Annotated in this window: 107 protein-coding genes, 2 tRNA genes and 3 pseudogenes (1 of these 112 cut by a window edge); 38 read left to right on the top strand and 74 right to left on the bottom strand. The window is 70.0% G+C overall.

Features of this window, described 5'->3' with window-relative positions; genetic code table 11:
• The 27 genes and pseudogenes from ACF1GV_RS21460 to ACF1GV_RS21590 all read right to left on the bottom strand — a co-directional run.
• The coding region (locus ACF1GV_RS21460; RefSeq protein ID WP_391683225.1) for an IPT/TIG domain-containing protein at positions 1–600 on the bottom strand (600 nt) is incomplete at its 3' end.
• A gap of 147 nt (positions 601–747) precedes the next feature.
• The gene (locus ACF1GV_RS21465) at positions 748–1,494 is read right to left on the bottom strand and encodes an IPT/TIG domain-containing protein (RefSeq protein WP_391683228.1); all 747 of its coding nucleotides are present in this window, start codon (positions 1,492–1,494) and stop codon (positions 748–750) included.
• A 1,020-nt stretch (positions 1,495–2,514) separates the two neighbouring features.
• Entirely contained in the window at positions 2,515–2,961 is a 447-nt protein-coding gene (locus ACF1GV_RS21470) for a DUF2550 domain-containing protein (RefSeq protein ID WP_391683231.1), read from the bottom strand.
• A gap of 132 nt (positions 2,962–3,093) precedes the next feature.
• Positions 3,094–3,468, bottom strand: a complete 375-nt coding sequence (locus ACF1GV_RS21475) for a F0F1 ATP synthase subunit epsilon (protein WP_391683233.1) — start codon at positions 3,466–3,468, stop codon at positions 3,094–3,096.
• A 112-nt stretch (positions 3,469–3,580) separates the two neighbouring features.
• Positions 3,581–5,017 (bottom strand): F0F1 ATP synthase subunit beta, encoded by a 1,437-nt coding sequence (atpD, locus tag ACF1GV_RS21480; protein ID WP_391683236.1) that lies wholly within the window; start codon positions 5,015–5,017, stop codon positions 3,581–3,583.
• On the bottom strand, positions 5,018–5,935 hold the full coding sequence (locus ACF1GV_RS21485) for a F0F1 ATP synthase subunit gamma (protein WP_391683239.1): 918 nt from the start codon (positions 5,933–5,935) through the stop codon (positions 5,018–5,020).
• A gap of 21 nt (positions 5,936–5,956) precedes the next feature.
• Entirely contained in the window at positions 5,957–7,546 is a 1,590-nt protein-coding gene (gene atpA / locus ACF1GV_RS21490) for a F0F1 ATP synthase subunit alpha (protein ID WP_391683242.1), read from the bottom strand.
• Positions 7,547–7,685: 139 nt separating this feature from the next.
• On the bottom strand, positions 7,686–8,507 hold the full coding sequence (locus ACF1GV_RS21495) for a F0F1 ATP synthase subunit delta (RefSeq protein WP_391683245.1): 822 nt from the start codon (positions 8,505–8,507) through the stop codon (positions 7,686–7,688).
• Entirely contained in the window at positions 8,504–9,034 is a 531-nt protein-coding gene (locus ACF1GV_RS21500; protein WP_363262493.1) for a F0F1 ATP synthase subunit B, read from the bottom strand. Before ACF1GV_RS21500 ends, ACF1GV_RS21495 begins: the two co-directional genes overlap by 4 nt.
• A 51-nt stretch (positions 9,035–9,085) precedes the next feature.
• Entirely contained in the window at positions 9,086–9,310 is a 225-nt protein-coding gene (gene atpE / locus ACF1GV_RS21505; RefSeq protein ID WP_228623583.1) for an ATP synthase F0 subunit C, read from the bottom strand.
• Between the two features lie 74 nt (positions 9,311–9,384).
• Entirely contained in the window at positions 9,385–10,209 is an 825-nt protein-coding gene (gene atpB, locus ACF1GV_RS21510; protein ID WP_363262494.1) for a F0F1 ATP synthase subunit A, read from the bottom strand.
• Positions 10,210–10,434: 225 nt separating this feature from the next.
• Positions 10,435–10,857 carry a hypothetical protein gene (locus ACF1GV_RS21515; protein ID WP_363262495.1) on the bottom strand — a complete coding sequence of 141 codons (423 nt, stop codon included), beginning with the start codon at positions 10,855–10,857 and terminating at the stop codon, positions 10,435–10,437.
• 315 nt (positions 10,858–11,172) lie between these two features.
• On the bottom strand, positions 11,173–12,516 hold the full coding sequence (locus ACF1GV_RS21520; protein WP_391683249.1) for an MraY family glycosyltransferase: 1,344 nt from the start codon (positions 12,514–12,516) through the stop codon (positions 11,173–11,175).
• A 167-nt stretch (positions 12,517–12,683) separates the two neighbouring features.
• Positions 12,684–13,928 carry a serine hydroxymethyltransferase gene (gene glyA, locus ACF1GV_RS21525; RefSeq protein ID WP_391683252.1) on the bottom strand — a complete coding sequence of 415 codons (1,245 nt, stop codon included), beginning with the start codon at positions 13,926–13,928 and terminating at the stop codon, positions 12,684–12,686.
• 229 nt (positions 13,929–14,157) lie between these two features.
• Positions 14,158–14,838, bottom strand: coding sequence for a protein-tyrosine-phosphatase (locus ACF1GV_RS21530; RefSeq protein ID WP_363262499.1), 681 nt, complete (start codon positions 14,836–14,838; stop codon positions 14,158–14,160).
• Positions 14,835–15,482 carry an L-threonylcarbamoyladenylate synthase gene (locus ACF1GV_RS21535; RefSeq protein ID WP_363262500.1) on the bottom strand — a complete coding sequence of 216 codons (648 nt, stop codon included), beginning with the start codon at positions 15,480–15,482 and terminating at the stop codon, positions 14,835–14,837. The genes ACF1GV_RS21530 and ACF1GV_RS21535 overlap by 4 nt, the downstream gene beginning before the upstream one ends.
• A 52-nt stretch (positions 15,483–15,534) precedes the next feature.
• Positions 15,535–16,380, bottom strand: a complete 846-nt coding sequence (gene prmC, locus ACF1GV_RS21540) for a peptide chain release factor N(5)-glutamine methyltransferase (protein WP_103780082.1) — start codon at positions 16,378–16,380, stop codon at positions 15,535–15,537.
• A 30-nt stretch (positions 16,381–16,410) separates the two neighbouring features.
• Positions 16,411–17,478: a peptide chain release factor 1 gene (gene prfA, locus ACF1GV_RS21545; protein ID WP_391683256.1), complete on the bottom strand. Its 1,068-nt coding sequence runs from the start codon at positions 17,476–17,478 to the stop codon at positions 16,411–16,413.
• Positions 17,479–17,589: 111 nt separating this feature from the next.
• Positions 17,590–17,811 (bottom strand): 50S ribosomal protein L31, encoded by a 222-nt coding sequence (rpmE, locus tag ACF1GV_RS21550; protein ID WP_190013247.1) that lies wholly within the window; start codon positions 17,809–17,811, stop codon positions 17,590–17,592.
• 239 nt (positions 17,812–18,050) lie between these two features.
• Positions 18,051–19,187, bottom strand: a complete 1,137-nt coding sequence (locus ACF1GV_RS21555) for an LCP family protein (protein WP_391683258.1) — start codon at positions 19,185–19,187, stop codon at positions 18,051–18,053.
• 350 nt (positions 19,188–19,537) lie between these two features.
• Entirely contained in the window at positions 19,538–21,550 is a 2,013-nt protein-coding gene (gene rho, locus ACF1GV_RS21560; RefSeq protein WP_391683260.1) for a transcription termination factor Rho, read from the bottom strand.
• Positions 21,551–21,952: 402 nt separating this feature from the next.
• Complete coding sequence (thrB, locus tag ACF1GV_RS21565) at positions 21,953–22,870, bottom strand: homoserine kinase (RefSeq protein ID WP_391683262.1); 918 nt, start codon at positions 22,868–22,870, stop codon at positions 21,953–21,955.
• A 286-nt stretch (positions 22,871–23,156) separates the two neighbouring features.
• Entirely contained in the window at positions 23,157–24,215 is a 1,059-nt protein-coding gene (thrC, locus tag ACF1GV_RS21570) for a threonine synthase (RefSeq protein ID WP_391683264.1), read from the bottom strand.
• 6 nt (positions 24,216–24,221) lie between these two features.
• Positions 24,222–25,511: a homoserine dehydrogenase gene (locus ACF1GV_RS21575; RefSeq protein WP_363262741.1), complete on the bottom strand. Its 1,290-nt coding sequence runs from the start codon at positions 25,509–25,511 to the stop codon at positions 24,222–24,224.
• 157 nt (positions 25,512–25,668) lie between these two features.
• Complete coding sequence (lysA, locus tag ACF1GV_RS21580; protein ID WP_391683266.1) at positions 25,669–27,060, bottom strand: diaminopimelate decarboxylase; 1,392 nt, start codon at positions 27,058–27,060, stop codon at positions 25,669–25,671.
• A gap of 19 nt (positions 27,061–27,079) precedes the next feature.
• Positions 27,080–28,144, bottom strand: a complete 1,065-nt coding sequence (gene nrtL, locus ACF1GV_RS21585) for an ArgS-related anticodon-binding protein NrtL (protein WP_391683268.1) — start codon at positions 28,142–28,144, stop codon at positions 27,080–27,082.
• 397 nt (positions 28,145–28,541) lie between these two features.
• Positions 28,542–29,021, bottom strand: a pseudogene (locus ACF1GV_RS21590) (response regulator); the annotation flags it as partial.
• 135 nt (positions 29,022–29,156) lie between these two features.
• Here ACF1GV_RS21590 and ACF1GV_RS21595 point away from each other — a divergent pair.
• Positions 29,157–29,228: transfer RNA gene (locus ACF1GV_RS21595), tRNA-Arg, on the top strand.
• A 275-nt stretch (positions 29,229–29,503) separates the two neighbouring features.
• On the opposite strand, the gene ACF1GV_RS21600 is transcribed toward ACF1GV_RS21595, so the two are convergent.
• The 14 genes from ACF1GV_RS21600 to ACF1GV_RS21665 all read right to left on the bottom strand — a co-directional run bounded on the left by ACF1GV_RS21600 (position 29,504) and on the right by ACF1GV_RS21665 (position 39,259).
• Positions 29,504–30,358 (bottom strand): nuclease-related domain-containing protein, encoded by an 855-nt coding sequence (locus tag ACF1GV_RS21600; protein ID WP_391683271.1) that lies wholly within the window; start codon positions 30,356–30,358, stop codon positions 29,504–29,506.
• Between the two features lie 189 nt (positions 30,359–30,547).
• Complete coding sequence (locus ACF1GV_RS21605) at positions 30,548–31,921, bottom strand: tyrosine-type recombinase/integrase (RefSeq protein ID WP_391683273.1); 1,374 nt, start codon at positions 31,919–31,921, stop codon at positions 30,548–30,550.
• On the bottom strand, positions 31,918–32,112 hold the full coding sequence (locus ACF1GV_RS21610; RefSeq protein ID WP_285563476.1) for an AlpA family transcriptional regulator: 195 nt from the start codon (positions 32,110–32,112) through the stop codon (positions 31,918–31,920). Before ACF1GV_RS21610 ends, ACF1GV_RS21605 begins: the two co-directional genes overlap by 4 nt.
• Positions 32,088–33,407, bottom strand: coding sequence for a replication initiator (locus ACF1GV_RS21615; RefSeq protein WP_391683277.1), 1,320 nt, complete (start codon positions 33,405–33,407; stop codon positions 32,088–32,090). The genes ACF1GV_RS21610 and ACF1GV_RS21615 overlap by 25 nt, the downstream gene beginning before the upstream one ends.
• A gap of 129 nt (positions 33,408–33,536) precedes the next feature.
• Positions 33,537–33,794 carry a SpdD protein gene (locus tag ACF1GV_RS21620; protein ID WP_391683279.1) on the bottom strand — a complete coding sequence of 86 codons (258 nt, stop codon included), beginning with the start codon at positions 33,792–33,794 and terminating at the stop codon, positions 33,537–33,539.
• Positions 33,795–33,808: 14 nt separating this feature from the next.
• Positions 33,809–34,003 (bottom strand): hypothetical protein, encoded by a 195-nt coding sequence (locus ACF1GV_RS21625; protein WP_100568067.1) that lies wholly within the window; start codon positions 34,001–34,003, stop codon positions 33,809–33,811.
• A 10-nt stretch (positions 34,004–34,013) separates the two neighbouring features.
• Entirely contained in the window at positions 34,014–34,205 is a 192-nt protein-coding gene (locus tag ACF1GV_RS21630) for a mobile element transfer protein (protein WP_254588184.1), read from the bottom strand.
• Positions 34,205–34,396, bottom strand: coding sequence for a hypothetical protein (locus ACF1GV_RS21635; protein ID WP_391683282.1), 192 nt, complete (start codon positions 34,394–34,396; stop codon positions 34,205–34,207). Before ACF1GV_RS21635 ends, ACF1GV_RS21630 begins: the two co-directional genes overlap by 1 nt.
• A 19-nt stretch (positions 34,397–34,415) precedes the next feature.
• Positions 34,416–35,045 carry a DUF2637 domain-containing protein gene (locus tag ACF1GV_RS21640; RefSeq protein WP_391683284.1) on the bottom strand — a complete coding sequence of 210 codons (630 nt, stop codon included), beginning with the start codon at positions 35,043–35,045 and terminating at the stop codon, positions 34,416–34,418.
• An 82-nt stretch (positions 35,046–35,127) separates the two neighbouring features.
• Positions 35,128–36,501 (bottom strand): FtsK/SpoIIIE domain-containing protein, encoded by a 1,374-nt coding sequence (locus ACF1GV_RS21645; protein WP_391683287.1) that lies wholly within the window; start codon positions 36,499–36,501, stop codon positions 35,128–35,130.
• A 5-nt stretch (positions 36,502–36,506) separates the two neighbouring features.
• On the bottom strand, positions 36,507–36,857 hold the full coding sequence (locus ACF1GV_RS21650; protein ID WP_391683289.1) for a hypothetical protein: 351 nt from the start codon (positions 36,855–36,857) through the stop codon (positions 36,507–36,509).
• Between the two features lie 127 nt (positions 36,858–36,984).
• Positions 36,985–37,713: a GntR family transcriptional regulator gene (locus ACF1GV_RS21655; protein WP_391683291.1), complete on the bottom strand. Its 729-nt coding sequence runs from the start codon at positions 37,711–37,713 to the stop codon at positions 36,985–36,987.
• A gap of 89 nt (positions 37,714–37,802) precedes the next feature.
• Positions 37,803–38,240 (bottom strand): ATP-binding protein, encoded by a 438-nt coding sequence (locus tag ACF1GV_RS21660; protein ID WP_391683294.1) that lies wholly within the window; start codon positions 38,238–38,240, stop codon positions 37,803–37,805.
• 278 nt (positions 38,241–38,518) lie between these two features.
• Positions 38,519–39,259, bottom strand: a complete 741-nt coding sequence (locus tag ACF1GV_RS21665) for a GntR family transcriptional regulator (RefSeq protein WP_391683297.1) — start codon at positions 39,257–39,259, stop codon at positions 38,519–38,521.
• An 86-nt stretch (positions 39,260–39,345) separates the two neighbouring features.
• On the opposite strand from ACF1GV_RS21665, the gene ACF1GV_RS21670 reads away from it, so the two are divergent.
• Both ACF1GV_RS21670 and ACF1GV_RS21675 read left to right on the top strand, forming a co-directional pair.
• On the top strand, positions 39,346–40,458 hold the full coding sequence (locus ACF1GV_RS21670) for a DUF1152 domain-containing protein (RefSeq protein ID WP_391683300.1): 1,113 nt from the start codon (positions 39,346–39,348) through the stop codon (positions 40,456–40,458).
• Positions 40,455–40,712, top strand: coding sequence for a hypothetical protein (locus tag ACF1GV_RS21675; protein WP_391683303.1), 258 nt, complete (start codon positions 40,455–40,457; stop codon positions 40,710–40,712). The genes ACF1GV_RS21670 and ACF1GV_RS21675 overlap by 4 nt, the downstream gene beginning before the upstream one ends.
• Positions 40,713–41,085: 373 nt before the next feature.
• On the opposite strand, the gene ACF1GV_RS21680 is transcribed toward ACF1GV_RS21675, so the two are convergent.
• Together ACF1GV_RS21680 and ACF1GV_RS21685 are read right to left on the bottom strand one after the other, a co-directional pair.
• Positions 41,086–43,686 (bottom strand): DEAD/DEAH box helicase, encoded by a 2,601-nt coding sequence (locus tag ACF1GV_RS21680; RefSeq protein ID WP_391683305.1) that lies wholly within the window; start codon positions 43,684–43,686, stop codon positions 41,086–41,088.
• 7 nt (positions 43,687–43,693) lie between these two features.
• Positions 43,694–45,859 (bottom strand): site-specific DNA-methyltransferase, encoded by a 2,166-nt coding sequence (locus tag ACF1GV_RS21685; RefSeq protein ID WP_391683309.1) that lies wholly within the window; start codon positions 45,857–45,859, stop codon positions 43,694–43,696.
• A gap of 193 nt (positions 45,860–46,052) precedes the next feature.
• Here ACF1GV_RS21685 and ACF1GV_RS21690 point away from each other — a divergent pair.
• Both ACF1GV_RS21690 and ACF1GV_RS21695 read left to right on the top strand, forming a co-directional pair.
• A tRNA-OTHER gene (locus ACF1GV_RS21690) sits at positions 46,053–46,130 on the top strand.
• 542 nt (positions 46,131–46,672) lie between these two features.
• Positions 46,673–48,457 (top strand): beta-ketoacyl-[acyl-carrier-protein] synthase family protein, encoded by a 1,785-nt coding sequence (locus tag ACF1GV_RS21695; protein WP_391683311.1) that lies wholly within the window; start codon positions 46,673–46,675, stop codon positions 48,455–48,457.
• Between the two features lie 31 nt (positions 48,458–48,488).
• Here the strand turns inward: ACF1GV_RS21695 and ACF1GV_RS21700 are convergent, their stop codons facing one another.
• Complete coding sequence (locus ACF1GV_RS21700) at positions 48,489–49,547, bottom strand: Ku protein (RefSeq protein ID WP_391683313.1); 1,059 nt, start codon at positions 49,545–49,547, stop codon at positions 48,489–48,491.
• Positions 49,548–49,618: 71 nt separating this feature from the next.
• Here ACF1GV_RS21700 and ligD point away from each other — a divergent pair, with 71 nt between their 5' ends.
• Positions 49,619–50,500: a non-homologous end-joining DNA ligase gene (ligD, locus tag ACF1GV_RS21705; RefSeq protein WP_391683315.1), complete on the top strand. Its 882-nt coding sequence runs from the start codon at positions 49,619–49,621 to the stop codon at positions 50,498–50,500.
• Positions 50,501–50,504: 4 nt separating this feature from the next.
• Here the strand turns inward: ligD and ACF1GV_RS21710 are convergent, their stop codons facing one another.
• Complete coding sequence (locus tag ACF1GV_RS21710) at positions 50,505–51,308, bottom strand: nuclease-related domain-containing protein (RefSeq protein WP_391683317.1); 804 nt, start codon at positions 51,306–51,308, stop codon at positions 50,505–50,507.
• A gap of 116 nt (positions 51,309–51,424) precedes the next feature.
• Between ACF1GV_RS21710 and ACF1GV_RS21715 the strand changes: the two genes are divergently transcribed.
• From ACF1GV_RS21715 to ACF1GV_RS21745, 7 genes are all read left to right on the top strand, one after another.
• Positions 51,425–51,931 (top strand): dual specificity protein phosphatase family protein, encoded by a 507-nt coding sequence (locus ACF1GV_RS21715; RefSeq protein WP_391683319.1) that lies wholly within the window; start codon positions 51,425–51,427, stop codon positions 51,929–51,931.
• 129 nt (positions 51,932–52,060) lie between these two features.
• Positions 52,061–52,858 carry a hypothetical protein gene (locus ACF1GV_RS21720; RefSeq protein WP_391683322.1) on the top strand — a complete coding sequence of 266 codons (798 nt, stop codon included), beginning with the start codon at positions 52,061–52,063 and terminating at the stop codon, positions 52,856–52,858.
• The gene (locus tag ACF1GV_RS21725) at positions 52,855–54,111 is read left to right on the top strand and encodes an ATP-binding protein (RefSeq protein WP_391683325.1); all 1,257 of its coding nucleotides are present in this window, start codon (positions 52,855–52,857) and stop codon (positions 54,109–54,111) included. Before ACF1GV_RS21720 ends, ACF1GV_RS21725 begins: the two co-directional genes overlap by 4 nt.
• Positions 54,112–54,488: 377 nt before the next feature.
• The gene (locus ACF1GV_RS21730) at positions 54,489–55,091 is read left to right on the top strand and encodes an SH3 domain-containing protein (protein ID WP_391683328.1); all 603 of its coding nucleotides are present in this window, start codon (positions 54,489–54,491) and stop codon (positions 55,089–55,091) included.
• Between the two features lie 73 nt (positions 55,092–55,164).
• Entirely contained in the window at positions 55,165–56,562 is a 1,398-nt protein-coding gene (locus tag ACF1GV_RS21735; RefSeq protein WP_391683331.1) for an FtsW/RodA/SpoVE family cell cycle protein, read from the top strand.
• Positions 56,559–58,016 (top strand): penicillin-binding transpeptidase domain-containing protein, encoded by a 1,458-nt coding sequence (locus ACF1GV_RS21740; RefSeq protein ID WP_391683334.1) that lies wholly within the window; start codon positions 56,559–56,561, stop codon positions 58,014–58,016. The genes ACF1GV_RS21735 and ACF1GV_RS21740 overlap by 4 nt, the downstream gene beginning before the upstream one ends.
• A gap of 44 nt (positions 58,017–58,060) precedes the next feature.
• Positions 58,061–58,582, top strand: a complete 522-nt coding sequence (locus ACF1GV_RS21745; RefSeq protein WP_391683336.1) for a DUF3291 domain-containing protein — start codon at positions 58,061–58,063, stop codon at positions 58,580–58,582.
• 1 nt (position 58,583) lies between these two features.
• Here ACF1GV_RS21745 and ACF1GV_RS21750 read toward each other — a convergent pair whose 3' ends face one another.
• Together ACF1GV_RS21750 and ACF1GV_RS21755 are read right to left on the bottom strand one after the other, a co-directional pair.
• Positions 58,584–59,426: a hypothetical protein gene (locus ACF1GV_RS21750; RefSeq protein ID WP_391683339.1), complete on the bottom strand. Its 843-nt coding sequence runs from the start codon at positions 59,424–59,426 to the stop codon at positions 58,584–58,586.
• Between the two features lie 30 nt (positions 59,427–59,456).
• Complete coding sequence (locus ACF1GV_RS21755) at positions 59,457–60,572, bottom strand: ferritin-like domain-containing protein (protein WP_391683342.1); 1,116 nt, start codon at positions 60,570–60,572, stop codon at positions 59,457–59,459.
• Positions 60,573–60,740: 168 nt separating this feature from the next.
• Here ACF1GV_RS21755 and ACF1GV_RS21760 point away from each other — a divergent pair, with 168 nt between their 5' ends.
• The 4 genes from ACF1GV_RS21760 (at position 60,741) to ACF1GV_RS21775 (ending at position 64,424) form a co-directional block, all read left to right on the top strand.
• Complete coding sequence (locus ACF1GV_RS21760) at positions 60,741–61,679, top strand: diiron oxygenase (RefSeq protein WP_391683344.1); 939 nt, start codon at positions 60,741–60,743, stop codon at positions 61,677–61,679.
• A 385-nt stretch (positions 61,680–62,064) separates the two neighbouring features.
• Positions 62,065–62,715: a TetR/AcrR family transcriptional regulator gene (locus tag ACF1GV_RS21765; protein ID WP_391683347.1), complete on the top strand. Its 651-nt coding sequence runs from the start codon at positions 62,065–62,067 to the stop codon at positions 62,713–62,715.
• A gap of 10 nt (positions 62,716–62,725) precedes the next feature.
• Complete coding sequence (locus ACF1GV_RS21770) at positions 62,726–63,055, top strand: hypothetical protein (RefSeq protein WP_391683350.1); 330 nt, start codon at positions 62,726–62,728, stop codon at positions 63,053–63,055.
• Between the two features lie 103 nt (positions 63,056–63,158).
• Positions 63,159–64,424 (top strand): NlpC/P60 family protein, encoded by a 1,266-nt coding sequence (locus ACF1GV_RS21775; RefSeq protein WP_391683352.1) that lies wholly within the window; start codon positions 63,159–63,161, stop codon positions 64,422–64,424.
• 19 nt (positions 64,425–64,443) lie between these two features.
• Here the strand turns inward: ACF1GV_RS21775 and ACF1GV_RS21780 are convergent, their stop codons facing one another.
• Genes ACF1GV_RS21780 through ACF1GV_RS21800 form a run of 5 tightly spaced genes read right to left on the bottom strand, consistent with a single transcriptional unit; the run spans position 64,444 to position 70,100 of the window.
• Positions 64,444–65,694, bottom strand: a complete 1,251-nt coding sequence (locus tag ACF1GV_RS21780) for a styrene monooxygenase/indole monooxygenase family protein (protein WP_391683355.1) — start codon at positions 65,692–65,694, stop codon at positions 64,444–64,446.
• A 24-nt stretch (positions 65,695–65,718) separates the two neighbouring features.
• Positions 65,719–66,375, bottom strand: a complete 657-nt coding sequence (locus ACF1GV_RS21785) for an ATP/GTP-binding protein (RefSeq protein ID WP_391683357.1) — start codon at positions 66,373–66,375, stop codon at positions 65,719–65,721.
• Positions 66,356–66,778 (bottom strand): DUF742 domain-containing protein, encoded by a 423-nt coding sequence (locus ACF1GV_RS21790; protein ID WP_391683359.1) that lies wholly within the window; start codon positions 66,776–66,778, stop codon positions 66,356–66,358. The genes ACF1GV_RS21785 and ACF1GV_RS21790 overlap by 20 nt, the downstream gene beginning before the upstream one ends.
• Complete coding sequence (locus tag ACF1GV_RS21795; protein ID WP_391683361.1) at positions 66,775–67,281, bottom strand: roadblock/LC7 domain-containing protein; 507 nt, start codon at positions 67,279–67,281, stop codon at positions 66,775–66,777. Before ACF1GV_RS21795 ends, ACF1GV_RS21790 begins: the two co-directional genes overlap by 4 nt.
• Positions 67,278–70,100 (bottom strand): nitrate- and nitrite sensing domain-containing protein, encoded by a 2,823-nt coding sequence (locus ACF1GV_RS21800; RefSeq protein ID WP_391683364.1) that lies wholly within the window; start codon positions 70,098–70,100, stop codon positions 67,278–67,280. Before ACF1GV_RS21800 ends, ACF1GV_RS21795 begins: the two co-directional genes overlap by 4 nt.
• Positions 70,101–70,456: 356 nt before the next feature.
• Here ACF1GV_RS21800 and ACF1GV_RS21805 point away from each other — a divergent pair, with 356 nt between their 5' ends.
• Complete coding sequence (locus ACF1GV_RS21805; RefSeq protein WP_391683366.1) at positions 70,457–71,248, top strand: protein phosphatase 2C domain-containing protein; 792 nt, start codon at positions 70,457–70,459, stop codon at positions 71,246–71,248.
• A 28-nt stretch (positions 71,249–71,276) separates the two neighbouring features.
• Here the strand turns inward: ACF1GV_RS21805 and ACF1GV_RS21810 are convergent, their stop codons facing one another.
• Complete coding sequence (locus tag ACF1GV_RS21810; RefSeq protein WP_391683369.1) at positions 71,277–71,768, bottom strand: MarR family winged helix-turn-helix transcriptional regulator; 492 nt, start codon at positions 71,766–71,768, stop codon at positions 71,277–71,279.
• A 244-nt stretch (positions 71,769–72,012) separates the two neighbouring features.
• On the opposite strand from ACF1GV_RS21810, the gene ACF1GV_RS21815 reads away from it, so the two are divergent.
• A complete protein-coding gene (locus ACF1GV_RS21815; RefSeq protein ID WP_391683371.1) occupies positions 72,013–72,834 on the top strand; it encodes a lysozyme in 822 nt (273 codons plus the stop codon).
• A 73-nt stretch (positions 72,835–72,907) separates the two neighbouring features.
• Here the strand turns inward: ACF1GV_RS21815 and lon are convergent, their stop codons facing one another.
• Positions 72,908–75,322 (bottom strand): endopeptidase La, encoded by a 2,415-nt coding sequence (gene lon, locus ACF1GV_RS21820; RefSeq protein WP_391683373.1) that lies wholly within the window; start codon positions 75,320–75,322, stop codon positions 72,908–72,910.
• 208 nt (positions 75,323–75,530) lie between these two features.
• Between lon and ACF1GV_RS21825 the strand changes: the two genes are divergently transcribed.
• Positions 75,531–76,178: a GNAT family N-acetyltransferase gene (locus tag ACF1GV_RS21825; protein ID WP_391684021.1), complete on the top strand. Its 648-nt coding sequence runs from the start codon at positions 75,531–75,533 to the stop codon at positions 76,176–76,178.
• Between the two features lie 77 nt (positions 76,179–76,255).
• Here the strand turns inward: ACF1GV_RS21825 and ACF1GV_RS21830 are convergent, their stop codons facing one another.
• On the bottom strand, positions 76,256–77,077 hold the full coding sequence (locus tag ACF1GV_RS21830) for a rhomboid-like protein (RefSeq protein WP_391683375.1): 822 nt from the start codon (positions 77,075–77,077) through the stop codon (positions 76,256–76,258).
• Positions 77,078–77,353: 276 nt separating this feature from the next.
• Here ACF1GV_RS21830 and ACF1GV_RS21835 point away from each other — a divergent pair, with 276 nt between their 5' ends.
• From ACF1GV_RS21835 to ACF1GV_RS21855, 5 genes are all read left to right on the top strand, one after another.
• Entirely contained in the window at positions 77,354–78,031 is a 678-nt protein-coding gene (locus ACF1GV_RS21835; protein WP_391683378.1) for a spermidine synthase, read from the top strand.
• A 124-nt stretch (positions 78,032–78,155) separates the two neighbouring features.
• Positions 78,156–78,893, top strand: coding sequence for a response regulator transcription factor (locus ACF1GV_RS21840; protein WP_103781389.1), 738 nt, complete (start codon positions 78,156–78,158; stop codon positions 78,891–78,893).
• On the top strand, positions 78,890–79,999 hold the full coding sequence (locus ACF1GV_RS21845) for a sensor histidine kinase (protein WP_391683381.1): 1,110 nt from the start codon (positions 78,890–78,892) through the stop codon (positions 79,997–79,999). The genes ACF1GV_RS21840 and ACF1GV_RS21845 overlap by 4 nt, the downstream gene beginning before the upstream one ends.
• Positions 80,000–80,290: 291 nt before the next feature.
• Positions 80,291–84,109: a multifunctional oxoglutarate decarboxylase/oxoglutarate dehydrogenase thiamine pyrophosphate-binding subunit/dihydrolipoyllysine-residue succinyltransferase subunit gene (locus tag ACF1GV_RS21850; protein WP_391683383.1), complete on the top strand. Its 3,819-nt coding sequence runs from the start codon at positions 80,291–80,293 to the stop codon at positions 84,107–84,109.
• 86 nt (positions 84,110–84,195) lie between these two features.
• The gene (locus ACF1GV_RS21855) at positions 84,196–84,375 is read left to right on the top strand and encodes a DUF6104 family protein (RefSeq protein ID WP_003992906.1); all 180 of its coding nucleotides are present in this window, start codon (positions 84,196–84,198) and stop codon (positions 84,373–84,375) included.
• A gap of 64 nt (positions 84,376–84,439) precedes the next feature.
• Here ACF1GV_RS21855 and ACF1GV_RS21860 read toward each other — a convergent pair whose 3' ends face one another.
• Positions 84,440–85,291, bottom strand: coding sequence for a hypothetical protein (locus ACF1GV_RS21860; protein WP_391683386.1), 852 nt, complete (start codon positions 85,289–85,291; stop codon positions 84,440–84,442).
• A 130-nt stretch (positions 85,292–85,421) separates the two neighbouring features.
• Between ACF1GV_RS21860 and ACF1GV_RS21865 the strand changes: the two genes are divergently transcribed.
• Positions 85,422–86,375, top strand: coding sequence for a DUF4097 domain-containing protein (locus ACF1GV_RS21865; protein ID WP_391683389.1), 954 nt, complete (start codon positions 85,422–85,424; stop codon positions 86,373–86,375).
• A 1-nt stretch (position 86,376) separates the two neighbouring features.
• Positions 86,377–87,417 carry a PadR family transcriptional regulator gene (locus ACF1GV_RS21870; protein ID WP_391683392.1) on the top strand — a complete coding sequence of 347 codons (1,041 nt, stop codon included), beginning with the start codon at positions 86,377–86,379 and terminating at the stop codon, positions 87,415–87,417.
• A gap of 13 nt (positions 87,418–87,430) precedes the next feature.
• On the opposite strand, the gene ACF1GV_RS21875 is transcribed toward ACF1GV_RS21870, so the two are convergent.
• The 4 genes from ACF1GV_RS21875 to ACF1GV_RS21890 all read right to left on the bottom strand — a co-directional run bounded on the left by ACF1GV_RS21875 (position 87,431) and on the right by ACF1GV_RS21890 (position 90,975).
• Positions 87,431–87,997, bottom strand: a complete 567-nt coding sequence (locus tag ACF1GV_RS21875) for a Clp protease N-terminal domain-containing protein (RefSeq protein WP_391683395.1) — start codon at positions 87,995–87,997, stop codon at positions 87,431–87,433.
• Positions 87,997–88,206 carry a helix-turn-helix domain-containing protein gene (locus ACF1GV_RS21880; protein WP_318201438.1) on the bottom strand — a complete coding sequence of 70 codons (210 nt, stop codon included), beginning with the start codon at positions 88,204–88,206 and terminating at the stop codon, positions 87,997–87,999. Before ACF1GV_RS21880 ends, ACF1GV_RS21875 begins: the two co-directional genes overlap by 1 nt.
• Positions 88,207–88,309: 103 nt before the next feature.
• Positions 88,310–89,275: a zinc-binding dehydrogenase gene (locus tag ACF1GV_RS21885; protein ID WP_363262581.1), complete on the bottom strand. Its 966-nt coding sequence runs from the start codon at positions 89,273–89,275 to the stop codon at positions 88,310–88,312.
• 476 nt (positions 89,276–89,751) lie between these two features.
• Positions 89,752–90,975, bottom strand: a complete 1,224-nt coding sequence (locus tag ACF1GV_RS21890; protein WP_391683399.1) for an NADP-dependent malic enzyme — start codon at positions 90,973–90,975, stop codon at positions 89,752–89,754.
• Between the two features lie 584 nt (positions 90,976–91,559).
• Here ACF1GV_RS21890 and ACF1GV_RS21895 point away from each other — a divergent pair.
• The 3 genes from ACF1GV_RS21895 (at position 91,560) to ACF1GV_RS21905 (ending at position 94,339) form a co-directional block, all read left to right on the top strand.
• Positions 91,560–92,525, top strand: coding sequence for an ABC transporter substrate-binding protein (locus tag ACF1GV_RS21895; RefSeq protein ID WP_391683402.1), 966 nt, complete (start codon positions 91,560–91,562; stop codon positions 92,523–92,525).
• A gap of 36 nt (positions 92,526–92,561) precedes the next feature.
• Positions 92,562–93,500: an amino acid ABC transporter permease gene (locus ACF1GV_RS21900; protein WP_391683405.1), complete on the top strand. Its 939-nt coding sequence runs from the start codon at positions 92,562–92,564 to the stop codon at positions 93,498–93,500.
• Between the two features lie 86 nt (positions 93,501–93,586).
• On the top strand, positions 93,587–94,339 hold the full coding sequence (locus ACF1GV_RS21905; protein ID WP_391684024.1) for an amino acid ABC transporter ATP-binding protein: 753 nt from the start codon (positions 93,587–93,589) through the stop codon (positions 94,337–94,339).
• An 83-nt stretch (positions 94,340–94,422) separates the two neighbouring features.
• Here the strand turns inward: ACF1GV_RS21905 and ACF1GV_RS21910 are convergent.
• Positions 94,423–94,533, bottom strand: a pseudogene (locus tag ACF1GV_RS21910) (SAM-dependent methyltransferase); the annotation flags it as partial.
• A gap of 165 nt (positions 94,534–94,698) precedes the next feature.
• On the opposite strand from ACF1GV_RS21910, the gene ACF1GV_RS21915 reads away from it, so the two are divergent.
• Positions 94,699–95,328 (top strand): CGNR zinc finger domain-containing protein, encoded by a 630-nt coding sequence (locus ACF1GV_RS21915; protein WP_363262585.1) that lies wholly within the window; start codon positions 94,699–94,701, stop codon positions 95,326–95,328.
• On the opposite strand, the gene sodX is transcribed toward ACF1GV_RS21915, so the two are convergent.
• Positions 95,232–95,675, bottom strand: coding sequence for a nickel-type superoxide dismutase maturation protease (sodX, locus tag ACF1GV_RS21920; protein ID WP_363262746.1), 444 nt, complete (start codon positions 95,673–95,675; stop codon positions 95,232–95,234). The two genes, ACF1GV_RS21915 and sodX, sit on opposite strands and share 97 nt — an antisense overlap.
• Positions 95,676–95,820: 145 nt before the next feature.
• Between sodX and sodN the strand changes: the two genes are divergently transcribed.
• On the top strand, positions 95,821–96,216 hold the full coding sequence (sodN, locus tag ACF1GV_RS21925; protein ID WP_103781377.1) for a superoxide dismutase, Ni: 396 nt from the start codon (positions 95,821–95,823) through the stop codon (positions 96,214–96,216).
• A 16-nt stretch (positions 96,217–96,232) separates the two neighbouring features.
• Here the strand turns inward: sodN and ACF1GV_RS21930 are convergent.
• A pseudogene (locus ACF1GV_RS21930) lies at positions 96,233–96,739 on the bottom strand (tyrosine-type recombinase/integrase); the annotation flags it as partial.
• Positions 96,740–97,342: 603 nt separating this feature from the next.
• Here ACF1GV_RS21930 and ACF1GV_RS21935 point away from each other — a divergent pair.
• Complete coding sequence (locus tag ACF1GV_RS21935; RefSeq protein ID WP_391683408.1) at positions 97,343–97,870, top strand: hypothetical protein; 528 nt, start codon at positions 97,343–97,345, stop codon at positions 97,868–97,870.
• Positions 97,871–98,155: 285 nt separating this feature from the next.
• Here ACF1GV_RS21935 and ACF1GV_RS21940 read toward each other — a convergent pair whose 3' ends face one another.
• From ACF1GV_RS21940 to ACF1GV_RS21965, 6 genes are all read right to left on the bottom strand, one after another.
• On the bottom strand, positions 98,156–99,136 hold the full coding sequence (locus ACF1GV_RS21940; RefSeq protein ID WP_391684027.1) for a hydroxyacid dehydrogenase: 981 nt from the start codon (positions 99,134–99,136) through the stop codon (positions 98,156–98,158).
• 41 nt (positions 99,137–99,177) lie between these two features.
• Complete coding sequence (locus ACF1GV_RS21945) at positions 99,178–100,086, bottom strand: carbohydrate ABC transporter permease (protein ID WP_391683411.1); 909 nt, start codon at positions 100,084–100,086, stop codon at positions 99,178–99,180.
• Positions 100,083–101,030 (bottom strand): carbohydrate ABC transporter permease, encoded by a 948-nt coding sequence (locus ACF1GV_RS21950; protein ID WP_391683413.1) that lies wholly within the window; start codon positions 101,028–101,030, stop codon positions 100,083–100,085. Before ACF1GV_RS21950 ends, ACF1GV_RS21945 begins: the two co-directional genes overlap by 4 nt.
• The gene (locus tag ACF1GV_RS21955) at positions 101,030–102,382 is read right to left on the bottom strand and encodes an ABC transporter substrate-binding protein (RefSeq protein ID WP_391683416.1); all 1,353 of its coding nucleotides are present in this window, start codon (positions 102,380–102,382) and stop codon (positions 101,030–101,032) included. The genes ACF1GV_RS21950 and ACF1GV_RS21955 overlap by 1 nt, the downstream gene beginning before the upstream one ends.
• Positions 102,383–102,524: 142 nt before the next feature.
• A complete protein-coding gene (locus tag ACF1GV_RS21960; RefSeq protein WP_391683418.1) occupies positions 102,525–103,586 on the bottom strand; it encodes a substrate-binding domain-containing protein in 1,062 nt (353 codons plus the stop codon).
• Positions 103,587–103,729: 143 nt separating this feature from the next.
• Entirely contained in the window at positions 103,730–105,220 is a 1,491-nt protein-coding gene (locus tag ACF1GV_RS21965; RefSeq protein ID WP_391683420.1) for a right-handed parallel beta-helix repeat-containing protein, read from the bottom strand.
• Between the two features lie 165 nt (positions 105,221–105,385).
• Between ACF1GV_RS21965 and ACF1GV_RS21970 the strand changes: the two genes are divergently transcribed.
• Genes ACF1GV_RS21970 through ACF1GV_RS21980 form a run of 3 tightly spaced genes read left to right on the top strand, consistent with a single transcriptional unit; the run spans position 105,386 to position 106,956 of the window.
• Positions 105,386–105,778: a helix-turn-helix transcriptional regulator gene (locus ACF1GV_RS21970; RefSeq protein WP_363262591.1), complete on the top strand. Its 393-nt coding sequence runs from the start codon at positions 105,386–105,388 to the stop codon at positions 105,776–105,778.
• Between the two features lie 9 nt (positions 105,779–105,787).
• On the top strand, positions 105,788–106,198 hold the full coding sequence (locus ACF1GV_RS21975; protein WP_363262592.1) for a VOC family protein: 411 nt from the start codon (positions 105,788–105,790) through the stop codon (positions 106,196–106,198).
• 11 nt (positions 106,199–106,209) lie between these two features.
• Positions 106,210–106,956 carry a VOC family protein gene (locus ACF1GV_RS21980; protein WP_391683422.1) on the top strand — a complete coding sequence of 249 codons (747 nt, stop codon included), beginning with the start codon at positions 106,210–106,212 and terminating at the stop codon, positions 106,954–106,956.
• 33 nt (positions 106,957–106,989) lie between these two features.
• Here ACF1GV_RS21980 and ACF1GV_RS21985 read toward each other — a convergent pair whose 3' ends face one another.
• From ACF1GV_RS21985 to ACF1GV_RS22005, 5 genes are all read right to left on the bottom strand, one after another.
• A complete protein-coding gene (locus ACF1GV_RS21985) occupies positions 106,990–107,325 on the bottom strand; it encodes a DUF952 domain-containing protein (RefSeq protein ID WP_391683424.1) in 336 nt (111 codons plus the stop codon).
• 69 nt (positions 107,326–107,394) lie between these two features.
• Positions 107,395–107,661, bottom strand: a complete 267-nt coding sequence (locus ACF1GV_RS21990; protein WP_391683427.1) for a hypothetical protein — start codon at positions 107,659–107,661, stop codon at positions 107,395–107,397.
• A 26-nt stretch (positions 107,662–107,687) separates the two neighbouring features.
• Positions 107,688–108,296 carry a GNAT family N-acetyltransferase gene (locus tag ACF1GV_RS21995; protein ID WP_391683430.1) on the bottom strand — a complete coding sequence of 203 codons (609 nt, stop codon included), beginning with the start codon at positions 108,294–108,296 and terminating at the stop codon, positions 107,688–107,690.
• A 146-nt stretch (positions 108,297–108,442) separates the two neighbouring features.
• Positions 108,443–109,498, bottom strand: a complete 1,056-nt coding sequence (locus ACF1GV_RS22000) for a family 2 encapsulin nanocompartment cargo protein polyprenyl transferase (protein WP_391684030.1) — start codon at positions 109,496–109,498, stop codon at positions 108,443–108,445.
• 62 nt (positions 109,499–109,560) lie between these two features.
• On the bottom strand, positions 109,561–110,967 hold the full coding sequence (locus tag ACF1GV_RS22005; protein ID WP_391683433.1) for a family 2B encapsulin nanocompartment shell protein: 1,407 nt from the start codon (positions 110,965–110,967) through the stop codon (positions 109,561–109,563).
• Between the two features lie 293 nt (positions 110,968–111,260).
• Here ACF1GV_RS22005 and ACF1GV_RS22010 point away from each other — a divergent pair, with 293 nt between their 5' ends.
• Both ACF1GV_RS22010 and ACF1GV_RS22015 read left to right on the top strand, forming a co-directional pair.
• Positions 111,261–111,851 (top strand): N-acetylmuramoyl-L-alanine amidase, encoded by a 591-nt coding sequence (locus ACF1GV_RS22010; protein WP_391683436.1) that lies wholly within the window; start codon positions 111,261–111,263, stop codon positions 111,849–111,851.
• A 50-nt stretch (positions 111,852–111,901) separates the two neighbouring features.
• Positions 111,902–112,324, top strand: partial view of a 1-aminocyclopropane-1-carboxylate deaminase/D-cysteine desulfhydrase gene (locus ACF1GV_RS22015; protein ID WP_391683438.1) — the 5' end (the start) only. The gene runs 474 nt beyond the window's last position; the window shows 423 of its 897 coding nt (coding positions 1–423); its start codon is at positions 111,902–111,904; the stop codon falls past the right edge of the window.

The raw sequence follows: 112,324 nt of genomic DNA on the forward strand, positions 1-112,324 counted from the left end.
CGCCGTCGCTCCGGAGAGATTCACACCCGTCAGCGTGACCGTCGTACCACCCGAGACCGAGCCCTGATTCGGCGAGACACCCGAGACGGACGGGGCGGCGACGTAGGTGAAGTCGACGGGGTTGCTGGTGCCGCTGGGCGTGGTGACCGTGACCGCCACGGCCCCGGCCGCATGGGCGGGACTGACCGCCGTGATCTGGGTACCGCTGTTGACGGTGAACGAGGCCGCCGGCACCCCGCCGAACGACACCGCCGTCGCTCCGGAGAGATTCACACCCGTCAGCGTGACCGTCGTACCACCCGAGACCGAGCCCTGATTCGGCGAGACACCCGAGACGGACGGGGCGACGACGTAGGTGAAGGGCACGGTCTGGGTGCTGGTGCCCTGGCTCGTGGCGACGGTGACGTTCACGGTGCCGGATCCCGAGGGAGTCACCGCCGTGATCTGGGTACTGCTGTTGACGGTGTACGACGTGGCGGCTTTGACGCCGAACCGGACGGCCAGCACGGAGGTGAAACCGGTACCGGTGATGACAACGGCGGTACCACCCGATTCCGGTCCCTGGTTGGGACTGGCAGAAGAGACCACAGGGGCGGCCATGGCTGTACTCCTTCGTCGATAACTGGCGTCACACCGCGTGTGGCCACCGAGGCGCGGCTGCGTGGTTGACCCCGTCCGGGCGGTGGGGGGACTGCCGCCCGGACGGGGGGCTCTCGTCACCTCCTCAGGCGGAGGCGACCGGACCGGTCAGAGAGCGGGGCCTGCGACGTAGGTGAAGCCACCGACCGCCGTCGACGATCCGGCGGTGTTGGTCACGACCACGTCGGCCGGCCCCTCCGCACCGGGCGGAGTGACCACGGACAGCGTGCTGGCGTTGATCACCGCGAACGGCGCGGCGGTGCCGTCGAAGGTGACCGAATCCGTGCTGTCGAGGTTGGTGCCGGTGATGGTCAACGCCGTACCACCCGAGGTCGAACCCGAGGTCGGGCTGATCGTCCCGATCGTGGGGGCGTCGACGTAGGTGTAGCTGAGGCCGTTGTTGGTGCCGCCCGCGGTGGTCACGCTGACCGACACCGGCCCGGCCGCCACACCGGCGGGAACGGTGACGCTCAGAGAGCTGTCGCTGTTGACCGTCGGGGTGGAGGTGACGCCGCCGAACGACACGCTGGTGGCCGTCGACAGGCCGGTGCCGTTGATGGTGATGGTGTTGCCGCCCGCCAGCGGCCCGGAGCTGGTGCCCAGAGAGGACTTGAACGGTGCGCCGACGTAGAAGAACGGCACGGGGTTGCTGGTACCGCCCGGGGTGGTCACGGTGACCCCCACCGTGCCGGTCCCCGAGGGGGAGACGGCGGTGACCTGGGTCGGGGAGACGTTGGTGACACTCGTGGCAGGCTTGCTGCCGAAGTGCACCGCGGTGGTGTTGGACAGGTTCGTGCCCGTGATGGTCACCAGGGTTCCGCCCCCGGTGGAACCCTGGTTGGGAGAGATCGGCATGAGGAAACTCCTCGTCCTCGCTCGTTGATGGGGACATGCGAGGAACCGGCAGGAAATGGGCCAGCCACTGGCTGCCACGTCCAGGAAGGGGACCGCCGTCGGCCGGCTGCGCGCGTCAGTCTCTTCCCGACTCTTCCGGTGCGGCCGACGCCCTCGAAGGGGCTGCCGCACCCGGGTGAACGAACCGACACGGATATCTCCGTGCAGCAGCGTCTGCCATCCGTCCCGGGCAAGGAAAAACCGGCAAGCGCTGCCTGTCCGAACGTTCCCCCGGCTCAGGGATGGGCAGCCCGCCGGTTCAACACTCTCAGTGACCCATACCGCCGATCGAGTGACAAGACCCCCTGACCGCTAATCACCCGAACGGAGTAATTTCCTTCATTTCTTAATATTGTATTTCTTTCGTGCATTTCATGGTCATCTATTCCATTGCGGCCGTTCGCCAGTTGTCGAGGCTGTTGCCGGAGACCCGCGTCCCTGCCAGGACCAACGGGCCGCTGCCGGCGACGCGGAAGATCCCGGCGTGGTTCTCGTCCACGTTCACGTTGACACACCGCTGGCGGCCTCGGCCCCGGCAGGAGCATTGAGCTCGTAGCGCGGTGGCCGGCAGGGAGGTACTCACCAGTGCAGACGAACTCCTCTGCCCCAGTGACTACTTGGCGCCCCGTTCCGTCTCACGACCGGGCGAGGACACTGGGCCATTCGAGTGGCATATGCACAAAGCGCAGCGGCTGCCGGGCGGCAGATGAATTACTGGTGTGGATCTAGCCGGTGGGCCGCCCATTCCCACCGGGGATGCGGAAGTCGGACCACCTGTGGCATTTCTGCAGAGGCCCTGGTACTGCGCCGACATGCCGCGATGGGCACCCCGGTGGTGAACTGGATCCCGATCAGCCGGTGCCGTTCGCGGCACCGGCTGATTCGGCAGTAGCACACCGGTGCGCCCTCGCCACACCACCCCCGACTACGGCCGGGCGACGTTGATGCCCCCCAGACGTCGTCCGAGGGAGCACGAACCGGCTAGGCCACATTCACTCGCTGCCCGGGCGGGGCCGCTTCCAGCCACGCGAGGAAACCGGTCAGCGCGTCTTCGCTCATCGCCAGTTCGAGGCGCGTGCCCCGATGGAGACAGACGAGGATCACGGCGTCGGACAGCAGCGCCAGCTCCTCCTCGCCCTCCGGCAGCCGGCGTCCCGCCACCTCGATGGAGCCGCGTTCCAGGACCCGGCGCGGACGCGGGGCGTAGGAGAAGACCCGGAACCAGGCGACGCGGTCGCCGCTGTACCGGGCCACGCCGTACGACCAGCCTTTGCCGCTGGTGTCGGGATTCTCCGCCACGTCCCAGCGCAGGCTGCAGTCGAAGGTGCCCCCGGAGCGCTGGATCAGCCTGCGCCGCAGACCGAAGACGAACAGACCCAGCACCACGAGGGCGACGACGATTCCGCACACAGTCAGAGCGAGGACCATCGACTACCGACCTCCTCGACTCCTAGGTAACGGAACGGAAAAAACATCCAGATCTGCCTCAGCCGCGGTCGGCTCCGGATCACTCCGGTGCCGACCGCGGCTGAGTAGGTCATCGTAAGGCGTGCTCGCGTCTCAGCGGGCCGCCGCCGCACGCAGTCGTACATCCGCGCGGCGCTCCGCCGAGGCATCGCCCTCCGCCTTCGCGCGCTCGAGCTCACGCTCCACGCGCTGGACGTCGATCTCGTCGGACAGCTCGGCGATCTCCGCGAGCAGCGACAGCTTGTCGTCGGCGAACGAGATGAAACCGCCGTGCACCGCGGCGACGACCGTCCCTCCCTCGCTCGTCCGGATGGTCACCGGGCCCGACTCCAGCACACCGAGCAGCGGCTGGTGACCGGGCATGACGCCGATGTCGCCGGACGTGGTGCGCGCGACGACCAGGGTGGCCTCACCGGACCAGACCTGACGGTCGGCGGCGACCAGCTCGACATGCAGCTCAGCAGCCAAGGGTGGCTCCTCGGGTCACCACCCGGCGGGAGTGCCGGGTGTTGGGGTCAATTCTAGTGGGCGTGAGTGAGGGGGCGGGACGCGCCCGCCCCCTCACATGAACTCAAGGAGTTCAGGAGACGCCCAGCTCCTTGGCGTTGGCCTTGAGGTCCTCGAGGCCACCGCACATGAAGAACGCCTGCTCGGGGAAGTGGTCGTACTCACCGTCGCAGATCGCGTTGAACGCGGCGATCGACTCGTCCAGCGGAACGTCCGAGCCGTCCACGCCGGTGAACTGCTTGGCGACGTGGGTGTTCTGGGACAGGAAGCGCTCCACACGACGGGCACGGTGGACGACGAGCTTGTCCTCCTCGCCGAGCTCGTCGATACCGAGGATCGCGATGATGTCCTGGAGGTCCTTGTACTTCTGCAGGATGTTCTTCACGCGCATGGCCGCGTTGTAGTGGTCCTGCGTGATGTAGCGCGGGTCCAGGATCCGGGACGTGGAGTCCAGCGGGTCCACGGCCGGGTAGATGCCCTTCTCGGAGATCGGACGGGACAGAACCGTCGTCGCGTCGAGATGGGCGAAGGTGGTCGCCGGGGCCGGGTCGGTCAGGTCGTCGGCGGGGACGTAGATCGCCTGCATCGAGGTGATCGAGTGACCGCGGGTCGAGGTGATGCGCTCCTGCAGGAGGCCCATCTCGTCGGCCAGGTTCGGCTGGTAACCCACCGCGGACGGCATACGGCCGAGCAGGGTGGAGACCTCGGAACCGGCCTGCGTGAAGCGGAAGATGTTGTCGATGAAGAACAGCACGTCCTGCTTCTGGACGTCACGGAAGTACTCGGCCATGGTCAGGCCGGCCAGCGCGACGCGCAGACGGGTGCCCGGGGGCTCGTCCATCTGACCGAAGACCAGAGCGGTCTTGTCGATGACGCCCGAGTCGGACATCTCCTCGATCAGGTCGTTGCCCTCACGGGTGCGCTCGCCGACACCCGCGAACACGGAGACACCGTCGTGGTTGTTGGCGACACGGTAGATCATCTCCTGGATGAGCACCGTCTTGCCGACGCCGGCACCGCCGAACAGACCGATCTTGCCGCCCTTGACGTACGGGGTCAGCAGGTCGATGACCTTGACGCCGGTCTCGAACATCTCGGTCTTCGACTCGAGCTCGTCGAAGTTCGGGGCCTTGCGGTGGATGGACCAGCGCTCGCCGTCGTAGGACTCGTCGACGTTCAGCACCTCACCGAGGGTGTTGAACACCTTGCCCTTGGTGAAGTCGCCCACCGGGACGGTGATGCCGTCGCCGGTGTCGACGACCGGGGCCTGGCGGACCAGACCGTCGGTCGGCTGCATGGAGATGGTGCGGACCAGGCCGTCACCCAGGTGCTGGGCGACCTCCAGGGTCAGGATCTTCTTCTCGCCCGCGTTCGCCGGGTCGGCGACCTCGACGTGCAGGGCGTTGTAGATCTCCGGCATCGCGTCGACGGGGAACTCCACGTCGACGACCGGGCCGATGACCCGGGCGACGCGGCCCGTAGCCGTCGCGGTCTCAACAGTGGTGGTCATTTATCGGTCACTCCCCGCGGTCGCGTCGGCGAGGGCGCTCGCGCCACCGACGATCTCGCTGATTTCCTGGGTGATTTCGGCCTGGCGGGCCGCGTTGGCAAGACGGGAGAGCGTGTTGATCAGCTCGCCCGCGTTGTCGGTGGCCGACTTCATCGCGCGCCGCGTGGCGGCGTGCTTCGAAGCGGCCGACTGGAGCAGCGCGTTGTAGATCCGGCTTTCCACGTAGCGCGGCAGCAGGGCGTCGAGGACGTCCTCCGCCGAGGGCTCGAAGTCGTACAGCGGAAGGATCTCGCCCTGCGGCTTCACCTCCTCGACGACCTCTTCGAGGCGCAGCGGCAGCAGCCGGGCGTCGAGCGCCGTCTGCGTCATCATCGAGACGAACTCGGTGAAGACGATGTGGAGCTCGTCCACACCACCCTCGGCCGTGTCCTTCTCGATCGCCTCGATCAGGGGCGCCGCGACCTTCTTGGCGTCCGCGTACGACGGCTCGTCGGTGAAGCCCGTCCACGACTCCGCGATCGTGCGCTCACGGAAGTTGTAGTGGGCGACACCGCGCCGGCCGACGATGTACGTGTCGACCTGCTTGCCCTCGCGCTCCAGGCGCTCGGTCAGCTGCTCCGCGGCCTTGATGGCGTTGGAGTTGAAGGCGCCGGCCAGACCGCGGTCGCTCGTGAGGAGCAGGACCGCGGCACGGCTCGGGTTGTCCGCCTCCGTGGTGAGCGGGTGCTTGGTGTTCGAACCCGTACCGACGGCCGTGACGGCCCGCGTCAGCTCGGTCGCGTAGGGAGTGGAGGCCGCCACCTTGCGCTGCGCCTTGACGACGCGCGAGGCGGCGATCATCTCCATCGCCTTCGTGATCTTCTTGGTCGCGGTGACGGATCGGATGCGACGCTTGTAGACCCGGAGCTGGGCTCCCATGAGTCAGGTCCCTTCCTTACGTCACTTGGCGGCGGACGGGGCGTCCTCGCCGAGCAGCTTGCCGTCCGAGGTCTCGAACTGCTTCTTGAACTCCGCGATCGCGTCGGCGACGGCCGTCAGGGTGTCGTCGGACATCTTGCCGCCCTCCCGGATGGAGGTCATGAGGCCCTGCTCCTTGCGGTGCAGGTACTCCAGCAGCTCCTTCTCGAAGCGGCGGATGTCGGCGACCGGAACCTCGTCCATCTTGCCGGTGGTGCCAGCCCACACGGAGACGACCTGGTCCTCGGTGGACATCGGCTGGTACTGGTCCTGCTTCAGCAGCTCGACCATGCGCTGACCGCGCTCCAGCTGGGCCTTGGAGGCGGCGTCCAGGTCGGAACCGAAGGCGGCGAACGCCTCCAGCTCACGGAACTGGGCGAGGTCCACGCGCAGACGGCCGGAGACCTGCTTCATGGCCTTGTGCTGCGCGGAGCCACCGACTCGGGAGACCGAGATACCGACGTTCAGGGCCGGACGCTGACCGGCGTTGAACAGGTCGGACTCCAGGAAGCACTGGCCGTCGGTGATGGAGATGACGTTGGTCGGGATGAACGCCGAGACGTCGTTGGCCTTCGTCTCGACGATCGGCAGACCGGTCATCGAGCCCGCGCCCATCTCGTCGGAGAGCTTCGCGCAGCGCTCCAGCAGACGGGAGTGCAGGTAGAAGACGTCACCCGGGTAGGCCTCGCGGCCCGGCGGGCGGCGCAGCAGCAGGGACACGGCACGGTAGGCGTCGGCCTGCTTCGACAGGTCGTCGAAGATGATCAGGACGTGCTTGCCCTGGTACATCCAGTGCTGGCCGATGGCGGAACCGGTGTAGGGCGCCAGGTACTTGAAGCCGGCCGGGTCGGACGCCGGGGCGGCGACGATGGTCGTGTACTCCAGCGCGCCGTTCTCCTCCAGCGCGCGGCGGACCGACGCGATGGTGGAGCCCTTCTGGCCGATGGCGACGTAGATGCAGCGGACCTGCTTCTTCGGGTCGCCGGAGCGCCAGTTGTCGCGCTGGTTGATGATCGTGTCGACGGCCAGCGCGGTCTTGCCGGTCTGACGGTCACCGATGATCAGCTGACGCTGGCCACGGCCGATCGGGGTCATGGCGTCGACGGCCTTGTAGCCCGTCTCCATCGGCTCGTGCACCGACTTGCGCTGCATGACCGTGGGGGCCTGCAGCTCGAGGGCGCGGCGGCCGTCGGTCTCGATCTCGCCGAGGCCGTCGATCGGGTTGCCGAGCGGGTCGACGACTCGGCCGAGGTAGCCCTCGCCGACCGCCACGGAGAGGATCTCACCGGTACGGGTGACCGGCTGACCCTCCTCGATGCCGCTGAACTCGCCGAGGACGACCGCACCGATCTCGCGCTCTTCCAGGTTCAGCGCGAGACCGAGGGATCCGTCCTCGAACTTCAGCAGTTCGTTCGCCATGGCCGAGGGCAGACCCTCGATCTTGGCGATGCCGTCGCCGGCGACGGTGACCGTACCGACTTCCTCGCGCGAGGCCGCGTCCGGCTTGTACGACTGGACGAAGGTCTCCAGCGCGTCCCGGATCTCCTCCGGCCGGATCGTGAGCTCCGCCATCTGGGTTCCCTGCTCTCCTTGTTGGGCCCGAAGTTTCACTTTGGGGGGATGGGGACTCCCCCCAACAGGAGGTGAATCCTCTGCACGGCCCAACCAGGGCCGTAATTACGTACTGCTTGTTCGGTTTGCCGAGCGCCGCTCAGCTCGCCATGCGACGGGCGGCGTCTTCCAGCCGGTCCGCGAGGGAGCCGTTGATGACCTCGTCGCCGACCTGCACCCGGATCCCGCCGAGGACCTCGGGGTCCACGTCGAGGTTGAGGTGCATACGACGGCCGTAGAGCTTGGCCAGCGCGGCGCCGAGGCGCTGCTTCTGGCCGTCGCTCAGCGGCACCGCCGAGGTGACGACGGCGACCGTGCGGTCCCGGCGGTCGGCGGCGAGCTTGGACAGGGACTCGAGTCCCGCTTCCAGGCTACGTCCCCGCGGCACGGTCACAAGGCGCGTGACCAGACGCTCGGTGGTGGCCTTGGCGCGGCCGCCGAGCAGGCTGCGCAGCAGCTCGCCCTTGGCCGGGGCGCCGGCCTTGCGGTTGGTCAGCGCGGCGCGCAGCTCGGTGCTGGAGGAGACGATCCGGCCGAACCGGAACAGCTCGTCCTCCACGTCGTCGAGCGTGCCCGCCCGCTGGGCGGCCGTGAGGTCGGCGACGTCCGCCAGCTCCTCGAGGACGTCCACCAGGTCCCGGGACTGCGACCAGCGGGAGCGGACCAGGCCGGCCACCAGGTCGGCGGTCTCGCCGCTGACCTGGGCGCCGAGCAGGCGCTGGACCAGCTCGGCCTTGGCTTCACCGGCCTGCGCCGGGTCGGTGAGGACCCGACGCAGCGACACCTCGCGGTGCAGCAGCGCGGTGACGGCGGCCAGCTCGTCGGCGAGCTTCGCCGCGTCCACAGCCGTGTTGTCCGTCAGTGCGTCCAGACGCTCGCGTGCGGCGGCCAGGGCCTCGCGGCTCGCTCCGTGCGCGGTCATCGAGTCGCCTCGGCCTTCTCCTCAAGCTCGTCGAGGAAACGGTCGATCACGCGGCTCTGCCGGGCGTGGTCCTGCAGGGACTCGCCGACGAGCTTGCCGGCCAGCTCCGTGGCGAGCTTGCCGACGTCCTGCCGGAGCGCGGACGCTGCGGCCTTGCGGTCGGCCTCGATCTGCGCGTGGCCGGCGGCGATGATCTCCTCACGCTGCCGCTGGCCCTCGGCACGCATCTCGGCGATGAGCGTCGCACCCTGCTCCTGCGCCTCCTGGCGCAGGCGCGCGGCCTCGTGCCGGGCCTCAGCGAGCTGGGCCTTGTACTGCTCGAGGACGCTCTGGGCCTCGGTCTGCGCGGCCTCGGCCTTCTCGATACCGCCCTCGATGGCCTCGCGACGCTCTTCCAGAACCTTGTTGATGTTCGGAAGGAGCTTCTTGGCGAGGAAGCCGAAGACGATGACGAAGGCGATCAGGCCGATGACGAGCTCGGGCCACGGCGGAACGAGAGGGTTCTCCTTCTCGGCCGCCAGAACCATGAGGTTCACATCAGTGCCTTTCGTCGAATGGGGCTGTCGCTGTCGTCCGTCTTAGTAGACGAACGGCATGACGAGGCCGATCAGGGCCAGCGCCTCACAGAACGCGAAGCCCAGGATCTGGTTGGCGCGGATCAGACCGGCCGCCTCGGGCTGGCGGGCGAGGGCCTGGGTGCCGTTGCCGAAGATGATGCCGACGCCGACGCCGGGGCCGATGGCGGCCAGGCCGTAACCGACGGAGCTGAGCGAGCCAGTGACAGCGGCAAGGGTCTGGGACATGCCAGTTCTTCCTTTTCTTTACGGACCGGTGGGGGTTGGCCACCGGACGACCAAGGGGTGCGGGGCGGGGTGGCTCAGTGGTGCTCGGCGAGCGCGCCCTGAATGTAGGAGCAGGTCAGCAGGACGAAGACGTACGCCTGGACGGCCTGGATGAACAGCTCGAAGGCGGTCATCACGATCGTCATGATGAACGAGACACCGGAGTAGGCGATGCCGATGCCGTTCAGCATGTACCAGCTGGCGACCGTGAAGAGCACGAGCAGCGTGTGGCCGGCGAACATGTTCGCGAAGAGCCGGACGGCGTGCGTGAACGGGCGGACCAGCAGGTTCGAGAAGAGCTCGATGGTCATGGCCAGCGGGAGCACGGCGCCGAGCGACTTGTCGTAGCCGGTGATGTTCTTCCAGGCGCCGACGAAACCGTGCCGCTTGAAGGTGAGCGGGACCCAGACGAGGTAGACGATCGCGGCCAGGACCATCGGGTACGCGATGATCGAGGTGACCGGGAACTGGGCGACCGGGATGATCGACCAGAGGTTCATCATCCAGATGAAGAAGAAGAGCGAGACGACGAGCGGGACGTACTTCTCGCCTTCCTTCTTGCCGATGGTCTCGTAGACGACACCGCGGCGGATGAAGTCGTAACCGGCCTCCGCGACCATCTGCATCTTGCCCGGGACGACCTTGGGCTTGGCGAACGCGGCCCAGAAAAAGCCCACCACGATGATGGAGCCCAGCAGGGCCAGCAGCATCGGCTTGTTGAAGTAGATGCCGTCGGTGTCGCCCCAGATCGGCTTGAAGAGGAACGAGTGCAGGCCCGGAGCGACGGTGTCGAAACCGCACCCGTTGAACAGGTGGCAGCTCGAGTCGAAAGCGAGCGTCTGCGTCGGGTCAGCACTCACCGCGGGCTCCTTCAGCGTGGCGCATAGGTACGGCAACCTCGTGGTGTCGGCGCGGCGTGAGGCCGCGGTTCGGCACGGGACTGGTGTTACGGATGTGGGGGCGGCGTGGGGGCATCTCGCCTCGCGATTGAGCAGGCGTCAGCTCAGATGCCCGCGCCCGCGATGCCGCAGTTGGCACCGGACGATAGCAGGATCTCTCATGCGTCTTTATCCCGGCCCTACCCCTCACGACGAGTGACCCGTCTTCTCAGACTTGTCGGGCTCGACGTAGAGGATCTTGGCCTTCATGTGGGCACGCGTCTGCGCGGCGATCCACGCGAGCGTGACCGCGACGAGCGTCAGCGCAAAGGCCTTGGGGTTGAACAACGTCGTGTGCTTGAAGGCCGCGACGAAGACGAACAGCAACAGGATCTGTGCCGCGTAGAGCATCAGGCCCATCGCCTGGAAGAGGTGCGGAAGCGATTTGGCAGTGCGCTGCAGGACGTAGAGACCGATGCCCATGAACAGCATCGCCACCAGCGTCGCGACGACGGCCCCGATCGCGCCCTTGCCGCCGGCGACCACACCGCTCACGACGGCGGCGACAGCGCCGACGGCGGCAGTGGGCACGGCAGCCTGGGCCAGGATCCGGACGTCGTTGGACGGCATGGCGGCAACTCCGCTTTTCACAGGGGGCAAGGGGTGTCGTCATGGACGAGCGTAGTCCCGGCCGAGGGGGTGTGGACCTCGCGTCGACGGACCCTCGCACTAGGGTCCTTCGGCTCTCTCCGGGGTTCTCGTGAACCGTATCACAAACTATTTGATGCAGTCTTTACCTGTTGGGTGTGCTTGCTGTCACACATGAGAGTGACCGTGCGCGTCTGTGCAGTTTCGGCGCCCAATTGTCTGGTATTGCGCCGAAATACTCCCCCACGACTTGGCAATGCTCTAGTCAGATTCTTACCTTGGCGTCAGCGCCGGGGGTCAGCGCGAGGTACCGGCCTTCCGCCGGTCGTGCAGGCGCGAACGGGGGCCGATCGCCGTGGCGCCGTTGACTCCGGAGACGCCCGGGGTGCCGGCCGCGACGGGGGTGCGTTCCGTCTCGTCCTCGTCGGCCGACTGCGCGCGCCGGGCGGCGGGCTCGGCGATGACGCGGCGACGGCGGCGACGGTAGCGCGGCGGCACGAACCGCTCCGCCCAGGCCGGGGCGCGCGGCGTGAACCGCGGCAGCAGAAGCAGCACCAGGCCGATCGCGCTGAGGGCGACCACGCCCAACACGATCCACATCGAAGCCGAGTTGACCGAGTAGCCCAGCGCGCCGAACGCGATCAGCGCCGACCAGAAGTACATGATCAGCACGGCCCGGCTGTGCGAGTGGCCGATCTCCAGCAGCCGGTGGTGCAGATGCCCGCGGTCCGCGGCGAACGGCGACTGGCCGCGCCAGGTGCGGCGCACGATCGCCAGGATCAGGTCGGCGGCCGGGATCGCAATGATGGTCAGCGGGAGAAGCAGCGGGATGTACACCGGCACCATCTGGTGCACGGTGTTGCGCTCGGACCCGGCGAACAGGTTCATCACGTCCGGGTCGACCTGCCCGGTCACCGAGATCGCGCCCGCCGCCAGCACGAGCCCGATCAGCATGGAACCGGAGTCGCCCATGAAGATCCGCGCCGGGTGCATGTTGTGCGGCAGGAAACCCAGGCACATGCCCATCAGCACGGCCGCGAACAGCGTCGCCGGAGCGGCCGCCTCGATGCCGTACGAGTACCAGACGCGGTAGGCGTACATGAAGAACGCGGCCGCCGCGATGCAGACCATGCCGGCCGCCAGACCGTCCAGGCCGTCGACGAAGTTCACCGCGTTGATGGTGATCACGACGAGCGCCACGGTCAGCAGCGTGCCCTGCCACTGGGTGAGCGCGACCGTGCCGACGCCGGGGACCGGCAGCCACAGGATCGTCAGTCCCTGGACCACCATCACACCGGCGGCGATCATCTGGCCGCCCAGCTTGATCAGGGCGTCGATCTCGAACTTGTCGTCCAGCACACCGATCAGCCAGATCAGTGCCGCGCCCGAGAGCAGGGCCCGGGGCTCGTTGGACTTCTCGAAGACCTCGTTGAGGTTGGTGAGATGGTCGGCGACCAGCAGGCCCGCGCACATGCCGAAGAACATCGCGATCCCGCCGAGCCGCGGAGTGGGTTCGCGGTGCACGTCGCGTGCCCGGATCTCCGGCATCGCGCCGGCCACGATGGCGAACTTCCGTACCGGCCCTGTCAGCAGATACGTCACCGCGGCCGTGATGCAGAGCGTCAGCAGGTATTCACGCACAGGCTTCCCCACAGGTCTCGCTGGCCATCTCAGCCCCACACCCTAGCGAGGTGCGCATATGGTTGTGGACTTCCGGGTAGCCAGGATGGTTGCACGCGCGGCTGTGCGGCCGGGCTCTGGGCCGGGTACGGGGGTGCGCCTACCCCGCTTCCGGCGGGATACGGCGGTCACGTCGGATACGGCGGGAACGCCTCGGCCAGTTCGCGCACGTCGTCCCGGATCCGCCTGGCGTCGGGGTCTTCGCGCAGGGCCGCCGCGATCAGGGCGGCGATGCGGACCATCTCGGCCTCGCCCATGCCCTGCGTCGTCACGGCCGCCGTGCCCAGGCGCAGGCCGCGGTCGTGGGCGTGGGGAAGCGCACAGCAGTCCATGACGATCCCGGCCGCGGCGAGCCGGCCGCGGGCGGTGCGGCCGTCCACGCCGAGGGGCGCGGGGTCGGCGGTGATCAGGTGGGTGTCGGTGCCGCCCGTGGTGACGACCAGTCCCTCGGCGGCCAGGTGACCGGCGAGGACGCGGGCGTTGGAGACCACCTGATGGGCGTACGCGGAGAACGCCGGGGTCGCCGCCTCGCCGAACGCGACGGCCTTGGCGGCGATGGTGTGCATCTGGGCGCCGCCCTGGGTGAAGGGGAACACGGCGCGGTCCACGCGTTCGGCCAGCTCCTCGCCGCACAGCAGCATCCCGCCGCGGGGCCCGCGCAGGACCTTGTGCGTGGTGGCGCACACGATGTCCGCGTACGGCACGGGGCTGGGCGCGGCGGCTCCCGCGACCAGGCCGATGGGGTGGGCGGCGTCGGCGATGAGGTAGGCGCCCACGTCGTCGGCGACCTCGCGGAAGAAGGCGTAGTCGGGGTGGCGCGGATAAGCGATGGAGCCGCACACGATCGCCTTCGGGCGGTGGGCGCGGGCGAGGGTGCGGACCTGTTCGTAGTCGATGAGGCCGGTCTCGGCGTCGACGCCGTAGGGGACGAAGTCGAACCAGCGGCCGGAGAAGTTCGCCGGGGAGCCGTGCGTGAGGTGACCGCCGTGGGGCAGGCCCAGGGCCAGCACCTTGTCGCCGGGGCGCAGCAGGGCGGCGTAGGCGGCGAGCACGGCGGAGGAGCCGGAGTGGGACTGCACGTTGGCGTGGTCGGCGCGGAAGAGGCCCTTCGCGCGGTCGATGGCGATGCGCTCGGCGACGTCGGCCATCTCACAGCCGCCGTGGTGGCGGGCGCCGGGGTAGCCCTCGGCGTACTTGTTGGCGAGGGGGGAGCCGAGGGCCGCCAGGACGGCGGGCGACGTGAAGTTCTCGGCGGCGATCAGCTGGAGGGTCGTCGACTGCCGGGTGCGCTCCGCGAGCAGGATGTCGGCGAGCTCGGGGTCCTGTTGCCGCAGGATGCCTGCGTCGGCTTCGGTGGCGTGGGTGACCGTCATGGTGGGCTCCGGGCATGGCGTCGACGGTGACGTACGTCCAAGGTAGCCCGCGGCGGCTTGGGGGGCGCGGTGCGTACAGCCAGGCGGGGGTCGTCGTGCGTCCGCGGGTACGTGGTGGCTGGTCGCGCAGTTCCCCGCGCCCGTTGAGGCCGGCTGCGGTGCCGTCGGCCAGGCCACCCCCAGGGCGGGTCGCCCCATCAGCGCCGGCGAGCGCACCCACCCCCGCCGGTCACTGCATCCGCGCCGGCACGCCCGTGAGCGCCGTCACCACCGGGTCCAGCGCCTCGTGGATCTCCTCGCCGACGCTGCGAAAAAAGCCCAGCGGCGCCCCGTACGGGTCGTAGACCTCGTCCGCCTCCGCCGTCGGCGCCTGGAGCCACCCGCGTAGAGCCGCCGCTGCCCGCACCAGCGCCCGGGCGCGGTTGACCACGCCGTCCTCCAGCGGCGGCAGCGTCGCGGGGTCTATCGCCCGGACCAGGCGCGTGAACTCCTTCAGCGTGAACGTCCGCAGCCCCGCCGAGTGCCCCATCGAGATCACCTGGGCGCGGTGGTCCCGGGTCGCCGTCAGGACCAGGTCGGCCCGGATCACGTGCTCGTCGTGCAGCTCGCGGCCCATGAAGCCGGAGGCGTCCGCCCCGTAGTCGGCCAGCACCGTTTCGGCGTGGGACTCCATGGGCGCGCCCTCGTGGCCCCACGTGCCCGCGCTCTCCGCGATGATCGGGCCGCCGAGGATGCCGAGCCGCTCGGAGACGAAATGCCGGGTCAGCCGCTCGGTGATCGGCGAGCGGCACACGTTGCCGGTGCTGACGTGGAGGATACGGAAGGTGTCGCGGGGGAAGCCGAAAGTCGTGGTCTCCTCCGCGTTGAAGCCCCCGTCGGCTATGCCACGCCCCGCGTCAGGGGCCGTCAATTCGCCACCTCGAGGTCGGGTACGACCTTGCGCAGCTCCTCCGGGGAGAGGGCGCCTTCGCGCAGGAGGACGGGCACCTCGCGGGTGACGTCCACGATGGAGGACGGGATGTTGCCGGGGGTGGGCCCGCCGTCCAGGTAGACGGAGACGGAGTCGCCGAGCATCTGCTGGGCGGCGTCGCAGGTCTCCGGCGCCGGGTGCCCGGTGAGGTTCGCGGAGGAGACGGCCATCGGGCCGAACTCCGTGAGCAGCTCGATGGCGACCGGGTGCAGCGGCATGCGGATCGCCACCGTGCCGCGGGTCTCCCCCAGGTCCCACTGCAGGGACGGCTGGTGCCGGGCGACGAGGGTGAGCGCGCCCGGCCAGAACGCGTCGACCAGTTCCCAGGCCTGCTCGGAGAAGTCCGTGACGAGCCCGTGCAGCGTGTTCGGCGACCCGATGAGGACGGGGCTGGGCATGTTGCGCCCACGGCCCTTGGCCTGCAGCAGGTCTCCGACGGCCTCCTTGGAGAACGCGTCGGCGCCGATGCCGTACACCGTGTCCGTGGGCAGCACCACGAGTTCGCCGCGGCGGACGGCGGACGCGGCCTCGCGCAGACCCGTCACACGGTCGGTCGCGTCGTTGGTGTCGTATCGCCGAGCCATAACTAGCGGGCCTCCTCGTACACGTACTGCGGGGTCGAAGACTGGGTGGTGCTCACGGCAGCGCCTTGCGGGCGGTGGCGAAGCGGGGGCGGTTGTTGAGGTCGGGGTGGTCGGCCGCGTCGGCCCAGCCCTTCTCCTCGGTGAAGATCCACGGCACCTGGCCGCCCTGTGTGTCGGCGTGCTCGACGACCACCAGACCGCCGGGGCGCAGCAGCCGGTGCGCGGTGCGCTCCAGGCCCCGGATCAGGTCCAGGCCGTCCTCGCCGGAGAACAGGGCCATCTGCGGGTCGTAGTCGCGGGCCTCGGGGGCGACGTACTCCCACTCGGTGAGCGGGATGTACGGCGGGTTGGAGATGACCAGGTCGACCTGGCCGTCCAGGTCCGGGAAGGCGGTGAGGGCGTCGCCCTGGCGCAGCTCGACCCGGGAGCCCTCCACGTTCTTGCGCGTCCAGTGCAGCGCCTCGTCGGACAGCTCGACGGCGTACACGCGCGAGCGCGGCACCTCCTGGGCGAGGGCCAGCGCGATCGCGCCGGAGCCGGTGCACAGGTCGACGATGCACGGCTCGACCACGTCCATGGCCCGGACCGCGTCTATGGCCCAGCCGACCACGGACTCGGTCTCCGGGCGCGGTACGAAGACGCCGGGGCCGACTTGGAGCTCCAGGTAGCGGAAGTAGGCCCGGCCGGTGATGTGCTGCAGCGGCTCGCGCTGCTCACGGCGGGCGATGACCTCCCAGTACCGGGCGTCGAAGTCGGAGTCCTTCACGGAGTGCAGCTCGCCGCGCTTGACGCCGTGCACGAACGCGGCGAGCTCCTCCGCGTCGGTGCGCGGCGAGGGCACGCCCGCGTCGGCGAGCCGCTGGGTGGCCTGGGCCACCTCTGCGAGCAGCAGGTTCACGCAAGTCCTCCGGTACTTACTCGTACTGCCTTACGCTGCGGCGAGCTTCGCGGCCGAGTCCGCGTCGACGCAGGCCTGGATCACCGCGTCGAGGTCGCCGTCCAGGACCTGGTCCAGGTTGTACGCCTTGAAGCCGACGCGGTGGTCGGAGATGCGGTTCTCCGGGTAGTTGTAGGTGCGGATCTTCTCGGAGCGGTCGACGGTGCGGACCTGGCTGCGCCGGGCGTCGGCGGCCTCCCGCTCCGCTTCCTCCTGCGCCGCCGCGAGCAGCCTGGAGCGCAGGATACGCATCGCCTGCTCCTTGTTCTGCAGCTGGCTCTTCTCGTTCTGGCAGGAGGCGACGACTCCGGTCGGCAGGTGCGTGATGCGCACGGCGGAGTCGGTGGTGTTCACGGACTGGCCGCCGGGGCCGGAGGAGCGGTAGACGTCGATGCGCAGGTCGTTCGGGTTGATCTCGACGTCGACCTCCTCGGCCTCGGGCGTGACGAGCACGCCGGCCGCGGAGGTGTGGATACGGCCCTGCGACTCGGTGGCGGGGACGCGCTGGACGCGGTGCACGCCGCCCTCGTACTTCAGGCGGGCCCACACGCCCTGGCCGGGCTCGGTCTGGCCGCGGGTCTTGATGGCGACCTGGACGTCCTTGTAGCCGCCCAGCTCGGACTCGGTGGAGTCGATGATCTCCGTCTTCCACCCGACCCGCTCGGCGTAGCGCAGGTACATGCGCAGCAGGTCCCCGGCGAACAGGGCGGACTCGTCTCCGCCGGCGCCGGCCTTGATCTCGAGGAGCACGTCCTTCTCGTCGCTGGGGTCGCGCGGGACGAGGAGGAGACGCAGCTTCTCCGTCAGCTCCTCGCGCTGCTTCTCCAGCTCCTTGACCTCGGCGATGAAGTCGGGGTCGTCGGCGGCGAACTCGCGCGCGGTCTCGATGTCGTCGCCGGTCTGCTTCCAGGAGCGGTACGTGGCGACGATCGGGGTGAGCTCGGCGTAGCGCTTGTTCAGCTTGCGCGCGTTCGCCTGGTCGGCGTGGACCGACGGGTCGGCGAGCTTCGTCTCCAGCTCGGCGTGCTCGCTGACGAGTTCCTCGACGGCCTCGAACATCTTGGGCTCCTGCTACTGCGTGACAACGGGGGAAGGCGGACGACCAAAAACGCCGGTCCCGGCGCGCACGCCACGCAGGCGTGCGGCCGTGGACCGGCGAAATGGGGCTCGCTACTTCTTGGAGCCGGCGGCCTTGCCGAAGCGGGCCTCGAAGCGGGCCACACGGCCACCGGTGTCGAGGATCTTCTGCTTGCCCGTGTAGAACGGGTGGCACTCGGAGCAGACCTCGGCCCGGATGGTGCCCGAGTCGATGGTGCTGCGGGTGGTGAACGACGCGCCGCAGGTGCAGCTGACCTGCGTCTCGACGTACGCGGGGTGGATGTCGCGCTTCAAGGTGTCTCCTAGGTTTCGGGAGGGCGCCGGGTCGCCTGCCGCGGGGTGCGGGGGCGTGAACCGGAGCCGACGTACCAGTCTGCCAGGACTGGCGCCATCCTCCCAAACCGGGGGTGCGGCTGTTCTATTCCGGGTGCGCCTACCGGGATGCCCGGTGATCACTGCGGCCCGGTGCGGGTCGCGGTGGGTTGCTCGTGCCCACGCGACTGAGCCGCATGTCGAATGCAGCCCCGCGCCCCTCAGCCGGCCACCACGCCGTTCGCTTCGCCTGTGGCCGTTCCCGTCGTCGCCGACCTCGGGATCGGGCGGTCGTTCTTCAATGCGTTCCAGACCAGCCGGGCCTTCGTCTTCTCGACCAGGACGCGGTTGCCGTTGTTCGGGTCGTAGCGGACCGGCATCGTGACCATCGTCATGTGTGCGGGGCTGATGCCCTTCAGGCCGCCCGCGAAGGACATCAGGGAGTTCACCGAGCCGAGGCCGGAGTCGGTGGTGACGGCCTTGGTGGAGGTGTCGGCGAGGTCGTAGAGCTTCTTCGGGCTGGTGAAGACCCCGATGTCCTTGACCTGCTTGACCAGGGCCTTGATGAACGCCTGCTGGAGCTGGATACGGCCGAGGTCGGAGCCGTCGCCGACGCCGTGCCGGGTGCGGACCAGGCCGAGCGCCTGCTGACCGTCGAGGCGGTGCGTGCCGGCCTTGAGGTTCAGATGGCTGTCGTGGTCGGTGATGTCCTTGGTCGTGGTGATCTGGACGCCGCCCAGCTCGTCGATGAGCTTCTGGAAGCCGGCGAAGTCGACCTCGAGGTAGTGGTCCATCCGGACGCGGGTGAGGGACTCGACCGTCTTGACGGCGCAGGGCGCACCGCCGGTTGAGTAGGCGGAGTTGAACATCACGCCCTGCGCGGCGTCGTGCGTGGTGCCCCGGGTGTCGGTGCAGGCGGGACGGTCGATGAGGGTGTCGCGCGGGATGGAGACCACACTGGCCTTCTTGTGGCCCTTGTACACGTGGATGATCATCGCCGTGTCGGAACGGGCGCTGCCGTCGTCCGAGCCGCCGCCGAGCTTCTTGTTGCTGCCGGAGCGGGTGTCGGAGCCGAGGACGAGGATGTTCTGCGAACCGTTGTCGGCCTTTTCCGGCCGGTCGGTGCCGAGCATCTGGTTGATGTCGATGCTCTTGATGTTGCCGTTGAGCTTGAAGTACACGTACCCGAGGCCGGTACCGCCCAGCACCACGATGCCCGCGGCGGTCCACGCCGCGATCAGGACGCCTCTGCGCCTGGCCCGGGGCTTGCGGCGGCGGCCCTTGGCTCGACGGCCCGGGCCGCTGCTGTTTCCGGGGGCCTCGGGTATGCCGGGACCCGGCGTGCTCTCGGCGGACATGTGCTCCTCAGCTCGTCTGGGATCCATGGTCGCCCCGAATGGTCAGACGGGGAAACTCGGGAAAGGGTTGCACAACGCCCCGTGACCGCAGCGGGCAAACACGGTCACTTTCCGTCACGACCAGAGCGTCTCGTACGACGCTCACCTGCATGTTTCCCCGACGGTCACCGAGCAGGCGCAAAGACGCACCTGTGGCACAGATCGCAGGCAAGACGAAGGGCCGCCCCTCATGAAGAGGGGCGGCCCTGTACGCCTTCACGCCCGAAGGGGCGCGGGGATCTGCGCTGCAAGCCACGGACGAGCCGCAGCCGACCGACGGCCTGGGGACGTCGGCTCACCCAGCGGAGCGACTAGTCGCCGTTGCCGGGCGTCGGCGTCGTCTTCTGGATCTGCATCAGGAACTCGCCGTTCGACTTCGTCTGCTTCATCTTGTCGAGGAGCAGCTCGATCGCCTGCTGCTGGTCCAGCGCGTGCAGCACGCGACGCAGCTTCCAGACGACCGCCAGCTCCTCGTTGCCGAGCAGGATCTCTTCCTTACGGGTGCCGGACGCGTCGACGTCCACCGCCGGGAAGATGCGCTTGTCGGCGAGCTTCCGGTCGAGCTTGAGCTCCATGTTGCCGGTGCCCTTGAACTCCTCGAAGATCACCTCGTCCATGCGGGACCCGGTGTCCACCAGGGCGGTGGCGAGGATGGTCAGCGAGCCGCCGTCCTCGATGTTGCGGGCCGCACCGAAGAAGCGCTTCGGCGGGTAGAGGGCCGTGGAGTCGACACCACCGGACAGGATGCGGCCGGAGGCCGGGGCGGCCAGGTTGTAGGCGCGGCCCAGACGGGTGATGGAGTCCAGCAGCACGACCACGTCGTGACCCAGCTCGACGAGGCGCTTGGCGCGCTCGATGGCCAGCTCGGCGACCGTGGTGTGGTCCTCGGCCGGGCGGTCGAAGGTCGAGGAGATGACCTCGCCCTTGACCGACCGCTGCATGTCGGTGACCTCTTCCGGACGCTCGTCGACGAGGACGACCATCAGGTGGCACTCGGGGTTGTTGTGCGTGATCGCGTTGGCGATCGCCTGCATGATCATGGTCTTGCCGGTCTTCGGCGGGGCCACGATCAGACCGCGCTGGCCCTTGCCGATCGGCGAGACCAGGTCGATGATCCGGGTGGTCAGCACGCCCGGGTCCGTCTCCAGACGGAGGCGGTCCTGCGGGTAGAGCGGCGTCAGCTTGTTGAACTCCGGGCGGCCGCGGCCGTGTTCGGGCGCCATGCCGTTGACGGAGTCCAGACGGACCAGCGCGTTGAACTTCTCGCGGCGCTCGCCCTCCTTCGGCTGGCGGACCGCGCCGGTGATGTGGTCACCCTTGCGCAGGCCGTTCTTGCGGACCTGGGCGAGGGAGACGTACACGTCGTTCGGGCCCGGCAGGTAGCCGGAGGTCCGGATGAAGGCGTAGTTGTCGAGGATGTCCAGGATGCCCGCGACCGGGATCAGGACGTCGTCCTCGTTGACCTGCGGCTCGGTGGCCATGTCGTCGCGGCCACGGCGGCCACGGCGGTCACGGTAGCGGCCGCGACGGCCACGGCGGCCGCCCTCGAAGTCGTCGTCGTCCTGCGGGCCGTTGTTGCGGTCCTGACGGTCCTGGCGGCCGCCGCCCTGCTGCTGGTTCTGCTGCTGACCGCGCTGGCCGCCCTGCTGGTCGTCGCCCTTGCGGCGGTCACCGCGGTCGCGGCCGTCACGGTCGCGGCCGTCGCGGCCGTCACGGTCGCGGCCCCGCTCACGGCGGTCGCGGCGGCGGCCCTCGCCACCGTCACCGTCCGACTTGGCGTCGCCCTGCGGCTGCTGCTGCGCCGGCGTCTCGGCCTTCGGCTCGCTCTTGGCCTCGGCGGCGACCGTCTCGGGGCTGCCGGCCTCGGCGGTGGCGCGGCGACGACGGCGCTCGCTCGGGGCGTCGTCGCTGGCGGGCTGGCCGGGGATCTCGATCTGCTGCTGGGCCACGGCCTTCTCGGCGGGGGCCTGCGCGGCCTTCTCCGCCTTCTTCTCGCCGTCCGCGCCGGCGTCGCCGGTGCGGGCCTTGGAGGTGGCGCGGCGCTTCGGCTTGCTCTCGGTGGCGGGCTCAGCGGCCTTGGGAGCGCTGCCGGAGGCCTGGGCCTCCTTGATGACCTCGATCAGCTGGCTCTTGCGCATCCGCGCGGTGCCCCTGATGCCGAGGCCGGAGGCGACCTGCTGCAGCTCGGCCAGCACCATGCCCTCGAGGCCGGTACCGCGGCGCCGCCGGGAGCCGGCACCGGAGGCAGGCGCGGAGGCGTCCGTGGCGGGCGCGGCAGCGGTCTCCTCGACACGTGCGCCCATCAGATCGGTGGTGTCGCTCACGAAGGGTCCTTCCCTGGAGCGGACGTCGGCCTGTCTGGCTCGGCGACCGGTTGTGCTGTCCGACTCCGGTCCTTGCTGTGTGGACGAAGCCGGGGCGGTGGTCCGCCAAAGCGGCGGAAGAAATTTCTGGTGATGGCGCTACCTCGAGCCGTGGCACCCGGTGTCACGTGGCGTGGTCGCACCGATTCCGGAGCGTGCCCATCGGCCCGCTCAGTGCCCGCATACGCCGTACTGCCCAGATACGACGTACGAAACACAGTGCGGCGTGGGGAGCTCCCGGAAGAATGTCTGTCCCCGACGGGGACACGAGGCACCTCGCCATGGTGGGGTCGGGTGCAGACTTGAGATTAACACTACCGGATCCAACAAACATTCCCCCTCTCTTAATCCGGCAAGCGTGTGTCAGGTCCCGAGCGGCAGCACGCTCGCGCCCCGCAGGTCCAGGCTCAGCCGGTTGGCCGCCCAGTCCGCGCCCGCCAGGGCTTCCACCTTGTCGGCGCCGGCCGCGTCGGAGAGCGCCATGACGGTGGGTCCGGCGCCGGAGATGACCGCCGGAATGCCGTCGGCGCGCAGCCGCTCCACCAGTGCCGCGCTCTCCGGCATGGCGGGGGCGCGGTACTCCTGGTGCAGCCGGTCCTCGGTGGCCGGCAGCAGCAGTTCGGGGCGCCGGGTGAGGGCCTCGACGAGCAGGGCGGCACGGCCGGCGTTGGTGGCGGCGTCGACATGCGGAACGGTGCGCGGGAGCAGACCGCGGGCGGTCTCCGTAAGTACCGGCTTTCCGGGCACGAAAACCACCGGAACGACGGAATCGGCGGGGTCCATCCTGATCGCCCGGGCGGCGCCGTTCTCCATCCAGGACAGGGTGAAGCCGCCGAGCAGGCAGGCCGCGACGTTGTCGGGGTGGCCCTCGATCTCGGTGGCCAGCTCCAGCAGCGCCGCGTCGTCGAGCTTGGACTCGCCGCCTATGGTCACGGCCCGGGCGGCGACGATGCCGGCGCAGATGGCGGCGGAGGAGGAGCCGAGGCCGCGGCCGTGCGGGATGCGGTTGGCGCAGACGATCTCCAGGCCGCGCGGCTGGCCGCCCAGGGAATCGAAGGCGGTGCGCAGGGAGCGGACGAGGAGGTGGCTCTCGTCGCGCGGCAGGGTCTCGCTGCCCTCCCCGGCGATGTCGATGTGCAGCCCGGAGTCGGCCACCCGGACGACGACGTCGTCGTAGAGCCCCAACGCGAGGCCGAGGGCGTCGAAGCCCGGGCCGAGGTTGGCGCTGGTGGCGGGGACGCGCACCCGGACGGCGGCGGCGCGGAACGCTGGACCGGCCATCGCTCGTTGACTCTCCTTGAGCTGCGTGATGGTCGAATGACTCTCGATATGTGCCGAGAACCCGGGGCCGCACGAGACGCGCGGCGCCGCGGCACATGCGGTGGGGGCATATGCGGCGGGCGGGTTCAGTACAGCCTATCGAAGGAAGGTTCTGTGGCGACATAGGGCGCACAGGAGGCGCACGATGCGTGTCGCGAGCCCCCTGTGCCCCGCCCGTGGGGAACTCCCCAGGTCGTCGCCAGCATGCGCCCGGACCTGGCTGAGCTCCGGGCGCATGCGGCGTTGCTTACGCGAGGCCGAGGCGCTCGGCGGCGGTGGCGGCGTCGACCGGGACGGTGACCGGCTGCGGAGCGCCGGCGACGGCCCAGTCGGGGTCCTTCAGGCCGTTGCCGGTGACGGTGCACACGATCTTCTGGCCCGGGTCCACCTTGCCCTGCTCGGCGGCCTTGAGCAGACCGGCGACGGAGGCCGCGGAGGCGGGCTCCACGAACACGCCCTCCTGCGACGCCAACAGGCGGTAGGCGCGCAGAATCTCACGGTCCGTCACCTCGTCGATGACACCGCCCGATTCGTCCCGCGCCGCCAGGGCGTACTGCCAGGAGGCCGGGTTGCCGATACGGATGGCCGTGGCGATGGTCGAGGGGTCCTTGACGACCTCGCCGCGCACGATGGGGGCGCTGCCGGAGGCCTGGAAGCCCCACATACGGGGCGTACGGGAGGCGATGCCGTCGGCGGCGTACTCCCGGTACCCCTTCCAGTACGCGGTGATGTTGCCCGCGTTGCCCACCGGCAGGACGTGGATGTCGGGCGCGTCGCCCAGCATGTCCACGATCTCGAAGGCGGCGGTCTTCTGACCCTCGATCCGCACCGGATTGACCGAATTGACCAGCGCCACCGGGTAGTTGTCGCTCAGCGCGCGAGCCAGCGTGAGGCAGTCGTCGAAGTTGCCGTCGACCTGGAGGATCTTCGCGCCGTGCACGAGGGCCTGGCCCATCTTGCCCAGCGCGATCTTGCCCTGGGGCACGAGCACGGCGGACACCATGCCCGCGCGCACGGCGTAGGCGGCGGCCGAGGCGGAGGTGTTGCCGGTGGAGGCGCAGATGACCGCCTTCGCCCCCTCCTCCTTCGCCCGGGAGATGGCCATGGTCATGCCGCGGTCCTTGAAGGACCCGGTCGGGTTCGCGCCCTCGACCTTGAGGTGGACCTCGCAGCCCGTGCGCTCGGAGAGCACCTGCGCGGGCACGAGCGGCGTGCCGCCCTCGCGGAGCGTCACGACCGGCGTGGTGTCGGATACCGGCAGCCGGTCCCGGTACTCCTCGATGATTCCGCGCCACTGGTGGGTCATTGCTGGTTACTCTCCTTCAACCCGCATGATGCTGGCGACACCCCGCACGGTGTCGAGCTTGCGCAACGCCTCGACGGTCCCGTTCAGGGCGGCGTCGGACGCGCGGTGGGTGACGACGACGAGAGAGGCCTCGCCGTCCTTGCCCTGCTGGCGCACGGTGTCGATCGACACCCCGTGCTCGGCGAAGACGGTCGCGACCTGGGCGAGCACGCCCGGTTTGTCCGCCACGTCGAGGCTGATGTGGTAGCGCGTGACGACGTCGCCCATGGGCGACACCGGCAGGGCGGCATACGCCGACTCGCCGGGCCCGGTGGACCCGCTGAGCCGGTTGCGGCAGACGGCGACGAGGTCGCCGAGCACGGCCGAAGCGGTCGGCGAACCGCCCGCGCCGGGACCGTAGAACATCAGCTGACCGGCGGCGTCGGACTCGACGAACACGGCGTTGTACGCGCCGCGCACGGAGGCGAGCGGGTGGGTCAGCGGAATCATCGCGGGGTGCACGCGCGCGGTGACGGACTGTCCGTCGGCGGCCCGCTCGCAGATGGCGAGGAGCTTGATGGTGCAGCCCATCTCCCGGGCGGAGGCGAAGTCGGCGGCGGTGACCTCGGTCATGCCCTCGCGGTAGACGTCGTCGAGGCGCACGCGTGTGTGGAAGGCGATCCCGGCGAGGATGGCTGCCTTCGCGGCGGCGTCGAAGCCCTCGACGTCGGCGGTCGGGTCGGCTTCCGCGTACCCGAGGGCAGTGGCCTCGTCGAGGGCCTCCTGATAACCGGCGCCCGTGGAGTCCATCTTGTCGAGGATGAAGTTGGTCGTGCCGTTGACGATGCCGAGCACGCGGTTGACCTTGTCGCCGGCGAGGGACTCGCGCAGCGGCCGGATCAGCGGGATGGCGCCGGCGACGGCGGCCTCGTAGTAGAGGTCCCGGCCGTGCTCCTCGGCGACGGCGTGCAGGGCGGCCCCGTCCTGGGCGAGCAGGGCCTTGTTGGCGGAGACGACGGAGGCGCCGTGCTCGAAGGCGGTGGTGATGAGGGACCGGGCCGGCTCGATCCCGCCGATGACCTCCACCACGACGTCGATGTCCCCGCGTTTGACGAGGGCGGTGGCGTCGGTGGTGACGAGGGCCGGGTCGATGCCCTCACGGACCTTGCTCGGGCGCCGTACGGCGACTCCGGCGAGCTCGATCGGGGCACCGATCCGGGCGGCGAGGTCGTCGGCGTGCGTCGTCATGATGCGCGCCACCTCTGAGCCGACCACTCCACAGCCCAGCAGCGCCACCTTCAGCGGACGCGTACGCATCATCCGACCTCGTTTCCTCATACCGTCTACGGTTCGACCAGTCTCACTCACCGGACGGAATTTTCTGCCCTTGGTCCGAATTGTGAGACGTTTATTTCATTTCGGGCGGCGCGGAAGCCGGAAGATCTTCCGCCGTCGCCCGGAGTTGCCCCGTCCGTCATCCGACGTCCAGCCGGAGCAGGTCCTCCTCCGTCTCCCGCCGGACGATCACCCGGGCCTCGCCGTCCTTCACGGCGACGACCGGCGGGCGGAGCACATGGTTGTAGTTGCTGGCCATCGACCGGCAGTACGCCCCGGTCGCCGGTACGGCGATGAGGTCGCCCGGCGCCAGGTCGGCCGGCAGGAACGCGTCCCGCACCACGATGTCACCGCTCTCACAGTGCTTGCCGACGACCCGGGCGAGCATCGGCTCGGCGTCGGAGGCACGGGAGACGAGGGCGACGCTGTATTCGGCGTCGTACAGCGCGGTGCGGATGTTGTCGGACATGCCGCCGTCGACGGAGACGTAGGTGCGCAGCCCGTCGAGCGGCTTGACGGTGCCGACCTCGTACAGCGTGAAGGCGGTGGGCCCGACGATGGCGCGCCCGGGCTCGACGGAGATGCGGGGAGTCCGCAGCCGCGCCGCCTCGCACTCCCGGGTGACGATCTCGGTGAGCGCCTTGGCGATCTCGTGCGGCTCGCGGGGGTCGTCGTCGCTGGTGTACGCGATCCCGAGCCCGCCCCCCAAGTCGATCTCGGGCAGCTCGACCCCGTGCTCGTCGCGAATGTCCTTCAGCAGCCCGACCACCCGGTGGGCGGCGACCTCGAAGCCGGACATGTCGAAGATCTGCGACCCGATGTGCGAGTGGATCCCGATCAGCTCGAGCCCGTCGAGCTGCAGGGCCCGCCGCACGGCTTCGGCGGCCTGCCCGCCGGCCAGCGGAATCCCGAACTTCTGGTCCTCGTGGGCGGTGGCGATGAACTCGTGGGTGTGCGCCTCGACACCGACGGTGATGCGGATCTGCACCCGCTGCCGGACGCCGAGTTCCTGCGCGATGTGGGCGACCCGCACGATCTCCTGGAAGGAGTCGAGCACGATCCGCCCGACCCCGGCGGTGACGGCCCGGCGGATCTCCTCGCCGGACTTGTTGTTGCCGTGGAAGGCGATGCGCTCGGCGGGCATCCCGGCGGACAGCGCGGTGGCCAGCTCCCCGCCGGAACACACGTCCAGATTGAGCCCTTCCTCGTGCAGCCAGCGCACGACGGCCCGGGACAGGAACGCCTTGCCCGCGTAGAAGACGTCGGCGTCGGCCCCGAAGGCGGTGCGCCAGGCACGCGCACGGGCCCGGAAGTCGCTCTCGTCGAGGATGTAGGCGGGGGTGCCGTGGGTCTCGGCGAGCGTCTTGACGTCGATCCCGCCGACGGTGAGCACGCCGTCCTCGCCGCGGCCGACGGTCTCGGCCCACACCTTGGGGTCGAGCGCGTTGAGGTCGGCGGGCGGGGCGGAGTAGTGCCCCTCGGGAAGAACGTCGGCGTGACGGGGCCCGGCGGGATGTGCGGAACGGCTCATGTCTGGGTCTCTTTTTGGCTCAGAGGTGGTCGGGTGCGTCGATGCCGAGCAGGGACAGGCCGCCGGCCAGCACCGTCCCGGCGGCTTCGGCGAGCGCGAGCCGGGCACGGTGGGCGGCCGAGGGTTTCTCCTCGCCACGCGGCAGCACACCGGGCAGCAGCGCGAGGGTGGCATCGGCGACGGTGACGAGATGCCGGGCGAGCCGGTCGGGGCCGCGGTGGGTGACGGCGGCGGCGAGGATCCGGGGGTGGTCGGCCAGGGCGGCGAGGAGGTGGTTGTACGCGGTGGCTTGGATGGGCCCGTCGACGTGGTGGTGGCCGTCGACGCGGCCGGACCCGTCGGCGTGGCGGTGGCCGTCGGCCCGGTGGTGGCCGTCGACGGAGCCCGGCTCGGGGCCGAACCCGAGATCGGCGGCGTTGCGGTGCAGGGCCCGGGTGCGGGCGTGGGCGTAGCGGACGCGGAAGAGGGGGTTGGACTCCCGCTGGACAAGATGATCGGCGGTGATCCGGGGCCGGTCGTGCGGGGCGGGATGGAGCAGCGCCCAGCGGGCGGCGTCGGGGCCGAGGGGGGTGGGGTCCTCGGGGGCGGGGAGGGGACGCAGATTCACTTCCTGTGCTTCCGCGTGGGCGATCTCGACGCGCGCGCCTTGGGTGGCGGCGATCCGCGCGAGGGCGTCGGCGACGACCTCGGCACGGATCTCGTACGGGACGCGGAGCGTGAGGGTGTGCCCGGCGAGGGCGTCGGTGTGCCCGTACGCGAGCCCTTCGTCGAGGATCCGCCGGACGAGCTGCGTGCTGCTGGTCCCCTCGAGGGTGATGTTGAGGAACCCGGGCCCGGTGATCTCGACGCGGGTGACGCCGTCGGCGTGGGCGAGATGCCCCTGCAGGACTTCGGCGACGTCACGCGGAGGCCGTCCGGCGGGGCGGGCGAGCTGCAGGGCGATGTTGGTGGCGTAGTCCCCGCACCCTCCCGGCCCCGGCACGGTGACCAGGGCCCGCTCGGGCACGCTCACGTCCAGCTCCCCCACGTCGACAGCACGACGCACCGCGCGCAGCACGGTACGGGAGAGCTCGACGGGGGTCACGGGACAAGCGTAGGGGAGGAGGGGGGTGGGTAGGCGAGCCGGTTTCGGGGGGTCCCGGGATGTGGGACGGCGGGGTTTGCCTTGAGGCGGGCGGGTGGGGGCTGGGGGCCTTGCCTTCAGGCGGGCGGGGGGGGCTGGGGGCGCGCGCCGTTGGTGTCATTGGGGGCGTGGGGCGTGCGACGCCGGTGCCGCCGGTGCCGCTGGGTGGGCGCGCTGCCCCGGTTATCGGGGGTGCGCCGGCGGTCTGCCGGGGCCGTGCGCTCGGGTGGTGTGGTCAGTGACCGGCGTGCTCGGTGGTGTCGTCGGCGGTGTCGTCGGCGGTCGGATCACCCTCGATGTCGCCGGACAGGACGGCGGTGTCTCCGGACAGGACGTCGGCGTCTGCGGAGACGACGGAGCCGAGCTCCCCCGCTCCCCCACCGCGGACGCCCTCACGCCCACTTTCGCGCCCGCGCTCGATCAACTCCCGGACGACCCGGACGAGTTCGTGCGGCTCGAAGGGCTTGGCGAGGAACACGTCGGCACCGGCGTCGAGGCCGGCATCGACCTCGTACTCCGGACAGGCGCTGACAATGGCGACGGGCAGATCCCGGGTGCGGGGGTCGGCACGCAGCCGGGCGACGGTCCGGAGCCCGTCCAGCCGGGGCATGACGACGTCGAGGGTCACAAGATCCGGCTGCACCTGATGCACGACATCCAGACACTCGGCACCATCGGCCGCGGTCACGACCTCGAGACCCTCCAGCTCGAGGTTGACCCTGATCAGTTGCCGGATGACCTTGTTGTCGTCCACCACAAGGACCCGGCCCGACGCGCCAGACACAACTCGAGAGTAGGTCCGGACCGGCCACCGCGTCCGGGTTTTGGTGACTTCCACCCCGTGCGAGGGATGTGAGCCCAGAAGCTGCCACCCGGCCCGACGGAAGATCGACACGGCCACCGAAACCCGTTCATGACCACCCCATCGGAGCTGGTAGTGTTCTACCCGTCACCGCGACCGAGCGGACGACGCGCCCCCGTAGCTCAGGGGATAGAGCAACGGCCTCCGGAGCCGTGTGCGCAGGTTCGAATCCTGCCGGGGGCACACTGTGCAAGTGTGTCCAAGACCCCGTCACCAGCGGAAACGCTGAGGCCGGGGTCTTCGCGTATGTGCAGGCGTGCGCCGCCCGGAGCGGCCGTATGTCAGGGTCTGTGGACGAGGCGTGGACGGGATCTTGGGACATCGTCGCAGGTGAGGTCTCGAAAAAGGCGAAGCCCGCACCGACGCCAGGCGCCCCCGCCCAGCACGGAACCGTCACGCCGCAGGGGCTACCGACAGCCGACCAGGAGGACTGCCGGCACCTCACCGCGGCCGCCAACTTAGGCCTGAGCCCAGGCCTGACGATGACGAGCAACGCTGTACACCTGCTCCACCTGGTCGGCCGTGAGGACGCCTGAGAGCGGACCGAGGGCCGACACCTGGCGCTCCTGGTACACCCGGACATCGAGCTGCGTAGCGACCACCTTCAGCTGGGTGACGCCGACGAAGACGAGCACCGGCTCCACCCGTACCGGGAAGTCGCAATAGCGCTCAAGCACTCGGGTGACCCGCTTGGCCTCCGCCCGGCTCTTGCGTGCGTAGGGAGCCGGTTTCCCGTGATCAACTTTCACGGAATCGTCCCCGACCCATACGACCCTCTTGTGGTGGTGCTTCGTATTGATGCTGAACACTCCGCCAGGCCCGATCAGTAAGTGATCGATATCCACTTTGTTGGCCAGTGGGACGGAGTGCAGGACGCACCAGCCGTGGCGCCCCAAGCGGTTCAGCTCGGCGCCCACTCGACGCTCCCCCGCCAATCCCTTTCGCCAGGAGTCCCACTCCGTGGGCCGCCGCAAAAGCCGTGAGACGACTCGCTCCATCAGCCCCGGTCCGGATTCGGCGAGCAGATCACGCAAGGACTGCCCGGGAGTATTGACGGCCAGGTCATCGGCCGGCGTCAGAGGCGGCAGCATCGGACGCGCCTGAGCATCCGGCGCCCTGTCTGGCGGGACAGGCCCAGTGAGGTTCTGTAAGTGTTTGGTGAGCACGGTGATCAAGTCGTCGCGGTATTCGACCCGCAAGACCGTGATGTCCCCCGTCGTGACGTCCGCCCAACCGACGGCGGTGCCATCAGGGAGGTTGGCGTACAGACGATCATGCCCGTATCGCTTCCAGCGCGTGACGTGCAGCTCCACAAGGCCCCCTGTGCTCCGGCATTGACGTTGCCGACATGCCAGCAGCAAGCGAGATGAGGCCACAAGAGCGCAGGGCAGGCCGCACGTCTCAGCTTGCCCGTTACGAAGCGAAGCCTCGGCGCGGGTAAGACCGAAACGAGGGAGGCCCCAGGCGGCATGCCTGAGGCCTCAGTGACGGTGCAGGTTGTCTCACTCGTACTCGCGGAGCAAGTCCTCGATACGCCGGTTGGCGACGTCCTGCCGTCCGTCGAGGCACTTCGCGTAGCGGGTCAGCAGGACCTCAACGCTGTTGCCGGCGCGCTCGGCCACCTCGGTCGGGTCGACACCCGCGTTGAGCCACGTCGACAGCGCCGAGTGCCGAAGGTCGTACGGCCTACTCGCGAGCGGCGAGGCCGCGACAGCCGGCGGAAGCGCCAGGAGCCGAGCCTCCTGCCACACGCGGTAGTAGGTCGAGGATGGGACGACCGAGCCCTTCTCGCTGAAGAAGAGTCGCCCGTCCTCCGCCGTGCCGAACGTGGTCAGGTGCTCGCGCAGCACGGCGACGAGCTGGGGCGGGATGGGCACACGCCGAACGTCCTCGGTCGGTCGATTCTTGAGCCCGCGGTCGTCGTGGGTCTCCCCCGAGTCCGTCCACTGCTTGCCGACCGAAGGACGGGTCCGGTGGAGCAGCGCCGATCCCCAGCCTTGCTCAGGGAGGACAAGGTCAGTCTCGACCAGGCCGACCGCCTCAGCGGGCCGGAGGCCACCGAAGTACATCGCCGCGAACAGCCCAACGAGACGCCGGCCGCGAGCACGCCGGTAGCCGCCCACGTAGGACACCGCCGCCAGGAGATTGCGGGCCTGTTCCGGGTTGGCGACAACGCGCGGATCGACCTGGTTCGAGACCTTGGGCTTCTGCCAGCGAACCGCCGTGATCGGGTTCTCCCGCAGCTCCCCCAGGTCGACCGCGTAGTTCGCGGCGTTGACGAGGGTCCGCCGCTTCCGCCGCACGGTCTCAGCGGCTGCCGCGGTGCCGTCGAGCTTGAGCTTCAACCCGTCGAGCACCGCGCGGGCCGTTGCCGGTTCAGCGAGGTCCGCGAGCGGCCGGGAAGCCTTCGCCACCCAGTGCAGAACGTTCCGGACGTTGTCCGGGACTTCCCGGTCGTCGGGCCCTGGCAGCACGAAGGCCCAGTTGCGTAAGGCCTTGCGGATCTCCTCGTCGGACGGTCGCCCTGCGCGCTCCGCCAGCAGTTCCATGGTCACGCTGGTCAGAGATTCGTTGATGCCGTCTCGCGTATTGGGTGCAGCGTGCGGCCACTTCATTGCGAGATATCTGAGGGCGAAGTCGTACCAGGACAATGGCGACTTCTTCTCTTCCATCGATGCCGGAAGACCGGTCTCCGTGTCGAACTCTTCGCCGCCCCGCATGGCACTCATGAGCTTCGCTCGGTAGTGATCAGCGAGCGCCTTGGTGCGGAACGAGTCAGAGAAGACGTTGCCCGCGACGGACCAGCGGACGCCGTACGAGGGCGTCTTGGTGTCCCGCTTGCGTACGCCCCAGACCTTGACATCGAGAGACTTCACGCCGCCTCCTCCAACTGTCGGAGCCACGAGGTGAAATCGCTTCGCCAGACCCGAAGCTCACCGTTGGGGAGCTTGAATGCGGCCGGCCCCTGCCCCAGCTCACGCCAGCGGTAGAACGTCCGGCGAGAAACGCCGCCCAGCTCGTCCAGGACTTGGCGAACAGTCATCAGTTCGTCGCGGCGGGCGTCCATGTCGGCTCTCCTTCCGTTCCGGGGGCGGATTCGAGGGATGCGGCAAGCCAGGCTTCGGCGCGGGACAGGCCGGTGCCGGCGAAGACCCAGTGGGCGAGGACGAGCGTGGTTTCGCCGAACTGCGGGACGGGTGGAGCCGCTTGGGCCCGGCGCCAGTCGGCGCGCGCGTCGCGGAGGGCGCCAAGGGTGGTGGAGTAGCGGCGGGACTTGGTGGAGAAGTGGCCGCGGAAGCCGAGCATGTGGGCCCAGGCTCGCAGGCGGAGGTCTGCCAGCTCTGGGCGGGTGCCCAAGGCCCAGGCGGTGCAGATCATGCGCCGGGCGTGTTCGGTGATCCGCGCTTGGGCCAGCTCGGCGAGGAACCTGATCGGCCGGTCCAGGGTGCCGGTCGCTGTCTCTGCTCCTTTGGTGGCGTACTTGGCTATGTACGCCGCCACGGCCCGCTCGGTCAGCTCCTGGCCGCCGTCGAAGTCGGCGGAGCGGATCGTCCGGACATCGAGCTGTCGGCCGAAGACGAAGGTGTGAGCCCGTTCGTCGATCATCGGTCCGTCGACTCGCGCGGTGGTGGCAGCGGCTCGGATGGCGTCGGTCAGCAGCTCGGCCGTGGCCCAGGCGGGAGGAACGGAGTCGTCGCCTTCCGGGCCGTCGAGGCGAATCACTGCATGGAAGTGGACGGCGCCCCGCTTCTGGTATTCGGCCACCTTCGCGAAGGAGATCCGAGCATGGTGCCGGAAGGCCCGCTGAGTGAGGCCGGCCCGCTTCGCGACCTCACGGCGGAGATAGATCGAGAACCGCCGCCACAGCGCCCCCGCGTGGGCGTTCCACAGCACGGCAGCTTCGTAGTCGTAGGACTCCGGGTCGAGGGGTGTCCCCAGAACGGGGTCACCTTCCTCATGTCGGACGCCGCAGCGGCAGGCGCGGCCGCCGGAGGGGCGGTTGTGGACCGGGCCGAAGCTGGGGGCGGTGAAGGTGGCGAAGACGCGCGGGTGGGTGGCGACCCGTTCGGGTGTGCCTTTGCCGCCGCGGAGGCCTGCGGTGATCAGGTGATAGGTGTCGCGGCGGTAGGTCTCGGCGCAGGCCGCGCAACGGGTGGCGCGGCGGTTGTTGCAGCGGACGAGGAGTTGGCCGGCGGGCAGGGCCGTCGAGTCCAGGTGGTGCAGGACGCGGCCGATCTCGCCGGTCGTCCGGTCCACCGCGTATTCGGTGCGGTGGCCGTCGAGGCGGACGGGGCGGGTGCAACCGCCCAGGCCGGACAGTTGGCGGGCCAGCTCGGGCATGGTGCCCAGCGAGGCCAGCATGGAGAGTTCCGCCAGCGGGGGCGGAGTCTGCCGGGTAATGATGGGAGTTCCTTTCGGCTGTTGCGCGGTTGGGAGGGACGGCCCCGGGGCGGCGGGATGCTTGGCGGCGTTTGCCGCCCCGGCGGCCGGTCAGCGCTTATGCGCGCTGCTGAGGAGGGAGCGCAGGACCACGGCGGCGATGGCCACGGACACGGCCGAGACGGCGAGGGCCGCCAGGAGCGCGGTGAGCACGATCCCGACGACGACCACGGCGGCGACCGCGCCGACACCGACGCCCACGTACGGGGCGAGCGGGCGGCCGGCCGAGGAGGCCGGAGTCTGTGCCTGCTGAGGCGTGACGGTTGTCGTCGGCGGAGTAGGGATGTCGGGCAGCTTGGGGCGGAGCACGGTGGGCCTCCTTGTCACTCGTGGGTGCCGTTGACGACGCCGACCCCGGAACGGGTGCCGGATTCGATGGCGGGGGCGAGGAAGGTGTGCGAGAGCCAGAAGCCGAACAACGCGATCACGACGGCGACCCAAAGCCGGACACCCAGGAACTTGATCGCGGCCCAGGCGATGACGCCCAAGACGAAGACGAGCGGCAGCGAGACGGTCACGGGAGCTCCCTCAGCGAACGGCGCAGCGGTGGGTGCGGGCGGCCAGCTCAGCGGCGGCGCGGCTGTCGTAGTCCGTGGCGAAGCCGCAGCGCGGAGCCGTGCAGGCGGCGGTGTGCTTCTCGCGGCCCCGGCCGTCGTAGTAGGTGGCGACCTGGACGGGGCCGATGCGGGCGACGTTGCGGAAGCGGCGGTTGGCGGTCATCAGCGGGTCTCCTTCGGGTCGTCGCCGGTGAAGTCGGTGGCGTGCTCGGCCAGCCAGCGCAAGATCTCGTCGCCCTCATAGCTGTCGGCGGCGAGGATCACGGGTTCGGCGATGAGCACGGCTTCGGTGAGGCGGTTCTGTCGGGTCAGCTCGGCGGCGCGTTGCAGCGCGCGGAGCGTGGACGGGCGCACGGTGGAGAGTCCTCCGAGGTCAGGTGAGTTGGGCGGCGATCGCTTCGGCGAGCGGCAGTGGGACGCCGAGCCGGGCGCGAAGGGTCGATGTGTCGATGGGCGTTCCGGTCCGGGCGCGGTGTTCGTCGGCGACCTTGCGCGCGAGCGTGACGAGCGCCGGCGGAACCGGGGTCGTGGAGGGCGGAGGCGTTTTCTGCTCCGCAGCGGGCAATTCGGGTGCTGGGGAAGGGGCTTCGGGCGCCGTGGACCCCGGGGCCGACTCGCGCTCCGTCGTTGGGGCGTCCGCGGTTGCTCCGTGGGCGAGCAGCGTCCCGCCGAGGAAGGCGACCGCGGGCCATCCGGCGACGAGGATGCGCAGCCAGTCCGGTACGGCGCTCAGATCGAGGAGCCCAGCCGTGGCGACGTTGGCGCCGAGCGAGGCGGTCAGGGCGACGAGGAACCAGCACCACCCGGCCGCTTTCGCCCCGCCGGAGCGGAGCCGCCGCCAGGCCGCCACCAGCAGCAGGTCCACGGAGACCGGGTAGGCCCATGCCTTCCATCCGTGCTGTCCGGCAGCCGAGGCCAGGTCGTGCAGGTGGGCGAAGGACAGCGCGGCGGCGATCACCGCTTGGACGAGTACGGCGTCGAGACGGACGGGCAGCGCACGCACGGCGCGGTTCCTTCCTGTTCCAGGCGTGGCGGGGGTAGGGACGTGGCACGGGACGGCCGTGCCGGCCGTGGGCGGGGTGCGCTTACTCGGTGACTGGGCGAGCCGTGGCCACGGGCCCGGACGCCTCCACCTGCAGCGGCGGGACGTACGGCCGGAAGGCGTCGAGCGCGGGTACGTCGGGGGCGAGGTGAGCCGTCGCGCGGCAGGTGGCCGCAGCGTCGGCGAGGGAGAGGTAGGGGGTACGGATGCGGGACCAGCCGCCGGAGGTGTCACCGACGACGGCCAGGCCGGGCAGCTCGGGGGCGATGGCGCAGGCCGCGAGGACGGCCTCAGGGGCGATGTCGCCGAGCGCCATCTTGGCCGAGGCCTCGTCGTTCACGCGGTGGCATACGCGACCGGTGAGCTGAGCGCGGAGCATAGTCGCGCCCTTGCCCAGCTCAGCGCCGAAGCGCTGCCCGCAGACTTCCAGGTAGATGCCGGCCGCCCGGCCGAGTTGGGCGAGACGGATGAGCTGGGTGACCATCTCGTCCCGCCGTTCCTCCTCCTTCCGCGTGGCCACGAGGAAGAGTTCGGCCACCTCGTCGATGAACAGCACGATCGGGGCCGGGCGTTCGTCCTCCGGCAGTCCCCAGATGTCCGAGGTGATCAGCTCTTCCGGAGTGCCGGGCGCGATGCCCTGCCGGGCCTTGATCAGGTCGTATCGGTCCTCCATTTCCTTCACGAGCGCGGGAAGCAGCTCGGCAGCCTTGTCCGGGTCGGTCGCCAGGGCGGAAAGCCGCGGCGCGAAGGGCGCCAGCTCGACCCCGCGCTTGCAGTCGATACCGACCAGGACCACCGGCTGAGCAGCGAGCCCGGTCAGCAGATTCCGCAGGTACATGGACTTGCCCGAGAGCGTGGCGCCGAGCACCAGCCCGTGCGGCACGGCCCGGTAGTCCCGTACGAACGCGGTCGCGTCCTCCCGTAACGCCACCGGAACCCGAAGCGGGCCGCTGTCGAGGCGACGAGGCATTCGTACCTTCCGCAGCACATCGAAGCCGACGAGCCGCAGTTCGACGACGCCCGGCTTGATGTCCCTCACGTGGACGGCGTGGACACCCCAGGCGTGCCGGAGACGTTCGGCCGAGGCCGCCACGTCCGCCGGCTCCTGGCCCGGGGCCAGCCGCAGGTGCATGCGCAGGCCCGTCGTGGTGGGCCGGATGATGCCCCGACGAGGAGGTACCGGTCGGATCTCACGGCGGGTGGTTGCCCGGACAGCCAGCGCCCGCCACCGGGCCGGCGGCACGGTCAGGCCGCAGGCGTCCATGGTCGAGGAGTACGAGGCCAGCAGCCGGGCCACCGAGAACGGCAGCCCGACCGTGGACCAGTACGCCGCCGGACAGGCGTGCCGGGCGTACGCTGCACCGCCTATCGCAGCGAGCGGACCGCCCAGCTCAGCCAACGTCACCAGGTCCGTCACGGCGATCAGCCCGCCTGAGCCATCGGGAAGGCCCCCGGAGCAACGGCGGTCGCCCGGTAGGCGATGCCGTGCCGCTCCTGACCGTTGAAGACGCTCTGCCACGGCCGTGCCACCAGACCCGGCAGCGAGACCGGAGCACCGACCGTCAGGCCCTCGGTCACTCCACTCTCCGGGACGGTGACCTGGATCAGCGACGACTCGCCCTCGTCGATGTAGACGACGCCGACGGTCATCAGCGCCTCACCGGTCACCGCATCCTTGGCGATCTCGCCGGTCTGCCGGTCCCGCACCTTCGCCGCCGGCGCTTCGGTGAGCAGGATCGTGGCGGTTGAGGCGTCAACGCGGATCACACGCACAGGGATTGCTCCTTCTGAGAGGTGATCAACCTGCCAACCTGACAAGTTGACTTAGCAAGTTCGAAGCTAGGGATGCCAGGTTGACTTGTCAAGTTGCTAATCGGGGATTTTTGCCCAGAGGGCGGCATCAGCTCAGGCGGTAGGTGTCCTCAAGCTCCTGCCGGTCAGCCGGGAGGAGCACGTCAGAGACCTGCAAGGCCCGGCCGGAGGCGTCACAGGCGACGACCAGGACACTCAACACGGGAACGCCGTCCGGCAGATCCAGCAGCTCGGCCTCACGCGCTTCGGGCAGCCGAGCGGAGACCCGCTCGGTCACATGGTCGAAGCGGACTTTTTTCCGCGCTTCGAGGTGTTCGCGGGTACTCCCGTTCAAAGGTTTGTCGGCCCTCAGCTCAGTACCCTCGGCCAGGCCGGCGGGGAAGTACGACGAGACCAACTCGACAGCTTCGCCGTCCTCTTCGACCAGGAAGCGGCGCAGGAGGACTTCGGCCTTCTTCGGCAAGCCGAGCGCTGAGGCGACCCGAGCCGGAACAGGCACGTGCCTGACGTCGATCAGACGGCCCGCACCCTGCGACTCGTCGCGCTCCAGCGCCTCTCGCCCCCGCCGGTCCTTCTGTTCGACGACTTCTGGGCGGCCCCGGACGATCGTGCCGTATCCCTGCCGCGACTCGAGCCAGCCATCCCGCTTCAGCAGCTCCAACGCTCGCACGACAGTCGGCCGGGACATACCGAAGGCTTGCACCAGCTGGTTCTCGCTCGGCACACGACTGCCCGGCGCATACGTGCCGTCCTCGATGCGGCGCTGGAGCGTCTGCGCGAGGCGCACGTACTTCGGTGGCTCCACTTCATACGCCATGAACGCCGCCCGTCGGGATTGGCCAAGTCAACTGGTCAACCAGACTAACGACAGTTTCAAGTCCGCAGTAGGAGGGGTGGGCTATCCAGTCACGCCGGCCAGGCATCAGCCACCACGAAGGAGACGACCGTTCCGCCGAAGTGGCTGGGCCCAGAGTGCCAGGAGTCGGCGATGGAGTCGACCAGAAGCAGCCCCCGTCCGTGCGCGTCATTGGCTTCCGGGTGCCGCAGTCGCACGTTCGCCGGAAAACCCGGGTTGTGCACCTCGATGCGGAGCGAGGTGGCCTCGCGGAACCACTCGACACGCACCAGCCAGGGCTCATCCGACTTCCCGTAGCAGATGGCGTTGGTCACCAGCTCCGAGATCAACAGCGCGCAGTCGTCGATCGAGCACGCTGGGTTGTAGGGAGCGATGAACTTCCGGAACCAGCGTCGCGCGCGGGGTACGGACTCCGGCTCGGGATGCAGAGTCATCGCTCCGAGCCGCGGTGCGTCCTCGCAGGGGTAACGGTCGATCGTGTAGGCCATGCGTGCTCACTCCTTGCCGCTGCCGTCGCAGTCGAGGCAGCGCCGCTTCGACGTGGCACGGCTGCGGTCATTGGCCGTGGAGAGCGCCAGCGCCGTTCGGGAGCCGACGCGCTTCCACCCACGCCCCCGACACCCCCGGCAAGCTAACCGCGTCTCATGCACCGGCCGCCGACTCGTCACGTCGCGCCCCCTTCCCATCCAAGTGGCCTTAGCCACTTTGTGGATAGTGGCATTAGCCACTTCGGCAGTGCAAGCGGTTCGCCGGAACTGGCGAGTCGTCAGGTGAGGGGGTAGCCCTGCTCGAACGCCCAGCGGTGAGGCGGGTAGGTGGCTTCGGCGAACTCCAGAGGCCGGTCCTGGAGGTCGAAGACGACGTGATGGACGATGAGGACCGCGGACCCAGGCTCCAACCGCAGGTCAGCCGCTTCCTCGCCCGTGGCAGCCCGAGCACACATGCGGTCTTCCGCATAGCTGCCTTGGCGCCCCGTCATCTCCTCGACGTACATGAGCGTCCCTTGCTGGATACGATCGGGCTCCAGGAGCTTGGGCGCGCGCTGACCGACCTCCGGGGCGAACCACGAGGTGGACAGGGTGATCGGGCCGTCCTGATTGTTCGTCACGCGCCGGCGGTGCACGGCTCGACGATTCTTCACCAGGCCCAAAGCCTCAGCGACGTGGTCCGGAGCCTCCAGCCAGCCGGCCGAGGTGATCACCGCATACTCCCCGGGCGTGTAGATCTTTCCGGTCTGCCGGGCACGCCCGTACAACTCGCGTGCGCGCCGATTCACTTCAAGGCTGCGCACGTACGTCCCCGAGCCCTGACGCTTCTCGACCAGGCCCTGATGGCTCAGCGCCTCCAGTGACCGCGCGGCCGTGGGCCGGGACACCTTCCAGTCCGCGGCGAGTTGCCGTTCCGAGGGAACCTCGTCCCCCGGCCGCAGGTCACCCCGAAGGATCTGGTCACGGATGTAGTGGGCGATCTGGAGATACTTCGGTTGAGCCTCTTCGATCTGCGGCATCTCCCCTCCCTTCCTTGTTCCAAGTGGCTATGGCCTTTGGCCACTATAGGGTGAGTGGCCAACCTGTGAACCCGTAGTCTGAAGGCATGACGCGGTTGATCGTCGCAGCAGGAGGAGGGGGCGACGCAGTCGCCGCCGCAATGCTTCACGCCGCCCTCTGCGGCGACGAGGACCAGGCGGTGATCCTCACCTACTCCTGGGACCGCCTCCTGATCGACCCGCTCCCGGGGCCGCGGCGACCCGCCGACTTCACCGGCCTGGAACGCCTCACCCCAGCCGTCTGGACAGTGCCGGCGCAGGCCTGCCCGATCGCACCCGCAGGCTCCACACTCCCCCGACTTGCGGCAGAGCTCCCTCACACCTTCGCGCTGCTCGACCCCCACCAAGGAGCAGAAGGCCTCACCCACCAACTCGAAGAGCTCGTAAGCCACCTGGAGCCCGAGTCGATCGACCTCCTGGACGTGGGGGGAGACATCCTCGCGCGAGGTGACGAGCCGACGCTGAAGAGCCCACTCGCCGACGCCCTCACCCTGGCGGCGTGCTGCCAGGTGAACGCACCCGTGCGACTCCTGGTGGCGGGCCCTGGTCTGGACGGCGAGCTTCCGCCGAAAGACCTAAGTGACGTGCTAGGCCCCGTCGTCCGCACCTTGACCGCAAGCGACGCAGAGGTGATCAGCGCAGTCCTGGAGTGGCACCCGTCCGAGGCGACCGCGCTCCTCGCGGCGACGGCCCGAGGCGTGCGGGGCACATGCGAGATTCGGGACGCAGGGCTCCCCGTACCGCTCACAGACAACAGCCCGATGGTGCACGAGGTCGACCTGGACGACGCTGTCAGCCGCAACCAGCTGGCCCGAGCCATCATGGCGACCGCGCACCTGGATGAGGCCGAGGCCCACAGCCGTGAGATCTGTGGTTACTCGGAGATCGACTACGAGCGCAACAAAGCTCTGTGGCTCAAAGAGCAGCAGCCGGCCAAGCTGGACCCGTCCGCGATCTGGGCTCAGCTCGACCAGTTCGAAAACGAAGCCCGAGCCCGCGGAGTCACCCACACGACCTTCCGCCGACTCACCGAGGCGCTGGGACTACCCGGCAGTCAGCGTGAGAACCTGCGTGCCCTCCTCATCGAGACCAGGCCGCATCAGTACGCGGCGCCTCTATGGAAGCTGTCAGCCAACGAGGGCGAGCAGCAGGCACGGTGAGTGTCTTCAGAAGCGATCTGAGCCTGGAGGCACGGGACGCCGCCGGCGTTGAAGCTGAAGTCGATGTGGCCCTGAATCTGGTCACCGGCAACATCAGACTGTCGATCCTCTGGACGCAAGAGATCCAGCTGTCCGCCGACGACGCCGAGCAGGTAGCCAAGGCCCTTCAGCGAGCCGCCGCAGAGTCCCGAAGCATGGAGAAAGCTGAAGCCCCTGGAGCCGCAGAGGACCAGCCGGGCCCACCAGCAGCCTGAGTTACAACTTTCTTCACGGGTTCAAGGCGGCTCGCTCCGCTCCCCGCGCGCGGCCCGGCCACCGGCCGGGCCTGCGCTCCTGCCTCCGTCCCGCTCCAGCCCGGCCGGTGGCCGGGCCGCGCTCATGGCAATCAGTCGCCTGATGCCAAAGAAGGGGTACATCGTGGCTGGGGCGGTCGGCTCCGCGGCTTTACGGAGCCACTTTGGCGCGAGCCTCGAAGATCATGGCCCCAACGTCGTGCTTTACCGGGCAGGTCCACAGACTGCCCGACGCGCCGAAAGCTTACGGGGCCATGATCACTCGCGCCAAAGCAGCGCCACCCCAAAGCCGCTCCGCCGACCGCGCTTTCGGCGCCCCGTCGACCTGACAAGCTCAATAATCTGTCGCAGCCGCAGACAGATAAAGCTGTTCCACGTCGCTCGCTCCCTTAATAGCTTCTCGCACCGAAGAACTCTTTAGGTCGAGCACTCGAAGCCTCTTGTCCTTCGTCTCTGCCACAGCCTCGATGCGGTGGAATTCAGTGCCGTACTCCTCAGTGAAGTCCACCAGACCCACCAACTTAGGGAGAGCGTCTCGGAGATGGAAGCCGTGCGGATCGACAATGGAGACCTTCACATCAGAGAGATCACCATGGAAGAAGATGAAGTCAGGACACATGCGCCGCCAATCACCCTTGCCGTCCTTATAAGCGATTGCGAGCGAATCTTCAGAGGCGCGTCCCGGGTTCCTATACCAAGCCAGGAAGCCTGGCTGCCCCATCTCCGACTCTAGAACCTTCGTTTCCCACTGGTTGAGCGATGAAATGGGGAAGTCACCGTTCTCGTCAGCCATGAGGTGTCCAGGCTTAGTCACAACCTTGCTACCGTCCGAATACTCTGTTTCCTCGGACCGAACTTTTGGTCGTGCAACTCCGGTGCGCTGCGGCTCCACAGACATCGCGACGATGTCGTCATAGACGGCCTTGCGTTCGTCCGTCAGTCCCTTGATGGCTACCCGGAACTGAGAGAGCCATTTGGTCGCCAGGGCATCGGCCTCCCGATCGACAGCCTCCTGAACACCGTTGACTTGCGCCAGGGCAGCGACTTTTACGTGAGCATCAAAAAGACCATCATCGTCATCATCCTCCACTGCGATATGGTCGGCATACTTGCGTGCCAGATCCGGGGAAAGGATACGTTGCGCAACTTTGAAGTCTGAATCCACCGAGCGCTCGTCCGCAATCTCAGTGAATTCTTCCGCTACAACAACATTTTTATTGTGAACGGAGGCAATGAGCGTCTCTCCCTTGACATCCAATATGCCAGTCGTTGCGACTTGCACCTGCTCTTTGTATCGAGCCATCAAGCCATCGAGAACTGCGAATAGTTCCGCGTAAGCAACCTTCCGGGCGTCAGCCAAGAGGTGGTCGCGTGAGAGAGCCTGGGCAAGTGCCGTTAGTCGCTTGGTAGGCTTTGCTGCCTTACGTGGAAGGGTCTGGGACGGAATAGCATCAAATGCATCCCAAACTTCGGCGGGGACCGCCTGATTAACGACCATGTCGACCGGCTTATAGAGGACGCGGCGTCCCTCGCCTCCGCCAGAACCTCCAGATCCGTCTTCACTGTCGTCGCTAGAGCTCTTTCCGAGGAGGATCTCGGCGACCCCAGTGGCGGTCGCGCGATTGAAGAACGGAAGGACACACTCAACGGAATTGAGGCGATCATTTCCGGTAATGCGGCGCGCTAGTGGAGTCCGAACCATGCGGCCAAGGAGCTGTGTGATATGCGTCTTGTCAGTAGCCGGGCGAAAAGATACGAGTACCTCGGCCCGAGGGCAATCCCAGCCCGTGGAGATAGCATCTTTTGCAAGAATGACTCTGATATGCGACCTATCCTGGACCTTTTCCGGCGCCACGTATGGAATAACGTAGTCGCCCAACTGGATGTTTGCGTGTTCTCCGAATACATGCGCGATGCTGCCGGCCGGCAGTTCTGGCCACTCTTCGCGGATTGTATCGATGGCCGATACGAGTAGGCTGTCTGACGGAGTGTTGGGGACCTGTACCACCAGGAGCGGTACCACTGGGTCCGATGTCGTTCCTTGCTCTTCGGCGTATTGCTTCCACTGCGCGGCTGACTCGCGTACTTTTCGCGTGCCTCGCTTTAGAAGGACGGTGTCGAACACGCCTGATTCTGAGGGGAAGTCGAGACGAATGTCGTCCTTCAGGAGGCCAGACTCCTGGATCAGAGCGGGGTCAACCTCATAGTCCGGGTAGGTGAAGCGGCCTTGCGCCTGCGACATCGCTTCCGAGAACCGTTCAATTGTCGCAGAAATGCCCCACACCACGGGGACCGGAGGCACCCCACTACCTCCGTTGACCAGGCGCTTGACGATAGTGGTCCTATCCTCACGGTCACTTTTAGTGAGCTTCCGCATCCCTTTATGTGCCTCGTCAAGAATCAGATAAAGGGTCAGGCGGTCATCCTCGATGGTGTTCTTGATTGTCTCCCAGATAGTAAAGGCGCGTAGGTCCGGCGATACTGAGCGCTCTACTAGAGGTGTCTGTTCGTCCTCTGCCGCTCCCCGGACAAGCAGCGACTTCTTCGAGAGCTTCTGCGAATTGAGGAAGTATACCTTTCCTGATTCGAACTTCTCTCGATTGAAGGTGTTCTCGATCACGTGCAATTGGGAGTGAGCGATGCGGTCACCTGCCGCCTCAACTAGCCGCAAACGTGTCTGCTCGTTGAGAGACGGATCGTCTGTGAACCACAAAACTACCGCGCCTTGGTCGGCTTCAAAATCCCAATCATCGTTGCCGAGGAAAAGAGATTCGATCACTGCGGCGGCCATAACCGTTTTACCGGCACCGGTTGTGGCTGCGAGAGAGAAGGAGACATTACGACCCTTCCGATGGAAGTCCTCACGGGCGTCACTGAAGTAGGTCAGCATTTGACCCACGGCGTCGTTCTGGTACTCCTTCAACGTGAATCGCATCGTGCAGTCACTCCCGGCCCGTGTTGATTGTGAAATTCGTCAGATAAGACTCGTACAAGCGCACTGGTTCTACGTGGCCTGGAAGCTCTGAGCAGACCATTTGGAAGCTACGGTCGTCGTCAGTCACGATGAACGCCATTCGTACGCTATCGACCTCTGCAAGGGCGGTCAGAAAGTCGTGCGAGTAATCCATGTCAAAAAGCACGCCGTATGAGTCAGCGATATCAAAGCCATCGCGCGCCTTCTCTATACGACGTCCTCGCGCTCCGGCCTTAAGCCAAAGGAGGGGAGCCACAGCCTCGAAAGAACGGTGATGTGCAATTGCTCGCGGAGCTTCATAAGTCATCGTAAAAAATTCGATGTTCTCATCGAAGCCATCCGACATAGGAAATGGGTCGGCGAACCTGTACTTTCCTTTAATGGGCTCGCCCTCAGGTGTCAAACCTGTGACTGCCGCTTGCAGTCGCGGCTTAGTAATGAAGTCGCAGATTCCGAGTCGTTCCCATTCGGCATCACCAGGCCGCAATCCTTGTGTCCGCAGCCGAGCCTGCTCGTTCGCCGACACCTCGTTATTTGTGACGATGATGCTGGATCGGGATCCTTCGTCCTGGCGATTCAGACGCATAACGGCATGAGCAGTAGTGCCAGAGCCGCCGAAGAAATCGACGACAAGAGCATCTTTTTTGGGGCCAACAACGAAGCGCAGGATGTCCTCGACCGCGAACAGAGACTTAGGGTACGGGAAGTGGCGCTTTGGAATAAGCGCTGAGAGAATACTTGTACCACCGATCTCAGCATTGTGTGACGCCATATTCCACACCCGCTTGGGCGGAGTGACAATTGAGCTGTCAGGCGTGACGTGTCCTTCTACGGCGCCATCCGCAGCTCGCCCAGTGACGGTGATTTCTCCCTTCCGGATGCGCTCAATAGTGCCACTGGGCAGGTAATAAACCGTGCCCTTTGCGGTGGCTGGCTTCCAGTTTTTAACCCGCGCGTAGCCGTTAGCCCAATTTTTCCTCAGAACCTCAGGGGTTAGTCCCCACAGCATTTCTGTCCCGTCAGGCTTTAGTGGCCAAAGCGCGACTGTACCCGCAGGGGTCGGAACGGCAGATCGATCGACGTCGTCATCGATCGGATCACCAATAGAGTGCAGCGTCCCATCCTCACGGGACACGAAGATGGGGTAGAACTGATTCGGTCGCGAACCGCGGACGCTGGACGGCTCTCTACGTCGCAAGCCAAGCCATTCGATTGGCTTGGGAGCAGCTTCTACCTCTTCGGTGGCTTCGTCTTCCTGTGTTTCCTTGTATGACGGGAGCATGTTACTTTCCCACGGGTGAATTTTCGCCCCCCCGAAGGTCAAGAAAAAGATATGCTCCTCGACTCGTGAGAATTTCCCGCGCCGCACTGCCCCCTTTGCGCTAATGACGGACGTGACCATCTGAATAGCGGCCTCTGGGAAGGTTTGCTCAAGCAGCAGGCCGAGACGAAGGACCTCTTTCTCGTCGATTGTGACGATAAGGGCAGAGGACTCGGGGTTAAGGAGGCGCTTCGCGAGCTTCAGACGCCGTTCCATGAAGGCCAGCCACTTAGAGTGGGCGTAATCGTCTTCAGGGTCGACGTAATCGTTATTGTACTTCCAATCATTGTCGCGAGTGTTGTATGGGGGGTCGATGAAGATGGCGTCGACTTTCCCCTCATGAGTGAAAAGCAAGGTCTGCAGTGCGTGGTAGTTCTCCGCATTGATGACAGAATGGAACGGCTTTTCGCCCCCTCGCTCGACTTTGCCAGTAGAAATGAGGCCCGGGAAAATAGCGTCACGGAACTCCGCTACGACGACGAGATCATCTACGGAGCGGGTTGCGGTCTCAACCTCCGCATCGGAAGTGTCTTGACGAGTGAGGGTGGCAACGCGGCCACTCTCGGTACGCGTGAGACCAACGACTCTCCAGATGCGCTGATCGACTGACTTGGGACGGGCCCCACGCTCGGCTAGGAAGCGCACCTTGTCACCCTTGCGAACCGGCCGCCCTGGCAGATCGACCGTCTCAGGCACGTGGCGTTCAAAGTTGAGTCCGAAGCGGCGACGCCGGCTTAGCGCTTCCACCTCCCTAGCCAGGTCGGCAGCCAGCTGCGGATCCTTCTGTCCGACCTGCCGCAGGAGGTTGCTCAACGTCGACACTCGGTCCTGTCCTTCCGCCGTCCACTATGTGCTTCCCTGGCTTCACCAGCGCATGGAAGGCTATCGGGTGCACCAGCATGCAGAGGGCCAGTTGGAGCAGACGCAGGTCCCCAGCCCTGGCGTCAGCACTCTCGCTCTGCGTGGACTATGCGTGGACGAGGCCGAGGTTCTGGTCCGTCGGCTCCCTCCTGACCTGCACCATCGTGGTCCTCGCTAACGGCCTCCGGAGCCGTGTGCGCAGGTTCGAATCCTGCCGGGGGGACCCTGCATGAGGTGTCTGAAGACCCCGCGATCAGTGGAGACACTGAGTGCGGGGTCTTCTCGTATGCGCAGCGGGCGCCGGCGCTTGATCGCCGTCCCCCGCGCCCCGGCACTCTCACCCCTCGCCGAAGCGCGGCTTCGTGGTGTCGCCACCCGGCCCGTCGGCGGCCGCATCCGCGGCCGGGGCGCGGCGGGCCCTTCTCGACGGTGTCATCGAACAACTGTGAGCCCCCGGCGAGCGCAGTCGGGGTCTCGGTCCCGCAGTCATGGAGGCCGCCGAACCGCCGGAGAATCCACGAGCTGATCGACCGCGGCTGCCCGGCCGCGAAGGCTACGTGACGTCCGACACAAGCATTTTGGTACCATTTGGGCAATTTGTCTGAATGAGCAGTCATTTGACGTTGCGTTGGACGCGCGCACCTACACCACCCATGTGACCCAGTTCGCAGATTCAGTATTCAACTGTGGCTTTTCGGGGCTTCGCCCGCTTCACTCATTCCCGTCCGCTTTACGCCAGTTCGGGACCAGGAAGCGTGGTACACCATGTCCAATTCACCCGAAACGCCGGAAAACCGACTCGCCCTCAGCCCCCACTCCGTCAGTGCCGCCGAGGTCATTCCCGGGGATCTCGTCGACCTCTCGCCCGAAGGGGCCGCGCAGGCCTGCTGGTACGTCGTCGTGCACACGCTGCCGGAGTCTCCCGAGTGGATACGGCTCACCCTGCGGCCCGCGCTCGGGGGGAGGGAGCGGGAGCATCTCGTCGCGCGGCAAGCGCTGGTCACCGTCGCCGGCGCGCGGGTCGATCCCGTGAGCGTGCCGGTCCTCGAGTCCGACGATGTGGCGGAGGGGCGGTTCCGGGACGGGGATCGGGTCGGCGTGTTGCGGGTCGTCGATCCCGGGGCCGTTGAGGAGGTCTACGTGCGGCGGTGGGGGGTCTGGCATCGGGATCTCGATGACGGGAGTGGCGTCGCTCACTCCGATGAGGACGTGCGCGGGTGGGCGCGTGATGCCCGGCGCAGTGATGAGGTCGTCGTGCGGTATCGGGCGAGGCTCCGTGCGGAGGGCTCCGTTACGCGGCCCCGGCGCGTCGTCGTCACCGGGCTCGGGGCCGTCACTCCGCTCGGGCTCGGGGTCGGGGAGTTGTGGGGCGGGCTGATGGAGGGGCGGCACGGGATACGGGAGGTCGACGATCCCGAGTTCGACGCGTTGCCGGTGCGTACCGCCGGCGTCGTGCCCGTCGATCCGGGGGACGTGCTGCCTCGGGCCGTCGCGCGACGGATGAACCGGGCCGCACAGTTCGCCGTGCTGGCGGGGCGGGAGGCGTGGGCCGATGCCGGATTCCAGGAGGGAGGCACCGACGCCAGCCACCTCGATCCCTCGCGGGTCGGGGTCAGTCTCGGGGCCATTCTCGGGGATGCGTCGGTGCTGGTCGGCGGGGATCGGAAGTTGCGGGAGCGCGGGGCCCGCGGGGTCTCGCCGCTCACCACGCCCATGACCGTGCCCTCGCAGGCCGCCTCGCAGGTCTCCCTCGATCTGCACATCACCGGTGAGGCCCGGACCGTCACCAGCGCCTGCGCGTCCGGGACCGAGGCCATCGGGGAGGCCATCGACCGCATACGGTACGGCCGGGTCGACGTCGCCCTCGCCGGCGGCGCCGAGGCCGTCGTCACGCCGGCGATCATGGCCTCCTTCGCCGCCATGCGGGCGTTGTCCACGCATCCGCTGGAGGACGGGATCTCCCCCTCCCGTCCCTTCGGCTCCGACCGCGACGGGTTCGTCAACGGGGAAGGCGCCGGGGTACTCGTCCTGGAGGCCGAGGAGCACGCCCGGGCCCGCGGGGCGCGGATCTACTGCGAGGCCGCCGGGTGGGGGCTGTCCGCCGACGCCCACCACATGGCCGCGCCCGATCCGAGCGGCAGCGGGGTCGCGCTCGCGCTGCGGCGGGCCCTGCGGGACGCCGGCGGGCATGTCGTCGACGTCGTCCACGTCAACGCGCACGCCACCGCGACCGTGGAGGGGGATCTCGCGGAGGCCGCCGCGCTGCGGGACGTGCTCGGGGAGCGGGCCGTCCCGGTGACCGCGCTCAAGGGGCACCTCGGGCATCTGCAGGGCGCCGCCGGCGGTGTCGAGGCCGTCGCCGCCGTCCTCACGCTGCGCGACGGCGTCGTACCGCCGACGGTCGGGAGCGCGACGATCGACCGCTCCATCGGGCTCGATGTCGTCACCGGGGCCCCGCGGAAGTTGCCGCACGACGGCGATCTCGTGCTCAGCAACTCCTTCGGGTTCGGAGGGCACAACGCCGTGCTGGCGCTTCGGCGGGTGGCCTGAGCCCGCCGTACCGGGGAGGGCGGGCGTCCCCTCACGCGCTGCGCTTGCGGGACGCCGTCTTCTTCGCCGGGGTCTTCTTCGCCGTGCTCTTCGCCGTCGCCGCCTTCTTGGCGCTGCCGCTCCGGGCCGGCTTCGCGGTCGTCTTCTTCGCCGAGGCCGTGGTCTTCTTCGCGGCGGTCTTCTTCGCCGCAGCCGAAGCCGGTGCCTTCTTCGCCGAAGCCGCCTCCTTCTTCGCCGCCGTCTTGCGTCCGCGCAGCGGCCTGACCTCGGCTTCCTCCTCCGCAGCCGCCCCACCCCCCGCCGTACCGCCCTCGCCGCGGGACTCGCGGGCCGCGCGCACGCTGTTCTCCAGGGCTGCCATGAGGTCCAGGACCGTGCCGCCGGCCGCGGGTTCGGGGGCCTCGGGCGGGGCCACGCCGGACACCTTGGCGGCGATGACCTCCTCCACCGCCTCGCGGTACTCGTCGTGCAGGTCCTCCAGGTCCACCTCGCCGAGGGTGTCCATCAGGGCGTCCGCGAGGTCCAGCTCCTTGTCACGGACGGTGACGTCGGTGTCGGGGGCGACGCCCTCGGGGGCGCGGACCTCGTCCGGCCACAGCAGGCCGTGCATGGCGATGGCGTCGCCGACGACCCGGAGCATGCCGAGTCGCTCACGGCCGCGCAGCGCGTACTTGGCGATGGCGACCTTGTTGCTGCGTTTGAGCGCCTCCCGCAGCAGGGTGTACGGCTTGGCGGCCGGGGCGCCGCTCGCGGCGAGGTAGTACGCGGCGTCCATCTGGAGCGGGTCGATCCGGTCGGCCGGGACGAAGGCGACGATCTCGATCGTCTTCGCCGTCGGCAGCGGCAGGCTGGCCAGGTCCTCGTCGGTGATCGGGATGATCGAGCCGTCCGCGTCCTCGTAGCCCTTGCCGATCTCCGCCTGGGTGACCTCGCGCTCCTCCAGCTCGCAGAACTTGCGGTAGCGGATGCGGCCGCCGTCCTCGGTGTGGATCTGGCGGAAGGAGATGGAGTGGCTCTCGGTCGCGTTGACCAGCTTGATCGGGATGCTGACCAGGCCGAACGAGATGGCGCCGTTCCAAATGGATCTCACGTGCACACCCTTTCGGTCGGGTTGGTCCGCTTAACCACAGATATCTCCCATTTGTGGGGAATTCTCATCGTATGACGCCGATCACAGAGGTGGAGGGGCGGCGGATCGCGCTCAGCAACCTGGAGAAGGTGCTGTATCCGGCGACCGGGTTCACCAAGGCCGAGGTGCTGCACTACTACGCGACCACGGCCGAGGCGCTGCTGCCTCATCTGCGGGACCGTGCGGTGTCCTTCCTGCGCTATCCGGACGGGCCGGACGGGCAGCGGTTCTTCACCAAGAACGTGCCGCCCGGTACGCCCGACTGGGTCACGACCGCCGCCGTGCCCCGCTCGGAGGGGCCGGCGCGGATGGTGGTCGTGCAGGATCTCGCGAGCCTGATGTGGGCGGCGAACCAGGTCGCGGAGTTCCATACGCACCAGTGGCGGGTGCAGACGCCCGACGTGGCCGACCGGATCGTCTTCGACCTCGACCCCGGGCCGCCCGCGACCGTCGTCGAGTGCTGCGAGGTCGCGCTGTGGCTGCGGGAGCGGCTGGCCGAGGACGGGATCGAGGCGCACGCCAAGACGTCCGGGTCCAAGGGGCTGCATCTGCTGGCGTCCGTGCGCCCGGCGCCGTCCGAGCGCACCTCCGAGTACGCCAAACAGCTCGCCGTCGAGGCGGAGAAGGCCATGCCGCGCCTCGCGCTGCACCGCATGACGCGCAGTCTCAGACCCGGGAAGGTGTTCGTCGACTGGAGCCAGAACGCCGCCCGCAAGACCACCGCGACGCCCTACACGTTGCGCGCCCGCTCGCACCCCTGGGTGTCGGCGCCGGTGACCTGGGAGGAGGTCGAGGAGTGCGGGGCGCCGGAGCAGCTGGCGTTCGGCGCCGGTGACATCGCGCCCCGGCTCCAGGACTACGGCGATCTGCTGGCACCGCTGCTGGACCCCGGGCGCACGGGAGCCGTGCCCTGAGGGGTCAGACGCGCGCCCAGGTGGTGCGGTCGCGGGCCATCGCGTGCAGGGCCTCCACGTCGGCCGGTTTCAGTACGCCGCCCTGGCGGGCCAGCTCCGGCAGGTCCGTGTCCGTGACGATCCGGACCCCGCGCGGCGGTGCGGCGACGTTCACGGACGCCGGGGCGAGCAGGCACAGCACCGGGCGGACCTCGGCGGTCAGCGCGTAGGAGGCTCGGGCGGCGACCGCGCGGACGTCGCGTGGCAGCGGCACGGGGTCGCGGCGGCCCAGGGTGAGCAGCGGCCCGTCGACCGTGACCTTCTGCTTGCGGGCGTGCACGGCGTGCAGGGCGAACAGGCCGCCGGGGCCGATCAGCAGATGGTGGACGCGGTCGCCGCCGGGCAGCGGTACGGAGTGCAGCGCGTGCCAGCCGGCGCCGTCCAGCCGGTCCAGCACCTCGCCGACGGCCTGTTCCGCCTCCAGTGCCCGGCGGCGCGGGTCCGGGCGCAGCCGGTGCGTGGGGCCCGGGTCGCGCTCCAGGGCGACCAGCAGGGCCTCGCCGGGCCGGTTGGGGGCGAGGTCGTCGTCGGGATGGAGGCTGAGCCGGGCCAGCTCGGCGGGGGTGGGGACCGGGGGCGGGCCCACCGCGACCTGGCCGGTCAGGAACGGGCCGAGGGCGTCCAGGACGTCCTCCCGGTGGTCTTCGCTGAGCAGGTTCACCCGGGCGGCCTCACGGTCGTACCAGGCGATGTTCCGTCCGTCCGTGGAGCAGACGTACAGCCGTTCGCGGCCGTGTCTGTAGGTCGGTATGACGCGCAGTCGGCTCATGCCCCATCACCCCACGACCATGGGAACAGGCGGGGTGCTCCCGGGGCAAGAAGGCGGCTACCTTGGGTAGGAGTTGCGCGGGCGGGACAGTGGTGAGCGGGGTTGGGGAGGCGCCGTTGCGTACGCGTGGGAATCAGCCCGACGTGCCCGCTCCGGACAGCCCGTGGAGCGAGATCGTGCCAGGCCTGTGGATGGGCGGGCACGAGTTCCGGGGGACGTCCGGACGGCTGGAGTTCGCCGTCGTGCGGGACGAGTTCGATCTGGTGCAGACGCTGCTGCGGCTGCCGGGGCACGGGCCCGATCCCGGGGTCGAGCACCATGTGTGGGACATCCCGGACGGGCCGCTGGACGGCACCCAGCTCGCGGGGGTGCTGCGGCTGGCCCGGGCGGTGGGCGAGGCGCTGGACGACGGCCGGCGGGTGCTGGTGCGCTGCTACCACGGCTACAACCGCTCCGGCCTGGTCGTGGCGCAGGCGCTGATCCACCGGGGCCGCTCGGCGGACGACGCCATACGGCTGATACGGTCCCGTCGCTCGTCGTGGGCCCTGCACAACGAGCTGTTCGTGGCGTATCTGCGGGCGGGCCTGCCGACGGTGCGGTTGCTGGAGGAGCTCGCCGAGTAGATCACCGAACCATCGTGCGGGCGGCCCCCTCGATCGGCAAGACCGAGCAGGACCCCTCGAACAGCAAAAAGGACTTACCTGCGAATATGGTGTACGGGGCCCTCGAACATCCCTACCCACAGGAGTCCCGTGCCCCCTCGCCGCCCGCGTGCCCTGCTCGCCGTCCTGGCCGTCGTGCTGGGGGCTGCCCTGACCGCCTGCGGTGACACCGGGTCGCTGGAGGGCGCCGGGCCCACGCAGGTCGCGGTCAGCCCGGCCCGGCTGTGGCCGAAGCTGACGCCGGCGTCCTCTCCGGCGTACGACATCGACGAGGTCGAGCGGGAGGTCGTCAAGGGCGTGTCCGTGCCCGGCGACGATCTCCGCAAGGTCGATCCGGCGGCGATCGTGCGGGCGGAGATCGCGGCGCACCCCGACCGGTACAAGGCCGGGGGCAAGAGCGGGGAGACGTTCCCCGACACGGCCCGTCTGGTGCGCGACGCCTGCGGGCAGGGGCCCGAGCGGGGCCGGTGCCCGGTGCTCAAGCCGTACTACCGGGATCTGACCGGGGACGGGCACGACGATCTGGCCCTCGGGTTCCGGCTGCTGCCCGGGCCGATGACGGCCGTACGGGTGTACACCGTCGACCGGCACCGGCTGGTGCAGATCATGAAGTGGGAGGACGCCGTGAGCGCCGTCGAGGTGGCCGGGCGTTCGCTCGTGCTCAGCTCGCCGTCCGATCTGGCGCGCTACGAGTACCGGCTGGAGTGGACCTGGGACCCGGACCAGAAGGCGATGCTGCTCACCCATGACGAGATGGTGCGCACGGGAAACGGGGTGCGCCCGGGGCATCCGGCACGGAAATCCTCCTCGTCGCCGGCGCCGTCACCGTCGGCCTCGGCCTCGGGGTCCGCTTCGCCGTCGGCCTCCGGGTCGGCAGGTGAGCGATGAGGTCCGTGCTGCCGCAGTGGTCCGGGGCGCTGGCGGTGCGGGCGGCCGCCTTCATCACGGTGATGTGCTGTGCGCTGGCCGCTCTGCTCGGCGTACTGGTGCACGTGCAGGTGACGAACCAGACCGTCGGCCAGGCCCGCGACCTGGCGCTGGCCCGGCTCGCGGACGCCACCCAGGCCTTCGAGGCCGGGGACACACTGCTGCCCAGCGCCGGGGTCGATCCCCCGGAGCTGCCCGCGCGGCTGCGGACGCTGGCGGCGTCCGGGGAGCGGGGCACGATGGTCGGCGAGCACCGCGGGGAGCCGGCGATGTGGGCGGCGGGGCCGGTGGAGGGCGGGCACGCGCTGGCCGTACGCGTGGACTACGCGCAGCAGGCCCGCACGATTCAGGGGCTGGACGGGGCGATCCTGTGGTCGTCGGCGCTGGCGATCGGGGCGACCGTGCTGGTGGGGGCGTTCGCGGTGAGCCGGGTGACACGGCGGCTGCACGCCACGGCGCGGGTGGCGCGGCGGATCAGCGCCGGGGACCTGGACGCGCGGGTGGACGACCCACGGGCCGGGGACCCGTCACGGCCGCAGGACGAGGTCGCGGCGGTCGCCTCCGCGCTGGACTCCATGGCCTCGTCGTTGCAGGGCAAGCTGCTGGCGGAGCAGCGGTTCACGGCGGATGTGGCGCATGAGCTGCGGACGCCGCTGACGGGGCTGCACGCGGCGGCGGAGCTGTTGCCTCCGGGGCGGCCGACGGAGCTGGTGCGCGACCGGGTGGCCGCGTTGCGCACCCTCACGGAGGACCTGCTGGAGATCTCGCGGCTGGACACCGGGCGGGAGCGGCTGGAGGTGGACAGCGAGCAGCTGGGAGCGCTGGCCGAGCGGGTGGTGCGGGCGTCGGGGACGCAGACGGAGGTCCGGGTCGTGCGGGACGCGCGGGTGGAGACGGACCGGCGGCGGCTGGAGCGGGTGCTGGGGAACCTGGTGTCCAACGCGCACCGGCACGGGAAGGGGCCGGTGGTGGTGACGGTGGACGGGCCGGTGGTGACCGTGCGGGACCACGGGGACGGGTATCCGGAGTACCTCGTCGCGCACGGGCCGCAGCGGTTCCGTACGGAGGGCGGTGCGAAGGGGCACGGGCTGGGGCTGACGATCGCGCTCGGGCAGGCGGAGGCGCTGGGCGCGCGGCTGACGTTCGCGAACGCGGTGGGGGGTGGGGCGCTGGCGACGCTGTCCCTGCCGTGGGCTCCGCCGGTTGTCGGGTGACGTTGCGCGAGAGGGGGCGACGCGGGGCTTCGGCCCGGACCCCACCAGGGGCTCCGCCCCTTGACCCCGGCGGGGGCTGTGCACCCTGCACCCAAGGGGGTTCGCCGACCCGCCCACCCGACTCGGTTGCACAAGAAGCACCCCCACGGGCCCCCCGTCGCCCCGGTCGCGCCCCGTCCCCGACACTCCACCCCCAGCGCACCCCCGTCGCCGCCCCCAGCCCTCTCCCCTCCCCGCCCCTCCCCGCCTCTTCCCTCCCCTCCCTCCACCCCCCACCCCCTCCCGATGGCCCAGCATTTCGCGCACCCTCCTCCCCGTCCTCCTAACGTGGCGATCAGTCAGGTTTTGACCCCTCAGGTTCCTCGTGGAGGTACCCCATGTCTCATCGCCCCCGTCTCTCTCGGTTCGCCATAGCCGCTGCCACCGTCGTGTTCGTCAGTGCCGTTGCCGGTACGCCCGCCTTCGCCGATGACGGGTGGGGGCAGGACGACCCCTCCGCCTCCAGTCAGGGCGGCGGAAACGGCGGAGACGGCGGAGACGGCGGAGACGGCGGAAGCTGGCAGCAGGGCGGGGGCGGCGGTAACGACGGGAACTGGCAGCAGCAGGGCGGGGACGGCGGCGGCAACGGCGGGAACTCGCAGCAGCAGGGAGGCGAAGGCGGCGGCAACGGCGGGAACTCGCAGCAGCAGGGAGGCGAAGGCGGGGACGGTGGAAGCTGGCAGCAGGGCGGCGGCGGGCACGAGTCGCGGCTTGCCCGGGGGCGGGTGACCGCCGGGACGCTGCTGCTGCGCAGCGCGCCCGAACGGGGCAGCCAGGTGATCCGTACCGCGCACCGCGGTGAGATCGTCTCCATCTACTGCCAGACCCGCGGCCAGAGCGTCGAGGGCAACCGGCTGTGGTACCTGCTGACGGACGGCACCTGGGCCTGGGGTTCCGCCCGCTACATCCAGGTCCTCGGGTCCTCACCCCGCTGGTGCTGACGTCGCTGACACGCCCTCACCCGCTCGCCCTCCGGGCGCGGCGCAAGTCGCCCTGTTTGGGTAAGTTCCGGACATGACGAAGGCCGGAACCGGAATCACCGTGGCAGTGGCGGACACCCCCGCTCGCCCGGTCCCCCTGCCCCGGCGCCGTGGTGTCGAACTCGCCCTCATCGTCGTCGCCGTCATGCTGTCGGTGTGCGGCTACTGCGTGGTGGGGCTGGCCCGCACCGGTGCCGTGCCGCCCGGCGCCGCCGGCTACGGCGCCGGGCTCGGCGTTCTCGCGCTGCTGGCGCATGTCATGGTCCGGCTGCGGGCGCGGTACGCCGATCCGCTGCTGCTGCCGATCGGTGTCCTGCTCAACGGGCTCGGGCTGGTGCTCATCTACCGGCTCGATCTGGAGACGCCGGGTGACCGGGCGGCGCCCACGCAGCTGGTGTGGTCGACGCTCGGGGTGGCGTTCTTCATCGTGGTGGTCGCCATGCTCCGCGATCACCGGATGCTGCAACGCTACGCCTATGTGTGCGTGGCCGCCGCGCTCGCGCTGCTGACGCTGCCGATCCTCTTCCCCGCCGTGAACGGGGCCCGGATCTGGATCCGGATCGCCGGGTTCTCCATCCAGCCCGGGGAGTTCGCCAAGGTACTGCTGGCGGTGTTCTTCGCCGCGTATCTCGCCGCCAACCGCACCGCGCTGACGTACGCGGGACGGCGGGTGTGGCGGATGCAGCTGCCGACCGGGCGGGTCCTCGGGCCGATCGTCGCCGTGTGGCTGGTGAGCGTGGGGGTGCTGGTGCTGGAGCGGGATCTCGGGACCTCCCTGCTGTTCTTCGGGTTGTTCGTCGTTCTGCTGTACGTCGCCACCGGGCGGTCGGGGTGGGTCGCCGTCGGGCTGGTGCTCGGGGCGCTGGGGGCCGTCGCCGTGGGGCATCTGGAGCCGCATGTGCACGCGCGGATCGAGGACTGGCTGCATCCGTTCGCCTCCATCGAGGCCGGGCAGGGCGCCAACCAGCTCGCCCAGTCGCTGTTCGCGTTCGCGGCCGGCGGGGTGCTCGGCACGGGGCTCGGTCTCGGCCACTCCGTCCTCATCGGGTTCGCCACCAAGTCCGACTTCATCCTCGCCACCGCCGGGGAGGAGCTGGGGCTCGCCGGGCTGTCCGCCATCTTCCTGCTCTACGGCCTGCTCGTGGAGCGCGGATACCGGGCCGGGCTGGCGCTGCGGGACCCCTTCGGGCGGCTGCTCGCCGTCGGACTCGCCTCGATCGTCGCGCTGCAGGTGTTCGTCATCGCCGGCGGGGTGACCGGGCTGATCCCGCTGACCGGGATGGCGATGCCGTTCCTCGCGCAGGGCGGCTCCTCCGTCGTCACCAACTGGGCCATCCTCGCCCTGCTCATCCGGGTCAGCGACTCGGCCCGCCGGCCCGGCGCCACGGGGCCGTCGTCCGCCACGAGCCGGCCCACCCCGGAGACGCCATGACCCGCACGATCCGCCACTCCGCCGCCTTCTGCGCCCTGCTGCTGGTCGCCCTGCTGGTCAACGCAGCCCGCGTCCAGCTCGTCGTCGCGGGCGGCTACGACGACAACCCGGCCAACCGCCGCCACACGATCGCCCGTTACGCCCAGCCCCGCGGCGACATCGTGGTCGGCGGCCGGCCGGTCACCGGCTCCCGGGACACCGGCGAGCAGCTGCGCTACGAACGCGTCTACACCGACGGCCCGTTGTACGCGCCCGTCACCGGGTTCTCCTCGCAGGAGTACGGCACGACCCTGCTGGAGCACACCGAGGACGGCGTGCTGGCCGGCACCGACCCGCTGCTGGCGTCGCTGCCGCTGGTGGGTGACCTGACCCGGGCCCGCGACCCGGGCGGCGACGTGGTGACCGCCCTCGACCCGCAGGCGCAGCGGGCGGCGTACGAGGGGCTGGGCGGGCGCAAGGGCGCGGTGGCGGCGATCGAACCGGCGACGGGGCGCATCCTGGCGCTGGTGACGTCTCCGTCGTACGACCCCGGTGTGCTGTCCGGGAACGGTCCGCAGGCGGCCCGCGCCTGGGCGCGGCTGAACGCCGATCCGGACAAGCCGATGCTGAACCGGGCCGTGCGGCAGACGTATCCGCCGGGCTCCACCTTCAAGGTGGTCACCGCGGCGGCGGCGCTGGACGCGGGCGTGATCGGGGGCCTGGACGAGCCGACCGTCTCCCCGGACCCCTACCGGCTGCCGGGGACGACGACCCGGCTGACGAACGAGGGCGACGGCTGCCTGGACGTATCGCTGCGGGACGCCTTCGAGTGGTCCTGCAACACGGTGTTCGCGAAGCTCGGCGTGGAGGTCGGGGCCGCGCGGATGGTGCGCACGGCGCAGGCCTTCGGCTTCAACGACAAGCGGCTGCGCATCCCGTTCTCCGTGGCGCCCAGCACCTTCGACACGAGCGTGGACCAGGCGCAGCTGGCGCTGTCGTCGATCGGTCAGTACAACACGCGGGCCACTCCGCTGCAGATGGCGATGGTCGCGGCGGCGGTCGCCAACGGGGGCCGGCTGCGTACGCCGTATCTGGTGGAGCGCACCACGCGGCGCGGCGGTGCGACGGTCACCACGGCGGGGCCGCGTCCGACGCGGCAGGCGATGCTCCCGTCGACGGCGGCGAAGCTGCGCAAGCTGATGGAGGGCGTGGTGCGCGAGGGCACCGGCACCAACGCGGCGATCCCCGGCGCGATCGTGGGCGGCAAGACCGGCACCGCGCAGCACGGACTCGGCAACTCCGGGACGCCGTACGCCTGGTTCGTCTCGTGGGCGCAGGACGAGCGGGACATGGAGGCGCGGGTCGCGGTCGCCGTGGTGGTGGAGGACGGCTCCGCGGTGCGCGGCGAGATCAGCGGCGGCGGTACGGCGGCGCCGATCGCCCGTGCGGTGATGCAGGCGGTGCTCAGCTCGTGAGACGGGGCTTTTTGCGAGGCGGACGCCCGACCTACCGTTCGGTCATGACTGACGCCGCGTACGAACTCGCCCAGGTCAACATCGCGCGCCTCCGCTTCCCGCTGGACTCACCGGAGTTGAAGGACTTCGTCGACGGTCTCGATCCCGTCAACGCCGACGCCGACGCGGCGGACGGCTTCGTGTGGCGGCTGCAGAGCGAGAGCGGCGACGCCACCGACATCGCCGTCTTCGGTGACGAGTGGCTGATCATCAACATGTCGGTGTGGCGGGACTCCAACGCGCTGACGGCCTTCATGTACCAGGGCCGCCACCGGGAGTTGCTGTCCCGGCGCCGCGAGTGGTTCGAGCGGGTGCGAGAGGCGATGGTGACGCTGTGGTGGGTGCCGGCGGGGCACCGCCCGACGGTCGCCGAGGCGGAGGCCCGGCTGCTGCATCTGCGCGCCCACGGCCCGACGCCGTACGCCTTCACGCTGCGCACCTCGTTCCCGGCGCAGCACGCGGAGCCGGTCCTCGGCGACTCGCCCGCGCGGGGCGTGAGCGCCGAGGACCTGGAGTGCCCTGTGTAGGTCAGACCGGCTTGAGAAGTTCGGTGCGGACCTGGAGCGCGGTCTTCGCGGCGGCCTCCAGGTCGACCTGGAGCGGGTCCTGCGTCATGGTCTCGGCGGTGATCTCGGCGATGGAGGCACCGGTGTTGTCGTCGACCCAGCCGCACATCGGCACGGTCAGCGTGGTGCCCATCTGCACCTGGGTGAGGACCTCGCAGGTCACCGTGATCCCGGAGCTGTCGGGGTGGAAGTCCTTCGGGGGCACGACGACCTTGGCCTGACCCTCGCCGGCGCCCTTCATCATGTTGCCGCGGGCCTTGTCGGGGTGCTTGAACCGCCCGTACATGCCGGAGACCACCAGGGTGCCCTTGGTCTGGTCGCCGCCCAGGGAGTACTGGCCGACGACGGCGTGGGTGTCCTTGGCCTCCCAGGAGCCGTCGGCCTCGTCCTCGATCTTCTTCCCCTCGGAATCGGACAGGTCCTGGCTGAGCGTGTAGCGCCCGTTCAGCAGCGTCTTGGACAGCACGAGCTTGTTCTTTGCCTCGGGGAAGCCACCGCCCTTGGAGCCGACCAGCGCCAGCGCGGCCACGACCACCACGATCAGGGCGACGACACCGCCGACGATGCCGATCACCAGCCCGCGCCGCTTCTTCGGTGGCGGCGCGCCCCAGCCGTGCGGCTGCGGCGGGTAGGGGCCGGGGGGCTGCTGGCCGTAGGCGCCGTAGGGCGGCTGTCCGCCCGCGGCCGGAGGCTGCCCGTACGGACCCTGGGGCTGCTGCGCGCCGTAGGGATTCTGGCCGTACGGGTTCTGGCCGTAGGGGCTTTGGGGCTGCTGACCGTAAGGATTACCGGGAGGCGTGGACACGCCAGAACCGTACTCCACTAGGGTGAGGCGTCAGGCCTCGACGGCCCCCTCCCCTTCCTGGATCGCCGCGCTCACCTCCGCGACCCGCTCCCTCTCCTCCGCCGCGAAGCGCTCGGCGTCGAGCCGCTCGGCGATCTCCTCGTCCTGGTTCATGAGCAGGTCCAGGTCGGAGTCGCCCAACTCCAGGACGCCCAGGTCGACATACGCCTGCTGCAGGCGCTTGCCCCACAGTCCGATGTCCTTCACGCACGGCACGATCCGGCTGAACAGCAGTTTGCGGAACAGGCGCAGGAACTCCGAGTTCTCACTGAGCTGCTCGGCCTCGGCCTTGGGGATGCCGAAGTTCTCCAGGACCTCCGTCCCCCGCAGCCGGTCGCGCATCAGATGACAGCCCTCGATGACGAACTCCTCGCGCTCGCGCAGTTCGGCGTCGGTGAGCTGCCGGTAGTAGTCACGCAGCGCCATACGCCCGAAGGCGACGTGCCGCGCCTCGTCCTGCATCACGTACGCGAGGATCTGCTTGGGCAGCGGCTTGTCGGTCGTGTCCCGGATCATCCCGAAGGCGGCCAGCGCGAGCCCCTCGATGAGCACCTGCATGCCCAGGTACGGCATGTCCCATCGGCTGTCGCGCAGTGTGTCCCCCAGCAGCGCCTGCAGATTGTCGTTGACCGGATAGACGAGTCCGATCTTCTCGTGCAGGAAGCGGCCGTAGATCTCGGCGTGCCGGGCCTCGTCCATGGTCTGGGTGGCGGAGTAGAACTTGGCGTCCATGTCCGGCGCCGACTCCACGATCCGCGCCGCGCAGATCATGGCGCCCTGCTCGCCGTGCAGGAACTGGCTGAACTGCCAGGAGGCGTAGTGCCGCCGCAGCTCACTGCGGTCCCGTTCGGACATCTTCGCCCAGTGCCGGCTGCCGTACACGGACATCGCCTCGTCCGGCGTGCCGAGCGGGTCGTAGGGGTCGACCTCCAGATCCCAGTCGATGCGCTTGGCCCCGTCCCACTGCTTGTCCTTGCCCTTCTGGTACAGGGCGAGCAGGCGGTCGCGGCCGTCGTCGTACTCCCAGCCGAAGCGGGCCGCGCCGGAAGCGGGCACCTCCCAGTGCGAGGCGCCCGGATCGTCGGCGTACAGGTCGAAGGTCGGCATGCACGGCAGGCTCACACGGGGTGGACGCGGGGTCAACGAGTTCCCCGGCACACCGCGGGCACGAGTTGCTGCACGGGGGATTGACGAGCTTGCTGACAGGCAGTCTCATAAGAGGACGTGACCGGCGGGTAACTCCGCCACGCCCCCGTACGACGAGGTGGATCTGCCATGACGACCCTGACGGAAGCCGAGGCGCTGGACGGCCTGCGCGACGCGCTCGGCCTGCTCAAGGACCGCGAACAGGTGGCCGAACGCCTCCTCGCCTCCTCCGCGAAGCACTCCTTCGACCCGGACAAGGAGCTGGACTGGGACGCGCCCTTCGAGGAGGGCAAGTGGTTCTGGCCGCCGGAGCTGGTGTCGCTGTACGACACACCGCTGTGGAAGCGGATGAGCGAGGAGCAGCGGATCGCGCTCTCCCAGCACGAGGCCGCGGCGCTGGCCTCGCTCGGCATCTGGTTCGAACTGATCCTGATGCAGCTTCTCGTCCGCCACATCTACGACAAGGCGGCGACCAGCGCGCATGTGCGGTACGCCCTCACCGAGATCGAGGACGAGTGCCGGCACTCGAAGATGTTCGCGCGGGTGATCTCCCGCGGCGGCACCCCGTGGTACCCGGTCAGCCGGACGCACCAGAACCTGGGCCGCCTGTTCAAGACGATCTCCACCACACCGGGGTCCTTCACGGCGACGCTGCTCGGCGAGGAGGTCCTGGACTGGATGCAGCGGCTGACCTTCCCGGACGAGCGGGTCCAGCCCCTCATCCGGGGCGTGACGCGGATCCACGTCGTGGAGGAGGCCCGCCATGTGCGATACGCCCGCGAGGAACTGCGCCGCCAGATGCTGACGGCGCCGAAGTGGTCGCAGGAGTTCACGCGGGTCACCTCCGGTGAGTTCGCCCGTGTCTTCTCCATCGCCTTCATCAACCCCGACGTCTACACGAACGTGGGCCTGGACAAGCGGGAGGCCATGGCGCAGGTCAAGGCCAGCGGACACCGGCGTGAGGTCATGCAGACGGGCGCGAAGCGCCTGACGGACTTCCTGGACGACATCGGAGTCCTCCGCGGAGTCGGCCGCCGCCTGTGGAAGTCCTCGGGATTGCTGGCGTAACGCGTCCCGCGGTACGGGGTGGGCTGCGCGCCCGGCGGTTTTTTGGGGGGGGCCGCCCGCAGCGGCCGGCACCGGGCAACGGCGCCCTCGTCGGAAAACGGCCGGCCGGACCGAGGACGGACACCCCCACCCCGGCCCCGACCCACAACGCACCGCAGGCCGGACACCAGCCACCCACCGCACCGCAACGGGCCGCCGCAGGCACAGAAGGGGCGCGGGGCTGTATTCGACATGCGGCTCCGCCGCGTGGGCGCGACCAGCCCCCACGCACCCGCAGACAAAGACCGACCCAGACCCGCACGCACCCGCGACCAGCCACAACACAACCCGCACCCGAAAGACCACCCACCCCCACCCCCACGCGGACGGGACTACGCTGCGAAGCATGACCCCCTCCGCCACCCCCGCCTACCGCCGCCTGAGCGTCGAGGAACGCCGCAGTCAGCTGCTCACCGCCGCCCTGTCGCTGTTCGCGCACCGGGCCCCGGAGGAGGTGTCCTTGGACGACGTGGCAGAAGCCGCCGGAGTCTCCCGCCCCCTGGTCTACCGCTACTTCCCCGGCGGCAAGCAGCAGCTCTACGAGGCAGCCCTCCGCTCCGCCGCCGACCAGCTCCAGCTCTGCTTCGACGAACCGCGCACCGGCCCGCGCCTGACCCGCCTCTACCGCGCCCTCGACCGCTACCTCGCCTTCGTCGACGAGCACGACGCCGGCTTCAGCGCCCTCCTCCAGGGCGGCAGCGTCGTCGAGACGTCGCGCACCACCGCCATCGTGGACGGAGTCCGCCGCGCCGCCGCCGACCACATCTACAGCCACCTCGGCGTGCACACCCCCGGCCCCCGCCTGCGCATGACCGTGCGCATGTGGATCACCGCCGTAGAAGCGGCGTCCCTCATGTGGCTCGACGACGACAAGCAGCCCCCCGCCGCCGAGCTGCGCGACTGGCTCGTGGAGCAGTTCGTCGCCGCCCTCGGCGTGACCGCGGGCCGCGACCCGCAGACCGCCGACGTGCTCGCCGCGCTCTCCGGCGATGTCTGACACTGGTGGCGTGAAGAGCGAAGACACCCCCTTCGAGGGCGGCCCCATGGACGGCCGGGTCCTCCCCGTGCTCGTCGGCCCCACCGGCCACCCTCCGAAGACGTACCGCATTCCGGTCCCGGACGCGGCCGGCGGCCCGCCCACCGTGCTGGTCTACCGCCGGGTCCCCCGCGGGCACAGCAAGCGCCTCGGCCTGATCCAGGGCTGGAAGTACGCCTTCGACCCCACGGGCGACACCACCACCGGCCGACTGCGCTGGCCGTGGTCGAAGCCCGCGCCCCGGCGCCACCGCACGCCAGACGCCACGCCGGACGGCAACCCGCACGACCCGCACGAGTGACACCCTTGCGCCGGTCCGCGCACGCCCGGCGCGCGCACTTCGCCGACCCGTCCCAAGCTCACGGTGCGAGGCAGAGGGGCTGCCCCGCACCGGAGGTGATGACGTGTCAGGAAAGCTGCTGCGTCTCGTCGGTACGACGGTGGCGGCGGCGCAACTAGCGCTCGCACCCACTCATGCCGCAGCCGTACCCGACCCCGCACAGCAACCACCCGCGGACGCGCAACGGCAACCACCCGCGGACGCAAGCCAAGAGGCACCCGACGACGCACCCCCAGAGGCCCCCGAGGACACCCCGAAGTCCCTGCCCACCCTCCTGACGCAGCTTCAGACGCTGTACCAGCAGGCGGAACAGGCCACCGAGGCCTACAACGCCACCGAGGAGGCGCTGAGGAAGAAGCGCGCCGAGGTGACCCGGCTGGACACCGCGCTGGCCAAGGCCCGGCTGTCGCTGCACGCCGGCCGCGGCGCCGCCGGCCGGCTCGCCCGGCAGCAGTACCAGAACAGCAGCGACCTCTCCCCGTACCTGCGCCTGCTGCTCACGTCCGACCCCGAGCACGCCCTCGACGAAGGCCATGTGATCGGCCGGCTGGCGCGCGAGCGCGCCGAGACCATCGGCCGTCTCACCGGCAGCGAACGCCAGGCCGCGGACCTCGCCCGCCGCGCCCGTACCGCCCTCGACCAGCAGCTGACGCTCATCGAGCGGCAGAAGAAGCAGCGCGACGACGTCCGCCGCCGCCTGTCCGACGTCGAACGGCTGCTGGCCTCGCTCACCGCCGACCAGCTGACCGCCCTGACCGCGCTGGAGCGCACCGGCACCGCCGAGGCGCAGCGCAGCCTGGTCGCCTCCGGCGCGCTGGACGACGACGACAAGCCGTCGTCCAGCGGGGGCGGGCGGGCCGTCCGGTACGCCGAGGGGCAGATCGGCAAGCCGTACGCGTGGGGTGCCGAGGGCCCGACGTCGTACGACTGCTCCGGGCTGACCTCGCAGGCCTGGCAGGCCGCCGGTACGCCGATCCCGCGCACCAGCCAGGAGCAGTGGGCGCGGCTGCGGCACGTCCCGCTGCGCACGCTGCGCCCCGGGGACCTGGTGGTCTACTTCCCGCAAGCCACTCACGTGGCGATGTATGTGGGCGGCGGCAGGGTGATCGAGGCGCCGCGCACCGGCGAGAAGGTCAAACTCTCCCCGATCGCGGCCTACCCGATCCTGGGAGCGGTACGCCCTGACCCGACGACCCCGGCACGCCAGCTCCCCGCGGACCCGGCAAGCCCGATCCCGGCGAACCCGGCACGCCCGGCCCCCAAGGAACAGGCACCCCCGGCCCCGAAGAACCCGGTACTCCGCCCCCAGGAGAAGCCGTCCGCCCTCTGACAGGCTGAACGAAACGGCCCTAACCGGCCAGCGAACCGAGATACGCCGCCGTCTTCTCCGGCTCGTAGAAGAAGTTCTCGAAGTCGGCAGGGTCGTTGAACGCGTTCGCGAACCGGTCGGCCGCCGGCTGGAGCTGGCCGGCCGCGCCGATGAGGTTCAGCACGTGCTCCGGCGGGGGCGCCAGCATCGCGTTGGTCCACTTCACGACGTGCTGCGCCGTCTGCCAGTAGCGGTCGAACGCCTGCTGCATCCAGTCCTCGTCGAACGGCTTGTCGCCGTGCTCGAGGATGGCGGCCAGGTAGGCGGCCGCACACTTGGACGCCGAGTTGGAGCCCTGCCCGGTGATCGGGTCGTTGGCGACGACGACGTCGGCGACGCCGAGGACCGCGCCGCCGCCGGGCAGGTGCCCGATCGGCTTGCGCACGGTCGGGGCGTAGCGGCCGGCCAGCGTGCCGCCCGCGTCGGTCAGCTCGACCTTCGTGGCCCGCGCGTACTCCCAGGGGGTGTACCGCTCCATGAGTTCCAGGGTCAGGGAGAGGTGCTCCGCCGGGTCCTTGACGCCCTTGAAGACGTCCAGCGGGCCGCCGGGTATGCCCTCCCAGAACAGGATGTCGGCGCGGCCGGAGGTGGTGTACGTCGGCATGATGAACAGCTCGCCGACGCCGGGCACCAGGTTGCAGCGGACCGCGTCGAACTCCGGGTGCTCCGGGCGCGGGCCGAGGCCGTGCACGTAGGCCACGGCCAGCGCGCGCTGGGGCTCGCTGTACGGGGAGCGGGAGGCGTCCCGTTCGAACATCGACACCAGTTCGCCCTTGCCGGCGGAGACCAGGACGAGGTCGTAGGCGCGGGAGAAGTAGTCGAGGTCGGAGACCGCCGCGCCGTGGATGACCAGCTGGCCGCCGCGCTGGGCGAACGTCTCCATCCAGCCGGCCATCTTCACGCGCTGGTCCACGGACTGCGCGTACCCGTCGAGCCGGCCCACCCAGTCGATGGCGCGGGCCGCCGGGCCCTCGGCCCAGGAGCCGGGGGCCGCCACCGAGACGCCGAGTCCTTGGATCTTCGGGGCCTGGGACTCCCAGAAGTTCAGCTGGAGGTCACGCTCGTGCTGCAGTGCCGTGTGGAACATGCACTGCGTCGACATGACCCGGCCGGAGCGGATCTCGTCCGCGGTCCGGTTCGACATCAGGGTGACCTCGTAGCCGTGCGCCTGCAGGCCGAGGGCGAGCTGGAGGCCGGACTGCCCGGCCCCTACGACGAGTATCTTCCGCATGCGGAATGTCTCTCCTAGGTGGAACTACTCGGGGGTTTCCTCGAGCGCGTGGGCCACGAGGGCGAGGAGCGTCTCGATCACCGAGATGCGGCGCCGCGCATCCATGATCATGACAGGTATGTGCGGAGGAATCGTGAGGGCCTCACGCACGTCCTCGGGCTCGAACAGCTCGGTTCCGTCGAAGTGGTTGACCGCGACGACGTACGGCAGCCCGCAGCTCTCGAAGTAGTCCAGCGCGGGAAAGCAGTCCTTCAGCCGGCGGGTGTCGGCCAGTACGACGGCGCCGATCGCACCGCGCACCAGGTCGTCCCACATGAACCAGAACCGCTGCTGACCCGGCGTACCGAACAGGTACAGCACCAGGTCGTCGTCGAGCGTGATACGGCCGAAGTCCATGGCCACGGTGGTGGTCAGCTTGCCCGGCGTGGCCGTGAGGTCGTCGGTCTCCTGGCTGGCCTCGGTCATCAGCGCCTCGGTCTGCAGAGGCGTGATCTCCGAGACGGACGTGACCAGGGTGGTCTTGCCGACGCCGAAGCCGCCCGCCACGACGATCTTCGTGGCGATGGGGGCGCGGGTGCGGTCCGTCTGCCAGGACTTCAGATCCTCGTCGGGCTGGGCGACACGGGCCGCCTCGGCGAACGGGGAGACGCCACGAGCGGCGTCAGAGACGACGGAGTCCACTCAGCACCCTTTCCAGCAGCGCGCGGTCCGGCCGGCCCGTGCCGTGGCCGGTGCCCGTTCCGTACACGCGGATCTTTCCCTGGTCCGCGAGGTCGCTCAGCAGGACGCGGACCACGCCGAGCGGCATTTTCAGCAGCGCGGCGATCTCGGCCACCGTGCGCATACGGCGGCACAGTTCGACGATGGCCCGCATCTCCGGCATCACGCGGGTGGCGAGACTACCGTTCGTCAGCTCCTTGCGCTCCTCCGGGGCCTCCAGTGCGGCCACGAACGTCTCGACGAGCAGGACGTGACCGAAGCGGGTACGGCCGCCGGTGAGCGAGTAGGGGCGCACACGGGCCGGTTTGCGATCGCCGCCGCGGACCGGCAACTGGCCCTTCGCGGCGTGGGACATGCTGCTCATCGCTCGCTCCCCATCGAGGAGGACTCCAGGGATTTGCGCAGCTCACTGCGGAGTTCGGGGGTCAGGACATGGCCGGCGCGGCCCACGAACAGGGCCATGTGGTACGCCACGACGCTCATGTCGCAGTCCGCGGAGCCGTGCACGCCGAGCAGCGAGCCGTCGCTGATCGACATCACGAACAGGCTGCCTTCCTCCATGGCGACCATCGTGTGCTTCACCGCGCCGCCGTCCATCAGCTTGGCCGCGCCGATGGTGAGGCTGCCGATGCCGGAGACGATGGTGGCGAGGTCGGCGGCGGAGCCGCGGGGGCCGGCGGGCCGGGTGGCCTGCTGGGCCTGCCCGGCCTCGAGGTTGCGGTCCTGGTCGGAGGAGAGCAGCAGCAGACCGTCGGAGGAGACCACGGCGACCGAGACGATGCCGGGGACCTCCTCGACGAGGTTGCTCAACAGCCAGTGCAGGTTGCGGGCTTCACTGCTCAGACCGAAGGTACTGGGCGCGGTCAACTGCTTGCCTCCTCGACTGTGCCCCCCGTGGCGTCTTGTGTGGGTCGGCGCTCCGCGGGCTGCGCCGCGGGTGCCCTGGTCTGGCCCGTCTGCTCGGCGATCTCCGCCTGGGCGTCGCGGTAGCCGGCGGTGGCGCCCTGGCGGAAGCCGCCGAGCCGCCGGCGCAGGGCTTCGGCGTCCACGGACTTGGTGCGGGGGCGCTCCGCCTGGGCGGGGGCGGTGATCTTGGGGGTGCGCTTGGGGAGGCCCTTCGCGGTGTACTCGTCTTCCTCGTCCGCGGTGCGCTGGTGCTCCGCCTCTGCCTCGGCCGCGGCCGGCTGGTCAGCGTCGGCGGCTGCGGCCTCGTGGGTGGGCGCCGGCACCGTGGCGGACTCGGACGCAGGCTCGGGGGCCTCTTCCTCCGCCTTCGGGGACGGGATCAGCAGCTCCATCGTCATCTCGGCCGGGGACTCCGCCGGCGGCGCGGGCTGCGGTACGGCTTCCTCGGCCGGCGCCGGCTCCCCGGCCTGCGCCGGCTGCTCCGCCGTGGGCTGCTCGGGCTCGGGCTCCCGGGCCTCCGCCTCCGCCCGTTCCCGTACCGCCTTCTCCGCGAGGGCGACCAGGCGGTCGCCGTCACTCGAGCGGCTGTGCAGGACGTTGGAGTTGGCCTCGGCGTCTGCGCCCGGGAGGGAGAAGCTCTGGGTGGTGCTCGCGGAGTGCGCGGGCGGGGCGACCGCGGCCGGCGGGGCGGCGGCCAGCAGCGACTGCGGCAGGACGACGACCGCGGCCGTACCGCCCTGCTTCTGCTCGCGCAGCTGCACCCGCACCCCGTGCCGGTGGGCGAGACGGGCGACGACGTAGAGGCCGAGCCCGAGGCCCTCCTCGCCCTCCTGGTCGTACGGCGTGTTCGGGTCGAAGGCGGTGAGGCGGGCGTTGAGCCGCTCCATCCGCTCGCCCGTCATGCCGATGCCCTCGTCCTGGACGGAGAGCATGACCTCGCCGTTCTCCAGCAGCCAGCCGGAGACCTCGACGGGCATGTCGGGCGGGGAGAACGCGGTGGCGTTCTCCATGAGTTCGGCCAGCAGGTGGGAGAGGTCGTCGGCGGCGAATCCGGCCACGTGCGCATGCGGCGGGAGGGCCGCGATACGGACGCGTTCGTAGCGCTCGATCTCGCTGACCGCCGCGCGGACCACGTCGACCAGCGGGACGGGACCCGCGTGCTGCTGGACGTGCTCGGTGCCGGCGAGCACGAGGAGGTTCTCGCTGTGCCGGCGCATGACCGTGGCGAAGTGGTCCAGCTTGAACAGGGTGGCCAGGCGGTCCGGGTCCTGCTCGCGCTCCTCCAGGCCCTCGATGACGGCGAGCTGACGCTCGACCAGGCCGAGCGTGCGCAGGGCGAGGTTGACGAAGGTGGACCCGATGCTGGTGCGCAGCCGGTCGAGCTGGGCCGCGGACTCGGCGAGTTCGGCGCGCAGTTCCTCGCGGGCGTCGGCCATCTTCTGCCGCTGGCCGACCAGGTGCTTGCGGTCGGACTCCAGGGTGCCGACCCGCTCGGCGAGGGTGACGGCGTGCGCGTGCAGGGCGTTGACGGAGCGGACGACCTGGGCGAACTCGTCATTGCGGCCGGTGAACTTCACCGGTTCCTGGGTGACCGGGTCCTCGGCCTCGGCCAGCCGGGCGGAGCCGCGCCGCAGCGCCGACAGCGGGCGGGTCAGGCTGCGGGCCATGGCGGTGGCGATGCCGACGGCGAGCAGGATCAGCGCGCCGAGGATCGCGACACGGATCTCCAGCGCGGTGACGTCGTCGTCGCGCAGCTGCTCCAGCGCCTGGGTGCGGTGCTGGTAGAGCGCGGACTCCGCGCCGCGCATCAGCTCGATCCGCGCGGACAGGGCCGCGTCGAGCTTGCGGGTGCTGGTGTCGAGCTCGTCGTCGTCCAGCGCGGGCTGGTCGGTGAGACGGGCGAGGTACTTCTCGGCGGTGGTGGTCTCCGGTCCGGTGACGGTGGAGTCGTACGACGTCACCGCCTGCCGGGGTGCCGACTCGTGGAAGTCGGCGAGGGCCGCGTCGGAGCGCAGCCGGGCCTGCTGGGCGGCGGCGGTGAGCACGTCGCGCTGCTTGCCCGCGGACGAGGAGGAGCCGGAGCCGGTTCGGGGCAGGCCGGTGACCGGGTCGATGGTGCTCTGCGTGCCGCCGGGGACGTTCAGCGCGGCGAGCAGCAGGCCGCGGGTGGCGGCGGCCTGCTGGACGGCGGAGTCCAGCTCGGCGAGGGCGTAGGCGCCGGAGCCCGCGCGGGGCGGGCTCTGCTGGGCGAGCTGCTCGGTGAGCCGGTGCAGCTCGGTGATCGCGGCCGAGTACGCCTGGTGGGCCTCGAGCGCGCTGCTCTGTCCGGTGAGCGCGGCGCGGCGGACCGCGGCGATGCCGTCGAGGTCGGTGCGCAGGGCGGCGGGCAGGTCGGTGTCCGCGCGCAGTTCCTCGACCTGCCGGTCGACGCGTGCGCTGCGCTGCTCGTCGGGCGCCTTGGACTTGGGCCGGCCGGCGGCGACGTACGAGGTGACGTCGTCGCGTTCGTCGGCGAGGGCGTGGGCGAGGGTCAGCGCCTCCTGGGTCTGCCCCGCGAGGGTGACCAGGTCCTGGGTGTCCTTCAGCTGCCCGGAGGCGGCGATGACGGACGGCGCGCCCGCGCCCGCGATGGCGGCCGCCACCACCGCCACGGCGACGATCAGCCGATTGCGTACGTGGGTGGGGCGGCCCTTGCCTACGGCGGGTGGCTGGGCGCCACCCTCGGGGGCCGACTGCCTGCCTGTGCGCCGAGGCCGCGTCTTCTGCACCGGTGCTCGCATTCCTGTACTCGTATAGCCATGGGACCGGATGACGCCCCGTCAATCGGCGCGCACGTCCGGTACGGTTCCCGACCCTCCCAGTGCCGGTGGGCAGCGGGCGGGCATCACCTGCCCCGCCACCCGAAGGAGTGAACATCGGGAAAGAGTTGGCGGGCAAGTTCCTCTGGCGCGTGCAGTGGCCTTGCGCGGCGGGCCGGTTGGACGTCGGCGGCGCGCTTTGGCAGGATTCGCCGCCACGCCTTGGCGGAGTGAAGCATTCCACCCCAAAACCGACGTCGTGGCCGCGCCGGCACGACGAACCCGCGATGCTTGCCGGCCTTCGCCGAGCATGTGAAGGGCTGGTGCAGACTGGCCGGATGCGTACGGAACTCGTCTCGGAACCCGGCGACCCGCTTCGCCCCAACGAGGACTTCGCCGGCATCGGAGTACCCGCCTCCGGACAGGGCGCGTCACTCGTCGTCCTGGACGGGGTGACGCCGCCCCGGGAGGGCGGGACGGGCTGTCTGCATTCGGTCCCCTGGTACACGGCACGGCTCGGCGGAGCACTGACCGAACTGACCGTTTCGCTCCCGGATGTTCCCCTGGCCGAGGCCCTCGCCCGCGCCATCGCGCGTACCTCCGCCGCACACGCGGGAACCTGTGACCTTTCTCACCCGCGCACCCCGCAGGCAACCGTGGTCCTGGCCCGCTGGTCCGCACGGTCCGTCGAGTACCTGGTGCTGTCCGATTCAGCGCTGCTGGTGCAGTCTCCGCACGGCACGGTCACGGCGGTTCTCGACGACCGGCTGGCCCGGCTGCCGCGCGCCGCGCTGGCCACGGACGAGATGATCGACGCGCACCTGCGCAACAAGGAGGGCGGCTTCTTCACGGCGGCGGCCGACCCCTCGGTGGCGGACCGCGCGGTCACCGGCTCCCTGCCGCGCGAAGAGGTGACCGCGCTGGCCGCGCTGACGGACGGGGCGGCGCGCTGGTCGGAGAAGTTCCGCGAGGGCGACTGGGCGGACTGCCTCGGGCTGATCCAGAAGGAGGGCGCCCAGGCCCTGGTCGCGCGCGTCCGTTCCCTGGAACGCGCGGACGCACACGCGCGCGCCCACCTGGGCGGCAGCAAGACCCACGACGACGCGACGGTGGTCTACGCGGAGCTGTGAGGCACGGGAGCGCCCTGGGGCAGGCCCGTCACTTCTCCATCCCCCGGTTCAACTGGTTCAGCAGCCGGGCCAGTTCCGCCACCTCGCGGCGGTTCCAGTGGGCGAGCTTGCTGACGTAGCGGGCGCGGCGGGCGTCGCGGACGCTGCCGACCCGGCGGTGACCCTCCTCGGTGAGGTGGACCAGCCAGGCGCGGCCGTCGGCCGGGTCCGGTTCGCGGGCCACCAGGCCGAGCTCCTCCAGGGCCCTGAGCTGGCGGGACATGGTGGCCTTGCCGACGCCGATGTAGGCGGCCAGTTCGGTGGCGCGCTGCCGGCCGCACTCGTCCAGCCGGACCAGCAGGCCGTAGGCGGCCGACTCCAGGTCCGGGTGGACCTCGCGGGCCATCTCCCCCTGACTGGCGCGGGCCCGGCGCAGGAAGACCGTCAGCTCGCGTTCCAGCGCCAGGAACTCCTGGTCCACACCACTCGGCGACGTCCCGGGTTCGCCCCGATGCTCCGCGCCGTTCGCGTCCTCGTGCACGTCAGTCCCCTGATCCGGTTTCCCGATCCTGAAAGTTTCCGCCAGGCGCCCGCCATCGCCGCAGCTTGGTCAGTATTTCGCAGGGCTAGACCAACGGCAGCGTTCGGACCCCTTCCCTCCGTACGGTCTACGTGCGTAGCTTCTTTTACCAGGCCCTGACTGCCATGCCCACGCCAGTGGTTATCGGGCCAACCTGTGCAGCACGTCGTCCAGCGTTCCCCACCGACGCCTTCGGAGGCACGTCATGCCCGTGCACAGACCCGGTTTTGCACGCCGCCGCCTGCTCGCCCCCCTCGCGGCAGCCGGCCTCGCGGTCCTCTCCCTCGCCCTGCCCGCGTCCGCCCGAAGTGCCGACGTCCCCGCCCGCGGCTCCGCCTACATGGGCATGGGCGTCCTGGCCCACGACGGCCAAAGCGGCACGCCCAGCACCGGTGACGCCACCCAGACGGAAGGCGTCGACGTCTCCGCCTACCAGGGCAAAGTCGCCTGGTCCACCCTGTGGAGCAGCGGCGTGCAGTGGTCCTACGTCAAGGCCACCGAGGGGACGTACTACACGAACCCCTACTTCGCGCAGCAGTACAACGGCTCGTACAACGTCGGCATGATCCGCGGCTCGTACCACTTCGCGACACCCGACACCACCAGCGGCGCCACCCAGGCCAACTACTTCGTCGACCACGGCGGCGGCTGGTCCCGCGACGGCAAGACCCTTCCCGGCGCCCTCGACATCGAGTGGAACCCCTACGGCGCCGCCTGCTACGGCAAGACGCAGAGCGGGATGGTCACCTGGATCCGCGACTTCCTGAACCAGTACAAGGCCCGTACGGGCCGCGACGCCGTGATCTACACGGCGACCAGCTGGTGGACCCAGTGCACCGGCAACTACGCCGGCTTCGCCACCACCAACCCCCTGTGGATCGCCCGGTACGCCACCGACCCGGGCACACTGCCGGCCGGCTGGGGTTACTACACGATGTGGCAGTACACCTCCTCCGGCCCGACGGTCGGTGACCACGACAAGTTCAACGGGGCCTACGACCGGCTCCAGGCACTCGCCAACGGCTGACATCGCCGCTCGTACGGCGAAGGCCCGGGTCTCCCTCACGGGACCCGGGCCTTCCCTCATCCGGCGGCGTCCGTCACGCCGCCACCGGAACCTCCGGCGTCGCCTCGCTCGTGGCGGGCGCGAGCGCCAGTTCCAGGACCTGGCGCACGTCGGTCACCGCGTGGACGTCGAGCTTGTCCAGCACCTCGGCGGGGACGTCGTCCAGGTCGGGTTCGTTGCGCTTGGGGATGATCACGGTGGTCACCCCGGCGCGGTGGGCGGCGAGCAGCTTCTGCTTCACGCCGCCGATGGGCAGCACCCGGCCGGTCAGCGAGACCTCGCCGGTCATCGCCACGTCGGTGCGGACCAGACGGCCGGAGAGCAGGGACGCCAGGGCAGTCGTCATCGTGACGCCGGCGCTGGGGCCGTCCTTGGGGACCGCTCCGGCCGGGAAGTGGATGTGCACGCCCCGGTCCTTCAGGTCGCCCACCGGCAGCTCCAGTTCCGCGCCGTGGCTGCGCAGGAAGCTCAGCGCGATCTGCGCGGACTCCTTCATCACGTCACCGAGCTGACCGGTGAGGGTCAGTCCGGCCGCGCCGGTCTCCGGGTCGGCCAGGGACGCCTCGACGAAGAGGACGTCACCGCCGGCGCCGGTGACCGCGAGGCCGGTCGCCACGCCGGGGACGGCGGTGCGGCGCTCGGCCGGGTCCTGCGCGGACTCCGGAACGTGGTGCGGGCGGCCGATCAGGTCGCGCAGGTGGTCCGCGGTGACCGTGAAGGGCAGCTCGCGCTCGCCCAGTTCGTGCTGGGCGGCCACCTTGCGCAGCAGACGCGCGATGGAGCGCTCCAGGGTGCGCACACCGGCCTCGCGGGTGTACTCGCCGGCCAGCTTGCGCAGGGCGCCCTCGTCGAGGGTGACCTCCTCCTTGTTCAGGCCGGACCGCTCCAGCTGACGCGGCAGCAGGTGGTCGCGGGCGATGACGACCTTCTCGTCCTCGGTGTAGCCGTCGAGGCGGACGATGTCCATGCGGTCGGCGAGCGCCTCGGGGATGGCCTCCAGGACGTTGGCGGTGGCGAGGAAGACGACGTCCGACAGGTCGAGCTCGACCTCCAGGTAGTGGTCGCGGAAGGTGTGGTTCTGCGCCGGGTCGAGGACTTCGAGCAGGGCCGCCGCGGGGTCGCCGCGGAAGTCGGAGCCGACCTTGTCGATCTCGTCGAGCAGGACGACCGGGTTCATGGAGCCGGCCTCCTTGACGGCCCGCACGATCCGGCCGGGCAGCGCCCCGACGTACGTACGGCGGTGACCGCGGATCTCGGCCTCGTCGCGCACCCCGCCGAGGGCGACGCGGACGAACTTGCGGCCCATGGCGTGGGCGACGGACTCGCCGAGGGAGGTCTTGCCGACGCCGGGCGGGCCGACGAGCGCGAGGACGGCACCGCCGCGCCGCCCGCCGACGACGCCCAGGCCGCGGTCGGCGCGGCGCTTGCGGACGGCCAGGTACTCGGTGATGCGTTCCTTGACGTCGTTCAGCCCGGCGTGCTCGGCGTCCAGGACGGCCTTGGCGCCCTGGATGTCGTAGGCGTCCTCGGTGCGCTCGTTCCACGGCATCTCCAGGACCGTGTCGAGCCAGGTGCGGATCCAGGAGCCCTCGGGCGAGGCGTCGGAGGCGCGCTCCAGCTTGTCGACCTCCTTGAGGGCGGCCTCGCGGACCTTTTCCGGGAGGTCGGCGGCCTCGACGCGGGCGCGGTAGTCGTCGGACTCCTCGCCCTCCTTCTCGCCGTTCAGCTCGCGCAGTTCCTTGCGGACGGCCTCCAGCTGGCGGCGCAGCAGGAACTCGCGCTGCTGCTTGTCGACGCCTTCCTGGACGTCCTTGGCGATGGTCTCGGCGACGTCCTGCTCGGCGAGGTGGTCGCGCAGCTGCTGGGTGGCGAGCTTGAGGCGGGCGACCGGGTCGGCGGTCTCGAGCAGCTCCACCTTCTGCGCGGTGGTGAGGAAGGGTGAGTAGCCGGAGTTGTCGGCGAGGGCGGAGACGTCGTCGATGGCCTGGACGCGGTCGACGACCTGCCAGGCGCCGCGCTTCTTCAGCCAGGTGGTGGCGAGCGCCTTGTACTCCTTGACCAGTTCTTGCACGTGGCCCGGGACGGGGTCCGGCTGTGTCTCGTCGAGCTGTGTGCCCTCGACCCACAGCGCAGCACCCGGGCCTGTGGTCCCGGCACCGATCCGGACGCGGCTGCGGCCGCGGATCAGGGCGCCGGGGTCGCCGTCGGCCAGCCGGCCGACCTGCTCGACGGTGCCGAGGACACCGGTGCTCGCGTAGGTCCCGTCGATGCGTGGCACGAGCAGGACCTTGGGCTTTCCGGCCTCGGAGCCGGCGGCGGCCTGCGCGGCCTCCACCGCGGCGCGCACTTCGGAGTCGCTCAGGTCCAGCGGAACCACCATCCCGGGCAGCACGACCTCGTCGTCGAGCGGCAGCACAGGCAGAGTGAGCGATGCGGACGTCGAAGCCATGATCTCCCTTTCGGCAGTCAAGTTGAGTTGTATCGACTCAATGCTTGGGAGTCGGCAGATGTTCCCAAGCCGGTGTTCGCTGTGAGCGATCAAGGACACGGGCGCCCGGAAAGGTCACGGGAGGGGCTCGCGCACCGACCCGTCACGTAATAGCCTATGTGGGCTAGTGGCTATTACCGCGATCTGGCACGGCGGACGGGAGACCGGAGTGGACACGATCGTGCGGTCCTGGGTGGAGGGGTGGGTCGTGTCGCGGGGCGCGGCGCCGCCGGCGGCACGGGAGTGGGGCTGGACCATCGACGTCGGACGGCCGGACCACGTCAGCAGGCACGTGTTCGGCGGCGTCGGCGAGGCCGTCTCAGAGACGGCCGTACGGAAGGTGGCGGACACGGTGACCGGGGCGGGGGTGCAGTTCAAGGCGTTCCGGGATCCGGCAGAGGTCGGCGGCTGGCTCGGCGACGGCTGGTGGATCGACCCAGAGCCGGGCTGGCTGATGTCCGTCCCGCTGACGGCGTCCGCCCCGGCGCCCGCCGTCCCGGACGGTTACCGGCTGCGCACGTGGACGCGTGGCGGTGTGCTGCGCGCCCTCGTCACCGCGCCGGACGGCTCCTGGGCGGCGAGCGGGCAGATCGCGCCGACCGGCCCGACCGCGGTGGCGGACATGATCGAGGCCTCGCCGGAGCACCGCCGCCGGGGCCTGGGCACCCTCGTGATGCGCACCCTCCAGCGGGGTGCGGCGGACGCGGGCGCGCGAACGGGCGTGCTGGCCGGGACGCCGGACGGGCGGGCACTGTACGAAACACTGGGGTGGCGGACGGTCGCGCCGCTGACGAGCGCTAGGCGGGTGAAGGACTGAGGGGGCGGGGGGGGGGGGGGGGGCCCCCCCCCCCCGGGCGGGGGGGGGGGGGGGGGGGGGGCCCCCCCCGCGCCCCTTCACGCCCGCGACGGCCCGCCGTGCTGCGCGGTGGCCGCCCAGCGGCGCAGGCGGGGCCAGGTGGTGATGCCGATCGTCAGCGCTATCGCGTGACCCCAGCTGGTGAGGGGGTCGTAGGGCGACAGCAGGTCCTGGCCGATGATCAGCGCGACCCAGGCGAGCAGGGGCCAGCGCAGCCAGGGTCTCAGCAGCCCGGCCAGCGCGCCCACGCCCGCGGCGACACCGAAGCTGATGCCGTAGTCGAGGCGGTGCAGCGAGGTGTCCGGCAGGTGTCCGGTGGCGACCGCGAACCCGACCGGCACCTCTGTCGCGAGGGTCGCCAGCACATGCCCGCACAGGAAGACGCCGGCCGTGCGCAGACCGCCGACGCGCCGCTCCAGCGCGGTCAGGACGAGCAGAAAGCCGAGCGCGTACGGCGAGAGCACCCCGCCGGCGATCCACAGCGCACTGCCGACGAGCACCAGCACCGGGTGCCGCGCCAGGTGCGCCACGTCCGTACTGGACCCCTGCTGCAGCGCCTGCACGACGGCGGGGTCGGCGTACGCGGCGACGAGCGAGGTGAAGGCGAGCACGGCGGCGTAGGCGAAGGTGAAGGGGGTCGCCCGGGGAGTGGGCAGCAGCCGCCAGGGGCGTACCGCCCGCAGCCGGCCGCGGGGAGCCGGCGTGGCCTCGACGGCAGCGGCGGACGGCGCGACGGGTGCCTGCGGGCCGCCGCGCCGCGGCTGGCCGGGCATGCCGTCCAGCAGCCGGGTGAGATCCGGCAGATCGGCCGGAAGGGGCGCGTCGGGAGGCGTCCTGTCGACCCTCGCAGTGCGTTCCACGGTGAGGCGCTCCTTCCGTCGCCCCCCACCTTTCGGGTCCCACCCACCCGCTGTCTGTGATCCACGCCACGCGTGACCGGATTCTCAGCAACCTCTCAAGGTTCTTACGCGTCCGCCGCCGATCCCCGTCGCCCCGGCGCGCGTTCCGGCGTACCCGCCCCGGCGTCCCGTGGCCCGCGCCCCGCGTCCCACGAACGGGTGCTCCGGCGCCGTCCGAGCCCGCCGCCTCCCGTAATTCCCGTTCCCGCAAAGCCCCGTTCATGCAGGATGGGGTCCATGTCCACGACGTACGACAGTCCCGAGGTCCTGGACCGCCGCGAGGGTCCCTACGGCGAGGTCGTGCTGCGGCGGCACGGCGAGTTGCTGCAGATCATCGCCAACGGGTGCTTTCTGATGGACACCTCCGACGGCCGCAGCGAACGGCTGCTGGTCGACGCCGCCCTGGAGGCACTCGGCGAACGCCCGGCGCCGCACGTGCTGATCGGCGGGCTGGGCGTCGGCTTCTCGCTGGCCCATGCTGCTGCGAATTCGCGGTGGGGCCGGATCACCGTGGTGGAAAGGGAATCCGCCGTCATCGACTGGCACCGCGGCGGGCCGCTCGGCGGGCTCTCCCACGAGGCGCTGGCCGATCCGCGTACCGAGGTCGTCCACGACGACCTCGTGGACTACGTCAATGAGACATCCGCCACGTTCGACGCCCTGTGCCTGGACATCGACAACGGCCCCGGCTGGACCGTCACGGACGGCAATGACGGACTGTACTCACCGGCCGGACTGGCAAGCTGCGCAAGGACGTTGAGACCCGGCGGGGTGCTCGCGGTGTGGTCGGCCCAGCCGTCACCGGATTTCGAAGAAACCTTGGGGAATGTCGGGTTCCAGCAGGTGCGTACGGAAGAGATCCCCGTTGCCCGAGGCGTTCCCGACGTCGTGCACCTCGGGATCCGCCCTGAATAGCAAAGCCGTGGTGACTCCCCGTACGCTGCTTCCCTGGCGCGGATCATTCAAGCGTCAATCGCAGTCACGCGCAGACCGAGGGATCACCCCACTGATTCCGGAAAGCACACTTCAGGGGCGGGCGATGGAGCAGACACACACCTCCCAGAGCGGCACGACGGCGACCCCCGGCGCGCAGCGGCGGGTCCTGGTCGTCGAGGACGATCCGACGATCGTCGACGCCATCGCGGCCCGCCTGCGCGCCGAGGGATTTCTCGTGCAAACCGCGGGTGACGGCCCGGCGGCCGTCGACACCGCCGAGGCCTGGCAGCCCGATCTGCTGATCCTCGACATCATGCTGCCCGGCTTCGACGGGCTCGAGGTCTGCCGGCGGGTGCAGGCGCAGCGGCCGGTTCCGGTGCTGATGCTCACCGCCCGCGACGACGAGACCGACATGCTGGTCGGGCTGGGCGTCGGGGCCGACGACTACATGACCAAGCCGTTCTCGATGCGGGAGCTGGCCGCCCGCGTGCACGTGCTGCTGCGCCGGGTGGAGCGGGCCGCGCTGGCCGCCGCCACGCCGCGCAGCGGTGTGATGCGCCTGGGCGAGCTGGAGATCGACCACGCGCAGCGCCGGGTCCGGGTGAAGTCGGAGGACGTGCATCTGACGCCCACCGAGTTCGACCTGCTGGTGTGCCTGGCGAACACTCCGCGCGCGGTGCTCTCCCGTGAGCAGCTGCTGGCGGAGGTGTGGGACTGGGCGGACGCCTCGGGCACCCGCACGGTCGACAGCCACATCAAGGCGCTGCGCCGGAAGATCGGTGCCGAGCGGATCCGCACCGTGCACGGTGTGGGCTACGCGCTGGAGACGCCGACGCCATGAGCGACGGGCGGCCGGCCGCACGGCGGCGTCCCGGGGATCCCTGGGGCGGCGTACGCCCGTTCTCGATCAAGACCAAGCTGGGTGTGCTGGTCGTCATCGCGGTGCTGATCACCACGGGACTGATGATGATCGCCATGCGCACCCGGACGGAGCTGCGCTTCATCACGGTCTTCTCCATGATCGCCACGCTGCTGATCACGCAGTTCGTGGCGCATTCGCTGACCGCGCCGCTGGACGAGATGAACACCGTGGCCCGGTCGATCTCGCAGGGCGACTACACCAGCCGGGTGCGGGAGAGCCGTCGTGACGAGCTGGGCGACCTCGCCCAGACGATCAATGTGATGGCGGACGAGCTGGAGGCGCAGGACCGCCAGCGCAAGGAGCTGGTGGCGAACGTCTCGCACGAGCTGCGCACGCCCATCGCGGGTCTGCGGGCGGTGCTGGAGAACATCGTGGACGGCGTCACCGAGGCCGATCCCGAGACCATGCGCACGGCGCTGAAGCAGACCGAGCGGCTGGGCCGGCTGGTGGAGACGCTGCTGGACCTGTCCCGGCTGGACAACGGCGTCGTACCGCTGAAGAAACGTCGCTTCGAGGTGTGGCCGTATCTGTCCGGCGTGCTGAAGGAGGCCAACATGGTCGCCTCGGCGCGCGCGGGCATCGCCTCCGGCTCCGGCAGCCACACCCGCGCCGACGTCCATCTGCACCTGGACGTCTTCCCGAGCGACCTGACCGCGCACGCCGACCCGGAGCGCATCCACCAGGTCGTCGCCAACCTCATCGACAACGCGGTTAAGCACAGCCCGCCGCACGGCCGGGTCACGGTCAAGGCGCGGAGCGGGAAGGCACCCGGCTCACTGGAGCTGGAGGTCCTGGACGAGGGGCCCGGCATTCCCGAGTCGGAGTGGCACCGCGTCTTCGAGCGGTTCAACCGGGGTGTGGTCGCGCGGCCGCACGGTCCCGGCAGCGACGGCGGCACCGGGCTCGGCCTGGCGATCGCGCGCTGGGCCGTGGACCTGCACGGGGGCCGCATCGGCGTGGCCGAATCCGAGCGAGGTTGCCGGATCCTTGTCACTCTTCCAGGAGAGCCGACCGTCCAAAGTTGACGTAGGGTTCGAAACGGAGCCTCAAGATCCACGAGCGTTCGCGCCGACGGACACGTGTGATCAGGCACACGTCCGCACGCCCCGCGTGCAGGGCCCTCGTCGCCGTACCCCGGCGCGCCTCTTTCACACCGGAACCACGCTTGTTTCCCGCCATTTCAAGCGCCGAAACACGGGCTGAGATGTGACTTACGCGACGATGAACGGGCCCGACCTGACCTTCACCCTCAGGGAGGCGTAGCCTTTATTCCCGCTGTCCATCACCTTGTGAAGCGGAAGAGGGCGGTTGCCGCCGTGTCGCCACAGTCCCCCAGTAACGCATCGAGCGCACCTACGACCGACGCCGACCAAGCGGGAAAGAACCCCGCTGCCGCGTTCGGTCCCAATGAGTGGCTCGTCGATGAGATCTATCAGCAGTACCTCCAGGACCCGAATTCGGTAGACCGTGCCTGGTGGGACTTCTTCGCCGACTACAAGCCGGGGGCGGCAGGAGCCCCGGTTGCGTCGGGTAGCGCGGCCGCGGGGGCCGCGCAGACCCCCACCCAGGCGCCCGCCCCGGCCCCCCGGGCCGCCGCGCCGGCCGCTCCGGCTCCCGCGGCTGCGAAGCCCGCGGCCGCCGCTCCGGCTCCGGCCCCCGCTCCCGCCCCCGCGGCGAAGCCCGCCCCCGCCCAGGCTCAGCCGGCGCGTCCCGCACAGGCGCCCGCTCAGCCCCAGGCGAAGGCGGAGCCCGCCAAGGAGGCCCCCGCGGGCCCGGAGCTCGTGACGCTGCGCGGTCCGTCCGCCGCGGTCGCGAAGAACATGGACGCCTCGCTGGAGATGCCGACCGCCACCTCGGTGCGCGCGGTCCCGGTGAAGCTGCTGTTCGACAACCGCATCGTCATCAACAACCACCTCAAGCGTGCCCGCGGCGGGAAGATCTCCTTCACGCACCTCATCGGGTACGCGATGGTGCAGGCCGTCAAGGCCATGCCGGCGATGAACTGGTCGTACCAGCTCAAGGACGGCAAGCCCACCCTGGTCAAGCCGGAGCACGTCAACCTCGGTCTCGCCATCGACCTGGTCAAGCCCAACGGCGACCGCCAGCTCGTCGTCGCGGCGATCAAGAAGGCCGAGACGCTGAACTTCTTCGAGTTCTGGCAGGCCTACGAGGACATCGTCCGCCGCGCCCGTGACGGCAAGCTGACGATGGACGACTTCACCGGTGTCACGGTCTCCCTGACCAACCCCGGCGGCCTCGGCACCGTCCACTCCGTGCCGCGGCTGATGCCCGGCCAGTCGGTGATCATGGGCGTCGGCTCCATGGACTACCCGGCGGAGTTCCAGGGCACCAGCCAGGACACCCTGAACAAGCTCGGCATCTCGAAGGTCATGACGCTCACGTCGACCTACGACCACCGGGTCATCCAGGGCGCCGCCTCCGGCGAGTTCCTGCGGATCGTCGCGAACCTGCTGCTCGGCGAGAACGGCTTCTACGACGACATCTTCGAGGCGCTGCGCATCCCCTACGAGCCGGTCCGCTGGCTCAAGGACATCGACGCCAGCCACGACGACGACGTCACCAAGGCCGCCCGTGTCTTCGAGCTGATCCACTCCTACCGGGTCCGCGGCCACGTCATGGCCGACACCGACCCGCTGGAGTACAAGCAGCGCAAGCACCCCGACCTGGACATCGTCGAGCACGGCCTCACCCTGTGGGACCTGGAGCGCGAGTTCGCCGTCGGCGGCTTCGCCGGCAAGTCGATGATGAAGCTGCGCGACATCCTCGGCGTGCTGCGCGACTCGTACTGCCGCACCACCGGCATCGAGTTCATGCACATCCAGGACCCCAAGCAGCGCAAGTGGATCCAGGACCGCGTGGAGCGCCCGCACTCCAGGATGGAGCGCGAGGAGCAGCTGCGGATCCTGCGCCGCCTGAACGCCGCCGAGGCCTTCGAGACGTTCCTGCAGACGAAGTACGTCGGCCAGAAGCGCTTCTCCCTGGAGGGCGGCGAGTCCGTCATCCCGCTGCTGGACGCGGTCATCGACTCCGCGGCCGAGTCGCGCCTGGACGAGGTCGTCATCGGCATGGCTCACCGCGGCCGCCTGAACGTGCTGGCCAACATCGTCGGCAAGTCGTACGCGCAGATCTTCCGCGAGTTCGAGGGCAACCTCGACCCGAAGTCGATGCACGGCTCCGGCGACGTGAAGTACCACCTGGGCGCCGACGGCACCTTCACCGGCCTGGACGGCGAGCAGATCAAGGTCTCCCTGGTCGCGAACCCCTCCCACCTGGAGGCCGTCGACCCGGTCCTGGAGGGCGTCGCCCGCGCCAAGCAGGACATCATCAACAAGGGCGGCACGGACTTCACGGTCCTGCCGGTGGCGATCCACGGCGACGCGGCCTTCGCGGGCCAGGGCGTGGTGGCCGAGACCCTGAACATGTCGCAGCTGCGCGGTTACCGCACCGGCGGCACGGTCCACATCGTCATCAACAACCAGGTCGGCTTCACCGCGGCCCCCGAGTCCTCGCGTTCCTCCATGTACGCGACGGACGTGGCCCGCATGATCGAGGCCCCGATCTTCCACGTGAACGGCGACGACCCCGAGGCCGTCGTCCGTGTCGCGCGGCTGGCGTTCGAGTTCCGCCAGGCGTTCAACAAGGACGTGGTGATCGACCTCATCTGCTACCGCCGCCGCGGTCACAACGAGTCGGACAACCCGGCCTTCACCCAGCCGCTGATGTACGACCTGATCGACAAGAAGCGCTCGGTGCGCAAGCTGTACACCGAGTCCCTGATCGGTCGCGGCGACATCACCCTGGAAGAGGCCGAGCAGGCGCTGCAGGACTACCAGGGCCAGCTGGAGAAGGTCTTCACCGAGGTCCGCGAGGCCACCTCGCAGCCGGCCGGTGTCGACTCCGCCGAGCCGCAGGACGGCTTCCCGGTCGCGGTCCCGACCGCGATCTCCACGGAGGTCGTCAAGCGGATCGCCGAGTCCCAGGTCAACGTGCCCGACCACATCACCGTCCACCCGCGTCTGCAGCCGCAGCTGCAGCGCCGGGCGGCCATGGTCGAGGACGGCACGATCGACTGGGGCATGGGCGAGACCCTGGCGTTCGGTTCGCTGCTGCTGGAGGGCGTGCCGGTCCGTCTGGCGGGCCAGGACTCCCAGCGCGGCACCTTCGGCCAGCGCCACGCGGTCATCATCGACCGCAGCACCGGCGAGGAGTACACGCCGCTGCAGTACCTCTCCGAGGACCAGGCGCGGCTGAACGTCTACAACTCCCTGCTGTCCGAGTACGCGGCCATGGGCTTCGAGTACGGCTACTCGCTGGCCCGCCCGGACGCGCTCGTGCTGTGGGAGGCCCAGTTCGGCGACTTCGTCAACGGCGCCCAGACGGTGGTGGACGAGTTCATCTCCTCCGCCGAGCAGAAGTGGGGCCAGACCTCCGGCGTCGTCCTGCTCCTGCCGCACGGCTACGAGGGCCAGGGCCCGGACCACTCCTCGGCCCGCCCCGAGCGGTTCCTGCAGCTGTGCGCGCAGAACAACATGACGGTCGCCATGCCGACGTCTCCGGCGAACTACTTCCACCTCCTGCGGTGGCAGGTGCACAACCCCCACCACAAGCCGCTGGTCGTCTTCACGCCGAAGTCGATGCTGCGCCTGAAGGCCGCCGCCTCGAAGGCGGAGGACTTCACCACCGGGCAGTTCCAGCCGGTGATCGGCGACACCTCGGTGGAGGCGAGCGCGGTCCGCAAGGTCGTCTTCTGCTCCGGCAAGGTCTTCTACGACCTCGACGCCGAGCGCAGGAAGCGGGGCGTCACGGACACCGCGATCATCCGTCTGGAGCGCCTGTACCCGCTGCCGGGTGCCGAGCTGCAGGCCGAGATCGCGAAGTACCCGAACGCCGAGAAGTACCTGTGGGCCCAGGAGGAGCCGGCCAACCAGGGCGCCTGGCCGTTCATCGCCCTGAACCTGATCGACCATCTGGACCTGGCGGTCGGCGCGGACATCCCGGCCGGCGAGCGCCTGCGCCGCATCTCGCGTCCGCACGGCTCGTCCCCGGCCGTCGGTTCCGCCAAGCGGCACCAGGCCGAGCAGGAGCAGCTCGTGCGCGAGGTGTTCGACGCGTAACCGCTCCCGCGGGTCGTACATGACCGGGCCGCACCCCTGCTCAAGGGGTGCGGCCCGGCCGTTTGCGCCCACTTATCCTTGACCTCATGTACTTCACCGACCGAGGCATCGAAGAACTGGAGAAGCGGCGCGGCGAGGAGGAGGTCACCTTCGAGTGGCTCGCCGAGCAGTTGCGGACGTTCGTCGATCTGAACCCGGACTTCGAGGTCCCGGTGGAACGCCTGGCGACGTGGCTGGCGCGGCTGGACGACGAGGACGACGAGTAACACCTCGCGGGCGTCGGCAGGGCGCTCCCGGGCGCCCTGGGCCGCCCTGGGGGCCTTTCTCCGGTCAGTCGCGGGGGTGGGTGATTCCGTACGTCAGGCCCAGGGCGCCGTGGGCCAGCAGCAGCGCCCCCACCGCCGCCCAGCCACCTCTGTGCCGCCGTAGGCCCCACAGGGCGAGCGAGAGGCCCGTCGTGAGCTGGGCGGCGCCCAGGGCGCGAGCCTGCGGGGTGGCGGACCAGGGCAGGCAGGGGGCCAGGGCGGCGCGCTCGACGGCGTCGAGTTCACCGCGCAGCGTCTCACGCAGACCGTGCCGGTCCAGCTCGCGGACGCCATGACGCCTCAGGGCGGCTTCCCGGAGCCGGTCGGCGGCGGCGCCCGGATCGAGGCCGGGCGGCAAGGCGACGCCGGCGCGGGTGAGGACCGCCAGGAGGCCGCGCAGCCGGGCGCGGGCATCGGCGGACGCGTCGGGGCGGGTGAGCTGCTCCAGGGCCTGCACGTCCAGGACCGGGTCGAGGCCGAGCCGGGCGGCGAAGGTGCGCATCGCCTCGTCCTCCCCGGCGGCGGTGCCGTTGGCCAGCCAGACGTAGCCGACAGGGCGGCGGAACCCCGCGGCGAGGGTGTAGCCGGCGCGGTCGGTGTCCCACCACAGGGCGAGCACGGGCCAGGTCGCGGCGACGGCCAGGGCGGTGGCCCAGCCGGTGAGGACCCGGTCGACCGGTTCGCCGCCGTGCCGCCAGGGACCTCCCTCGGGCACGAGGACGCTCCATCCCTCGCCCGCCTCGGCGAGCAGCATGGGATCGCGCAGCAACTGGGCGGTGGGGGCGACGGCCGCGGGCGCGGCACGGCACAGCAGCAGCGCGCCGGTCGCGGCACCGCCCGACGGGCGGCTGCGACCCTGGGCGTCTTCCGTCGGCATGTCCCCACGCTAAGGCCGCGTCACCGCCGCCCGCTCCCCCTGATCACCAGAACGGGTGTCTTGACTTCCCGGGACCGCGATATATCGTGAATCTCGTAAGACGCGATATGGCGTGTCGAGGAGGTCTTCCATGTCCGAGTGGTCCGTCGCAGAACCGCAGAAGCTCACCTTCGACGAGCCGGTGAGCGAGCTCCACGTGCGCATCGTCAACGGCACGGTGAACGTGGTGGGCGCGGACGAGGGTGCCGCCCGCCTGGAGGTCTCCGAGATCGAGGGCCCGCCCCTGCTCGTCACCCAGCAGGGCGGCACCCTGACGGTGGCGTACGAGGACCTGCCCTGGAAGGGCTTTTTGAAGTGGCTCGACCGCAAGGGCCGGCGGCGCAGCGCCGTCGTGTCCCTGGCCGTCCCGGCGCACACGCGCGTGGAGGTGGGCGTGGTCGGCGCCGAAGCCGTGGTCTCCGGCGTCGACGGCCGCGCCGAGGTCAAGGGGGTCACCGGGGACACCACCCTGGTCGATCTCGGCGGCCCGGTGCGCGCCGACACGGTCTCGGGGAACGTGGAGGCGCAGGCCCTGCGCGGCGATCTGCGCTTCAACTCCGTCTCCGGCGACCTGACCGTGCTGGACGGTTCCGGTTCCGCGGTCAGGGCGGACTCGGTGAGCGGCTCGATGATCGTGGACCTGGACCCCGCGGACCACCCCACCGACGTCAGTCTGACCAGTGTCTCGGGCGAGATCGCGATCCGTCTGCCCCACCCGGCGGACACCCGGGTGGAGGCGAACACCGCGAGCGGCTCGGTCTCCAACGCCTTCGAGGTCCTGCGGGTCACCGGTCAGTGGGGCGCCAAGCGGATCACCGGCCGGCTCGGCGCGGGCAACGGCCGGCTGAAGGCGACCACCGTCTCCGGCTCCATCGCCCTGCTGCGGCGGCCCTTGGCCGAGGACGAGCCCTGGGAGGCAGGGCCGCACGGCGACGGCCCGGCCTCCGGCGCCGGCGGCACCTCGGGGGACAATTCCGTTTCCGGTCCGGGCGCGGGTGACTCCGGGACCCCGGCCGACGGCACGACCGACAAGAAGGTGCTCTGACATGCCTCCCGTCTTCGCCCACGGCCGCCTGCGTCTGTACCTGCTGAAGCTCCTGGACGAGGCCCCCCGCCACGGCTACGAGGTGATCCGCCTCCTGGAGGAGCGCTTCCAGGGGCTGTACGCGCCGTCGGCCGGCACCGTCTACCCGCGCCTGGCGAAGCTGGAGGCCGAGGGCCTGGTCACGCACACCACCGAGGGCGGCCGCAAGGTGTACGCCATCACCGACGCCGGCCGCGCCGAGCTGGCCGACCGCAGCGGTGAACTGGCCGATCTGGAGCTGGAGATCCGCGAGTCGGTCGCCGAGCTGGCCGCCGAGATCCGCGCCGACGTGCGCGGCGCCGCAGGCGACCTGCGCCGCGAGATGCGCGCGGCGGCGAGCGAGGCCCGCCGCCGCCGGACGAGCCGCGCCCACGACACCCCGGACATGTCCGGCCTCACCGACGCCGACGCCGACGCCGACGACAAGGAGGCGTGGCGCGCCGCCAAGGAGGAGATGCGCCGCGTCAAGCAGGAGTGGAAGGAGCAGGCCCGGCGCGCCAAGGACGAGAGCCGCCGGGCCCGCGAGGAGGCCGAGCGTGCCCGGCGCCAGGCCAAGGACGCCCAGGAGCGGGCCCGCGCCCAGGCGCAGGAGGAGCTGCAGCGCGTCGCACGCCGGGTGCAGGAGCAGGTGCAGGACCACTTCGCGCGGGGCGACTGGCCGACGGGCGTAAAGGAGGGGCTGACCGAGCTGGCCAAGGAGTTCGGCGACTTCGGCAAGGACTTCGCCTGGGGCCGTACGGCCTCCGGCAGGCCGTACGCGCAGCCCGAGTACGAGCAGACGCCGGAGGACTTCCCGGCCGTCTACGAGCCCGCCTGGGCCCACGAGCCCCTGACGGGTGAGCCGGCCCGCGACCTCGACCGGCTCCTGGACCGCTTCCGCGACGACATCCGCGACGCGGCCCGCGACCACGGCGTCGACGCCGACCAGTTGCGCGACGCCCGCCGCCATCTGTCCACGGCGGCGGCCCACATCGGAGCGATATTGCGCACCCCGAAGGCATGACGCGACGGCCGGTTCAGCCGGCCTTCGCCTCACCCCCGCCGTACAGCACCCGGGTCACCGACGCATGTGTCACCCCGTGATCGGCGAGCACCTCGGCCGGCACGCCCGGCAGTACGGTCAGGGCCAGCAGCAGATGCTCGTCGCCGATGTGCCGGTCGCGCCGCGCGAGGGCCATCCGCAACGACTTCTCCAGTACGTCCTTGGCCTCGCGGCTGAAGCGTGGCCGCTGCCCGGACCACCGCCGCCCGTCCCTGGTGTCACCGGCCATGGCCCCCACCCCGTGGGCCTCCTCCATCCGGGCGATGATCTCCTCCACGTCGATCCCCAGCCCCGCCAGCGCGTCCGCGTCTGCCCGGGTCAGCCCGGCCCGCCGCCGCGCCTCTCCCAGGTCCCGCCGTACCGACTCCCGCCAGTCATCGCTCCCCAGAGCGGCAAGCGCGAACGATCCCCAGCTGCCCTCCTGATCGAGCAGTGCGAGCAGCAGATGCCCGGCACCGACCGTCTGCGCGCCCTCCCTTCCCGCACAGGCGACCGCCCCCTGGACCACACCCCGGGCGTCCTTGGTGAACCGCTCGAACATCAACGCCTCCCGTACTTCTTGTGCACGGCCTGCCTACTGACCCCGAGCTCCGCGGCGATCTCCTGCCACGACCAGCCCTGATTCCGGGCACTGCGCACCTGCACCGCCTCCAACTGCTCCAGCAGCCGACGCAGCGCGGCGACGGCCCGCAGGCCCACCCGCGGATCCCGGTCTCCCGCCCGCTCGGCGAGATCGATGGCTTCACTCATGCCAGTCAACCTACGTTGACACTCCACCCCTGTCAACGACAGTTGACACCAAGGGCACGAAAAGGGCGGGCCCGAACGCGGACCCGCCTCAGTCGAACCGAACTCAGGAGTTGGCGAGCACGACCTTCCCGAACAGCTCCCCGGACTCGATCCGCTCGAAGCCCTCACGGGCCCGCTCCATGGGCAGCACCTCGTCGATCACAGGCCTGACCCCGGTGGCGGCGCAGAAGGCGAGCAGATCCTCCAGCTCGTCCTTGGTCCCCATGGTCGACCCGACGATCTTCAGCTCGAGGAAGAAGATCCGCGTCAGCTCCGCGTGCGAGGGCCGGTCCCCGCTGGTGGCCCCGGAAATGACGAGCGTGCCCCCGGGCCGCAGCGACTTCACGGAGTGCGACCACGTGGCGGCGCCCACGGTCTCGATCACCGCGTCCACCCGCTGCGGCAGCTTCGCCCCGGACTCCAGGGCCTCTACGGCCCCCAGTTCCAGCGCCCTCTTGCGCTTGGCCTCGTCCCGGCTGGTCGCGAAGACCCGCAGCCCCGCGGCCTTGCCGAGCGCGATCGCGGCGGTGGCGACACCACCACCCGCGCCTTGCACCAGCACGGAGTCACCGGGCCGGACACCGGCATTGGTGAACAGCATCCGATAGGCCGTCAGCCAGGCGGTCGGCAGACAGGCGGCCTCCTCGAACGACAGCTCCTTCGGCTTCGGCAGCACGTTCCACGTCGGTACGGCCACCTGCTCGGCGAAGGTCCCCTGATACCGCTCGGTCAGGATCGACCGGGGCTCCTTGGGCCCGACGCCGTGACCGCTCTGGCCGATCACGGAGTGCAGGACGACCTCGTTGCCGTCCTCGTCGACACCGGCGGCGTCACAGCCGAGGATCATCGGCAGCTTGTCCTCTGCGAGGCCCACGCCGCGCAGGGACCACAGGTCGTGATGGTTGAGGGAGGCGGCCTTGACGTTGACGGTGCTCCACCCGGGACGGACCTCAGGAGCGGGACGTTCCCCCAACTCCAGACCGTTCAACGGCTGGTCGCGGTCAATTCGAGCGGCATAGACAGCGAACATGCCCCCGACGATAGGTTCCCCACGCCCCGCGTGGAACCACAGCACGCTGTGACACACACCCTCTTGCGCACAACCGCCACGACGGACGTGTTGACCTGCGCACCCGGCATCTCGTGACGCCCGGCGTCGGTGCTGGCCGGGGGCGGGGGGTGTCCGCCCGCAGTGGCCGGCACCGGGCAAGGGCGCCGTCGTCGGGGACGGGCGGCCGGACCGAGGACGGACACCCCCCACCCCGGCCCCGACCCACAACGCACCGCAGGTGCGACACCAGCCACCCACGCACCGCAACGGACCGCCGCAGGCACAAAAAGGGGCGCGGGGCTGTATTCGACATGCGGCTCCGCCGCGTGGGCGCGACCAGCCCCGAAACCCGCACCCGAAACACCACCCGGCGCCGCAGGCAGACGCAAACGACCCCGCCCACCCAGGACGGGGTCATCAGCCAAGCCGGTCGACCCGGTCAAGCCGGCGCAGCGCTACCGCCGCGCCACCCCCTCCGCCCGAGCCGCAGCCGCAACCGCCGCCGTGACGGCCGGCGCCACCCGCTCGTCGAAGGGCGACGGGATGACGTAGTCCGCGGCCAGGTCGTCCCCGACCACCGCCGCCAGCGCCTCAGCCGCCGCGATCTTCATGCCTTCCGTGATCCGCGTGGCCCGCACCTGCAGCGCGCCCGCGAAGATGCCCGGGAACGCCAGCACGTTGTTGATCTGGTTCGGGAAGTCGGACCGCCCGGTCGCCACGACCGCCGCGTACTTGTGCGCGACGTCGGGGTGGACCTCCGGGTTCGGGTTGGCCATGGCGAACACGAACGCGCCCTCGGCCATGGACGCCACCGCGGCCTCCGGCACCGTGCCGCCGGAGACGCCGATGAACACGTCGGCGCCGGCCAGCGCGTCCTCGAGCGATCCGCTCAGCCCGGCCTTGTTCGTGAACGAGGCCAGCTCCCGCTTCACGGACGTCAGGTCCTCGCGGTCCGCGGACACGACACCCTTGCGGTCGGTGACGGCCACGTCCCCGATCCCGGCCTCGATCAGCATCTTCGCGATGGCCACACCGGCCGCACCCGCGCCGGAGATGACGGCGCGCAGCTGCCCGATCTCCCGCCCGCTCAGCCGCGCGGCGTTCCGCAGCGCCGCCAGGGTCACCACGGCCGTACCGTGCTGGTCGTCGTGGAAGATCGGGATGTCCAGCCGCTCCTGCAGCTTCCGCTCGATCTCGAAGCACCGCGGCGCCGAGATGTCCTCGAGGTTCACACCACCGAAGGACGGCGCGAGGCGCACCACGGTCTCGACGATCTCGTCGACGTCGGTGCAGGCGAGCGCGATCGGCACCGCGTCGACGCCGCCGAACTGCTTGAAGAGGATCGCCTTCCCCTCCATGACCGGAAGGGAGGCCTCGGGGCCGATGTCCCCGAGTCCCAGCACCGCCGTGCCGTCGGTCACCACGGCGACCACGGACGACTTCCAGGTGTAGTCGTTGACCAGGTCCGGCTGCTCCGCGATCGCGGTGCACACGCGCGCGACGCCGGGGGTGTACGCGAGGGACAGGTCGTCCTTGTCGCGGATCGGCACGGTGGCCTGCACGGCCATCTTGCCGCCGCGGTGCAGGGCGAACGCAGGATCGAAGGAATCGAGGGGCTCCGCACCGCCCTCCTGATCCGCTTTGCTCTCGCTGCGAGGATTGACGATCTCCGCTGCCACTTTCTCTTTACCCCTTAAGTATTCATGGTTTGAGGGTTTTCTAACCGCCCCTGGTGAGGGGCGGGCGGGCACCGCGTACGGCCCGGTTTGACTGATGCGTACGGGCACCTACGCGACGGGCGCGCCGCACACGCGCCCTGAGCCCCGGATGAGGGGTGTAAAGAACCTTCTTACCCGACGGACGGTGTCGCCGACGAGTCGATACCGCGAAGGTCACACGTCAGCCGCATGGCGCGACTTCGCTGATGGCCGAATATGCGGACAAGGTCTGGACAAATACTCAACCCGCACTCAAGCGGACACGATCACGCCGAGGCTGACGCCCGCATGGTGAGATGGACCGAAGATCTTCCTGCCGGAAGCCCAGATTCCCGCAGAAGGTGCGCCGTGATGTACCGGACTGGTGCGGTTCGGGCGTCGCCCGTTATCCGATTTTGACATGGCGAGTCACCTGAATGTCGGAGTCCGAATGGCAAGATGCCGTAATCACACGAGGTCGCGACACTCGAAGGTGTGTGTTCTTGTCGACCCATCGGCATTGCCGTCAACCATCGGCACCATCCATCCCGCCGGAGGAACCCACGATGACCGCAAGCTCCACCCGTCGTACGACCGCCGCGCACTCACGGCTAGCAGCGGTCGGTGCGATCGCGGTCGCAGGCGCACTGCTGCTCACCGGCTGTGGTGACCAGACCAAGAAGGACACCGGTTCACAGAGCAGCGGCGGGGCCTCCACCACCACCGCCCCGCTCGCCGACCTGCTCCCCAAGTCCGTCCGTGACAAGGGTGTCATCAGGGTCGGCTCGGACATCGCGTACGCGCCGGTGGAGTTCCGGGACAGCTCCGGCAACACGGCCGGCATCGACCCGGACATCGCCGACGCCCTGGGCAAGCAGCTCGGCGTGAAGTTCGAGTTCCAGAACGGCACCTTCGACACGCTGATCACCGGTCTGCGCTCCAAGCGCTACGACATCGCCATGTCCGCGATGACCGACACCAAGGACCGCCAGCAGGGCATCGACGCCGACACCGGCAAGAAGGTCGGCGAGGGTGTGGACTTCGTCGACTACTTCACCGCCGGTGTCTCGATCTACACCCAGAAGGGCAAGGACCAGGGCATCAAGTCCTGGGCCGACCTGTGCGGCAAGAAGATCGTGGTGCAGCGCGGCACGACCTCCGAGGATCTCGCCAAGACCGAGGCGAAGAAGTGCCCGGCCGGCAAGACCCTGTCGATCGAGGCCTTCGACACCGACCAGCAGGCCCAGACCCGCCTGCGCGCGGGCGGCGCCAACGCCGGCTCCTCCGACTTCCCGGTCGCCGCGTACGCGGTGAAGACCTCCGGCGGTGGCAACGACTTCCAGATCGTCGGCGGCCAGGTCGAGGCCGCCCCGTACGGCATCGCCGTCGCCAAGGCCAACACGCAGGTGCGCGACGCCCTGAAGACCGCGATGGACGCGATCATCAAGAACGGCGAGTACAACAAGATCCTCCAGAAGTGGGGCGTCACGGCCGGCGCCGTGAAGCAGGCCACCGTCAACGGCGGCAAGTGACCGCTCGATTCCTGCGGGCACTGAAAGGCAACACCCGTGACTGTTGACATAGACAAGACGACGGAACCGGCGGCCACCCCGCCGGCCGGCCCGGAGGCCATCAAGGCCATCCCGGTCCGTCACTACGGGCGGTACATCTCGGCCGTCATCGCAGTCGCCCTGCTGGGCGGCATCGTCTACGCGTTCTCCCAGGGCAAGATCAACTGGGGCGCGATCCCGGACTACTTCTTCAACCACCGTGTGCTCACCGGCGTGGGCAACACTCTGCTGCTGACCATCCTCTCGATGCTCATCGGCGTGGTCGGCGGCATCGTGCTCGCGGTGATGCGGCTGTCGAAGAACCCGGTGACCTCGTCGATCGCGTGGTTCTACATCTGGTTCTTCCGGGGCACCCCGGTCCTGGTCCAGCTGATCGTCTGGTTCAACCTGGGTCTGGTCTTCGAGTACATCAACCTCGGGCCGATCTACAAGAACGAGTGGTCGGACTTCATGACCCCGTTCCTGACCGCGCTGCTCGGCCTCGGCCTCAACGAGGCCGCGTACATGGCGGAGATCTGCCGCGCCGGTCTGCTCGCGGTCGACGAGGGCCAGACGGAGGCGGCGCACGCGCTGGGCATGAGCCACAGCAAGACGCTGCGCCGGATCGTGATTCCGCAGGCGATGCGCGTGATCGTGCCGCCGACGGGCAACGAGGTCATCAACATGCTGAAGACGACCTCGCTGGTCTCGGTCGTCCAGTACTCCGAGTTGTTGCGCGTCGCGCAGGACATCGGCCAGACCTCAGGCGCCCCGGCCGAGATGCTGTTCCTGGCCGCCGCCTGGTACCTGCTGCTGACCTCGGTGTTCAGCGTGGGCCAGTACTACCTGGAGCGTTACTACGCCCGCGGCTCCAGCCGCCAGCTGCCGGCCACGCCGTGGCAGAAGGTCAAGGCGAACGTGCTCTCCCTGTCCGGCCGGAAGGGAGCCACAGCATGACCGAGAAGATCGCGAAGAACGACAAGGCCAACGAGACGGTGAAGACCGACACGGCGGACACCGCCCCCAAGAAGTCCACCGTCCCGATGGTGAAGGCCGAAGGCGTCCACAAGAACTTCGGCGCGCTCGAGGTGCTCAAGGGCATCAACCTCGAGGTCAAGCAGGGCGAGGTGTTCTGCCTGATCGGCCCGTCCGGCTCGGGCAAGTCGACCTTCCTGCGGTGCATCAACCACCTCGAGAAGATCAACGCCGGCCGGCTTTACGTCGACGGCGAGCTGGTCGGCTACCGCCAGAAGGGCGACAAGCTGTACGAGCTGAAGGACAGCGAGGTCGCGCGCAAGCGCCGGGACATCGGCATGGTGTTCCAGCGGTTCAACCTCTTCCCGCACATGACGGCCGTCGAGAACGTCATGGAAGCGCCGATGCAGGTCAAGGGCGCCGGCAAGACACAGGCGCGGGAGCGCGCCCTGCAGCTGCTGGAGCGCGTGGGCCTGGCCGACAAGGCGCGCAGCTACCCCTCGCAGCTCTCCGGCGGCCAGCAGCAGCGGGTGGCGATCGCCCGGGCGCTGGCGATGGACCCGAAGCTGATGCTGTTCGACGAGCCGACCTCGGCGCTGGACCCCGAGCTCGTGGGTGACGTCCTCGACGTCATGCGGGATCTGGCCGAGTCGGGCATGACGATGATCGTCGTCACGCACGAGATGGGCTTCGCCCGCGAGGTGGGCGACAGCCTGGTCTTCATGGACGGCGGTGTGGTGGTCGAGTCCGGCCACCCGCGCGACGTCCTGACCAACCCGCAGCACGACCGGACGAAGTCCTTCCTGTCCAAGGTGCTGTAGGCGAGGTGCTGTAGGCGCGCATGCGCGAGGGGCGGTACGGCTTGGCCGTACCGCCCCTCGGCGTCTCCCGGCTACGGGCGCATGGCCTGATCCGTGCGGGCGCGGCGCCGGATCCCCTCGTCCGCGTTGATCCGGGGCGTGCCGTCGTCGATCATGTGGTCCGCGTCGAGGAAGACGCCGCCGTGCCGGACGAGGCTGCCGGCAGGGGCCGGCGCAGTCGGGATCTCGGCAGCCCGGCCGGCGAGCCGGTGTCCGTCATCGCCGCCCCTCCGTCCGGGATGACCGTAATACCCTGTAACCACGACCGGCTGTTACCCGACCGCACCCACGACCATAGAGCGCCTTCGTAAGGACTACAGGTGGAACTGGCCTATTACTCGGATTACGCCGTACGGCTCGTGAACAGCGAGGAACCGGCCCGCGGCAAGGACTGCCTGACCTCGGTGGAGGCCGTCCGGGAGCTGTTCGGCGTCAACCAGTCGGCGGCCCGCCGGGCCACCGACGCGGACGTCACCCGGTTCCGCTCGGTACGGGCGCGGCTGCGCGCGGTCTTCGAGGCCGCCGACGAGGGCGACGAGACCCGTGCGGTGGACCTGCTGAACGCGCTGCTGCTGGAGTTCCCGGTCAGCCCCCAGGTCTCCGGCCACGACCACCGCGACGACGACGGCCGCCCGCTGTGGCACATGCACCTGGCCGACCACCCGTCCAACGCGACGGCCGGCTACGCCGCCATCGCCGCGATGGGCCTCGCGTTCCACCTGACGGAGTACGGCGTGGACCGCCTGGGCCTGTGCGAGGCCGCGCCCTGCCGCAACGCCTTCCTGGACACCTCGACCAACCGCTCCCGGCGCTACTGCTCCGACCGCTGCGCCACCCGCGCCAACGTCGCCGCCTACCGGGCCCGCAAGCGCCTGGAGGCCGACCGGTCGGCGAACACGGGCCTGGCGGCCGACACCGCCCAGCGCACGACGGCCAGCGGCGAACGCTGATCCGGCTCGGGCGGGCGACGGAAGCGGAACAGCACCCGCCCCACGATCAGCTCGTCCGGTACGACGCCGAAGTCCTCGCTGTCGGTGGTCGTCCCGAAGGCGTTGTCGGCGAGCACCCACCAGCCGCCCTCACGGCGCTCGGCCGCGCGCTTGACCACCAGCAGGTTCTGCTGCAGCGGATGGCGCAGGACGATGATGTGGCCCGGGCGGACCCGGCTCCCGTACCGCACCAGCAGCTGGTCGCCGTGGTACAGCGTCGGCACCATCGACGGGCCCGTGACCTCCACCCAGCCGAAGGGCGGTTCGGCGCCCCTGCCCTGCTCGGTGCCCTGCGACAGCTCCGGCATCACCCGTACCTCCCCGGTCCGATCGTCCACCAGTCCCAGTCTGACCCTGGACTTTTGTCCTAAGCCCAAGGGGGCACCCGCGAAAACCCGTGCCACAGGGAGTAATGTCCCACCTGAGAAGACGATCACGAGGAAGGAATGCTCCATGCTTTCCCGCCTGTTTGCCCCCAAGGTCAAGGTCAGCGCGCACTGCGACCTGCCCTGCGGCGTGTACGACCCGGCCCAGGCCCGCATCGAGGCGGAGTCGGTGAAGGCCGTACAGGAGAAGATGGCCGGCAACGACGACCCGCACTTCCAGGCTCGTGCCACGGTCATCAAGGAGCAGCGCGCCGAGCTCGCGAAGCACCACGTCTCCGTGCTGTGGAGCGACTACTTCAAGGCCCCGCACTTCGAGAAGTACCCGCAGCTGCACCAGCTGGTCAACGACACCCTGAAGGCGCTGTCGGCCGCCAAGGCCTCCACCGACCCGAAGACCGGTGAGAAGGCCCTGGAGCTGATCGCCGAGATCGACAAGATCTTCTGGGAGACCAAGAAGGCCTGATCTTTGGATCATGCCGTTGACCTGCGGTTTCCTTGACCGCCTGGTCCTTCGGTCCGCACCCGGTCCGCAGGCCGCCGAGTACGGCGTCCATGACGGACCGGGTGCGGTCCTCTTCGCCCGGCCACAGATGGCGTAGATCCGCAGCGTGATGACGGCGGACGCGTGGCCGAGGACGAGCCGGACCTGCTTGACGCTCGCCCCGCCCGCGATGAGCGCGGAGGCGAAGAAGTGCCGCAGGTCGTGGGTCACCATGTGCGGCAGCCCGACGGGCTTGCGGCCCTCGCGCTCGGCTGCCTCGTTTCTCCGCCGCCTGGAGCGCACTGCGAGGGCAGTTCCACTCGGTCTTCCACCGTCGGTAGTTGAGCGGCTCACCCTCCTCCATCGTGAACAGCCAGTCCCTGGACGGGCGTGCGGCAAGATGCGCGAGGAGCGCGTCGGTGACGACCTCCCCGACCGGGACCGTCCGCCGGGACTTGGCGGTCGCCGGCGGGCCGATCCTCCCGGACTGGAGCCGCTGCCGTTCCCCTTCGCGTCCACCAACGAAGGTGCCGGCCTCGGGGACGGCACCTTCTCCGTCCGCTGCGTGCCGGGCGCGGAGAACAGCAAGGCGGGCAGCGAGCTGTCCGACTGGCACGGCAGCGACCGGATCCTGCACGACAACGCGTACGGCATCTACGTGAAGGGACCGCTACACGTCCAGGAGGGGGGCGGCCTGCAGGTCGCTCCCCCTCCCTCGGGTTGCCAGATCACCGCATGTCGAGCGGGGGCTTTCCGTGCTGACGGATCAGGCGATCCCGCCGACTCTCCTTGGCAGCGGCAACCGGTGGTTCCTGCGTTCCCGAGGGGACGAATACGATCAAGCACGTTTCGAACCCACCTCCGCCGGCCCCTCATGGTTCAGGAACGAAGCGATCGCGCAGCAACTCGGTCAGCCACCTTCGAAGACCACCTCACCCCGGCGCGGAACAAAGCCGGGACGACAACCGGTTCTCCGTCCGGTTGATCGACGGCGATGACAATGAGACCGGCGGTCGCAGGCTCGACCAGATGTACACCCTCAACCGCATGCTGGACGGCGACGCCTTCTACATGAAGATCACCAGCTAGCGGAAAGGGCAGCGGCACCATGGCGCTCCTGGCTGAATACCGTTGCAAGGCCACACCGGCTCGCCGGGTTGTGGAGGTCTACGACGCCGATGCCTACCTCGGCGACGAAGCAGCCCTGGACGCCGCTGAGGCACAGGTGGCCGCCGGCAATGGCTACCACCTCTACCTCCGCAGCCTGCAGCCAGACATCGAGGTCGAGGTCGCCCTTCGCGTCTGGGACATCGCCCCCGTCCCGCCCGCCGAGGCCGAAGGCCACGTGCCCGTCAGCATCGAATCGGAAACCGGCGTCCTCGTCGTCAACCAACTGGAATACGGCCCCGCGGGGGAGATGACCCTGCCCCGCCCGGGCGTGTACGAAGGCCACGCCTGGTGGGAGAACCGGCAGGCGACAGCCGACTACTACGCGACGACGCTCGACCACCCCACAGACGACACCTTCGAAGACCACCTCACCCAGGCGTGGAACAACCCCCCGGTCACCGAACGCTACGTGCTGGACCTCGCCTACATCCGCGAACCGGAACCCGTCGACGAAGATGATCTGTAAGCCGGGGCAGTCCGCACACAGTCCGCAGGACACCCGATCGGGACCGTCGCACCCCATCGCCCGCAAACGGTAAAAGGCCAAGTCGGCGACGTGCAGCGTCTATCGCTGCAGGTCACCGACCCGGCCCGTTACCAGAAGACCGAGGCCTGATCTTCCCGCGCCCTCTGACCTGCGGTCGTTTCGACCGCAGCGTCTCCTGCCCGCACCCGGTCCACAGCGCGCCGCACAGGCGTCCTGACGGTCCGGGTGCGGTCTCTTTCATCACGGCGCTCATGAAGTGCCCGCTCACGCCGAGCGGTGCCACTCCGCCCGGCTCACGGGGTGGGCGAAGGGGCGGCCCGTGGCGTAGCGCTCCAGTTCGTCCGCCGCGGCCGCGGCCATGCGGTGCAGCTCGTTGCCCAGGGAGCCCGCGATGTGCGGGGTCAGGAGCACGTTGGGCAGGTCGTAGAGCGGGGAGTCGGGAGGCAGGACCTCCGGCACCGTCACGTCGAGGACCGCGTCGAGGCGGCCCGCGGTCAGCTCCTCGGTCAGCGCGTCCTGGTCGACGAGGGAGCCGCGGGAGGTGTTGATGAGCGTGGCGCCGGTGTGCATGAGCGCCAGCCGGTCCGCGTCGATCAGGTGCCGGGTCTCGGGCAGTTCCGGGGCGTGCACGCTGACCACGTCCGACGCGGCGCACAGCTCGTCGAGGCCGACCGCCCGCGCACCCAGCGCCTTGGCCTCGGCGGGCGGGACGTAGGGGTCGTACAGGAGGAGGTCCAGGTCGTGCGGGCGCAGCAGGTCCAGGACGCGGCGGCCGATGCGGGAGGCGCCGACGATGCCGACCGTACGGCGGTGGTTGCCGGCCTGTGCGTAGGCGCCCTGCCAGTCATGCGGGGCGCGGCGGCGCCGGTAGTCGTCGCGGATGCGCAGGAGTTGTTTGCCCGCGAGCAGGATCAGGGCGACGGTGTACTCCGCGACCGGCAGGGCGTTCGCCCAGGCCGCGGAGGTGACCTGGAGACCGCGTTGCCAGCAGGCCTCGGTGATGTGGTGTTTGACGGAGCCGGCCGCGTGGACGACCGCCCGCAGCCGGGGAGCCTCGGCCAGCACCTCCGCCGTCAGCGGCGGGCAGCCCCAGCTGCTGACGATGACCTCGGTGTCCCGGAGCACGGCCGCCGCCCGGGGTTCGGTGAAGTCCTCGACGACCAGCTTGGGGTCGAGGTCCGCGAGGTCGGTGAGCCGGGTCAGGGTCGGTGGGTCGATGAGCTTGGCCGCGAGGTCGGCGTGCATGGCGAGCAGGGCTCGCGGGCGGCGGCGGTCCGGGAAGAAGGTCACTTGACGGCCCCCGCGGTCAGGCCCGCCTTCCAGAACCGCTGCAGCGCCACGAAGGCGACGACGAGCGGGATCACGGCGAGCAGGGAACCGGTCACCACGAGCGGGTAGTACTCGGGGAACGAGTGTGTCTGCGTGTTCCACGCGTACAGGCCGAGGCTGACCGGGAAGAGCTTGGTGTCGGACAGCATCACCAGCGGCAGGAAGAAGTTGTTCCAGATCGCCGTGAACTGGAACAGGCAGATCGTCACGAACCCCGGCATGACCATCCGCAGCCCGATCGACCAGAAGGTCCGCAGCTCACCGGCGCCGTCCATGCGCGCGGCCTCCAGCACCTCGCCGGGCACGTATCCGGCGCAGAAGACGCGGGCCAGGTACACGCCGAACGGGTTGACCAGGGAGGGCAGGAACACCGCCCAGAAGGTGTTGACCAGGCCCGTCTTGGAGGCGAGCAGATACATCGGCAGGGCGAGCGCGGTGGTCGGCACCAGCACGCCGAGCAGCACGAGGCCGAAGAGCTTCTCTTTGCCGGGGAAACGCGAGACGTGGAAGGCGTACCCCGCCGCGACGCAGATCAGCCCGCACAGCAGCGCGCCGGCACCGGCGTACAGCAGGGAGTTGAGGTACCAGCGGAAGTACACACCGTCGCCGGTCGCTGCGAGGTTCGCGAGGTTGTCGCCGAGGTGCCAGCGCGACGGCGACAGGGTCCGCCCGCCGAGCAGGTCGCCGGTGTTCTTGGCGGCGGCGGTCAGCAGCCACAGCAGCGGGAAGAGGGTGTAGGCGGTGGCCAGTAGCAGGATGCCGTTGACGGCCGCCTTGGACAGCGACCAGGGGCTGCGGCCGGGCTCCGCGGTGTCGTGCGCGGGGGTCTTCAGCGGCTGCGGCCGTACGGGCGCGGCGGTGCTCATGCCTTCGCTCCCTTCGGCTTGGCGCCGCGGCCGCCCGTCAGCCGGGTGACCACGAAGGACAGCACGGCGGCGGCGAGGGCGAGTAGGACGGAGGCGGCCGCGGCGAGTCCGTAGTCGTTCCGTTCGAAGGCCGCGGTGTAGGCGTACATGTTGGGCGTCCAGGTGGTGACGACGCCGGGGGCCGCGCCGTGCAGGATCGTCGGCTCGGTGAACAGCTGGAGCGAGCCGATGACGGTGAACAGGCCGACCATGGCGAGCGAGGGCCGGATCAGCGGGAGTTTGATGCTCAGCGCGGTGCGCAGGGGGCCGGCGCCGTCGACGACCGAGGCTTCCAGCACCTCGCGCGGGATGGCCTGGAGCGCGGCGAAGAAGATGATGAGGTTGTAGCCGGTCCACTCCCACAGCGCGATGTTGACGACCGCCGGGACCGGGTGGCCGAGCAGGTCGGCCTCGATGCCGCCGGAGTTCAGGGCGCCGATCACCGGGCTCACACCGGGGGTGTACAGGTACATCCACACCAGGGCGGCGATGATGCCGGGCACGGCGTGCGGCAGGAACAGCGCGAGCTGGAAGAAGCGCCGGGCGCGGGCGAGGGTGGAGTCGAGCAGCAGCGCCAGCAGCAGGGACAGGCCCAGCATGAGCGGGATGTACAGCGCGCAGTACAGCGCCAGGTTGAGGAAGCCGTCGCGGAAGGCGGCGTCGCCGAGGGCGTCGGTGTAGTTGCCGAGGCCGGTGAAGACGCGCCGTACGCCGCCGAAGCCGAGACCGGAGCGGCGCTCGCGGTAGAGGCTCAGGTAGACGGCGTTGCCGATGGGGACGAGCGTGCAGGCGGTGAAGAGCAGGAAGAACGGCAGGAGCAGGACCACCGGGGCGCCGGGCCTCCCGCGCCGGCGGGCGGGGCGGGAGGCCGGGGCGCTGCCGTGGGGCAGCGTCGGGGCGACCATCAGCCGGTCACCTTGATGCCGCGGTTGCCCAGTTCCTTGGTGGTCGCGGTCTGGGCGACCGTGACGCTGTCGAAGATGCTGCCCTTGCCGCCCTTGATGCCGGCGAAGGAGTCCTTCAGGGAGTTGTTGGTGACGCCCATGGCCGGGCCCCAGCTCCAGTCGGTGCGAATGGACTTCGCGGCGTCCTGGAAGAGCGTGTAGACGTCCTGCCCGGCGAACAGCGCTCCCTTGAAGGAGCCCCTGGCGACCGGGACGAGCGCGGGCGCGGCCGGGTAGGCGGAGGAGGTGCCACTGGCGATACGGGCCTTGATGCCGGCCTCGGTGGTGGTCGCCCACTCGGCGAACTTCACCGCGGCCTCGGCCTTCTTGCTGTCCTTGGACACGGCGAAGGTGGAGCCGCCGAGCATGCCGCCGGCGGGGTTGCCGTCGGTGGTCGGGATCGGCGCGGCCGCCCACTTGCCGGTCTGGTCCGGCAGGGTGGAGCCGAGCACGCCCGCGCCCCAGCTGGCGCCGAGGTAGCCGACGGTCTGCCCCTTCTGCAGGGCGGCGGTCCACTGCTGGGAGAAGGACGGGGCGACGTCGATCAGATCGTCGTCGATCATCTTCTGCCAGTAGTCGGCGGTCTGCCGGGTCGCGGAGTCGACGAAGTTCACCTTCCAGGAGTCGCCCTCGGTCTTGAACCACTGCGCGCCCGCCTGCCAGGCCATCGCCTCGAAGGTGCTGGGGTCGTCGGGGAAGAAGGTGGCGATACGGGCCTTGGGGTCGGCCTTCTTGATCTTCTCGGCGTCGGCGCGGAACTCGGCCCACGTCTTGGGCGGCGCGGTGATGTGCGCCGTGGCGAAGACGTCCTTGCGGTAGTAGAAGGTCTGCGGCGCGGCGTCCAGCGGCAGCGCCCAGGTCGATCCGCCGAGCGTGGTCAGCTGCACGGCCTGCGGCAGGTACTCGGCCTTGAGGCCGGCGGGAACCAGCGTGCTGATGTCCTTGACCGCGCCCTGGCTGACGAAGTCCGGCAGCTGCGGGTACTCCACGTTGAACACGTCGGGTGCGTTGCCCGCCTTCACCGCATTGGAGATCTTGGCGTAGCCGCCGGCGTTGCCGGAAGGGATCTCCTGGAACTGCACCTTCACGTCCTTCTGCGCCGCGTTGAAGGCATCCACGACGTCCTTGGTGCCCTTGGCCCAGCCCCAGAACGTGATCGTCACCGGACCGTTCTTGCCTGCGGCGCCGGCGTCCGCGTCCTCGCCCGACCCGCAGGCGGCGAGCGTGGCCAGCGACAGGGCGGTGGCGACGGCGAGGGCGGTGGAGCGGACTCTGCGTGAGGTGGCTCTGCGAGAGGTGGCGGAGGAAGTCATGGGCGCAGCTCCTTGAACGGGGCGGGATCGAGTGACATCCTCAAGCGCCATTTGATCGGAGTCAATACTCTTCGATCAAATGATCTGAAGTGATCAGACGAGCCTGCCGAAGAGCGTGCCCGGCGCCGCACGGGCCGTACCGTCAGCCGCAGGACGCGCGCACCGTGAGCGTCGGCAGCAGCTCGATCTGGTGCACGGGCAGCGCGTCGCCCTCCTCCAGCCGGCGCAGCAGCAGCCTGAGCGCCTCCGCGCCCACGGCCCGCTTGGGCGGGGCCACCGCGGTCAGCGGCGGGTCGGAGAGGTTGGCGTACACGTCGTCGTACGACACCAGGGCCAGGTCGTCGGGGACGGTGAGACCGTGGGCGCGCAGCAGCGGCGGCAGCTGGATGGCGTCCTGGTCGTTGTGGACCAGCACGGCCCGCACACCGGAGGCGGCGGCCTCGGCGATCCGCGCGGCCAGCTCCTGATGGGCGCTCGCGGGATGCGCGGCGGCCGGTGTGGGCACATCGATCACCGGCAGGTCGGCGAGCCCGAGCCCCTCGACCGCCATGGCGTACCCGGCGCGCACCTCGTGCGCGGTGCGGGTGTCGGAACGGGCGGCGAGCAGGACGGACGTATGGCCGCGCTCGGCCAGCCGGCGCAGGGCGAGAAGTACACCGTGGCGGTGGTTCGAGCAGACGGCGTCGAGCCCTGCGGCCGGGCTCGCGGGGGCGGCCCGGCGCTCGACCAGAACGGCCGGGACGGGCAGGCCGCCCAGCCAGTCGCTGCCGACGAGGCCTCCCTGAGCCGACCAGTTGGGGGTGAGCAGCAGCCCGTCGACGTCCGACTCCAGCAGCCGCTCCACCTGGGCGCGGTCGCTGTCCGTCTCGTAGGGGGCGATGCCGAGTACCACCCGCGCCCCGGCGGCGGTCGCCGCGGCGCTGGCGCCCGCGACGACCTCGTCGAAGTACGACCCGACGGACGGCACCAGCATGCCGATCACCCGCCCCTGCCCACCGGGCCCGGCCGCAGGCGCGCCCGCCGGCAGCGAGACCGCCCCGTGCGTGCGCTCCAGCCGGCCTTCGTCGGCCAGCGCGGCCACATCGCGGCGGACCGTGACGGCGGGGATGCCCAGGCGCTCGGCCAGCTCCACGACCCGGACGGATCCGGCCTCCCGCACCACCTCGAGGATGCGCGTACGGCGTTCCTGCGCCGATGCGGCCATCGGGTCCTCCTGATCCTGGCGCGGTGGCGCCCGTCGCCCTCTGCTTCGGGGCTCACGACCTCCCGCCCTCACGGTATCCGATCACATCGTGGTCATCTGATCAATTCGCTCCATCAATTCGCTCTGCTCCCGAGACCGGCCTCTCACAGGCCCGGCCCGTTGTAGGCGCCCCGGTGCGGCTTGGCGGTCGCGGAGACCGGGTTGCCCCAGTAGTCACGGCCGCCGTTGTCCTGGACGACCCCGCCGTTGCCGAGCGCCGGTGAGCCCGCCTTCAGCCGGTAGCCCGCGGCGGAGGCGAGGGTGTCGCCGCCGGTGCCGGGCGCGGTGAACTGCGGGTCGCCGACGATGCCGTTGGCGGTGGGACGGGGCACGCCCTGGAAGACGTTCCACAGCCAGGAGATCCCGGAGCCGGTGGGCAGCCGCGAGTCGGCGGTCCCGACCCAGATGTTGTTCTCCACCAGAGCGGTGGCGGGCAGTGTGACGTCGAACTTCTTGTCCGGGCAGTAGAAGACGTTGTTGTACATCCGCAGCGCGGACCGGCCGCCCGAGGCGTGGACGATACGGCCGTCGTTCTCGGAGACGTTGTAGCGGATGACCTGCGTCGCCGCGCCGCTGGTGCCGCAGCCGTCGCAGTCGAGGAAGAAGCCGCCGATGTTGTCGCGGCTGAAGTTGTACTGGATCGTGCAGGTGCCGGTGTTGCCCCAGTCGCAGTCGAAGGACTCGCTGTCGAAGACGGACATCCGCGTGATGTCGTGGACGGCGTTGAACTGCATCACCGGGTTGTGGTCGCCGAGCACCCAGATCCCGGCGAAGTTCCCGCCGGAGAACGGATAGACACCGTTGCCGACCCCAGCTGCGGTGTTGTACTGGATCAGCGGCGCCTCGGCATAGCTGACGATGACACCGTCACCGCCGACGTCGGTGATCGTGTTCCGCTCGATCAGCACCCCGGTGCCCTTGAGGGCCATCGAGCCGACCCGGACCTTCACGCCCCCGCCGCCGGTGTTGCCGACCGTGTTGTCGTGGACGTGGATGTCGTTCAGCGCGGACCCGGTGCCGCTCGCGCCGGTGACGATGCCGGCGGACTGCACGTAGTCGTCGGTCGTCGGGCTGTTCTTGTTCGTCTGCCCGGCGACCCGGTCCACGACGAGATCGCCGATGTCGAAGCCGGAGTGCGCGTGGCCGTCGGTCGCGGAGACACGCAGGCCGGTCCGGCGCGCGAGAGCCGGGGCAGGGTTGGTGATCTTCAGACCTCGGATGATCCAGTGGTCCTGGTCGGTGAAGGAGACGGCGTCGGGCGCGCCGGCGCCGTCGATCACGGGGCGGGCCCCGGACCCGTACGCGGTCAGCGTGACCGGGGCGGCGGCGGTGCCGCTGCCGCGGGGCGTGAGGGTGCCGGTGCAGGTCGTACCGGCGGCCAGGGCGAGGGTGTCACCGGGGCCGTAGGTGCGGGCGCTTGCCTGGGCGAGGCTGTTGAAGGGGGCGGCCTGGCTGCCGTCGCCCGCGGTGGTCCGCGAACAGTCGACGTAGGTGGTGGTGCCGGCGGCCGACGCGGATACGGCGGGCAGCGCGGCCGTACCCATCACGACGAGCGCGACGACGGCCCGCCGGAGCCGGGCGGGGGTGATCCTCATGACGCGTCCACCTTTCTTGGTGGCTCAGGGGACCGGGACGACGCCCGAAGCTAGGGAGACAGACGGATCACGTCAATGGTTACGTATCAAACGATCGCTATTCGCTCATATATCGATCGATTGATCGGCGGGTCCGGGGCCGGTCTGGCGTGGCATGCTGGCCGGGTGACCCCCGAGGACCTGGTGCGGCTGCGCAGGGCACGCGACCGTATGGACCGCGAGTACGCCGAGCCCCTGGACATCTCCGCGCTCGCCCGTACGGCTCTGATGTCCCCGGGTCACTTCCAGCGCAGCTTCCGCGAGGCCTACGGCGAGACGCCCTACGGCTATCTCATGACCCGCCGTGTCGAGCGCGCCAAGGCGCTGCTGCGGCGCGGGGATCTGAGCGTGACCGAGGTGTGCCTCGCCGTCGGCTGCACCTCCCTGGGCTCGTTCAGCTCCCGGTTCACCCAGCTCGTGGGCATGACACCGACCGCGTACCGGGCCCGTCCGCACGAGGCGGCCGCGCAGATCCCGCCCTGCGTGGTGCGCAGGCTCACGCGACCGCGCCGACCCTAGGGTGACGTCATGGATGTGAAACTGAAGCAGTGCTTCATCACCGTCGACGACCCCGACAAGGCACTCGCCTTCTACCGGGACGTCCTCGGCCTCGAGCTGCGCAACGACGTGGAGTTCGAGGGACTGCGCTGGCTCACCGTCGGCTCCCCGCTCCAGCCGGACGTGGAGATCGTCCTGGAGCCGCCGGCCGCCGACGCCTCCCCCGCCGACCGGGAGACGCTGACCCGGCTGCTGGCCAAGGGGGTGCTGCGCGGGGTCATCTTCACCACCCCGGACTGCGAGTCCCTGTGCGAGAAGGTCCGCGAGGCCGGCACCGACATCCTCCAGGAACCGATGGACCAGCCCTACGGAGTGCGCGACTGCGCCTTCCGGGACCCGGCGGGCAATCTGCTGCGGTTCATGCAGCGAGCGGAGAGCTGATCATTCCCGCCATGGACCGGCACGTCCGGTGGACCTACGCCTTCGTCGACCGCCCGGCCGAAGTCCTGGACCGCGCCTGCGCGTTCTGGACGGCCGCCACGGGCACGCGGCTGTCCCCGGCGCGCGGTGAGCGGGGGGAGTTCACCACCCTGCTCCCGGACGACGGCGCCGACGCATGCCTGAAGGCGCAGGGGGTCGCGGCGGGCCCGGGCGGCGCCCACCTCGACTTCGCCGTGGCCGACGTGCCGGAGTTCGTGGCGTCGGCGCTGCGGCTGGGCGCACGCGTCGAGGCGGAGCACGAGGGCTGGGCGGTGCTGCGCTCCCCCGCCGGGCAGCTGTTCTGCGCGGTGCCGTGGCACGGCGAGCGCCGGCGCCCGCCCGTCGTCCACGGCAGCCGCCTCGACCAGGTGTGCCTCGATGTGCCGCCCTCGGCCCACGACGCCGAAGTCGCCTTCTTCGGCGCGCTCCTGCCGCGGTGGACGTCCCGGCCCGGCTCCCGCCCCGAGTTCCATGTCATCGCCCCGCCCGACGGATTGCCGGTCCGCATCCTGCTCCAGCGTCTGGGCGAGGAACGGCCCGCCTCCGCCCACCTCGACATGGCCTGCGCCGACCGGGCGGCGACCCGCGCCCGGCACGAGCAGCTGGGCGCCACCGTCGTCTCCGCCGGCGCCCACTGGACGGTCATGCGGGATCCGGCGGGCGGCCTGTACTGCCTCACGGCCCGCGACCCCGAGACGGGCGGACTGCCCCCTCGGTGACGGGCGGACTGCCCTCTCGGTGAGGGCCCGGGCTCACGCCGGCCACGGCTCCACGGACACGACCGCCTCCGCCGGGATGGGCCCGTACACATGCGGGAACTCCTCACCGCCGGGTTCGGCGGCCTCGTACTTCAGCGGCACGTCCAGCCGTGCCGGGTCCACGACCAGGACGACCAGCTCGTCCGGGCCGTCGTAGCCGCCGTACAGGAAATCGGCCACCGGCGCGAGCTGCTCCCGGGTTGAGCAGTGGATGAACCCCTCCTGCTCCAGCGTGCGGCCGCGGGTCGAAAGGGTGTACCGGCCCTCGGCGCGGGCGGCCTCCCACAGGGAGCGTTCGGTGAGGTGGAGGATGTGCGGCGCGTCGGTCATGCACCCACGCTATGCGGTGAAGGGCCTCCCACCCACGGCTTTACGATGGTCGGCCTCCCTGCACAGCCGTCAGGGTTCGTCCGCTGCGGACGCCTCGGATGTCCCGGACGTCCCGGCCGCGCCGGAGGCGTCGCCGTCCTCGTTCGGGGCGGCGACGACCGGAGGCTCGCTGCGGGACGCCCGCGCGGTGGACGGCTCGGCAAAGGCCGGGCACCCGGCGTTGCGGCAGGGCCCGGGCACCCACACAGGCACCCAGGCGCCCAGCGTCTTGTGGCGCCGGACCACCGTCTCGACGCGCTGTCCGCAGACGGGACAGACGGGTTCGTCGCTGCCCACGTCTTCAGCGTAGGGCGATGCGCGGTTCAGCGCTTCCCGCGGCGGGGCTCGCGCCACATGGGCCACATCCTCGGGCCGTCGGGCAGGTCCAGCACGCCGTCCATGACCGTGAAGCCGAGGCGCTCGTACAGCGCCCGGCTGCGCGCGTTGCTGGCCTCCAGATACGCGGCCCGCCCTTCGCGGTCGCACCGCTCGAGGACGTGCTCGATCAGCGCGGTGCCCAGTCCCGCTCCCTGCCGCTGCGGCGCGACGCCGATCATCCACAGATAGGCGTGCGAGCGGTCCGCGGGGTGGATCCCGGCCGTCAGACGCCCGATCAGCTCCACCCGCTCGTTGTCCGGGTCCACGGCCCGGCGCAGCTCGGCGGGACCGTCGCCCCCGTTGTCGTCGTCATGATCCCCGCCCGGCACGGACAGCCACAGCGCGCATGCCGCCCCGTCCTCGGTGATGTCGATCCAGCCGTCACCGAGAGCGATGTCGGTGAACGCCGCCATGAGCCGGTGGTGGGTGCCGCGCCGGTACTCCTCACCAGGGAACACCCAGGCGCTGACCGGATCGTCCCGAAAGGCCTCGTCCAGCAGCCGTACGACCGCCTCCCGGTCGCCCGTGCCCGCCCGCCGTATCGCCACACCCATCCCGGCCCCCTTCAACGCGCCTGTCTTCTACGGGGGTTGACCCTATCCACCCTCTGTCCGTCCCCTCTCCGTCCCCTCTCCGTCCGTTCCTTTCGATCCCCTCCTCTCGCCCTGTGGACGTCTCGGCCTCTCGCCCCCACGACCCGTCACGCACTGCGCCGGGTCACGAACTCCGCCAGGCTCAGCAGGCCCCCCGCCCGCTCCGGCTCCGGCACGGCGCGGGCCAGGGCGCAGACCGCGCGGGACATCCGGTCGGCGGCCTCCTCCTGCGCCCAGTCACGGCCACCGGCCCGCTCGACCGCCAGCGCCGTGCACTCGACGTCCTCCGGCTCGAACGGCGCCCCGTACAGCTCGGCCAGCCGGACGGCCGCCGTGGTGCCGGAGACCAGCGCCGCCACCACCGGCAGCGACTTCTTGCGCGCCGCGAGGTCCGCACCGGCCGGCTTGCCCGTGCGCCCGGGGTCGCCCCAGATCCCGATCACGTCGTCGATGAGCTGAAACGCGAGCCCGGCCTCGCGGCCGAACGCGTCCAGTGCGTCGACGTCCTCTGCGGCCGCACCCGCGTACAGCGCACCGATGGCACACGCACACCCCAGCAGCGCCCCCGCCTTGGCCTCGGCCATGGCGAGCACCTCGTCGAGGTCCACGTCACCGGGCGATCGCCGCTCCAGCGCGGTGTCGGTGTGCTGCCCGGCGCACAGCTCCACCACGCACGCCGCGAGCCGGGCGGCGGCCGCCGCGGACGCCGGATGCGGATCCTCGGCGAGCAGCTTGAGCGCGAGCGCCTGGAGCGCGTCGCCCGCGAGGATCGCGTCGGCGTCGCCGAACACGGCCCATGCGGTCGGCTTGTGCCGGCGGGTGACGTCCCGGTCCATCACGTCGTCGTGCAGCAGCGTGAAGTTGTGCACCAGCTCCAACGCCGCTGCCGCCCGCACCGCGCTGTCCCGGGCCGGTGTGCCGCCCAGCGCGTCGGCTGCCGCCAGCACGAGCGCGGGACGCAGGGCCTTGCCCGCGAAACCCGCTGCCGGGCTGCCGTCCGGCTGCTCCCACCCGAAGTGGTAGCGCGCGACACGCCGCATGGGCCCCGGCAGTGAGCCGATCGCCGCGCGCAGCTCGGGATCGACCAGGGCCCGCGTCTGCTCCAGCAGCGCCGCCGCCTCGGCTGTGTCGGCCGGTCCGGCCGGTGCCCCCTGGGCGGGCAGCGTGGCCGAAGGGTGTGCCCGCCCCGCGGCGGGGCGGGCACGGGGCCCCTGGACGGGGAGGGTCACCGCCAGCGGCCGATCTCGACGTTCTCCAGCACACCGAGCGCGTCCGGCACGAGCACGGCGGCCGAGTAGTAGGCCGTGACCAGGTACTTGATGATCGCCTGTTCGTTGATGCCCATGAACCGCACCGACAGGCTCGGCTCGATCTCGTCCGGGATGCCCGACTGCCGCAGACCGATGACGCCCTGGTCCTGCTCGCCGAGACGCATTGCGATGATGGAGGTGGTGCGCGCCTCGGTCACCGGGATCTTGTTGCACGGATAGATGGGCACGCCCCGCCAGGTCGGGATGCGGTTGCCGCCCACGTCGATGGTCTCCGGGACCAGCCCGCGCTTGTTCAGCTCGCGCCCGAACGCGGCGATCGCCCGCGGGTGGGCGAGGAACATCTTGGTGCCGCGCCGACGGCTGAGCAGCTCGTCCAGGTCGTCGGGGCCGGGCACACCGTCGTGCGGCTGGATCCGCTGGTCGTACTCGCAGTTGTGGAGCAGCCCGAACTCCCGGTTGTTGACCAGCTCGTGCTCCTGGCGCTCCTTCAACGCCTCGACGGTGAGCCGCAGCTGCTGCTCCGTCTGGTTCATCGGCTGGTTGTACAGGTCGGCCACGCGCGAGTGGATGCGCAGGACGGTCTGGGCGATGCTCAGTTCGTACTCACGGGGCCGGCTCTCGTAGTCGACGAAGGTGTGCGGGATGTCCGGCTCGCCGGAGTGGCCGGCCGCGAGCTCGACCTCCTTCTCCCCGTACCTGTTGGTGCGCTGCGCCGGAACGGAGCGCGCCTGCCGCAGCTGCTCGCGCAGCGACTCGGCGCGCTCGGCGACCTGCTCGACGTCCTGGCGGGAGAGGATCAGTACCGTGCAGGCGGTGTCCGCGCGGGCGGTGTACTCCCAGATGGCGTCGCCGGACATCAGCGCCTGCTCGCCGAAGTAGGCGCCGTCGGCGAGCACGCCGAGGACCTGGTCGTCGCCGTACGGGCCGGTGCCGACCTTCTCGACCCTGCCGTGGGCCAGCAGGTACACCTCCTCGGCCTGGCTGCCGAAGGAGGCGATCACCTCGCCGGGGGCGAACTCGTGCTGCCGGCAGCGCTGGGCCAGTTCCGCCAGCACTTCCTCGTCCTCGTAGGCCCGCAGGGCGGGCAGCTCGCCCAGCTCCGCGGGGATGACCTCGACACGGTCTCCGGTCTTCACGAACGTGACGCGGCCGTCGCCGACCGCGTAGGTCAGCCGCCGGTTCACCCGGTACGTGCCGCCCTGCACGTCCACCCACGGCAGGAGCCGCAGCAGCCAGCGCGAGCTGATCTCCTGCATCTGCGGAACGGACTTGGTGGTGGTGGCCAGGTTCCGCGCGGCCGCGGTGCCGAGGCTCTGCTGCGGCCTGGTCTCTTCCGTGCGGACCTCTTCGCCTACCGACATAGAGAATTGCCCTCTCAGTGCTGCGCTGGCTCCGAAGCGCGCCAGGCATTCGATCTGGTGACCAGGCTCCCATTACGGAGCGTGCCGGTGCTATTACACGAACGAGCGGGGTTGGATCACTCCGCGAAGGGAAAACTCAACAGCTCTCCCAGCCGCCCGCCTCAAGTCGGCGTGTCCGGATCGGCTCGCACACCGTACGAACGATGTAGTCCAACTCGTCCGGTTTCGGTAGAAGCGGTGTACGACGGCGGCCGCGCCCCGTGGCCCCGGGACAGCAGCACGAAGGAGGCGACATGGCCTCACCCCTGTCCGCGAGCGACTTTCTCACCGCGCTGAGAGCCGAGGGCCTGGAGGTCGTCGAGGTCGGCGACTGGAGGCATCACCATCGCAACCACAAGGGTCCCTGGGGACCGGTGCACGGCGTGATGATCCATCACACGGTGACCCGGGGCAGCGCACGCACGGTGGAGATCTGCCGGGACGGCCACCCCGGGCTGCCGGGACCGCTGTGCCACGGTGTGATCACCAAGGACGGCACGGTCCACCTGGTCGGTTACGGCCGGGCCAACCACGCAGGCCTGGGCGACGACGACGTCCTGCGCGCGGTGATCGCGGAGAAGGCGCTGCCGCACGACAACGAGGCGAACACCGACGGCAACCGCCATTTCTACGGCTTCGAGTGCGAGAACCTCGGCGACGGCGAGGACCCCTGGCCCGAGGCTCAGCTGATCGCGATCCAGAAGGCCGCGGCGGCGATCTGCCGCCGGCACGGATGGACGCAGTGGTCGGTCATCGGGCACCTGGAGTGGCAGCCTGGGAAGGTGGACCCGCGGGGCTTCACGATGGCGTGGCTGCGGGAGCGGATCCGCGACCGGTTGAAGTAGGAGCGGGGTACGGCGGGCAGCCGGCGGGACGGGCGTTCGACAATGGTGCCGTGACCAGCCTGGACGCCCTCCACCCACGCCTGCCCTCGCCCCTGGACGAGGCGGCGGACGACCGCTTCGCCCGGCACGGCGTCCGGCTGCTGCTCAAGCGCGACGATCTGATCCACCGGGAGCTGATCGGCAACAAGTGGCGCAAGCTCGCCCCGAACCTGGACGCGGCGGCAGGCCGGCCGATCGTGACCTTCGGCGGCGCGTACTCCAACCACCTGCGGGCCACGGCCGCAGCGGGCAGTCTCCTCGGCGTCCCGACGATCGGCGTGGTCCGCGGCGAGGAACTGGCCGGGCGCCCCCTCAACCCCTCCCTCGCCCGCTGCGCCACGGACGGTATGCGGCTGCACTTCGTCGACAGGTCGACGTATCGCCGTAAGACGGAACCGGACATTCTTGCCGCGGTGCTGGACGCCGTGGACGCC

Origin of the sequence: Streptomyces sp. NPDC014006, from assembly GCF_043088925.1 — a bacterium.
Taxonomy (GTDB): domain Bacteria; phylum Actinomycetota; class Actinomycetes; order Streptomycetales; family Streptomycetaceae; genus Streptomyces.

Excerpts from the sequence above, each read along its gene's own strand:
- ACF1GV_RS21555 (WP_391683258.1), bottom strand. The coding sequence starts at position 19,187 with ATGTCCGCCGAGAGCACGCCGGGTCCCGGCATACCCGAGGCCCCCGGA.
- ACF1GV_RS21845 (WP_391683381.1), top strand. The coding sequence starts at position 78,890 with ATGAGCGACGGGCGGCCGGCCGCACGGCGGCGTCCCGGGGATCCCTGG.
- ACF1GV_RS21995 (WP_391683430.1), bottom strand. The coding sequence starts at position 108,296 with ATGGGTGTGGCGATACGGCGGGCGGGCACGGGCGACCGGGAGGCGGTC.
- atpE (WP_228623583.1), bottom strand. The coding sequence starts at position 9,310 with ATGTCCCAGACCCTTGCCGCTGTCACTGGCTCGCTCAGCTCCGTCGGT.
- ACF1GV_RS21865 (WP_391683389.1), top strand. The coding sequence starts at position 85,422 with ATGTCCGAGTGGTCCGTCGCAGAACCGCAGAAGCTCACCTTCGACGAG.
- ACF1GV_RS21855 (WP_003992906.1), top strand. The coding sequence starts at position 84,196 with ATGTACTTCACCGACCGAGGCATCGAAGAACTGGAGAAGCGGCGCGGC.
- ACF1GV_RS21955 (WP_391683416.1), bottom strand. The coding sequence starts at position 102,382 with ATGACTTCCTCCGCCACCTCTCGCAGAGCCACCTCACGCAGAGTCCGC.
- ACF1GV_RS21790 (WP_391683359.1), bottom strand. The coding sequence starts at position 66,778 with ATGAGCAGCATGTCCCACGCCGCGAAGGGCCAGTTGCCGGTCCGCGGC.
- ACF1GV_RS21485 (WP_391683239.1), bottom strand. The coding sequence starts at position 5,935 with ATGGGAGCCCAGCTCCGGGTCTACAAGCGTCGCATCCGATCCGTCACC.
- ACF1GV_RS21895 (WP_391683402.1), top strand. The coding sequence starts at position 91,560 with ATGACCGCAAGCTCCACCCGTCGTACGACCGCCGCGCACTCACGGCTA.
- lon (WP_391683373.1), bottom strand. The coding sequence starts at position 75,322 with ATGGCTTCGACGTCCGCATCGCTCACTCTGCCTGTGCTGCCGCTCGAC.
- ACF1GV_RS21630 (WP_254588184.1), bottom strand. The coding sequence starts at position 34,205 with ATGACCGCCAACCGCCGCTTCCGCAACGTCGCCCGCATCGGCCCCGTC.
- ACF1GV_RS21500 (WP_363262493.1), bottom strand. The coding sequence starts at position 9,034 with ATGGTTCTGGCGGCCGAGAAGGAGAACCCTCTCGTTCCGCCGTGGCCC.
- ACF1GV_RS22005 (WP_391683433.1), bottom strand. The coding sequence starts at position 110,967 with ATGTCGGTAGGCGAAGAGGTCCGCACGGAAGAGACCAGGCCGCAGCAG.
- lysA (WP_391683266.1), bottom strand. The coding sequence starts at position 27,060 with ATGAGCCGTTCCGCACATCCCGCCGGGCCCCGTCACGCCGACGTTCTT.
- ACF1GV_RS21815 (WP_391683371.1), top strand. The coding sequence starts at position 72,013 with ATGCCCGTGCACAGACCCGGTTTTGCACGCCGCCGCCTGCTCGCCCCC.
- ACF1GV_RS21840 (WP_103781389.1), top strand. The coding sequence starts at position 78,156 with ATGGAGCAGACACACACCTCCCAGAGCGGCACGACGGCGACCCCCGGC.
- ACF1GV_RS21765 (WP_391683347.1), top strand. The coding sequence starts at position 62,065 with ATGACCCCCTCCGCCACCCCCGCCTACCGCCGCCTGAGCGTCGAGGAA.
- ACF1GV_RS21730 (WP_391683328.1), top strand. The coding sequence starts at position 54,489 with ATGTCTCATCGCCCCCGTCTCTCTCGGTTCGCCATAGCCGCTGCCACC.
- ACF1GV_RS21515 (WP_363262495.1), bottom strand. The coding sequence starts at position 10,857 with ATGCCGTCCAACGACGTCCGGATCCTGGCCCAGGCTGCCGTGCCCACT.
- ACF1GV_RS21800 (WP_391683364.1), bottom strand. The coding sequence starts at position 70,100 with ATGCGAGCACCGGTGCAGAAGACGCGGCCTCGGCGCACAGGCAGGCAG.
- ACF1GV_RS21880 (WP_318201438.1), bottom strand. The coding sequence starts at position 88,206 with ATGAGTGAAGCCATCGATCTCGCCGAGCGGGCGGGAGACCGGGATCCG.
- ACF1GV_RS21960 (WP_391683418.1), bottom strand. The coding sequence starts at position 103,586 with ATGGCCGCATCGGCGCAGGAACGCCGTACGCGCATCCTCGAGGTGGTG.
- ACF1GV_RS21670 (WP_391683300.1), top strand. The coding sequence starts at position 39,346 with ATGACGCGGTTGATCGTCGCAGCAGGAGGAGGGGGCGACGCAGTCGCC.
- ACF1GV_RS21465 (WP_391683228.1), bottom strand. The coding sequence starts at position 1,494 with ATGCCGATCTCTCCCAACCAGGGTTCCACCGGGGGCGGAACCCTGGTG.
- ACF1GV_RS21740 (WP_391683334.1), top strand. The coding sequence starts at position 56,559 with ATGACCCGCACGATCCGCCACTCCGCCGCCTTCTGCGCCCTGCTGCTG.
- ACF1GV_RS21680 (WP_391683305.1), bottom strand. The coding sequence starts at position 43,686 with ATGCGATTCACGTTGAAGGAGTACCAGAACGACGCCGTGGGTCAAATG.
- ACF1GV_RS21745 (WP_391683336.1), top strand. The coding sequence starts at position 58,061 with ATGACTGACGCCGCGTACGAACTCGCCCAGGTCAACATCGCGCGCCTC.
- ACF1GV_RS21805 (WP_391683366.1), top strand. The coding sequence starts at position 70,457 with ATGCGTACGGAACTCGTCTCGGAACCCGGCGACCCGCTTCGCCCCAAC.
- ACF1GV_RS21755 (WP_391683342.1), bottom strand. The coding sequence starts at position 60,572 with ATGCCGACCTTCGACCTGTACGCCGACGATCCGGGCGCCTCGCACTGG.
- ACF1GV_RS21575 (WP_363262741.1), bottom strand. The coding sequence starts at position 25,511 with ATGCGTACGCGTCCGCTGAAGGTGGCGCTGCTGGGCTGTGGAGTGGTC.
- ACF1GV_RS21940 (WP_391684027.1), bottom strand. The coding sequence starts at position 99,136 with ATGCACGCCGACCTCGCGGCCAAGCTCATCGACCCACCGACCCTGACC.
- ACF1GV_RS21980 (WP_391683422.1), top strand. The coding sequence starts at position 106,210 with ATGGACCGGCACGTCCGGTGGACCTACGCCTTCGTCGACCGCCCGGCC.
- ACF1GV_RS21710 (WP_391683317.1), bottom strand. The coding sequence starts at position 51,308 with ATGAGCCGACTGCGCGTCATACCGACCTACAGACACGGCCGCGAACGG.
- atpA (WP_391683242.1), bottom strand. The coding sequence starts at position 7,546 with ATGGCGGAGCTCACGATCCGGCCGGAGGAGATCCGGGACGCGCTGGAG.
- ACF1GV_RS21875 (WP_391683395.1), bottom strand. The coding sequence starts at position 87,997 with ATGTTCGAGCGGTTCACCAAGGACGCCCGGGGTGTGGTCCAGGGGGCG.
- ACF1GV_RS22010 (WP_391683436.1), top strand. The coding sequence starts at position 111,261 with ATGGCCTCACCCCTGTCCGCGAGCGACTTTCTCACCGCGCTGAGAGCC.
- ACF1GV_RS21950 (WP_391683413.1), bottom strand. The coding sequence starts at position 101,030 with ATGGTCGCCCCGACGCTGCCCCACGGCAGCGCCCCGGCCTCCCGCCCC.
- ACF1GV_RS21870 (WP_391683392.1), top strand. The coding sequence starts at position 86,377 with ATGCCTCCCGTCTTCGCCCACGGCCGCCTGCGTCTGTACCTGCTGAAG.
- atpD (WP_391683236.1), bottom strand. The coding sequence starts at position 5,017 with ATGACCACCACTGTTGAGACCGCGACGGCTACGGGCCGCGTCGCCCGG.
- ligD (WP_391683315.1), top strand. The coding sequence starts at position 49,619 with ATGACGCCGATCACAGAGGTGGAGGGGCGGCGGATCGCGCTCAGCAAC.
- ACF1GV_RS21695 (WP_391683311.1), top strand. The coding sequence starts at position 46,673 with ATGTCCAATTCACCCGAAACGCCGGAAAACCGACTCGCCCTCAGCCCC.
- ACF1GV_RS21610 (WP_285563476.1), bottom strand. The coding sequence starts at position 32,112 with ATGGACGCCCGCCGCGACGAACTGATGACTGTTCGCCAAGTCCTGGAC.
- ACF1GV_RS21860 (WP_391683386.1), bottom strand. The coding sequence starts at position 85,291 with ATGCCGACGGAAGACGCCCAGGGTCGCAGCCGCCCGTCGGGCGGTGCC.
- sodX (WP_363262746.1), bottom strand. The coding sequence starts at position 95,675 with ATGCCGGAGCTGTCGCAGGGCACCGAGCAGGGCAGGGGCGCCGAACCG.
- thrC (WP_391683264.1), bottom strand. The coding sequence starts at position 24,215 with ATGACCCACCAGTGGCGCGGAATCATCGAGGAGTACCGGGACCGGCTG.
- prfA (WP_391683256.1), bottom strand. The coding sequence starts at position 17,478 with ATGTTCGAGGCCGTCGAGGAACTCGTCAGCGAGCACGCCGAGCTGGAG.
- ACF1GV_RS21760 (WP_391683344.1), top strand. The coding sequence starts at position 60,741 with ATGACGACCCTGACGGAAGCCGAGGCGCTGGACGGCCTGCGCGACGCG.
- ACF1GV_RS21945 (WP_391683411.1), bottom strand. The coding sequence starts at position 100,086 with ATGAGCACCGCCGCGCCCGTACGGCCGCAGCCGCTGAAGACCCCCGCG.
- ACF1GV_RS21615 (WP_391683277.1), bottom strand. The coding sequence starts at position 33,407 with ATGCTGGCCTCGCTGGGCACCATGCCCGAGCTGGCCCGCCAACTGTCC.
- ACF1GV_RS21780 (WP_391683355.1), bottom strand. The coding sequence starts at position 65,694 with ATGCGGAAGATACTCGTCGTAGGGGCCGGGCAGTCCGGCCTCCAGCTC.
- ACF1GV_RS21470 (WP_391683231.1), bottom strand. The coding sequence starts at position 2,961 with ATGGTCCTCGCTCTGACTGTGTGCGGAATCGTCGTCGCCCTCGTGGTG.
- sodN (WP_103781377.1), top strand. The coding sequence starts at position 95,821 with ATGCTTTCCCGCCTGTTTGCCCCCAAGGTCAAGGTCAGCGCGCACTGC.
- ACF1GV_RS21905 (WP_391684024.1), top strand. The coding sequence starts at position 93,587 with ATGGTGAAGGCCGAAGGCGTCCACAAGAACTTCGGCGCGCTCGAGGTG.
- ACF1GV_RS21935 (WP_391683408.1), top strand. The coding sequence starts at position 97,343 with ATGGCGCTCCTGGCTGAATACCGTTGCAAGGCCACACCGGCTCGCCGG.
- ACF1GV_RS21665 (WP_391683297.1), bottom strand. The coding sequence starts at position 39,259 with ATGCCGCAGATCGAAGAGGCTCAACCGAAGTATCTCCAGATCGCCCAC.
- ACF1GV_RS21535 (WP_363262500.1), bottom strand. The coding sequence starts at position 15,482 with ATGGCTCGGCGATACGACACCAACGACGCGACCGACCGTGTGACGGGT.
- ACF1GV_RS21495 (WP_391683245.1), bottom strand. The coding sequence starts at position 8,507 with ATGACCGCGCACGGAGCGAGCCGCGAGGCCCTGGCCGCCGCACGCGAG.
- glyA (WP_391683252.1), bottom strand. The coding sequence starts at position 13,928 with ATGACGGTCACCCACGCCACCGAAGCCGACGCAGGCATCCTGCGGCAA.
- ACF1GV_RS21660 (WP_391683294.1), bottom strand. The coding sequence starts at position 38,240 with ATGGCCTACACGATCGACCGTTACCCCTGCGAGGACGCACCGCGGCTC.
- ACF1GV_RS21655 (WP_391683291.1), bottom strand. The coding sequence starts at position 37,713 with ATGGCGTATGAAGTGGAGCCACCGAAGTACGTGCGCCTCGCGCAGACG.
- ACF1GV_RS21725 (WP_391683325.1), top strand. The coding sequence starts at position 52,855 with ATGAGGTCCGTGCTGCCGCAGTGGTCCGGGGCGCTGGCGGTGCGGGCG.
- thrB (WP_391683262.1), bottom strand. The coding sequence starts at position 22,870 with ATGGCCGGTCCAGCGTTCCGCGCCGCCGCCGTCCGGGTGCGCGTCCCC.
- ACF1GV_RS21885 (WP_363262581.1), bottom strand. The coding sequence starts at position 89,275 with ATGTTCGCTGTCTATGCCGCTCGAATTGACCGCGACCAGCCGTTGAAC.
- ACF1GV_RS21985 (WP_391683424.1), bottom strand. The coding sequence starts at position 107,325 with ATGACCGACGCGCCGCACATCCTCCACCTCACCGAACGCTCCCTGTGG.
- ACF1GV_RS21975 (WP_363262592.1), top strand. The coding sequence starts at position 105,788 with ATGGATGTGAAACTGAAGCAGTGCTTCATCACCGTCGACGACCCCGAC.
- ACF1GV_RS21835 (WP_391683378.1), top strand. The coding sequence starts at position 77,354 with ATGTCCACGACGTACGACAGTCCCGAGGTCCTGGACCGCCGCGAGGGT.
- ACF1GV_RS21735 (WP_391683331.1), top strand. The coding sequence starts at position 55,165 with ATGACGAAGGCCGGAACCGGAATCACCGTGGCAGTGGCGGACACCCCC.
- ACF1GV_RS21965 (WP_391683420.1), bottom strand. The coding sequence starts at position 105,220 with ATGAGGATCACCCCCGCCCGGCTCCGGCGGGCCGTCGTCGCGCTCGTC.